Genomic DNA, 112775 nt, shown 5'->3' on the forward strand with positions numbered 1-112775 from the left:
CTGGTCGACCACGTCGACCGCCTGCTCGGCAACCTCGCGACCCTCACCGGCCGTGAGACGGCGACCTACGTCTCCATCCACACCGGTCTGCGGGCACGGCTCGCTCACGACCAGCGTCGTCTGACCTGATCCGCTGAGACCCATCCGTCACCCCCGACCACTCGTCACCCAGGAAGAGAACCACCATGCGAAACAAGATCCTCCTCATCGGCGCCGTCGCCTTCGTCGCCTACATCCTGGGCAGTCGGGCCGCGACCGTGCAGATCGACAAGGGCGAGTCCGTCCGGCACCAGCTCGTGCGGATGTGGAACGACCCGAAGGCCAAGAAGGAGCGGGCCAAGGCCGCGAAGAAGGCCAAGAAGGCCGCGGAGAAGGCCCTCGACAAGGTGCGCCGCTGAGCGTCCGCACCCACCTGCTTATCGTCGGTCGCGAAGAGCACGACGATAAGACGCCGGGAATCCTCCCGTCGTCATCATCACCCTCACGAAAGGAGCTCCTCATGGGACTCGATGACAAGATCAAGAACGCCGCTCAGGACATCGCCGGCAAGGCGAAGGAAGCGATCGGCAACGCGACCGACAACGACAAGCTCGCCGCCGAAGGCAAGGCCGACCAGGTCAAGGCCGACGCGAAGAAGGCCGGCGAGAACGTGAAGGACGCGTTCAAGAAGTAAGACCCCCCCCGACGGGCGGGCGGAGCATTCGTGCTCCGTCCGCCCGTCGGTGCGTTCGCGGGCGGGTGGGGTCGCATGCGGGTCGTCGTGAGACGATGCGGGGATGAGTGCGCGAATGGATGCCGAATCCGAGCGAGAGCTGCGTGAGCTTCGTCTCCGTGCATACGGCCCCCGAGCCGACATCGCGGCGGACCCGGTGGCACTGCGCCGACTGGAGCAGCTCGAGGCCGCGCGCGCCGCAATACCCGACTCCGGCGTCGTCCCCGGCGTCGTCTCGGTCGATGCCCGTTCCGCGTCCGTCATCGCCGACGGTCGCGTCGAGGACCGAGCGGGCGACGATCTGCTCGACAGGCTCGGTGACGACTCGCTGTGGGACGACGATCCCACCGCCACACCCACCGCCACCGCCACCGCCACCGCCACCGCCGGCGGTCCGGGTCCGGCGGATGAGGCTGCGGGGCGGCCCGCACGCCTCGAGAGAAAGCACGCCGTGCTGTGGGTGGCGTCCGTGGTGGCATCCGCCGTCGCGGCCGCTCTCGTGACGTTCGCCGTGACCTCGCTGCAGTCGGTGTCGGTATCGTCGGGCGCCCCACAGGTCGACACCCTCCAGCTCACGCGCAACGGCTCGGTGCCGCCGAACTGGTTCGGTGCGGAGTCCGACGTCGCCAGCGCCGAGTTCGCCGGTCTGACGGTCTTCGAGAGTCCGGGGTGGGTCTCGGAGTCGGGGGATCGCGCGTCGGACAACCGCTGCCTCTCGGTCGCCAGGACCAGCGACCTGCCCGAGCAGGCTGAGGACGAGGGGGATTCGTACGTCGACGGCCCGGTCTACGGGTCGTGCGGCGTCGCGTCGTTCCCGACCGTGCTCGCCATACCGTTCAGCGACGAGCTGCCGGAGGAGCTGATCGAGCGGTATCCCTCGGGCGTCGCGATCCAGTTCATCCTCGACGGCGACCGCGTCGGGGTCTTCCTCGACTCGAGCGAGAAGTAGCCGCGGGCTCCACGCCCGGAAGCTCACCCGAGGGGATTCTGCTCCAGCTTGCGGACGACGCCGCCCTCGACGAGTCGGCGCGCGGCGGTGTGGGGCTTCCTGGCCGCCTGGTCGACGACCCCGGAGCCGAACTCGTCGGCGAGGTCGAGGCGGGGATACGCCTCGAGAACCTCACGGAGGAAGGCCTCGGGAAGCGCGTCGGGGCGCGCGCCGGAGATGTCGAGACCGGTCGCGATCTCGAGCAGGTACCCTTCGACGTCGACCGCGGGATCGACCGAGGGCCAATTGTGCCGCACGATCACCTCGAGCGCACGGGTGCCCCGCCGCTCGTCCCAGCCGGCGCCCCGGGTGAGCGCGACGGCGACATGGCCGCCGGCCTCCTCGTAGGAGCGGAGCACGTTGTCGAACTCCGGAGCCAGGCCGATGTCATGGAGCACGGCCGAGACGTAGAGCAGCTCATGGTCGACGTCGTGTCGGCCTTCGATGACGGCGAACGCCTCGGCCCACAGCCACGAACGCACGACATGGTTGACCATCGTCGGGGACTGATACTGCGTCGCGAGCGACAGGGCGGCGATCGCCGCGGGCGTGCGGGGCGCCTCGAACGAGTCGAGGTGCAGGGGCGGATGCGTCTCGTGCGCGCTCATGCCGGTCAGCGTATCGCTTCGGGGCCGCACCGCCCGCATGCTCGCACGCCGATCTAGAGCGGCGGATCGAGGGCGTCGAGCGCCGCATCCATCTCCTCGGCCATGTGACGGTATCCGATGTCGGAGGGATGCAGACCGTCCGACGCCATCCAGCTGTCCTCGGCGCCGGCGTGGTGCCCGTCGAGCCATCTGCTCGCACCGGGGATCCAGTCCGCATCGATCCCGTCGGCGGCATCCTCGACCCATCCGATGATCGTCTCCACCGACTCGGGGCGCTCGTCGGTGTACCAGAACGGCTCGACGACGATGATCCTCGCGTCGGGCAGGGCGTCGCGCAGCCGGCTGAGGTCGTCGGTGATGGTCGTGCGGATGAGCTCGGCGCGTCGGTCGTAGCTGAAGTTGTCGTTGAGCCCCATCGTCACGAAGACGATGTCGGGGTCCTGCGCGATGACGAGTTCGGGGAGGTCGTTCCCGTCGAAGTCGGAGCGGTGGTTGACGAACCCGAGTCCGTTCACGCTGGGGTTGAACTCCTGCCATCCGCGCTGCTCGCTGATGATCGTGGACCATCGGAGAGCCGGATCGCTCGCCCCGGTGCCCAGCGTGTACGAGTCCCCGTAGAACGCGACGACCGGCCCATCTCCCGGTGTCGGGGACGCATCCGGCACCGGCCCCGCACTGCAGGCGGTGAGCCCGAGGGCGAGGGCGGCGAGCGAGGCGAGCGATCGGATGCGGCGCATGGTGGTTGTTCGTCACCGACCCCGGGCCGGATGGCGGCTGCTAGGCCGCGGCCCGCCGCACCGTCGGACGGGTGAGCCGCGGGATCAGCGAGGGAGTGCTCTCGCGGTACTCGATGTAGTCCGCCCTGTCCCCCCACTTCTTCTCGGCACGCGCCTCGAGCAGCGGGATGCCGCTGACGCGGGTGAGCAGCAGGATCACGAACAGCGGCGACAGCACGGCCACCCACTGCCAGCCGGTGAGCACGGGGGCCGCGGTCACGAAGACGCCGACCCAGATCACGATCTCGCCGAAGTAGTTGGGGTGCCGCGAGCGCGACCACAGGCCGGTGCGGATGAATTCGTCCTTGTTCTTCGGGTCGGCGCGGAACGCGGACTTCTGCGCGTCGGCGACGATCTCGATCACCATGCCGAGCACCCAGACGACGATGCCCACGACGGTGAGCCATCCGATGGGTGCGCGGTTCGCGGCGTCCGTGCTGATCGCGATCCAGGCGGCGGCGGCCGTGATCGACACCCAGGCCCCCTGGATGACCCAGACCTGCAGGAAACGCACGGGCGATCCCTTGATCTCGTCGAAGCGCCCGTCGGACCCTGCCTTGTGCACGCGCATGGCGAGGAAGGATCCGAGACGCGCGGCCCACAGGGCGACCATCACCGCGAGGATCCAGCTGCGCGCGTCGGGCATGGGCGTCAGCAGCACGAGGGCCACCGAGATCGCGAGGAACGTGAGGCTGCCGGTGAGGTCGAAGAAGCGCTCGGTGCGCAGGAGCACGGCCGGGATGAAGGCGAGGATCTGGATCACGTAGGCCGCCGCCACCGCGAGGGCGAAGAGCGGGATTCCGCCGAGCATCGCGCCGTTCTGGCTGCCGGCGAGCGCGACGAGCGCCCCGATGACGAGAGCGACGATGATGGCGATCAGCGAGGCGCGCGACGACTTGGTTTCGGTGGGCGTCGGTGAGGACATGGTGTTCTTCCTGTTTCTCAGAGGTAGAGGTCTTCGACGGTGACGGATGCGCGATCCAGGACGACGCTCCGTCGGAGTTTCATGGTGGGGGTGACGATCCCGCGGTCCTCGAGGTCGGCGAGGATCACGCTGAACCGGCGCACCTGCTCGCTCCGGGCCACCAGTGCGTTGGCGGCGTCGACGGATGCCTGCAGCCGCGCGCGCAGAGTGGGATCCGTGACCGCGCGGAGGTCGGGCTCGGCCAGGGGCGGGATGTCGGCGCCCGTGGTGCGCGCCCACTCCTGCGTCTGCTCCGGATCGAGCACCAGCAGCGCGGAGAGGTACGGCTTGCCCTCGCCTACCATCACCGCGTGGGAGATGAGCGGATCCGCCTCGACGGCGCTCTCCCAGCGGGTCGGCACGATCGTCTTGCCGTTGGAGGTGACGATGACGTCTTTGAGTCGTCCGTCGAGGATCAGTCTGCCCTGGTCGTCGAGTCGGCCGAGGTCGCCGGTGCGGAAGAATCCGTCGACGAAGGCGCCCTCGTCGTGGGCGGGATTGCGGTATCCGCCGAAGACGCCGAGGCCGCGGGCGAGCACCTCCCCGTCGTCGCTGATGCGCACCGTGAGGCCGGGGAGCGGCGAACCGACGCTGCCCGAGGCGATGCGTCCTGGCAGGTTGCCGGTGAGCGGTGCCGTGGTCTCGGTCAGGCCGTATCCCTCGATGACGGGGACGCCGATGCCGCGGAAGAAGAGCGACAGCTCGGGGTCGAGTGCGGCGCCGCCGGAGAGCATGTAGCCGACGCGTCCGCCCATCACCGCGCGCAGGCGGCGGTAGAACAGCGCGTCGAAGAACCGGTGGCGCAGACGCAGGGCGAGGTCGTTCGCGGGGTGCGCGGCGGCGTCGATCCGCTCGGCGCGGCGGCCCCACGCGATCGCCGTCTCCCTTGCCGTGGTCCAGACGCCTGCGAGGCCCTTGTCGGCGGCCTTGGCGGCGGCGGCCGCCTGGATCTTCTCCAGCACCCGGGGGACGACGACGAGGAAGGTCGGTCGCAGGGTGTCGAGGGTCGCGACGACGGTCGACGGGTCGGCGAGGTGGGCGATCCGCATGCCGCTGGCCAGGCAGATCAGCTGCAGGCCGCGGGCCAGCACATGAGCGAGCGGGAGGAAGATCACGGTGTTGCCGGCGTCGTTGACGATTTCGCGGTAGGCCGCGGCGATGTTCAGCACCTGTCCGAGGAAGTTCCGATGCGTCAGCACGACGCCCTTCGGCTCGCCCGTGGTGCCGGAGGTGTAGACGATCGTCGCCGGGTCGTCCTGGGTGGCCGATGCCCGGCGGGCCTCGAGGTCGGCATCCGAGACGTCGACTCCGAGCGCGACGAGGTCGGCGAGGGGTGCGGATGCGGCGGCATCCATCGTCCACACGCCGAGGGGGTCGCCACCGGCCTCCGTGAGTGCCGACTGCAGCAGCGCCGTGTGCGAGGCCGTGCCGCCGATCGCCAGACGCACCCCTGCGTCGGCGACGATGGCGTTCACCTGCGACGGCGAGGACGTCTCGTAGATCGGCACGACGACGGCACCGGCGAACCAGGATGCGAGATCGGCGACGGCCCACTCGTAGCGGGTGGGGGCCATGATCGCGATCGGGTCGCCCGCCTGCACGCCGCGGGCGATGAACCCCTTGGCCAGTGCGCGCACCTCATCCGAGAACGCCCGAGTGGTGACCGGCCGCCAGGGGGCGGTGCTGCCGGCATCCGCCCTCTCGACCTCGAAGGCCACGTGTTCCGGCGCGGTCTGCGCACGCGCGACCAGGAGGTCGGTGATGTTCCGGTAGGTGTCGAGGACTGCCAGCGGCGGGGTCGATGATTCGATCATCGGTATGTTCCTCTCGGTCGGACGGGGCGGCTCGGGGCGTGACGGCGGTCCTCGGTCGAGCGGACGAAAGGAGTATGCGGGCGCGCGCATGCACCACCATCTTCTCCTGTTCGGAGCCCCCGCCGATTCGGATGGGACCGCGTGCCGCGAGCAACCTCGGTTGACAGGACGCCGTCTAGCAACGTAGGTTGACAGCATGGAGTCATCACAGATCGCCGCGACCGCGGCGGACCTCAGCGATCCGCGAGCGGGGCTGCGCGCCGTGGCGACGCTGCGCGCGCTGGCCGACACCCTCGAGCTGCGTCAGGTCGAGGCGGGGCTGCGCGCGGGAATGACCTGGCAGGACATCGCCGACGCGCTCGGCGTGACCCGTCAGGCCGCCCACAAGAAGCACGCCAGGCGGGTCGACCCCGCCATCCAGATCCCCAGGAGGAACGCATGACCAGGTTCGCTCGAGCAGCTCACACCAGCCACTCGCTCTCGGTCGCCGCCATGGAGGAGGCCTCCCGCTCGGGACTCCGCACGGCCGACATCGAGCATCTTCTGCTCGCCCTCATCATCAACGACCAGTCAGCGGGGCGGATGCTGCGCGGCGCAGGCCTCGACATCGACGCGGCCCGCCGCGCCGTCGAGGACCAGCACGCCGCGCACCTGGCCGAGCTGGGCATCGAGGCGTCGTTCCCGGGGGCGGGGCAGATCGTGTTCCCTCAGACCGAGGGATACGAATGGAGCACCCGCGCCTCCGACCTGCTCATCCGCGCCAGCGGCAGAGGCAAGTCGGGCGACGCGGCGGCGGTGCTCCGTGAACTCCTGGTCGAGCCCAGCGGGTTGATCGACGGCATCCTGGCGCGCATCGGAACATCTGCGCAGGCTCTGCTCGAGCAGCTCGACGAGCTCGGCGCCGACGACACGACGACGCCGCTCACGGCGGTGAAGCGGCACGGCCGTGCGGCGGGATCGATCGAGACGTTCGTCTCCGCGCCGGTGGGCGACGTCGGTGCCTTCCTCATCGATCCCGCCCGGATCCCCGACTGGCATCCGGGCGTGGGGTCCCTCGAGCTCGGCGAGCAGGAGGTCGCCGTCGGCGAGGTCTGGGAAGGGCTCGCGCCCACGCAGCGTCTGAACGGGGATCCTCTGACACGCAAGCCCGAACTCCGTCGTCGCCGCATCACCCTGGAGTCGGCGCATCTGCCGGACAGCGTCGCGTGGAGCTTCGCCTACCCCGATGCGCCGAAGAACAGCCCGGTTCTGATGGAGTTCACGCTGGCCGGCACGACGGGCGGAACGCAGGTCCACACGACGATGTCCTGGGCGCGGCGCGGCGGATGGCGCGGAATCGTGGCTCTGCCCATGCGTCCGCTGCAGAAGTTCATGCTGTGGATCATGCTGGCCCAGACGAGCGCCGCGATCAGCCGTTCGTTCCGCTGATCCCCGCGTCGACCAGGATCGCCCGCGCGGCGCGCTCGCCGGAGGCCAGGGCCCCCTGGATCGACGCGGTGTCCTGATGGTCGCCCGCGATGTACAGACGCTCGGAATGGCGCGGCGATCGCGGGGGTCCGAGGGGAGCCAGCTGGGCCGGGAGGGCGTCGACGATGTCGTCGCGCCGGATCACCTCCCAGGCGCTGACGTCGGCGCCCCAGATCTGTGCGAGGTGATGGCGGACATCGTTCTCCTCCGCGGCGCCGGTGGTGCCGCCGCCGCCCGGCAGCAGGCAGGTCGCGGCGATGAGGTGGCGTCCGGCGGGAGCGTAAGAGGGCACGGTGTGGGTCATCACGACCGTGTTCACCACGGGCCCGCGGCCCCGCCCGTCGACGGTGAGCAGCGCTGACGGGCTGGGCGGCTCTGCCGCGGCGAACCACCAGGTCTGCAGCCCGTTCGTCGCGGGTGAGGGACGCCCCGTGAGGTCGGTCACGGCATCGGGGCCGACCGCGACGACCACCCGAGCCGCGCGGACGGGGTCGCCGTCGACGACTCCGACCTCGATGCCGGTGCCGGTGTTGCGGGCGCGGCCTTCGGACGACAGGCGTTCGGCGGCCGTGCCCAGCCGAATGGTGGCGCCGGCGGCGCGTGCGCGTGCCGCGAGCTGTTCGGGGACGGCGGCGATCCCCTGTGCCGGCAGTCCGGGGCGGCCGAGCGCGAAGTACCGCGCGAGCAGCCGGGCGAACGCGTTCGACGTGTCGCCGCGACCCTCCGCCAGCACGCCGGCGAGGAACGGCTCGAGCACGGCGGTGCGCAGCGGGCCGTGGAGCCCGGCCGCATCCCATCCTTCCCTCAGCGGGATGTCGTCCTGCGCGAGGCGGGAGAGCGGACGCACGAGTGCCGGCGCCGCCCAGCGCGCCAGCGCGACGGCATCCGGCAGGGTCACCAGTCCGCTGCGCAGCGAGGTGACGATCGACAGCGGATGCCGCAGCGGATGCCGCAGCGCGGCCAGGCCCTGCGCCGTGCGCACCTGCACCCCCACCGGAAAGCTCCCCATCGCCAGGACGTCGAGATCGACGCTGCGGCGGAGCGCCGGGTAGGCGGGGTTGAGCACCTGGAAGCCGCGATCCAGCCGGAACCCGTCGACGATGTCGGTGCGCTGGCGTCCCCCGACGGCGTCGCCGGCCTCGAGCACGACGACATCGAGTCCGTGGGCTGTGAGCAGCTGTGCGCAGCGGAGTCCCGCGAGCCCGGCGCCGATCACGATCACGTCATGCACGGGGTACGGCTCCGGGGGTCTGCATCAGGCGCGTCGGCTGCATGGCACCAGCGTACGACGGGAGGGGAGAGGCGGACGCGTCCGTCGGGGCGATGCACTCCAGGTGCGGCAGTGTCACCCGGTGAGGGAGGTCCGCATGTCGTTCCACACCGACGCCAGGCAGTCCTCGAGCGGCACGTCGGCGGGCCCCTCCAGCCATCTGCCCACCGCGAGATCGAAGCAGGTGACGGCGACGGCTGCCAGCGTCCGAGCGCGCTCAGGGTCGATGCCGCGTCGGTGCAGAGACTCTTCGATGGCGCGGGCGAGGTAGTGACTGCGGAGAAGATCACGCTCGAGCAGTGCAGGCTCGCTGTGGACGATGCTGCGCCGACGCGCCATCTGCTCCCGCCAGTCCTGCACACCCCGGCACGCGGCTGCAAGGCCGGCGCGCACGGTGTCCGTCCCGTCGCTCTCCGACGGGACGGATGCCATGAAGGCGCTCACCGCCTGGGGGAACTCGCGATCTCGGAGGAACAGCACGTCCCGCTTGTCGGAGAAGTGTCGAAAGAACGTCCGTGTGGTCAGGCCTGCCGCCTCGGCGATCTGCGGAACCGTGGTTCCTCCGTACCCCTGTTCGGTGAACAGGGCCATCGCTGCAGCTTCCAGCCGCAGTGCGGCATCCGGGGACCATCGAGGCATAGAGCCATGATGACACGAACTGTCGTAAGATCGATTATGACGGCATGAGATGTCATCAGGATCGGGGAGTGGACGAGTGAGCGACAACACTGCGGCGTGGATCGATTCTCCGTACGCGGATCTGACGATCCGAGAGGCCCCCATGCCGAAGCCCGGGCCGGGGCAGCTGCTGGTGGAGGTGCGCGCGGTGGCGGCGAATCCGCTCGATGCGATCATCCAGTCCAACGGCACCGTCATGTACGGGTGGCTGCGGTACCCGGTCATCCTCGGCGAGGACGTCGCGGGCGTCGTCGTCGAGATCGGTGCCGACGTGGACGCCTTCGCCGTCGGGGATCGCGTCGTGGCGTACGCGATGGGTCTGGAGAAGGGGCGGGACGCGGTCTCCGAGAGCGGCTTCCAGGCCTACGTCGCCGTCGACGCCGGCTTGGCCGCCGCCCTGCCGGCGGCTACCGCCTTCGAAGATGCCGCCGTCCTGCCTCTGGCGGTGTCCACAGCGGCGGCCGGTCTGTTCGAGAGCGACCAGCTGGCGCTGGACTACTCCCGTGTCGGGAAGGAGGCGGCCCGCGACGAGGTCGTCGTGGTGTGGGGTGGCGCGACGGCCGTCGGTGGCAACGCGATCCAACTCGCCCGCGCAGCCGGGTACCGGGTCATCACGACGGCGTCTGCGAAGAATCACGACCGGATGAGGCAGTTGGGGGCAGAGGCCGTCTTCGACTACCGCGACCCGCAGGCCGTCGATCAGATCGTCCGCGAGGTCGGCGGTTCCGCGGTGGCGGGGATCCTCGCCGTCGCGGTGGGGTCCGCCGAGCCCTGTCTGCGGATCGCGCGCGGGACCGGTGCCACGAAGATCGCGATGGCGAGTCCTCCCGTCTCGTTCTACGAGCAACCGCGCCGCCGCGGCCTCTCCTTCGCCCGCATCCGCCTCTTCCTGGAACTCGGAACGCGAACCGCGTTCCTGCAGGTGCGCAGCCGCGCTCACGGCATCAGGGCCTCGTTCATCTGGGGGAGCGCCATCGCCACCTCTCCCGTGGGGCCGGCCATCTGGGGCGCCTACCTCCCCGCAGCGCTCGCATCCGGCGAGCACCGTCTCTACCCGGAAGCCCGCATCGCGGGACACGGCCTTCCGGACATCCAGAAGGCCATGGACGCCCTTCGCCGCGGCGTGTCCGCGCAGAAGCTCGTCATCACCCTCGATCGGGCAGCGAGGGGATCCTGACCGATCCACGGAGCCCGCGCAGAATCACACCGCAGGACCGTCGGCGCGAAGACACGCGAAGGGTGTGCGCGGAGATCAGCGGCCTGCGCCCGAGGTCTTCTGCTGTCCGCCGTCGCGCGGAAGCAGCTCGAACGGGAGGCCTTTCGACACCGCCCTCGCGTACCGGACGAGGGAGGCGGGTGGCAGATCCACCAGAGGTCCGCAGATGTGGAAGGCCGCGATGATCGCTCCGAGGTCGTCGCCTCGGCGGGTGCTGCGGAACCGTCGATCCGCCTCGTGGACGTTCGCCGCGGCGACCCGCACGATCTCCTGCCACTCCCGCTCGTCGAAGGACTCCGGGGGCACGGACCAGGCTCGCGGGGTGTTCACGGCCGAGCGAGTGGCCTGCTTCCCGCGGTGCGCAGCTGTGGCGTCGACGTTCACGGCCACCTCCCCCTTCGTGATCCCGTGCGCGGAGTGCAGCTCCGATGTTGCGATGATCACGCATCAGCGCGCCCGAGGGTGTGCTGTGCAACATCTCGGTCTGCGCCCGCGCAACACACAGGCCGCGGCTCTCAGCGTTCGGCGAGGGCTCGGCGCATCCGGCGCACCGTGCCGAATCCCGACTGCTCGGCGGCGGCTCGCTCCGTCACCCCCTGATCGAGAAGAGCCGAGGCGTTCGCGATGCGGGTTCGTCGCAGGTAGCCGGAGGGGTTGTCGCCGTTCGCCTGGAACGAGCGGAAGAGGTGTGAACGGGAGACGCCCAGTTCGCGGGCGACGGTCTCCACCGTCGTCGCAGGATCGGCGGCCTGCGCGATGATGAAGGCCACGGCGTCGAGATGGATCTGATCGCCCGGTCGGCTCTCGTGCTTCTCGAAGCGGAGATCGCTGGCTGCGGCGATCGCCGCGACGAGCTCGGTGATCGCCCTCTCGACGTGGGTGAATGCGGCGTCCGAGGGAGGGACGGGGCGAGAGAAGATGGCGTTCGTCAGACTCAGGAACAGGGCGAGGTAGTCGGGTGACGCTTGTCCTGTCCTGACGATCACGCCATCGGCGAGGTTGTATCCGCCGAGCACGACGAGGGAGCACACGACGGCGGTCGCGCTGTCTATGAAGGTGAGGCTCTCGGGGCGGACGAGGATGACACCCCCTTCGGGGACGACGCTGACCGTCGTGCTCGTTCCGACCGTCAGCTCGCCCTCGGTGACGACGAGGAGCATCAGGCGCTCCTCCGCCACCTGTCGGGGGGCCGGCGCGAAGGTGAACCTGGCTGGAGGGTGCCAGAAGCGGGAGACGATGAAGTCCCGGCTCTTGAGAAGATCTCCCGCGAAGCTGAAGTCATCGGTGGGCGGTGTGAGTTCCCACCCCGTCAACGCAAGGAGGTCGCGAGCGGCTCCGGCTCGGAGGTTGAACCTTCGGTTCTCGTAGACGGCGGGGAAGATCTGCATCCGGGTCGCCTTCCTGCGCGTCGGGTGAAACGAGCTTAGCCAGGTGTCTGATCCTCGGGATCGATAGGATCGCCGGATGACCGCACTCGCCAGGGCCACGGACGCGCAGATCGATGCCCTCTGCGATGCCTTCACGTCGGTATCGTGGCCGCTCGGCCGCGACGACTTCAAGACGCTCGCAGAGCGCCTCGGGTGGCAGTTCGCGTTGGAGACGTCGAGCGGCATCCAGCACCGTTCGGGGTATCCCGTGAATCTGCCGACCGTTCGCTCGCTCGTGGCGGGGGACGCAGTGTCCCAGGTCACGGTCGCGGTCTCCGATAAGAGCGACGACGCCGAGGGGCTGCAGAGTGCTGCGCACGAGCTGCGGGCGGCGCTGGGCGAGCGCCTCGGTGAGCCCTCCGGCTCCGATGGTGCAGGTCACCACTGGGAACTGGGCAACGGCGGCAGGATCCGGCTCACGAGGGTGCCCAGGAAGGTGCTGCTCGTCGTCCAGGATCAGCGGTTCGCCGAGGTGGAGCGAGTAGAGGAACGCCTGGGCATCGACCCCGGCCGCACGCCGGCATAGGGGCTGACAGTGCCTGATTCCGGGTCGGAACAGCGCTGGACGTGGCGCATGTGGAGGGGCTGACGGGAATCGAACCCGCGCTATCTGCTTGGGAAGCAGAAGTTCTGCCATTGAACTACAGCCCCGCACCTGCATCCGAAGAGCAGGTGACGCCAGCCTACCCGCACGATCCGTCACGACCAAAGTGCGGGACGGGTGTGGCAACTAGGCTGGGGCCGTGCTTCTCAGCGACCGCGACATCAGAGCAGAACTCGCATCCGGCCACATCGGTCTGGATCCGCACGAGCCGGAGATGATCCAGCCGTCGAGCATCGACGTGCGCCTGGACCGCTACTTCCGCCTCTTCGACAACCACAAGTATCCGTTCATCGATCCCTCGGTCGATCAGCCGGAGCTCACGCGGTTGATCGAGGTCGACCCCGACGAGCCGTTCATCCTGCACCCGGGCGAGTTCGCCCTCGGCGCGACCTTCGAGCAGGTCTCGCTCGCAGATGACATCGCGGCACGCCTCGAGGGCAAGTCGTCGCTGGGGCGGCTGGGCCTCATCACCCACTCGACCGCAGGATTCATCGATCCGGGATTCACCGGCCACGTCACGCTGGAGCTCGCGAACGTCGCCACGTTGCCGATCAAGCTGTGGCCCGGCATGAAGATCGGCCAGCTGTGCTTCTTCCGGCTGACCTCGCCGGCCGAGAACCCCTACGGATCCGGCCCCTACGGCAACCGTTACCAGGGACAGCGCGGACCCACGGCATCCCGCTCGTTCCAGAACTTCCACAAGACCGACGTCGGGACGACCGACGTCGGAGCCGTAGGAGGCTGACATGAGCGGCGACGACAGCGACCGGCAGATTCCGATGGACCCGCGGGATGCTGTCGTCCCGCCGCCGCCCGCGGAGGGCGCGGTTCCGGATGTCGTGATCCCGCCGCCTCCGCCGGAGTCGTCTGTTCCGGATGTCGTGATCCCGCCGCCTCCGCCGGAGTCGTCCGTTCCGGATGTGGTGATCCCGCCGCCTCCGCCGGAGTCGTCTGTTCCGGATGTCGTGATCCCGCCGCCCCCTCCGGAGGCGATGCTTCCCGCGACCCGCAGGTCGCGGCCGAAGCCGGCGATCCTCACCGGCGACCAGCCTGCTCCGGTCGCGGACGACTGGGCGCAGCCGTCGGTGGCTCCCGAGGTCCCGACATCCGGCGGATATCGTGCGCTGACCTTCGTGATCTTCGCTTTCCTGGTGGTCATCCTGGTCGCGGCGATCGTCGGCGCGATCTACCTCGGCACGACGACCTTCGGGATGTCGGCCGGTGTCGGGCCCGCGCTCTCCGCCGCCGCGCCCTGGCTCGGGTGACCTGGTCCGGCGTCGAGATGGTGCTGATGTCCTGCCATGGACGATCGGCCGGATGCCGGGTGCGCGCGTTCGACGGATGGATGCAGACGCAGCAAGGCCCCGCCTGACCGGGGTCAGGCGGGGCACTCCTGTGAACGGATGCGGTCAGGCGTCGCGACCTCGGGAGAACCCGGCGTCGAAGCCGCGCTCGTAGGCGTGCTGCGCCGCGCCGGCGGTGCGGTGGTCACCGCGGTTGTGGCCGTGATCAGGACCGAAGCCGTGGCCGCGGTGGTCGCCGTGCCCGTGGCCGCCGCGCTCGTGGCCGCCGCGCTCGTCGGTGAGGCGGTCGTGCCCGCGGTGTCCGTGGTGCGCGCAGGTGCGGCCGGCGGAGTCCGAGTCGGCGCCGAACTCGGCATCCGCACCGTGCTCATGCCCGTACTCGCGACCCTGACCGAAGTCCGAGCCGACGTCGCGACCGGGTCCGAACGGGCGGCCGTGGCGACGGCCGAAGCCGGGACCGAAGCCGTGCCCGCGTCCGAACCTGCGAGGTTCGAAGCCGCGGCGACGGCCGCGTCCTCGGGGGAGCGGAGTCTCCTCGTCCCAGCCGAACGCGCGAGCGATCTGCTCGAGTGTGGCGAGGGTGGTGTCGAGGTCGTCGGGTGAGACGGCGTCGGTGACCTTGGCGCGGATGCCGTCGACGATGCCGAGGAGGCGTTCCTTGGCTGCGCGACCGTCGGAGGTGAGCGTCCAGCCGTCGCCGTCGGCGACGACCCATCCGCGCTCCACGAGATCGTGCAGTTTGTGGGCGTTCAGCGTGCGGCGCGCGGGCACCGAACCGTCGATCACGTTGAGGATCCGCCAGTCGCGGCGGCTCGCCTGCTCGCTCTCGAAGGCCGAGGCGAACTCGGCGGCCATCAGGCGGTCGACAGCCGTGATCCAGAAGCCGAACGGGCGGGAGGTGCTGTCTGTGTTCTGAGTGTCAGAGGTGTTCATGGGATGAGTCCTTAGATGTCATTGAGCATGTGCTTGTCACTATGCATGTATATGTAGTGTGACATGCAGTTCGGATGCATGTCAAGTCGCATGTAAAATCGACGGGTGAGCGCCGAAGAGAACGACCCCGCCGAGGCCATCGCCCGCGCCCTGTCCCGCCTGCGCGGACGTCGTCCGGGCGAACGCGGTCGAGGCCCCCGCGGGATGGGTGCGACGCGCGGGTGGCACGGTGGCCCGCATCCCGACCACTTCGAGCAAGGCGTGCACGATCACGGTCGCTCGGGACATCCCGGCATGCCGCCGTGGATGAACGATCCGTCCGGGCGCTTCGGGGGACCGGCTCGGATGCGGATGCTCGAGGCGCTCGCCGCGGCATCCGCACCGCTGAGCGTGAGCGACCTCGGCGCGGCGATCGGTGTCGATCAGCCGCGCGCCTCGCGGCTCGTGCAACAGGGGGTCGCGCACGGGTTCGTGCGGCGCGAGGCGGATCCGGACGACGCGCGACGCACGCGCATCGCGCTCACGGACGAGGGGCGCACGGCTGCGCGCGGAATGAGGGGGGAGCGGCGCGAGGCTCTCGGCAAGGCGCTCGCGGCGTTCACCGCGGACGAGCGGGAGCAGCTCGCGATGCTGTTGAACAAGCTCGCCGACAACTGGGAGAGCTGAGCGCTCGATCCGGCGCCGGAGCCGCGGCCTGGGCGAGGGCGGTCTGGATCGTTGGAGACCTGTGCCGGGGGCGACGTGCAGCGTTCGTGATCGGCATTCCGGAAAGCTGCTGCGGTGTTCCGGAATATGCTTCTGATCTGGCCGAAAAGTGCTCGAATCAGTGGTTCGAATGTCGGTGGCCGCGGGTTGTATGGGGGCATGCCATCCCGCACTCGCAGCCTTGTCGATCAGGTCGTCGCCGACCTCGATCGGGTGCTGTCCGATGACGCGCTCGCGGGATTGTCCGACGCGGAACGGGTCGAGGTCCTGCAGGCGGCCGGAGCAGCGTTCCGGCGCGTCGAGGCCGTCGTGGTCGAGACGATCGCCAGTGGTGATGCGATCGACTTCCCGCATTCCACCGGATGCCGCACGCAGAACGAACTGCTCCAGCGCACCCTGCTGACAGACATGCGCGGAGCGACGCGCGTCGGGGCTGCCGTCGACCTGGTTCGACGGGATGTGAACCTGGTGTCCGGCGATCGGCTGCCCGCGCGGTGGCCGGCGCTGCGAGAGGCGATGCTCGACGGCGCGCTCAGCATCGCGGGGATGCTCGCCGCGACCGAGCCGCTCGAGAAGGTGTCGCACCGCATCAGCGTCGATGATCGGCTCGACGCCGACATCTGCCTCGCGCGTGCGGCGCGAGGCATCAGACCCGACCCCGAGGCCGGCCCAGACGATGAGGTTCAGGGCCCGGCACCCACGATCGACGAGCTGAAGCTCCTTGCAGAGACGCTGGCCGTGCTGCTCGACCCCGATGGAGACGAGCCCGGCGATGAGCCTGCGCGTCGTCGGGGCATCACCCTCGGCCAGGTGCGCGATGGGCTGCGTTCCATCAAGGGATATCTGACGCCCGATGTCGCCGCGCAGTTCGAGCTGATCCTCGATGCGATGAACAACCCCAAGGGCGACGGCCCGCCTCTGCCGGGTGTGGTGTTCACTGTCGATTCTGACGACGGCGATGCTGACGACGGCGATGCTGTAGACGGCGATGCTGAAGACGGCGATGCTGAAGAGGACCCGTACAACTCCGATCCGCGCTGCGTCATCGACGACCGCACGCCCGCACAGAAGCGACATGACGCGCTCGCCGCGGCATTGGCGATCGCTGCCCGTCACCGAGACATGCCCACCCTCGGTGGCGCCGCACCGGTCCTGGTGGTGACGGTCGATGCGAACGACCTCGCCGAGGGCACCGGGCGCGCGAGCATCGGCGGCGCCTGGGGACAGCTGCCCGTGAGCGTCGCTGCCCATGTCGGGTGCTCGGGGACGATTCAGCGGGTGATGTTCGATGAGGGGCGGATCATTGCGATCACGACCACCGATCGGGTCTTCACGGTGCATCAACGGCGGGCGATCATCGCTCGCGACAAGGAATGTCTGATCCCGGGGGGTCATGTTCCGGCGTCATGGTGTGAGATTCATCACGTGATCGAGCACGCGAAGGGTGGCGCTTCGTGAATGTCGGCCGCGGCAGCAGCGTGGACGAAACCGCGTTNGAGGGGCGGATCATTGCGATCACGACCACCGATCGGGTCTTCACGGTGCATCAACGGCGGGCGATCATCGCTCGCGACAAGGAATGTCTGATCCCGGGGTGTCATGTTCCGGCGTCATGGTGTGAGATTCATCACGTGATCGAGCACGCGAAGGGTGGTCCGACACATACGGACAACGGTGTGCCGTTGTGCTGGTGGCATCACCGATCTCTCGGGAAGTCCGGGTGGGAGATCCGCATGAACGACGGTGTCCCCCAGGTGCGAGGGCCGGCGTGGTGGGACCCCGACCAACGATGGCGCACCCCGAGACTCAGCGGTGCAGAGCGGGTACGAAGGGCGAGTAGCGCGCAGAAGGCTCCGGTCTTCGCGCGGGCCGGATGATGCGGCTACGGCTACGGCTACGGCTACGGCTACGGCTACGGCTACGGCTACGGCTACGGCTACGGCTACGGCTACGGCTACGGCTACGGCTACGGCTAGCTACGGCTACGGCTACGGCTACGACTACGGCTACGACTACGGCTACGGCTGGGCACCCGCGGTTGCATTCGTTCCTGCGGCCGCGTCGGTTCCGACCGCTGCGTCGGTGCCGAAGGCGAGCGATTCCTCGTCGTCGACGGAGAGCGAGAGCACGACGGTCTCGACCACCGGGTGCGCCTCGATCTGCTGTTCGATCTCGCGCAGGCGCCGGGCCACGTCGTGTTCGCGGGCGTCGCCGGCGAGATCCACCTCGGCGACGATGAACAGCCGGTTCGGCCCGACGTACTCGATGTGCAGGTAGGTGAGGCGCTGGATCTGCGGCGATCCGAGCAGCGCCCGGCCGACTCGCTCGCGCAGCGCGGGCGATGCGTTCGATCCGACGAGGAAGGCGATGTTGCGCCCGATCAGGATCACGGCGACGATCCCCAGCAGGATGCCGACGAGGATCGACCCCACGGCATCCCAGGCGGCGACTCCCGTGATCTGATGCATCGCGATCGCCCCCGCGGCGAGCACGAGACCGATCAGCGCGGCCGCGTCCTCGAAGAACACCGCACGCAACGTCGTGTCGCTGGTGTCGAGCACGTAGTCCCAGGTCGACGATCCCCGCTCCTGCGCGAGACGCCGCGACTTCACCATCGCCTGCGTGAACGATGCCCCCTCGAGCACGAAGGCGATGCCGAGCACCGCGTACGCGACGACGGGGCTCTCGACCGGTCCCGTCTCGGACAGCTCCTGCACCCCGTGCATGATCGACACGATCGATCCCGCGGTGAAGATCCCGAACGCGGCGATCAGCGACCAGACGAACGCGGCGCGACCATACCCGAGCGGATGCCGCTCGTCCTTTGCGCGCGCGCCGCGGCGGTCGGCGATGAGCAGGAAGACCTCGTTGCCGGCATCCGCCCACGAGTGCGCGGCCTCGGCCACCATCGATGCCGACGACGTGAGCACGGCGGCGACCGTCTTGGCGATCGCGACGAGGATGTTGGCGAGGAAGGCGATGATGACCGTCACGCGGTCAGGCTACTCCCGCCCGAGCATCGGCCGGCGCGTCACCCCGAGCGACGCGGATCGCCTCGCCCGGCGGGACGCGGATCGCCTCGCCCGGCGGGACGCGGATCGCCAAGCCCGGCGGGACGAGGGTCAGGCGCGCTGCGTGGCTCTGACCGGCAGCAGCAGCAGGAAGCCCGCGATGAGCACCAGCACGATGCCCAGGATGCCGAAGGCGGTCGAGCCCGTCAGCACGATGAGCAGGGTCCAGGCACCGGATGCCATCCAGCTCGCGGCTCTGCCCGTCGTGGCGTACAGGCCGAAGATCTCACCCTCGCGTCCGGCCGGGGTGATGCGGGCCAGGAACGACCGCGACGCCGCCTGCGCGGGTCCGACGAACGCGCACAGCAGCAGGCCGCCGATCCAGAACACGATCGCTCCTGCGTCCACCAGGAAGAACACCGCGAGCCCCGCGACGACCATGGCTGCGAGGGAGATGAGGATGATCCGCTTCGGGCCGAACCGGTCGTCGTAGCGTCCGGCGATGATGGTCGAGACGCCCGCGATGAGGTTCGCCGCGATGCCGAAGATCACGAGCTCGAGGAACTCGAAGTCGAACACCTGCCCGGCGATGATCGCGCCGAACGCGAAGACGCCGCCGAGGCCGTCGCGGAACACGGCGCTCGACAGCAGGAACCAGAACGTCTGACGGGTGTCGGGGTTGCGGTAGAGGCCGACGACGTCCCTGACGAGAAGACCGTACGACGCGAAGAAGCCGACCTTGCGCTCGGGGCGTCCGAGCGACGGCTCCGGCACGTTGAGGAAGATCGGGATCGAGAACACGATCGCCCAGATGGCGCATCCGAGCGCGATGATCCGGAAAGGCAGTCCGCCGTCTTCGGAGAGGCCGAACCAGTCGGCCATGTAGAAGATGATCACGAGCACCAGCGCGATGATGCCGCCGATGTAGCCGAAACCCCAGCCGAGACCCGAGATGCGGCCGACGGTCTTCGGGTTCGCGATGCCGATGAGCATGGCGTTCGAGTTCACCGCGGCGATCTCGCCGAACACCGATCCCGCCGAGATCAGGGCCACGCCGAGCCAGAACAGCGCGGGCGTCGGTTCGACGAACCACAGCCCGAGCATGCAGGCGATGAGGGCACCCGTGCCGATGCCGAGCCAGAGCTTCTGCTTGCCGGCGGCATCCGCGCGCTGGCCCAGCACCGGTGCGATCAGGAGGATCGCGATGCCGGCGATCGTCGAGCCGAGACCCAGTCCCGACGCCAGGTCGGCCTCTGCCGCGGTGCGGATCGGGTCTGCGGAGTCGAGCCCGGCGACCTCGGGCGGCAGGAACGCCTCGGTCGTGAGGTACAGCGCGGTGAAGATGAAGGTGAGGATGACCGTGTTGAAGGGTTGCGTCGCCCAGTCCCACAGCGCCCACGAGAAGACCTGCTTCCGCGGGGCGGGGTCGTCGCCGCGAAGGTCGAGGCCGATCACGCCGACCGCACCGCTGTTCGCCGTCGCTGCGGGCTCCGCTGCGGGCTCCGCTGCGGGCTCCGCTGCGGCGCCGCCGTGGGGGGATTCGCTCATGCTCGCAGTCTGGCCGCGCGGGGTGAACGGATGGTGACGGCGCGCCGCGCGGCAGCGCGCGTTCCCCCCTCCCCCCCGGCCGGGACTCACGCGTATGACGCCGCGAGCATCTCGGCGAAGAGCTCCTCCGCATCGCGCTCGACGCGGCGACGGGTGAACCAGTCGCAGATGTTGACGCAGTCGCGGTGCAGCAGATCCAGGCCCTGCGGATTGGCGATGATGTCGACGATCTGCGGCAGGTCGATCACCCGCACCCGGCCCCGGTGCACGAGCAGGTTGTAGGCCGAGAGGTCTCCGTGCGCGAAGCCTGCCGCCGCGAAGATCCGCATGAGGTCGACCACCTGTTCGTAGAGGCCCGACAGCTCGTCGGGCGCGCTGCGCACGGCGGCGAGCCGGGGTGCGGCGACACCGTCCGTGTCGCCGATGAACTCCATCAGCAGCTCCGTGCCGTTGACCTGCACGGGGTAGGGCACCGGCGCCCCGAGTTCCCACATGCGGCACAGAGCGTCGAACTCGGCGAACGACCATTGCAGCGCCGCGACCGCGCGGCCGTGCTCGGACTTCTTGGCGAGCGCACGCGTGTCGCGCGTGTTCCGGGTCGAGCGGCCCTCGGTGTAGACGCCGGATCGGTGGAAGCTGCTGTGGTCGGAATCGCGATAGCGCTTCGCGGCCAGGAGGGTGCGTCGGCCGGGATCATACGGCACCGCGCGTTCGAGAAGGAAGACGTCGGCCTCCTTGCCGGTCTTGAGGATGCCGAGCTCGGTGTCGAGCGCACCGGCGCTGGTCACCACCCAGTCCGGCCACGGCTGCGGGCCGCGCTCCGACGGGGTGATCGCCGGCCAGGTGGTCCAGCGCTGGTTCTCGCCGGGTTCGACATCGGCGAAGGAGGGAACGGATTCGAAGGGAGACGCGTCGAAGAGACGCGGGGACGGTGCTTCTGACGAAGCGGAGAGATCAGACACGGTGTGGCTCCGAGGGAGGGGAGGCCACGCGCGGATCAGGAGCGGGCGGCCTCGAGGGGAAGGATGTCGGCGAGGGTCACGACAGAGACGATGTTCATGTCATCCACTCCTCTCGCTCGGGCCTTCCGGGATCACCCGGCGCGTGGTCGAGCCTAGGGCGCGCGGACGGAAGCTGTCCAGACCCGGTCCGGACGAATGGTCGGATGCCGCAGACGCCGCGTCGGGCGCCGACCCTCTGTGGCTGCGAACCTGGAACCATGACGACGACCGCGCCCGTTCCCACGACCACCGCCCCCACCGAGCGGATCCGCTACGGCGGCCTCATCGTGCTGATGCTGATGGGATTCCTGCTCGTCACCGCGGAGTTCCTGCCCAACGGCGTGCTCACCGAGATGGCCGATGCCCTCGGAGTCACCCCCGGCCAGGCGGGGCAGACGGTCACGGTCACCGCGCTCGTCGGTCTGATCGTCGCCCCGACCGTCGGCCTCATGTTCCCCCGACTCGACCGCCGCTCGCTGCTCGTCTGGATGGCGCTCGCCGCGGCGGTGTCGAACCTCATCGTGGCGATCGCGCCGAACCTGATCATCGTGCTGCTCGCCCGATTCCTCCTCGGCGCGGCGATCAGCGCCTTCTGGGCGATGTCGATCACGGTCGCCGCCCGGCTCGCGGGTCCCTCGCATCTCGGACGCGGTGTCATGTTCACCTCGGCCGGTGTCTCGCTGGCCACGGTCGCGGGTGTTCCGCTCGGTGTGATGCTCAGCGAGGTCGTGGACTGGCAGACGGTCTTCGCGATCGCCGGCGTGCTCATGGTCCTGCTGGCGGTGGCGCTGCGATTCCTGCTGCCGTCCGTCCCCGCCGAGCAGGCGTCGAGCATCCGTCTGCTCGTCGACACCCTGCGTCGTCCCGGCATCGGACTCGGCATGGTCGGACACGTGCTCGTCGTTCTCGGCCACTTCCTGGCCTACACGTACGTGCGGCTCGCGCTCGAACGCATCCCGGAGGTCGAGCCGTCGACCATCATCGTGCTTCTCGCTCTGTTCGGGGTCGGTGGTCTCGCCGGCAACCTCGGGCTCGGATTCGTCATCGACCGCACGTTCGCGTTCTTCGCGGTGCTCGCACCGCTCGTGATCTCGGTATCGGTGCTCTCGATGATCTTCCTGTCGGGATCGGTGCTCGGCATCGGCATCGTCGTGCTCGTGTGGGGGTTCTTCTTCTCGTCATGGCTGCTCGTGATCAACACGTGGGTCGGTCACCGCACGCCCGACCGTCTCGAGGCCGGCGGCAGCCTGGTCGTCGTCGGATTCCAGGGGGCGATCACACTGGCCGCGGGCGTGGGCGGCCTGCTCGTCGACACTCTCGACGTCGAGTTCGTCTACGTTCTCGGCGCGATCTCGCTGCTGGTCGGCGCCGTGCTGTTCGGGCTGTCGAATCGCACGAGCACGGCAGCGGCCGCGCTCACCTGAGTCGCGGCGTCCGGCACCGGGCACACACTCGGATCGAGCTGACGCGCCGGCCGCTCTCGACAGCGGGCGGCGTGTCGGGGCCAGGCTCGGACGTCGTGCTCAGGCGGGGACGGCGGTCAGCGCCTGAGCCCGCCACGCGGACGGCGTCATGCCGGTGCGGCGACGGAAGGCGCGGCTGAATCCCTCGTCCGACGCGTAGCCCAGCTCGCGCGAGGTCTCGCTGACGGAGCGGCCCTCGCTCAGCATCCGCTTCGCCGCATCGATGCGCACCTCGGTGACGTAGTCGGCGGGGGAGCGGCCGATCGCCGTGCGGAAGCGCTCGGCGAACACGGAGCGCGACATCGCGCCGACGCCGGCGAGGCGCTCGACCGTCCAGTCCTGGCCCGGCTGCGCGTGGATGGCGTCGACGACGCGGTCGAGGAACGGATCCTTCGCCACGGAGGGCCAGCCCTCGGGGGCGCAGCCGTCGGCCGCCCAGGCGCGGATCACGCTGAGCAGCACGGTCTTCGCCATGACGCGGCAGATCACGGGATCCCCCTGGCGTTCGGGCGACGACGGCGGATCGGTCGGGCCCATGCTCGCCGCGAGCGCCGCCGCCGCCGGTTCGAGCGCGTCGAACGACATCACGGTGATCGGGTCGGGGAGAAGTGCGGCGAGCCGGGACGCACTGTCGGAGAACTCGAGCTCCACCACCACCAGATCGGAGGCGGTGTCCGCTCGCAGCGCGACCGGTGTCCGGCCGAGCGTGAGGAACGCGTCGCCCGCGAGGAGGCTCGCGCGCAGCGGCCGTTCGTCGATCGCCACGACCGTCGCCCCGGCGCTGGTCGTGCGGTCGACGTCGAGGCGGCATCCGACGGTGGAGGGGGGATGCCCGCTCACCGACCCCGCGGCGATGTAGACCAGGGTGGCCGCTCCCGACGGCAGGGGCAGACGGTCGCCGTCGGCCAGAGCGACGCGTCGGGCCACTCCCACACGCAGGTCGACGGAGTCGAGCACCCGCCCCAGAGCTGTGGATTCGACCGTCACCATGCCTTCGGCAACGCCGGGGGCGGCGGCGCTATTCCGGATACCCTGGAAGGCCCCCCCACCCGAGGAGTCCCGTGTTCCGTACGCCCGACCGCCTGTACCGGGTCCTCGCGATCGCGGAGGCGATCACCTGGACCATCCTGATCTCGGCGATCATCGCCCGTGCCGCGGGTGCGCCGGGCATCGTGGTCACCATCGGCGGGGGCATCCACGGCTTCGTCTTCCTCGCCTACGGGGCGACCGCGATCCTCGTCGCGCTGAATCAGCGCTGGCACGTCGGAGTCGCCGTCCTCGCCGTGGCGAGTGCGATCGTCCCCTATGCGACGATCCCGATGGAGATCTGGCTGCAGCGCACCGGTCGCCTCGCGGGCGCCTGGCGGCGAGAGCAGACCGACGACCCGCGCGACGCCCGCTGGTACGACCGTCTGATGCGGTGGTTCCTGATCCGGCCGTTCGTCCTCGTGCTGCTGCTCGTGGTCGCCATCGTCGCGCTGTACGTCGTGCTGCTTCTCGCAGGCCCTCCCGGCGGCAAGTGACCGGATGCCGGTCGTCCGACGCGGTCAGTGCGCGGTCGTGATGCCGACGGCGTCCTGCACCAGCACCGAGGCGACCCTCGCGCCGGCGCCCGCGGCGACGATGAGCTGCTGCGGGCCGGGGATCGCCGCGTCGCCGGCCGCGTACAGACCGGGGATGTCGGTGCGCCCCGAGCGATCGGTGACGAGGTGGCCGTCGTGATCGACCGACGGGGCGAATCCGCGCAGGAACGACAGGTCGGTCTCCCACTGCGGGCGCACGAAACCGCCGTCGATCGCGACCTCGGTGCCGTCCTCCAGTCGGATCGCCTCGATGCGGCCGCGGTCGCCGACGAGTTCGGAGATCGGATGCCGCGCGACGGCGACTCCGGCTGCGGCGAGCTCCGCCTCCTGCGCCACCGTGACGGTGTCGGCGCCGAGAGTGAACACGGTCAGGTGGTCGGTCCAGCGTGAGATGAGCCGTGCGCGGTCGGTGAGGTCGTCGGTCGTGCCGATCAGCGCGAGGCGTCGCCCGCGCATCTCCCAGGCGTCACAGGCCGCGCAGCTGAACAGGCTGATGCCGTAGAAGCCGCGCAGGTTCGGTGCCTCGGGGAGCGTCTCCCGCAGGCCGGTGGCCAGCACCACCGAACGCGCGGTCACGACCCGGGCGGGATCCCTGCGTCCGACGGACGCCGTGAATCGCGCCGCCTCGGCATCCGCGGCGCCGTCCGATCGTTCGAGAGAGAGGACCCGGACGCGGGTGCGCACCTCGATGTTCGGGTACGCCGCGAGCTCCTCGCGCGCGATGCGTCGCAGTTCGTGCGGGGGTACGCCGTCGCGGGTGAGGAAGCCGTGCGAGTTCAGGGTGGCCGCGTTGCGCGGGCGGTCCGCGTCGACGAGCAGCACCCGCATGAGCGATCGGCCGAGGTTGAGTGCGGCGGAGAGCCCGGCGGGGCCACCGCCGATCACGAGCGCGTCGTATGCATCGGTGTCGGTCATGCGCACTCCCGAGAGACGGGCGGTGCGCGCGGTGCGGTCCGACGCGGGTGCGCCGACCAGGGCGGCGCCGCCGGCGGACGCGCTCGCGGGTCGAGTCGTCCGTTGCCTCCCATCCTGCCATCTTCCGAGTGAGGGTGCCCTAACAACGACGAGTCCGGCGTACTCCTCGGCAAAGTTGAGCCAATTCATATCAACTTTGTTTGACACCTCCGAGGCCCCCGGCTACAGTTGAGTCATCGCGACTCAGGTTTTCCCGATCGCCCAGAGTTTTCCGAACCACATCAACCTCGCAACAAAGGAGAATCACATGGCACGTGCTGTTGGAATCGACCTCGGTACGACGAACTCCGTCGTCAGCGTCCTCGAGGGTGGCGAGCCGAAGGTCATCGCCAATGCCGAAGGCTTCCGCACGACCCCGTCGGTCGTCGCCTTCACGAAGGACGGGGAGGTGCTCGTCGGCGAGACCGCGAAGCGCCAGGCCGTCACGAACGTCGACCGCACCATCGCGTCGGTCAAGCGCCACGTCGGCACCGACTGGACCTTCGACGTCGACGGCAAGAAGTGGACGCCGCAGGAGATCTCCGCGCGCATCCTCCAGAAGCTCAAGCGCGACGCCGAGTCGTACCTGGGCGACACCGTGACGGATGCCGTCATCACCGTTCCCGCGTACTTCAACGACGCCGAGCGTCAGGCCACCAAGGAGGCCGGCGAGATCTCGGGCCTCAACGTCCTGCGCATCATCAACGAGCCCACCGCCGCCGCTCTCGCCTACGGCCTCGACAAGGGCAAGGAGGACGAGCTCATCCTGGTCTTCGACCTCGGTGGCGGAACCTTCGACGTCTCCCTCCTCGAGGTGGGCAAGGACGACGACTTCTCGACCATCCAGGTGCGCTCCACCTCGGGTGACAACCGCCTCGGCGGAGACGACTGGGACCAGCGCCTCGTCGACCACCTGATCAAGCAGTTCAAGGAGACCACCGGCGTCGACGTCTCGGGTGACAAGATCGCCCTGCAGCGTCTCAAGGAGGCGGCGGAGCAGGCCAAGAAGGAGCTCTCCTCCTCGACCTCGACCAGCATCAACCTCCCGTACCTGTCGCTGACGGAGTCCGGACCGGTGTCGCTGAGCGAGACCATCACCCGCGCCAAGTTCGAGGACCTCACCAAGGACCTGCTCGACCGCACCAAGAAGCCGTTCGAGGACGTCATCCGCGAAGCCGGCATCAAGGTCGCCGACATCGATCACATCGTCCTCGTGGGCGGATCGACGCGTATGCCCGCCGTCGCCGAGCTCGTCAAGCGCGAGACCGGCAAGGAGGCCAACAAGGGCGTCAACCCCGATGAGGTCGTCGCCGTCGGTGCCGCCCTGCAGGCCGGTGTCCTCAAGGGCGAGCGCAAGGACGTCCTCCTCATCGACGTCACGCCCCTCAGCCTCGGCATCGAGACCAAGGGCGGCATGATGACGAAGCTCATCGAGCGCAACACGGCCATCCCGACCAAGCGCAGCGAGACCTTCACCACGGCCGACGACAACCAGCCGTCCGTCGCGATCCAGGTCTTCCAGGGCGAGCGCGACTTCACCCGCGACAACAAGCCGCTCGGCACGTTCGAGCTCACCGGAATCGCCCCGGCTCCCCGCGGCATCCCGCAGATCGAGGTCACGTTCGACATCGACGCCAACGGCATCGTGCACGTGTCCGCGAAGGACAAGGGCACGGGCACCGAGAAGTCCATCGTCATCTCCGGCGGCTCCTCGCTGTCGAAGGAGGACATCGAGCGCATGGTCCGTGAGGCCGAGGAGCACGCGTCCGAGGACAAGGCCCGTCGCGAGGCCGCCGAGGTCCGCAACCAGGCCGAGACGCTCGCGTACTCGATCGACAAGCTGATCACCGAGAACGACGACAAGCTGCCCGAGGACGTGAAGACCGAGGTCAAGGCCGACGTCGACGCGCTCAAGGCGGCACTGGCCGGCGAGGACGACGAGGCCGTGAAGACCGCGTTCGACAAGCTGAACCAGTCGCAGGGCAAGATCGGCGAGGCCATCTACGCACAGTCCCAGGCCGAGGGCGCCCCGAGCGCCGACGCCGCGGGCGAGGCTCCGGCCGATGACTCTTCGTCCTCCGACGAGGATGTCATCGACGCCGAGGTCGTGGACGACGAGGACGAGAAGAAGTAATCATGACGGACAAGAACTTCGAAGGTGACGACGAGGTTCGCAGCGAGGGGTCGGATGCGCAGAGCACCGGCCCTTCGCCGCAGAACCCCGACTCGCGCGAGGCCGCGGCGGCAGAAGGATCCGATGAGACGCCGGTCGACGGCGCGCCGGACGATCTGACGGTCGACGACATCCTCGGCGCGACCCAGACCGGCGAGGCGGCGGCAGAGGATGCTGTGCTCGCCGATCTGGAGTCGACGCTGCTGAACGACCTCAAGCGTCTTCAGGCCGAGTACGCCAACTACCGCCGCCGCACCGAGGAGCAGCGTCAGGTCGAGAGCGAGCGGGCGAAGGGCGAGGCCGCCAAGGGCCTCATCCCCGTGCTCGACGACCTCGACCGCGCGGCCCAGCACGGGGATCTCGTCGAGGGCACCCCCTTCGCCGTGATCGCGGGCAAGGTGCGCGCCGTGGTCGAGCGGCTCGGCGTGGTCTCGTACGGCGAGAAGGGCGAGGAGTTCGACCCCCAGCGCCACGAGGCCATCTTCCAGCAGCCCACCCCCGGCGCCGACAAGACCACGGTGCTCGAGGTCGTCGAGGTGGGCTACCGCCTCGGTGACGTCGAGCTGCGTCCCGCGAAGGTCGTCGTCGCCGTACCTGCCGAGTAGGTGATCTATGGCTAGCCAGGACTGGTTCGACAAGGACTTCTACAAGACCCTCGGGGTCTCGAAGGATGTCAGCGACGCCGATCTCAAGAAGACGTACCGCAAGCTCGCTCGCAAGTATCACCCCGACTCCAATCAGGGTGATGCGACGGCCGAGGCGAAGTTCAAGGAGGTCAGCGAGGCGTACTCGGTGCTCTCCGACGCCGAACAGCGCAAGGAGTACGACGAGATCCGCGCGATGGGCTCGGGTGCCCGCTTCACGGCGGGTGGCTCGGGTGCGGGCGGCTTCGAAGACGTCTTCAGCCGGTTCGGGCAGCAGGGGCGCGGGCAGCAGCAGTCCGCCGACTTCGAGGACATCTTCGCGATGTTCAACCAGGGTCAGGGCGGGCCGTTCGGCTCCGGCCGCTTCGGGCAGACGTCCGGAGGGTTCCGTGGCTTCGGCGGCCCCCAGAAGGGTGCCGACGTCACGGCGCGCACGACGCTCGACTTCGCGACAGCGGTGCAGGGCGAGACGATCAGCCTGCAGGGCGACGACGGCAAGCCGTTCAAGGTGAAGATCCCCGCCGGTGTCGCCGACGGTCAGAAGATCCGGCTGCGCGGACGCGGCAGGCCCTCGCCGGACGGCGGGGAGAACGGCGATGTCGTCGTGCAGATCGCCGTGCGACCGCATCCGGTGTTCACCCGCGAGGGGCTCAACCTGCGCGTGGTCGTGCCGGTGACGTTCACCGAGGCGGCCCTCGGCGCGACGATCGAGGTGCCGACGCTCAGCGGCGACACCGTGAAGCTCCGCGTCGCTCCCGGCACCCCGTCGGGCCGTGTGCTGCGGGTCAAGGGACGCGGTGTCACGACGACGAAGGGAACGGGCGATCTGCTTGCCGAGCTGCAGATCGCGGTGCCGACGCACCTCGATGAGGCAGCCAGGGAGGCTCTGGAGAAGTTCCAGTCCCTGGAGCCGTCCGAGAACCCGCGTGCCGAGCTCATGGCGAAGGCGCGCCGCTAGAAGATGACGACGAGGATCGCGAACACCGAGGCAGGAGGGATTCACCGTGACTGAACGACGAATGGATGCCGACACCCCGGTGTTCGCGATCGCCGTCGCCGCTGAGCTCGCCGGCATGCACCCGCAGACGCTGCGACAGTACGACCGCATCGGCCTCGTCGTGCCCGGCCGCACCTCCGGCGGCTCGCGGCGGTACTCCCGCCGCAACATCGAGCAGCTGCGCGAGGTCGCCCAGCTCTCGTCCGAGGGAGTGAGTCTCCCCGCGATCGCGCGCGTGCTCGATCTCGAAGACGAGAACCGGATGCTGCAGCGACGGGTGGCCGAGCTCGATGCGGCACTGCGCGCAGAGCGCGAGAACCGTCCCGGCGTCCGCGTGTTCGCGGCAGGGTCCGCCGGCGTCATCCCGATGCCGGGTGGCCGTCGTCTGCGCAGGTCGACCGACGTGGTGCTCTGGCGCCCCGGCAGCGGCAGCGGCCGCGGCTGAGATAGTCTCCGATCGCTGCCGACGTCGGCAGTCAGGCTGCTCCGAAGAACCGGGTCGCGATGTCGGCGACTTCTTTGTCGAGCGTGTCGATGCGACCGTTCAGCTGTGAATCGAGTGCATCGATCCTGCTGCTGAGCCGCCCTTCGACACCGTCGATCTGGCCGGTGAGGCGRTGGTCGAGTGCGTCGATCTGGCCGGTGAGGCGGTGGTCGAGTGCGTCGATCTGGCCGGTGAGGCGGTGGTCGAGTGCGTCGATCTGGCCGGTGAGGCGATGGTCGAGTGCTTCGATCTTGCCCGAGAGGGTGCCGTCGAGTGCTTCGATCTTGCCGGAGAGGGTACCGTCGAGCCGGCCGATGCTGCCGGTGAGGGTGCCGTCGAGCCGGCCGATCTCGGCTCGGATCACTCTGCTGAACTGGGTGGTCATGACCGTCACCACTCCGATCATCACCGCGCCGAACACTCCGATGAGTGTCCAGATCTGAGGGTCGTTCATCGCCATGTCTCCATCCTCCGAGCGTCGAGCCAGAATGGCAGTGTGATGTCGCTCGCCGATGGCGACCGTCCCGATCCCCACTGCTCGGGGGAGAGTTCGAGTGCTCTCCGCGTCGGTGCAGGAGAGGTCCGCCGGCGGCATGCCGCACGCGCGTCCATCCGCGCGCGGTATCGTTGCGACACGATGAGGATGACGCGTCGCACACTGCTGATCGGCGCCGGAGCCGGTGTTCTCGGGGTCCTTCTGGCCTCCTGCACGCCCGAGCCGGCGCCGTCGCCCACGCCCGACCGCTCGCCGACGCCGCAGCCGACCACCGACACGATCACGCCGGCGGCGTTCGCGCGCAGCGCGTGGTCGACCGACGCCTTCGCGCTCGGTGCGGCCAGCTTCACCCCGGTCGGGGTGCTCGCCGGTGCGCGGGACGCTCTGGCCGAACCGATCGACGAGCGCCTGTTCTTCGCCGGTGAGGCGACCGACACGGAGGCCCCGGGTACTGTCGGGGCCGCGATCCGTTCGGGAGAGCGCGCGGCCGCACAGCTGCTGCGCGCCGCCGATCGAGGGGAGCGCGTGGCGATCATCGGCGCGGGTCTCGCCGGAGCGACGGCGGCCTCGCTGCTCGTGGCCGACGGGCTCGAGGTGACGGTGTTCGAGGCGCGGGATCGCGTCGGCGGACGCATCCAGTCGGTCGTGGACGACGACGCCTGGCCGTTCCCGGCCCAACTCGGGGGCTGGCTGCTCGGCGCATCCGACGCCGCACTGATCGAGACGCTCGACACGCTCGACGTCCGCACCGCCCCGATCGCCGGCTCCTGGTGGAGATCGGGCGAGGGCGATGTCGATGCGCCGTCGGTCGATCCCATCGAGTCCGCCATCACGGCCGCGCAGCAGGCGCTGACCGACTCCTCGCTCGAAGACGCGCTCGGCGCCGCCGGCGTCGATGTCGAGGAACCGGGGCTCGCCGCGCTCCTCGCCGCGATCGCAGCCTCCTCCGGCTCCGATGCCGACGCGCAGTCGACCTGGTTCCCCCCGGCGCTCCCCGCGGAGGGAGACGTGGCGCCGCTCGGCGACCTGACCCCGGTCTTCGACACCCTGCTCGAGGGCGCCCGGCTGAGCCTGTCGTCGCCCGTCGGACGCGTCGCCTACGACGAGGCGGGCGTCAGCCTCGGCATCGCATCCGGGGAATCCCTGTCGTTCGACCGTGTCCTGCTCACCGTGCCGCTCGGCGTGCTGCAGAGCGACGGCATGCAGTTCGCCCCGGCGCTGCCCTTCGGGCATCGAGGGGCGATCGCCGACCTGGGCATGGGGCGCATCGAGACCGTATGGCTGCGCTTCGACGACCCCCTGGCGACGGCTACGCCTCCCGAGGGGGCCGCAGGCGCGCAGGGCGACGATGCGGATGCGGATGCGGATGCGCCCACCGTCTGGCATGCGGTCGGCGGCGATGCGCTGATCCGCACCTGGGTGAACCTGCAGCCCGCGACCGGGGAGAACGTGCTCGTCGGGATCGTCGGTGGCGATGCGGCGGGCGAGTTCGCCGAGCTCGACGACCAGAAGGCCCTGGAGGCGGCGATCTCCTCGCTCACTCCCTTCCTCGCCACGACGCCCTGACCCCCTGCACGCTCTGACCTCGCACGGCTGAGCCCTGACCCCGCGGGCCCTCGCCTCGCGAACGGCTACGCCCTGATCCCGCTCACCCTGACCCCGCACCGGGCGGGCCGCGTGCGTCACACCTCGGGGCGTTCGCCGCCGCGCCGGCGCATGCGGCTCACCAGCACGATCACCGTGGCGACCAGGGCGAAGATCGCGAGTGCGATACCGCTGGTGAGCAGGAACTCCGGCGGACCCGACACCTGACGCGGGTCGAGGAAGTAGTACGGGTACCAGCCCACCGAGGGGCCGCGCCACAGGGTCACGCCGCCCCATGCGAGGGGGAACGCGAGCGCCGTCGGAACCACCCACCACGGCACGCCGCGGTGCCCCGGCGTGAGGACCCAGGCGATCGCGGTGCACGCGGGCAGCCAGAAGTGCAGCACCTGATCCGACCAGGGCACGTCGACGCGGATGCCGCGCAGACCCGCCTGCCAGACGATCAGCGCGAACGCGAGTCCTGCGGTGATCGTCCAGGTGAGCACGAGGGCCAGCGACACGGTGAACCACCGCGGATCGGTCGCGCGGATGAAGGCGAGCACCGTCCCGGTCAGCAGGACCACCACGAGCGCGCAGTTGGACTGCACCGTCAGATAGGCGAAGAAGTTCTCGCCGGCGATCGTCCGCGAGCTCAGTCCCCAGAAGAGACGGTGCACGAGCGCGACCGTGCAGACGGCGGCTGTGACCAGGCGCAGCACGCCGAAGAGCGATCGTGCCCTCACCTTCGCCCCTGCCCCTTCCCGGCTGCGCCCATCGTCGTCCGGACGCGAACCGCGCCATCCGGCGAGTCTACGGAAGGTGTCGGGCGGCGAGCGCGTCGCGCGCTGCACACAGGAGAGGGAAAGGTCGGTTTCCTAGCGTGGAGAGAAGGGATCCACCCTGCTCCGCGCCTGGCGCGCGGTGTCCTGCCACGAAGGAACATCTCCTCATGACGAACACCACCGCCCCCTCCGCCGCCGCCTCGCTGGGACTCCTCGTCCTGCGCATCGTGGTCGGCGTCATCTTCGCCGCCCATGGCGCGCAGAAGATCTTCGAGTACACGATTCCCGGCACCATCGGCAGCTTCGAGGGCATGGGCATCCCGTTCCCCGAGATCGCCGCGCCTCTGGTCGCGTTCGTCGAGCTCATCGGCGGCATCCTGCTCGCCCTCGGTCTCTTCACGCGCCCGGTCGGCGTCATCCTCGCGGTCGACATGGTCGTGGCGCTGTTCGCCGTGCACCTGCCGGCGGGGCTCTGGGTCGGTGAGGGCGGATACGAGTTCGTCGCCGTGCTGGGCGCCGCCGCCCTCGCGCTGGCGTTCAGCGGTGCAGGCCGCTTCTCGCTCGACGGCGCGTTCCTGCGCGGACGGGCCCCGGCCTGGCTCAGCTGATCACGAGCAGGATCGCGAACGGGGAGTGCCGGAAGGCGCTCCCCGTTCGTGTGTATGCTGTCGACAGTTAACAGGAGGTCACCGTGACAGAGTCCGTCAAGCGCGGGGAGTCCCTCGGAGTGCAGGTCGCTCAGGTGCTCCGCCAGCGCATCGTCCGCGGGGAGCTCGCACCGGGAGCCCGCATCACCGAGGAGGCGCTGGCCGAGGAGTTCTCGGTGAGTCGCGGTCCGATCCGCGACGCGCTCACGCAGCTGAGCTTCGAGATGCTCGTCGAGGTGCAGCGCCCTCGCGGCGTCTACATCACCGGTCTTTCGCAGGACGACGTCGATCAGCTCTACAGCCTGCGGGGCGCCCTCGAGCAGCTCGCGCTCTCGCGGGCGATGCGGGTCGAGGACGACGAGCGGTGGGCCTCGATGACCGCAGCGGTCGAGCGGATGGGGGCGGCGGCAGACAGCGGCGATCATGCCGCCTTCGTCGCCGCGGACCTGGAGTTCCACTCCCAGATCTACGCGCTCGCCGACCACCCGCGCCTGCAGGGGGCATGGAGCCAGTACCTGCCGACCTTCACCGCGCTCCTCGAGGTGACGATCAATCACGATGACGATCTGCATGAGTCGTCGGACGACCACGTGCGGCTGATGGACGTGATGCGCACCGGCACCCCGAAGCAGGCGGCCGCCGTGCTGACCGCCCACCTCGACGGCGCCAGGGATCGGATGCTGAGCGAGCTCGCCGACCGACCCGCCTGATCACGATCCGGGGGCCTCGGCACCTTCGGGTGTTGACTGTTAACAGTAAACGCTGCTACGGTCTGAGAGTCGACAACAAGGTCGACCCACGTAGAGGAGCAAAGATGCCCCGCATGCGCATCACCCGGGCCGCCGCCGCGATCGCGGCCGTCGCCGCCACCGCCCTCGTCCTGTCGGCCTGCACGAAGGTCGAAGAGGGTGAGGATGCGGCATCCGCCTTTCCCGAGAACGACATCCGCCTGATCATCCAGGCGAACCCCGGCGGCGGCTCCGACCTGTCGTCGCGTGCCCTCGCCACCGAGCTCGAGGGGATCCTCGGCGTCAGCGTCATCCCCGAGAACATGCCGGGCGCGGCAGGCGCCCTCGCCATGGAGTACGTCGGAGCGCAGGACCCCGACGGCTACGTCATCGGATTCGCCCCCGTCGAGATCGCGATGCTCAACACCACCCAGAGCGCCAACGTGCTGCCGGATGACTTCGACCTGCTGGGTCAGATCATGCTGGCTCCCGGCGTCATCACGGTCGGCGCGAACAGCGGCATCGAGTCGCTGGAGGACCTGGTCGACCGGGCGAAGTCCGGGGCCGTCACGGTCGCGAACTCCGGCGCCGGATCGATCTGGGAGGCGGCGACAATCGGCCTCGGCGATGCGACCGACGCGACGTTCTCGCCCGTGCCCTACGACGGTGGCGCGACGGCGGTCGCCGCCGCGGCATCCGGCGAGACCGTCGCCGCGGTGTCGGGGCTCGGTGAGGCGCTGGCGCAGGGCGAGGCCGTGCGCATCCTCGGCGTCATGAACGATGAGCGTCACCCCGACGCGGAAGACGTGCCCACCGTCGACGAGGCCATCGGCGAAGACGTCGTCTTCGGCGGCTGGGGCGGCATCTACGCCCCCAAGGGCCTGCCCGACGACGTGAAGAGCGAGCTCGAGTCGGCCGTGAAGCAGGCGGTCGAGTCCGACGGCTACCAGACCTTCCAGAAGGATGCCGGCAACCTCGTCGTCTACCGCGACTCCGCGGAGTGGACCACGTTCGTGAACGAGCAGTTCGACCTGTTCAAGGACCTCCTGGGCTGACCGGCCCGGGACCGCGGGGCCGGGCTCATCTCCGGCCCCGCATCACCCACGCCGTACATCGCACCAGGGAAGGAGCATCATGTCGCACACCGATGTCGCGAACCCGGCCGCACCGGACGAGAACCCGGCCGCGCCGGACGAGCACCAGGGCGCACCCGCCTCCCGGCCGCTCGAGATCGCCTTCGGGGTCGTCGCCCTGGCGTTCAGCGCCGGGTACCTCTTCCTCTCCACGCAGATCCCGCTGCGCCGTGAGGCCGCACCCGGTCAGATCGATGCCCGCTTCTGGCCGATGGTCATCGCGGTCACCGCCGTGGTCATCGCGCTCGCCGTGCTCGCGGTGGCCCTCACCCGCCCGGCCCCCGGTCGCGAGGATCTCGACCGCATCCAGTCCGGAGGGATGCTCCGCGTCATCGCGACCCTGGCGATCTCCGGCGTCTTCATCGCCGTCTGGTCGCTCGGAACCGTCATCCTGTTCGGCTATCGCATCGAGGTCTTCCCGGTCGCCGCCGCGCTGCTGATGGCCGCGCTCATGCTCCTCTACGGCCACCGCCGCTGGCTGAGCCTCATCATCTACTCCGTCTCCGTCACGGCGTTCGTCTACGTCGTGTTCGGCATGCTCCTGAGGATCCCGCTGTGAACGCGCTCATGGAGGGGCTGAACTCGCTCCTCGACATCTCGATCCTGCTCTACATGCTCGTGGGGCTCCTGCTCGGCTTCATGGTCGGCGCCTTCCCCGGCATCACCGCGACCATGGCCGTCGCCCTCGCCGCAGGGTTCACGATGACCCTCGAGCCCGTCCAGGGCCTCGCCGTGCTGCTCACGATCTACGTCGCGGCGAACTTCGGCGACAGGGTGCCCTCGATCCTCATCAACACCCCCGGCACCCCGGCATCGATCGCCACCACGCTCGACGGCTATCCGATGGCCAAGCAGGGCAGAGCGGGCCTCGCGCTGACGATCTCGGCGATCGTCTCGGCCGTCGGCATCCTCGCCTCGCTCGTGCTCTTCGCCGTCGCCGCGGTGCCGATCGCGAGCTTCGCCCGCGACTACTTCAAGTCTCCCGAGCTGTTCGCGCTGGTCGTCTTCGGCATCTCGATCATGATCGGCATCTCGTCGAAGTCGATGCTCAAGGGCATCCTCGCCGGTCTCTTCGGCCTCATGCTCGGCACCGTCGGGACGTATGCGGCCACCGCAGACCAGCGCTTCACGTTCGGGGTGCTCGAACTCGTCGAGGGCGTCAACTTCATCGCCGTGATCATCGGCCTCTTCGGCATCGCCGAGCTCTTCGATCAGCTGCTCACGTACCGCAAGAGCAACGTCCGCCCCATCTCGAGCCTCGGCCGCTGGTGGCCGAACCGCTCGGAGCTGAAGCAGAGCGGCCGTGCGACCGCGGTCGGCGGTGCCGTCGGCCTCGGCGTCGGACTCATCCCCGCCGCGGGTGGCGACATCGCAGGACTCATCGGCTGGGAGCGCGCGCGCAAGGCGTCGAAGCACCCGGAGATGTTCGGCAAGGGATCCATCGAGGGCGTCGCCGCCTCCGACACGGCCTCCAGCGCCACGCTCGGCGGTTCGCTCACGACCACGATGGCGCTCGGCATCCCCGGCGACTCGGTGATGGCCGTGATGATCGGCTCGATGATCATCTGGGGCATCACGCCCGGCCCGACCCTGTTCACCAACCGCCCCGACCTGGTGGTCTCGATCGTCGGGATCATGCTCGTCGCGACGCTGCTCTCACTCGCCCTGAGCCTCGTGCGCATGAAGGGCATGGTGAAGCTGCTCGACGTGCCCCAGCCGTACCTGTGGAGCGGCATCCTGATCTTCTGCATCATCGGCACGTATGCCACCTCGAACAGCCTGTCGACCGTCGTCACGATGCTCGTGTTCGGCGTCATCGGGGTGATGCTGAAGCGGATGCAGGTGCCCGCCGGGCCCATCGTGCTCGGCCTGCTGCTCGGCCCGCTGGCCGAGGAGAATCTGGCTCGCACGCTGGCGATCCTTCCGACGCGTCCGTTCTTCGAGGTCGTCAGCCCGATCGCGCTCGTGCTGCTCGCGCTCGCCGTGCTCTCGATCGTGATGCCCGCGATCCGCGCCGCCCGCTCTCCCCGCAGAGAACGGGCCTCGCTCGAGGACTCGATCCTCTCCGCATCGACGGTCGAGCAGATCGAGAAGGCCCATGGCGAGCTCGCCGCGGACCCCGACCTGCTCACCTCGACCGTCCGCAACGTCGACACCTCATCCCGTGCGAGCCGCAGGGCGCGCAAGAACTCCAAGGAGACCGAGAAGTGACCCGCTACGACATCGTGACCGCCGTTCCCACGGCGTTCCACCGCGACGGCAGCCTCGACCTGGAAGGCTCGCGTGCGATCTTCCGCTTCGTCGGGCAGTCGGGCAACGAGGGCGCGTTCGTGCTCGGCACCACGGGGGAGTTCCCCGCCGTCGACGTCGCGGAGTTCACCGCGCTCGTGGGTGCGGCCCTCGAGGAGCTCGCCGACAGGATGCGCGTGATCGTGCACGTCGGCCAGCCCAGCACCTTCGAGGCCGTGCGTCTCGTCGAGATCGCCAAGGGTCTCGGCGCGACGGAGTTCGCCGCGCTCACCCCGTACTACCTGAAGTCGACCGAAGACGCGATCTTCGATTACTACCGAGCGGTGTCGGATGCCGTCGGCGACGGGCGCCTCTACGTGTACATCTACCCCGCGCGCAGCGGCAACACCGTCTCGCCCGATCTTCTCGTGCGCCTGGCCGCGCTGCCGAACGTGGTGGGAGCGAAGCTCAGCGAGCTGTCGCTCGACGAGATCGCCGCGTACCGCGCCGTGGTTCCCGCCGACTTCGACCTCTATACCGGTGCCGACCGCGACCTGATCGCTGCGGTGCAGGTGGGTGCGCAGGGCGTCGTCTCGGGTGTCTCGTCGGTCACCCCGAAGCCGTTCCGCGCTCTCGCGGATGCCGGTCGCTCGGGCGATGCCGGCGCGATCGCCGCGGCCCAGGCCGCGGTCGACGACGTCGTGTCGCTGATCGGCGGGGACATGGCGCGCATGAAGGAGGCGTACCGCGTGCTCGACGTGGTCGACACGCACTGCCGCATGGCGATCGCCGAGCCGTCCGACGACGAGCGTGCCGCCGTCGCCCAGGTGGTCGCGGCGCACCGGTAGCGATTCTCACAGCCGGGTCGGGGAGGATGGGGTCATGCCCGCGAACTCGCATGACTCCCGGCCCTGGCTCGACTCGTATGCCGCGGGCGTGCCCGCCGAGATCGACGCGCCGACGCAGACCCTGTCGGAGATGATCTCGGCGAGTGTCGCGACCTACGGCCGTCGGCCGGCCCTGGAGTTCTTCGGGGCGGTCACCACCTATCGCGAGCTCGGAGACCGGATCCTGCGCGCGGCCGAGGGGCTGCGGCGCCTGGGCGTGAGCCGAGGCGACCGGGTCGCGCTGGTGCTGCCGAACTGCCCGCAGCACGTCATCGCGTTCTACGCCGCTCTGCGACTCGGCGCCGTGGTCGTCGAGCACAACCCGCTCTACACCGCTCGAGAGCTGCGCCACCAGTTCGAGGACCACGGCGCGAAGGTGGCGATCGTCTGGAACAGGACCGTCGACACGATCGCCGAGTTCCCGTCGGATCTGCGGGTCGAGCACATCGTCAGCGTCGATCTGACCGAGGCCATGCCCGCCTCGCAGCGCATGCTGCTGCGGCTGCCCGTCCCGAAGGCCCGGGCTGCCCGCGCGAAGCTCACGGCCGCGCCGAAGACACGACGGGCGCTGCCCTGGAAGAAGCTGGTCGATCACCGCCCGCTCTCGCGTCGCATCGAGGGCCCGACGCTCGATGACACGGCGCTCCTGCAGTACACCAGCGGCACGACCGGCATCCCCAAGGGAGCGATCCTCACGCACGCGAACCTGCGGGCGAATGCGATGCAGGGACGCGCGTGGGTGCCGGGCCTGGTCGACGGCGAGGAGACCTTCTACGGGGTGCTGCCGCTGTTCCACGCCTACGGCATGACGCTCTGCCTGACCTTTGCCATGAGCATCGGGGCGAAGCTGGTGCTCTTCCCGACGTTCGACCTCGGGCTGGTCACGAAGGCGGCGCGCACGAGTCCGCCCACGTTCCTGCCCGCCGTACCGCCGATCTACGACCAGCTCGCCCGTGCGGCGGCGCGTGGCACGATCGACCTGTCGACGGTGCGATTCGCGATCTCCGGGGCGATGAGCCTGCCGGTGGCGACGGTGCAGAAGTGGGAGGAGGCGACCGGCGGTCTCCTGGTCGAGGGCTACGGCATGACCGAGAGCTCGCCCGTCGCCCTCGGGAACCCGATCGGTCCGAGCCGGCGCCCCGGCACCGTCGGAGTGCCGTTCCCCAGCACCGAGATCCGCATCGTCGATCCCGCCGACACCGACGTCGACATGCCTGCGGGCGAGCGCGGCGAGCTGCTGCTGCGCGGTCCCCAGGTCTTCCAGGGGTATTGGCGGCGTCCCGGTGACACCGCCGATGTGTTGCTCGCCGACGGCTGGCTGCGCACCGGCGACATCGCCGAGGTCTCGGCCGACGGGTTCGTCACGATCGTCGATCGCCTCAAGGAGCTCATCATCACCGGCGGCTTCAACGTCTCGCCCACCGAGGTCGAGGACGCACTCGAGGCGCACCCCGATGTGGTCGCCGCGGCCGTGGTCGGCCTGCCCCGCGCGAGCGGAGGCGAGGAGGTCGCCGCCGCGGTGGTGCTGCGAGACGGCGCGACACTCGACGCCGGGGCCCTGCGTGACTTCTGCCGCACCAGGCTCACCCCCTACAAGGTGCCCAAGCGCGTGGTCGCGGTCGACGAGCTGCCGCGGTCGCTCATCGGCAAGGTGCTGCGTCGCCAGGTGCGCGATCGGATGCTCGACGACTGACGCGGACGTTCCGACGGCGGAGCCGCCCGCGGACGGATCCCCTCGCGAGGGCTGGTTTTCTGAAATCGATTTCGCTAGGTTCGGGGCACAGCAACGCTGATCGAGGAGGATCATGCACCGTGTCGCACCGACCCCCGTCCCCACCCCTCCGACCGTCCGTCGGCGCCGCCGTCGTCTCGCCGCGGCCTCCGTCGCGGTCGTCCTCGCACTCGCCGGCTGCTCCGTCGCCGGGGGAGGGGAGCAGTCGGTGAGCGTCGACCCCGATCCCGACCGGCCGTTCGTGCTGGAGGGGGTCTCGAACCTCGCCGAGATCGCGCAGCTCACCGGTCCCGACGCCATGAACGACACCGCAGCGGTCTCGGTCGCCGGCACCGATCTCGGCTCGATGGTGAACCTCGGCGACCGCACGTTCTTCCTCTTCGGCGACACGTTCGGCGAGCGTGATCCCGAGTCGATCGGCGGCCAGGGCGGATTCTGGCGGTCGAACGTCGCGGCCTGGACCACCGACGACGACCCCTCCGACGGCATCGACTTCGAGGGCTGGGTGGAGGACGACATCGGCCTCGCCGCCGCGCTGATCGAGGGCGATCACGACGCGAACGGCGCCGAGGGTGAGGTGACGAAGATCCCCACATACGGATTCACGATCGGCGAGACGATGTACGTGTCGTACATGTCGGTGCGCTTCTGGGGGGAGCCCGGTGCCTGGGATGCCAACCGTGCCGCGCTCATCGTCTCGCGGGACGGTGGCGAGAGCTGGCAGCCGGTCGAGGGCGTCGAGTGGCCGGGGGACTCGAACTTCGTGCAGGTGGCGACGGCGCGGGTGAGCGAGGGCGGCACGGACTGGATCTACTTCTGGTCCATCCCGTCCGGTCGTTTCGGCAGCGTGCATCTCATGCGCGTCGAGGCGACGGAGGATGCGGTCGAGGACCAGTCCGCCTACTCGTACTTCGCCGGAACAGAGGGGGAGACGCCGCGGTGGAGCTCTGACATGGCGGACGCTGCGACCGTCGTCGAGGGCACGATCGGCGAGCTCTCGGTGATGTGGTCCACCTATCTCGAGCGGTGGATCATGACGTACTCGGATGCCGGGAACGCGTACATCCGCGAGGGCATCACGCCCTGGGGGCCGTGGGGCGAACCGCTGGAGCTGGTGTCCGGCAGCGACTACGAGGGGCTGTACTCGCCCTACCTGAATCCGCGGTACGTCACCGAGGACGGGCGTCGGATCCACTTCACCCTCTCCCTGTGGGGGCCGTACAACGTCTTCTGGTTCTCCGCGGATCTGGACCGCGTCGACTGAGAACGGTCGGCGAGATCGCTCGCGAATTCGCTTGCGCATGAAATCGATTTCGCTTACTGTGGCGCATACCCGATCACCGATGATCGTCAGGTTCGGCCGGAGCCCGCCGGTGACAGCCGGACACACAGCAGCGACTCGATGAGGAGTCCGTTCCTGAGGAGGAACCATGAGAATCACCCCACGCACGCGCAGGGCGGCGGTCGCCGCAGTCGGTGCTCTCACCGTCGGAGCGATGCTCGCCGGCTGCGGGTCCGGAACCCCGGGCGAGTCCGCCGGCGGCGACGGCGCAGAGGCCGGCGTCACCACGATCCAGTTCTGGCACCGCAACTTCACGCCGGTCGAGAACGAGTGGTACGAGGGCATCATCAAGAAGTTCAACGACTCCCAGGACGAGATCAAGGTCGTCGGCACCCAGGTGCCCGGTGACGCGTGGGATCAGAAGATGAAGGCCGCGCAGGCGGCGGGCAAGGCCCCCGACATCTACACCCACCCCGGCAGCATCCAGGATGCCGTGAACGCCGGACAGCTGCACGAGCTCGACGGCATCGTCCCCGATGACGCCCTGGCGGAGATCTCGGATGCCGCCAAGCCGGTGTCCGAGATCGACGGCACGTACTACGCCTACCCCCTCCTGCTCGAGCCGCAGGCCGTGCTGTTCTGGAACACGGACATGCTCGACGCCGCCGGCGTCGACGCCGACCAGGGCCCGACCACCTGGGACGAGCTGCTGGACGCCTGCGCCAAGATCCAGCCCACCCTCGGTGACGGCCAGTACTGCATCTCACCGGCACAGGACGCCGCGACCTTCGCCTGGTCGACCGTGGGCCAGCAGTACAACTTCGCGGGGCACACCGCGCTCAACGACGACTGGACCGGGCCGAACATCGACGACGACGGCTACCGCGACATGATGGCGCAGTACAAGACGCTGTGGGACAAGGGCTACATGCCCAAGCAGCCGCTCGCCGACTACGGCGGAGGCAAGGACTTCGGCGAGCAGAAGGTCGCCTTCAAGGTGTCGGGATCGTGGATGCTGTCGGAGATCGGCTCGGACTACCCCGATGTCCTCGACAAGACGGGCATCGGCGCGATGGTGAGCTCCAGCGACGCCGACGGCCGCACGTCGACGACACTCGGCAACTTCAAGTGGGTCATCGACGCGAAGACCAAGAACGCCGAGGCCGCGGGCACGTTCCTCTCCTGGGCCATCGCCGGTGATCCCGAGAACCTCGTGCCGTTCTTCGTCGACACGCAGTTCACCAAGGCGCCGGTGCGCCAGTCCGTGCAGGATGCCGTCGCCGCCGACCCCGCGGCGGCCGACGCCCCCTGGTCGTCGATCATCACCGAGGACATCGCCCCGAACGCGATCCCCGAGCCCACCTACCCGTGGGACGTGTCGCTCGCGGTCGGCACCGCGTTCGAGTCGGTCATGAAGGGGTCCGCGTCGCCGGATGCCGCGATCGACACCGCGGACAAGGCGATCCAGACGGTCATCGACCGCGAGGGTCTCGCCGACAAGGCACCCAGCCAGTAGCCCGTGCCGTTCCGGGGGTCGGCGTGCGCGCCGACCCCCGGAATCACGCAGTGGACGAAGACAGCGAGAGAACGGGTGGAGTGAACGATGGTCAGTGCAGTCTCGACGGAGCGGCGGGCGGTGAGACACCGCGCGGATGCCCGGAAATACCGTGACACGAAGGTCGCGTACCTCTTCCTCCTGCCGGTGGTCGCCCTTCTCGGCATCTTCGTGGTCTGGCCGGCGATCTACGCCGGATTCCTCTCCTTCCAGAACTGGAGCTTCTACAAGGACCCGGAGTTCGTCGGGTTCCGCAACTTCACCGCCGTTCTGAGCGATCCGCTGTTCTGGGCGTCGGTCGGCCGTGGATTCGCGTTCGTCGCGATGACCGTGCCGCCCATGCTGCTGCTGGCGTTCTTCTTCGCCAGCCTCGTCGTGAGCGTGTCGCGCCGCTTCGCCGGCATCCTCAAGGTCAGCATCTACATCCCGACGATCATCTCCTCGGTCATCACCTCGATCGTCTTCGTGCTGATGTACGACTACTCGGGCGGACTCCTCAACTGGTTCCTCGGGATCTTCGGCATCGACCCCATCGCGTGGATCGGCGACCCGGCCTGGGCGCTGCTCGCGATCGCGATCCCCGCGATCTGGCTGGGCATGGGGCTGACCTCGCTCATCATGGTCGCCGCGATGGTCGACATCCCCACCGAGTACTACGAGGCGGCGGCGATGGAGGGGGCGAACTGGTGGCAGAAGACGGCGTACATCACGCTGCCGCAGATGAAGAACATCATCCTGTACCTGCTGATCACCGGGTTCGTCGCCGCGATCCAGCAGTTCGAGCTGCCGCTCGTGATGACCGGCGGCGGTCCGCTGGACTCGACGACACTGCCGAACCTGTTCATCTTCAACCACTTCCGCAACGACATCAACGTCGGCTACTCGATCGCCGCCGCGCTGGTCATGTTCGTCGTGCTCGGCACGGTGTCGGCGATCGTCTTCAAGTTCGTCAACTCCGAGAGGCTGGTGGACTGATGGTCACCATCGCGCCGCAGGACACCACGCGCGCCATCGTGCTCGCCGGCACCGAGCCGTCGCGTCGATCGCACCTGCCGAAGACCCCGGGCTCGTGGATCACCGTCATCGCCAAGCTCCTCGCCGGGGGCGTGTTCCTCGTGGCGGCGCTGTTCCCGCTCGCCTGGATGGTCATCGCCGGGTTCAAGTCGAAGACGGAGGTCATCCAGACCCCGTTCCAGTTCTTCCCCGAGGTGTGGCGCTGGGAGAACTACGCCCAGATCCTCGCCGACCCCACCTTCACCCGCACGATGCTGTGGACCTTCGGCGGAGCGGTGCTCTTCACCTTCCTGAGCCTGACGATCAACTCGCTCGCGGCCTACGCGTTCGCCCGGCTCGACTTCCGGTTCCAGCGGACGATCTGGGTCATCGTGATCACGACGATGTTCATCCCCGGCATGACGATCCTGCTGACGAGCTTCATCGTCGTCACCCGGCTGTCGATGCTCGACACGCTGGCCGTGCTCGTGCTGCCCGGGGCGGCGAGCGCCGGCACGGTGTTCTTCATCCGGCAGTTCTACCTGAACATCCCGGCCAGCCTCGAGGAGGCGGCGATGCTCGACGGATGCGGTCGCTTCGCCATCTTCGTGCGCATCTTCCTGCCGCTGTCGAAGCCGCCGTTCGTGGTCATGGGCATCACCTCTTTCCTCGCGTACTGGAACTCCTACGTCTGGCCGATCCTGACGATCACGACCCCCGAGCGCTTCGTGGTGCAGCAGTTCCTCGCGACGTTCCGCTCGGAGCGCACCAGCGAGCTCGGGCTGCTCATGGCGGGCTCGGTGCTGGCCGCCGCGCCCGTGATGATCCTGTTCCTCGTCTTCCAGCGCCAGATCATCGGCAACATCAAGATGGCCGGGCTCAAGTAGGCCGGCCGACAGAGAGCGACACCCACACGGAAAGAGGTCGACGATGACCGAACAGCACACACCTCCGCTCATCTCCCGCCGCGGCATCCTGCAGGGCGCGCTCGCGCTCGGCGCCGGGATGCTGGTCGCACCCGCCGTCGGCATCGGCGCCGCCGCCCCGGCATCCGCCGCAGGCCCGCTCACGGTGTCACGGATCACCGTGCTCGCCGGCACGCAGAGTCCCGTGCAGTACGGAATAGGGGCGACCGACCTCGGCATCCCCGCCCGCACTCCCGATGGGCGGATGCTGTTCATGTTCGGCGACACCTGGGCGGACGCGGTGGGAGGTGCGAACTGGCGCTCGCCGGTCGCGCTGTACTCGTCGTCGACGAACCTCGAGGCCGGGGTGACGTTCGACGGCGCCGCCGGGGCGGGCGCGAACACCCAGGGCACCGCTCCCCAGCTCTGGTACTACCCGCACGATGCGTACTTCACCACGGTGATCCCCTCGGACGTGATCACGATCGGATCGCGCATGTACCTGCACGCGATCGTGAACGGGCCGCAGTTCGGGGCCGTCCGCTGGACGGAACTGTGGAAGTCGGACGACAACGGTGCCACCTGGCAGCACACCGGGCTGCAGTTCCCGGCGGACATGGCCGGTGGGAAGTTCCAGTGCATCACCTGGGGTCTGGGCAGCGACGGCTACGTGTACATCTACGGCACCGGGTTCCAGCGCGACAAGGGCATCGTGCTCTACCGGGTGCCGTCGAACAGCATGACGACTCTCTCGGCGTACCAGCCCTGGGGTTTCGCGAACGGCTCGTGGGGATGGGGCAAGCCGGTCACGGAGGTGCTCTCCGGCGGGTTCGGCGAGATGTGCCTGCGACCGCTCGGCGGCAAGTGGATCCTCACATGGTTCAACGCCCCGGCGTACCGGATCGACGCGATGGTGCTGAACACCCCGACCGACAATCTGTACATCGCGACCAAGACGACGCTGCTGTACGGCAGCGAGTGGGGGCAGGAGGATGCCTCGCACGTGGCGCAGCTGTACGGCGGGTACATCATCCCCGGGTCGACGCTGTCGGACCTGCACCTCAGTGTCAGTCAGTGGAAGACCGCCGACAACAGCGTGTACCACTCCGAGCAGTTCCGAGTGCAGGGGCTCGTGTAGACACTGCGCCGGTACGGTGTCGGGTGCCGCGCCGTGATCCCGGCCGCCTCAGTCCTGCGGGGCGCGTGGCGGGGTGGCGCCGATGTCGGGCACCGGAGCCGTTCCTAGGTGCACCTCCAGGTCGTCGGCCGACGGCGTCTTCGGGCGCCGCGCGGTCGGCCGGTCGAGGTAGAACAGCGCCGTCGAGGCGATGTCGTCGCGCAGGGGCAGATAGCGCCATCCGCTGCGCCATCCGAGCGCCTGGATGTCGACCTTGGGGATGCCGGTCGCGAAGTGGATCGGGTCGAGCAGGTGCCAGCGGTACATGCCGAACCGCTGCTGGCTCACGTACAGCCCGTCGGGCCTGATGACCTGCGGCATGCCGAGGTACGGGGTGGAGAACTCGGTGTAGCCCGTGCCGGGGATGTCGAAGTTCCACGCGCCGCCGAAGTAGTCCTCGGTGCCGGTTCCGGCGATCGTCGGATAGTCGGTGTCGTCGTCGAGGTAGAACTTGATCTCGCCCTCGCCCCACCATCCGTTGGAGTTCACGCCCCAGGCGATGTATGTGCCGACGTACTGGCCCTGCCCCTCGATGCCCTCGAGGATCACGTGCGGGGTGCGGTCCTCGAGCGGGTTGGAACGCCGCCACTGCGCGTGGAAGTACGCGTCGGTCGAGTGGTCGCCGCCGATCTCGTACGTGACCTGGAAGTAGATGCGCACGTCGACCGTCGAGGTGTTCTCGATCGTGAGGCGCGCCCCGTCGCGGAAGGGCATCGGCCAGTACGAGTTGAAGCCGCCGTGCGGGTTCGCGGCGATCGTCTGCGAGTTCACCTGGGCGAACACGCCCCAGCCGTTGCAGAAGAAGTCGCCGTACGGCACCTCGACCGCCGGCTCCTCGGCGCCGTCCCAATAGGCGCGCAGCAGCAGGGTGCGCCAGTTGTCGGTGTGGGTCGTGATCCAGATGTGGGTGATCTTGCCCGCGCCCTCGATGTTCGCGAGGTCGAAGGTCGCGCCCGCCTTGACGTCGACGCTGGGGGAGATCTTCCAGCCGGGCCCGAGGTCGCGGGCGCAGGATGCGCCCGTGCCCTCGGTGGCCCGGCCTCCGCCCCCAGCGGATCCGTCGAAGTTCTCAGGGGAGATGGAGCGGGTCTGGACCTGTCGCAGCGTTGCGAGGGTCGCGAGATCCGAGGCAGCAGAAGTCATGGGCGCCAATGTAATCGATTTCACCCGAGAACTCCAGAGATCGGAGGCGTGCGCGATACTGTTGCTTCACATCCGGTGCAGCCGGACGAAGCAGTGAGGTTCGAATGGCCACGATCTACGACGTCGCGGAACTGGCGAAGGTCTCTCCCGCCACAGTGTCGCGCGTGTTCAACGGGACGAGCGTCTCGGAGGACAAGGTCGCCGCCGTGCGCGACGCGGCCGCGAAGCTGAACTTCACCCCCAACCGCACGGCGCGGACCCTGCGGAGGCAGAGCTCCGAGGTCATCGCCCTCGTGATCCCGGACATCGAGAACCCGTACTTCACCGAGATGGCCCGCGGGGTCGAAGATGTCGCCTCGGAGGCCGGGTACTCGGTCGTGCTGTGCAACTCCGACGCCCAGGTCGAGAAGGAGGCCACGTACCTGCGGATCGCGATCGCCGAGCACATGTCCGGCATCATCATCGCGACCGCCGACGAGACCTCGAACCTCGACAGCATCCTGGCGACCGGTCGTCCCGTCGTGGCGGTCGACCGCAGCACGACCTACGACGTCGACGGCGTCGTCATGGCCAACCGCGCCGCGGGCGCATCGGCGGCGAAAGACCTGCTCGGAGCCGGTTACCGACGCATCGCCTACATCGGCGGCCCCGAGCACATCGACACGGCCGCCGAGCGCGCCGCGGGCTGGCGCGCGGCCATGGGGTCGGCGCATCCGGAGCTCGATCTCGACGAGCTGGAGCGCTTCGCCACCTTCCGGGTCGACGGCGGGCGCGCCGCGATGGAGGAGCTGCTCGCGCTCGCCGACCCGCCGGACGCCGTGGTCGCCGGCAACAACCTCATCGGCGTCGGGGCGATCCAGGTGCTGACCGAGCGGGGGCTCACCCCGCCGGAGGTCGGCGTCGCGGTGATCGGCTCGCTGCCCTTCACCACCCTCTCCCCGACCGCGGTCACGGTGGTCCGCCTGCCCGCTCGGCACATGGGCGTCACGGCGGCGCGGATGCTGCTCGACCGCATCGGCGGAGACACGCAGCCCTCGCGCACGGTGGTGCTGCGCAACGAGATCCAGCCCGCCAGCGCCGTCAGGGCCTGACCCGCCGCCACGGCGATGCGGGGATGTCTGCACATCGTCTTGCGCCTTGAAATCGATTTCGCGTACAGTTGCGGGAGATTTCAGAATCATGAGCATCGGTTTCAAGGAGGACGCCATGCGCCGCACACCCGGGGCCCCATGGGTCGAGTCCGGAGCGTCCGCATGACCCGTCGTGCCGTCGGCATCCCGCACACCTCGCAGGCGACCGCCTTCCCGCTCGGCGGCATCGGCACCGGCAACGTCTCGATCGGCGCCCGCGGCGAGCTGCGCGACTGGGAGCTCGAGAACCTGCCGGACAAGGGGCGTCGCAACCCGCACTCGTTCTTCGCGATCCACGCCGCACCGGACGACGGCCCCGCGGTCACCCGCGTTCTGGAGGCGCGGTTCACGGGGCGTCACGATGCCGACGCCGGCTACGCGTTCGATCAGCTGGCCGGGCTCCCGCGGCTCGACGGGGCCACCCTGCACGGCGAGTACCCGATCGTCGACGTCGACTTCACGGACGCGGTGCTGCCGGTCGACGTGTCGCTGCATGCCTTCACCCCTCTGGTGCCCCTCGACGCCGATGCCTCCGGCCTCCCCGCCGCCGTGCTGCGGTACCGCGTCACCAATCCCGGCGCCGGCCGCGTCGCGGTGACGGTCGTCGGCAGCGTCTCGCACACCGCAGGGCGGGGAGTCCCCGGACCGGATGCGCCGTGGGGCCTGCGTGCGACCCAGAACGTGCGCTGGCGCGACGAGGGGGCCGTGCGCGGGCTGGACTTCGGCATCGATCTTCCCGAATCCGACCCCGGATACGGCACGCTCAGCCTCACCACCTCCGATCGCTCGACGACCGTCAAACCGCAGTGGGTCACCAGCTACTGGCCCGATGGGGCGCGGCTGTTCTGGGACGATCTCGCCGACGACGGACAGCTCGGGGCCGAGCCGCGCCTCACCCTCGAGGATCGCCCGCGCGGACTGTTCGCCGATCCCGACGCCGATCCCGACGCCCCGCCCCTGACCGAGGCCGAGATGCTCGCGAAGCTGCCGCGTCTGCGCACCGGATCGCTGGGCGTCGTGCACACGCTCGATCCGGGTGAGACCCGCGATTTCGAGTTCGTGCTCTCCTGGGGCTTCCCGAATCGTCGCCGCGGATGGCACGGCCACATCGTGTTCGCGGATCCGCCGGGCGACGACGTCGTGCGCAATCACTACGCCTCGCTCTGGCCGGATGCCTGGGCCGCGGCCACGCACCTGCACGAGAACCTCGAGGAGTTGGAGGGCGCGACGGATGCCTTCGTCGAGGCGCTCTACGGCGGCACCCTCGACCCCGTGCTCGCCGACGCGATCGGTGCGAACATCGCCGCGGCGCGATCGACCACCGGATTCGTGCTGGAGTCCCCCCACCCCGACCTGGGCGACGGCCCGGTGTTCGCGGCGTGGGAGGGATCGTTCGATCACGGCGGATCCTGCGAGGGCACCTGCACGCACGTCTGGTCGTACGCGCAGACGCTCGCCTGGCTGTTCCCGTCGCTCGAGCGCAGTGCGCGCCGGGCGGAGTACCTGCTCGAGACCGACGCGGCCGGCGCCCAGAAGTTCCGCGGCAACCGGGTGTTCGGGGGCCCGTCGTGGTTCATGGGTCCGGCCGTCGACGGGCAGCTGGGAACGCTCCTGCGTCTGCACCGCGAGTGGAGGTTCAGCGGCGACGATGCCTTCCTCCGGGAGCTGTGGCCCGCGGCCGCACGCACCCTCGACTACGCGATCCGCGAATGGGACCGCGACGGCGACGGGCTGCTCGACGGCGAGATGCACAACACCTACGACATCGAGTTCCACGGCGCCGAACCTCTCGCCAACGGCGTGTACCTCGCCGCGTTGCGCGCGGGGGCCCGGATGGCCCGTCACCTCGGCGAGGAGGAGCGCGCGGCGGGGTGGGACGCGCGGGCGGACCATGTCGCCGCGGCGATGGACGAGACGCTCTGGAACGGCGAGTACTACCGTCAGGTCATCTCCGACCCCGACTCCCACCGCTACCAGTACGGCGACGGCGTGCTGTCCGACCAGCTGCTCGGGCAGTTCCATGCGTACGTGAACGGACTCGGGAGCATCCTGCCCCCGGAGCGGGTGGACTCGGCGCTCGCCGCGATCGTCGCGCACAACTTCCGCGACGATCTCTCGGCCCACGAGAGCACCCAGCGCGTCTACGCCCTGAACGATGAGGGCGGACTCCTGCTCGCCTCGTGGCCGCGGGGCGGTCGGCCCGTCATCCCGTTCGTGTACTCCGACGAGGTGTGGACCGGGGTGGAGCACCAGGTCGCCGCCTCGCTCCTGTTCGCCGGACGCGTCGATGACGCGCTGCGCATCGAACACGCGCTGCGCGCACGCTACGACGGCGCGCATCGCAGCCCCTGGAACGAGATCGAGTGCGGCAACCACTACGCGCGATCGCTCGCCTCCTGGGCGCTGCTCCTCGGCGCGAGCGGCGCGCAGTGGGACGCCCCGAGCGGCACGCTCTCGTTCGCCCCGGCGAGCGCAGGACGCTTCCGCAGCCTGTTCACCACGGGCACCGGATGGGGGCGGGTCGAGATCGACGATGAGACGCTCACTCTGCATCTCGACGGCGGCACGCTCGAGGCGGCCGACCTGCGACTGCGCGACCGCGGCCTCGCCCGCGGCATCCGACTCCGAGCGGGGGAGACGCAGGCGTTCCCCCTCGACCTCGCCCAGACCGTTCGATCGACCGGCGCGACCAGCGCCACGACCGATGGCAGCACCACGACCAGTAGCACCATCACGACCAGCACCATCAGCGGAGAGGCATCATGACCACCTACACCCTGCCGGCACCGGCATCCCGACCCGCATCCGCGCCTGCGACCGCGTACCTGATCGCCTCCGGCGACCTGCGCGAGGCCGCCAACACCGGCGGCTGGCCCGTGCAGGTCGAGCTCGAAGCGGGCGTCACCGGCGTCTTCGAAGACCTCGGATGGACCGTCATCCGCGCCAACGACGTCGACCCCGAGACCGGTCACGGCTTCATCTCGAGCCAGCGGATGGGGCTCGAGGTCTTCCGGAACATCCCGACGGATGCTCCTCTCATCGTCGCCGAGGCGGTGTGGCAGTACTCGCACCACGTACTCGCGGGGCTGCGCACGCACAAGGGGCCGATCCTCACGGTCGCGAACTTCGCGGGGGACTGGCCGGGTCTCGTCGGCCTGCTCGGGCTCAACGCCGGACTGACGAAGATGGGCACGCCGTACGCGACGATCTGGTCGGTCGACTTCACCGACGAGTGGTTCCGCGACGGCATCAGGGAGTGGACCGAGACCGGGGCGATCACGCACGACGCCTCGCACGTGCGCCCGCTGCCCGAGCTGCCCGACAGCCCCGAGAAGCAGCTCGGGGAGGCGCTCGCCGCCGAGCTCCTCGCGGAGAAGGCCATCATCGGCGTGTTCGACGAGGGCTGCATGGGCATGTACAACGCGATCTTCGACGACGAGCTGCTGAACAGCACAGGCATCTACAAGGAGCGCCTGTCGCAGTCGGCCCTGTACGCCGAGATGCTGAACGTCACCGAGGAGGAGGCGGATGCCGCCTACGACTGGCTGATCGATGCGGGCATGACGTTCATCTACGGCGAGGACGCCGCGACCGAGCTCACCCGCGAGCAGGTGCAGTGGCAGCTGAAGATGTACATCGCCGCGCTCCGCATCGCCGACGACTTCGGGCTCGACGCGGTCGGCATCCAGTACCAGCAGGGCCTGAAGGATCTGGTGCCGGCATCCGATCTCGCCGAAGGCATCCTCAACTCCACCGAGCGTCCGCCCGTGACCTCCCGCGACGGCTCGCGCGTGCTGCACGAGGGCCGCGCGTTCCCGCACTTCAACGAGGCGGACGAGGGCGTCGCGGTCGACGCGCTCGTCACCGACCGCGTCTGGCGGGCCATGGGACTGGTGCCCGACAACACGCTGCACGACGTGCGCTGGGGCGAGGACTTCGACGGGCAGTTCGTCTGGGTGTACGAGATCTCGGGCTCGGTGCCCGCCTCGCACCTGGGCGGATGGCAGAACGCCGAGGGATGGCGCCAGGGTCATGTGTTCTTCCCCGCGGGCGGCGCCACGATCAACGGCGTCTCGAAGCCGGGGGAGATCGTGCTGTCGAGGGTGTTCATCGCCGACGGCATCCTGCAGGCCGACATCTTCCGCGCATCGGTCGTCGAGCTGCCCGCAGAGGAGACGCAGCGGCGCAAGGACGCCACCAACCCGGAGTGGCCGATCGCCCACGTCGTGCTGCACGGCGTCTCACGCGACCAGTTCATGGCCCGCCACAAGGCCAACCACGCGCAGACCGTGTACGCCCCCGACGCCGAGACCGCCGACCGGGCGCTCGTGGCGAAGGCGGCGATGTTCGCCGGCATGGGCATCAAGGTCAACCTGGTCGGAGACGTGAACCTCTGACACGGATCACGGGCGAGGCCACCGTGCACTCCCCGCAGTGATCCCGGATCGGCCGGCTCAACCCGGATCGGGAGCCCGGCCGGACCGAGGGCTCAGTCCAGATCGAAGAGCTCAGTCCAGATCGAAGAGCTCGAGCTGTCGCACGGTGACCTCGGCCTCCGCGCGCACGCGGAGGGCCGAGGTCACCGTGCGTGCGGCGAGGGTGAACGGCGTCGTGCGGTCGGCCGGGAGTTCCGTGTCGGCGGTGACGGCGACCGGCTCCCAGCCGCTCGTCGTCTCCGTCTCCCACACGAGAGCGGTCGAGGATGCCGCGGACACCATCGTGACCGAGACGTCGCTGACCGCCCGAGCCTCGGCGAATCGCCAGCCGATCCACTCGCCCGGCCGCAGGACGACGCCGCCGGCGCCGACGGGTTCGCCGTCGTCGACGACGCGCTCCGCGTGACGGACGCCCTCGGACGCGATGGTCGCGCCGTCGCTCGCCGTCAGGTCGGGGCGCCACGGCGCAGCATCCGTCTTCGCAGCCTCTTCGAGCCCGTCGTCCGAGGAGTCGCCGAAGACGAGGTCGAGCACCGCGTCGCCGACGAGGGCATCGGCGGGCAGCTCGGCTGTCGTGAGCGGGATGCCGTTCAGGCGCGCCTCGTGCAGCACATGCGCGCTCGGCGAGCGGCGGTGGGAGCGGATGCGCAGCGTCGATCCGTCCCCGCGGTCGACGCGCACGTCGTCGAGCAGGGGCGAGCCGATGCGCAGGACTCCCGAGGCGAGTTCGAGCGGATAGAGCCCGAGCGCCGCCCAGAGCCACCACGCGCTCATCTCGCCGTTGTCTTCGTCGCCGGGGAATCCCTGGCCGATGTGGGCGCCCGCGAACAATCGACCGGCGAGGTCGTGCACGACCGCTGCCGCGCGCCACGGTCGGTCGCTGTGCGCGTACATGAACGGGATATGGTGGGCGGGCTGATTCGAGATCGCGCACATGCCCGAGCGCAGCGCCCTGGCCTCCCGCTGCTCATGGATCACGGCGCCGTAGGAGCCGCCGAACTGCTCGTGCGCGGTCTCCGGTTCGGCGAACAGCGCATCGAGGTGACGACCGAAGTCCGCCGGGCCGCCGTGGAGTGCGGCGAGGCCCGCCCCGTCGTGCACGGCTCCGACCGACATCCCCCAGGCGTTCGTCTCGACGTTGTCGCCGCCCCAGACGCGGGGATCGAAGGGCTCGGAGGAGAACGATCCGCGGTCATCGCGGCCGCGGAAGAACCGGGTCGCGGGGTTGAACAGCGAGCGATACGACAGTGCGCGGTTCGCGAAGTAGCGGGCGAAGGCGCGGTAGCGCGCGGCATCCGTCGGCGAGGCATGGGGGTCGGACGCGAGCTGCGCGGCGAACCGGCCGAGGGCGGCGTCGCTCACCGCGTTCTCGATCGTCCAGCTCATGCCCTCGGGGACGTCCGACGAGATGTAGCCGGTGAAGCGGCCCCGCCCGATGCCCTTGCGGCCGCGCAGCGCGTCGGGGCCGGGCTCGCACGCGTTGCGCCAGCCGCTCTCGAACGCCTCGCGCCGATCGAAATCGACGCCCCAGCGCGCGGCGTCCGCGAAGATCTGGTCGCTCGATGTGCCCACCATGCTGTCGACGTATGCCGGAGCGCTCCAACGCGCCATCCAGCCTCCCCGTCGGTACTGCGCGAGCTGGCCGTCGAGCAGCCGGCCGGTCAGCGCGGGATCGAGCAGAGCCAGCGCAGGCCATTCGGTGCGATAGGTGTCCCAGTAGCCGTTGTTCACGACGAGTTCGCCGTCGACGATCGGCGCGCTCGTCTCGCGCTCGCCGAACGGCTCCCGCGCGGCGAACACGTCGGCGAACCGCCAGGCGGGCGCATCCGCCGTTCCGGTGTTCTCGGCGGCGGTGTTCGGGTACAGATGCATCCGGTGCAGAGCGGCGGCGAGGCGGTCGCGGTTCTCCTCGTGGGCCAGTCGGCGGTGGGGAGCGTGCGCCGCGGGCAGGGGCGGGATCGTGACGCGCCCCAGCACGCGGTTCCACGACGCCGCGGCGGTCGCCCGAAGCTCGTCGTAGGTGACGTCTGCGGGTGCCTCGAGGTCGAGGCTGCGTCTGGCCTGCTCCACCGAGAGGAACGACACCGCCACGCGCACCTCGAGGGAGCCGTGTCCGCCGACGTACCCGGCGACCCGGGCCCTGCCGTCGTCGTCGAGGGCGCCGTGCAGATCAGCCGCATCGTCCCCCTCGCGTCGCCGCACGGTGCCGGCGAAGTAGCAGCGGGGAGCGTTGCCCCAGTCCTCGGGACCCTCCGGCGTCCAGCCGGCGAAGCCGTCGTCGGTCCACACCAGGCGTCCCTCGTCGGTGGGCTGATCGATCACGAACCCGACGATCGCTCCCGCGTCGGTGTCGGTGCCGGTGCCGGTGTCGGTGCTGTGCACGCGGAATGCGGCGGTGTGCGAGGTCGCGGTCATCTCCGCCCGGAGCCCGCCTCCGAGTTCGACGGCGTACTCATGGGGGCGTGCGCGCTCTGTGCCGGGGGTGATCCACCGGCGGCGCGCCGCGCGCTCGGACGTCGGCCGCCCGTCGAACGGCATCAGCTGCAGCACCGAGCGGTCGCCGATCCACGGACTCGGCTGGTGCGAGAACTGCAGGGCCTCGAGACGCCGTCCTGGCGGGTCGTCGTGGATGCCGGGGCGGTAGGGCCAGCGGGTGTCGGAGGCGTCGGTGGCCGGGGTGACGAACGTGAACCCGTGCGGCAGGGCGACCGCAGGGATGGTGTTCCCCCGCGAGAACCGGGGTCCGGAGTGGCTGCCGCGGCGCGTGTCGACGCGCTCGACCGGAGGGAGGGCCTCGTCGATGGCGGGCTGCTCGGCGATGACGCACTGCACGAAGCCCGTGACCTGCGCGGGGAGCCCGCTCGAGCCCGCCAGCGACCCGGTGCCGAGCACCAGCTCGACGGTGACCGAGGTGCGGCGCGTCGAATCCGCATGCATCGGAGCGAGGCTCACCGTGTCGGCGTTCCACTGCTCGGGCATGCTCCAGCGCGCCGCGAACTGCGCCTCCGGAGTGAGGGGGACGTCGTAGCGGTCGCGCACGGCGGCGACGTCGCTCAGTCTCGTCCCGTCGACCGCTCGCGCATCCACCGTCACGGCCAGAGCCGCATGAGGGGCGAGCGTCGCCGCGTCGCCGTCGGCGTAGAACGCCCAGTGCAGCACCGTGTCGGGGGTGACCGGCACATCGTCGAGGCCGGGCACATCGATCCGCTGCGCGCCGACCGACGGGTCGACGGCGAAGGCGAAGACCGGGCCGCGCAGCACGCCCACCCCCGGTCGCGACGAGGGAGGATCGAGCGGACCGTCGGCCGGGGTCAGCCGCACGCTGCTCACCCCTTCACCGCGCCCTCCTGCACGCCACGGAAGAAGAAGCGCTGCGTGAACGAGAACATGATGATGATCGGCACGAGCGCGATCATGGTGCCGGCGGCGATCAGGCGCGGATCGACCGAGAAGCTGCTGTTGAGGTACGCCATGCCGACCGTCAGCGTGTACTTCGACGGGTCGGAGAGCACGATCAGCGGCCAGAGGTAGTCGTCCCAGGCACCGATGAAGGCGAAGATCGCGACGACCGAGACCATGCCGCGGATGTTCGGCCACACGATGTGACGGATGCGCTGCCAGGTCGTGGCGCCGTCGACGGTCGCGGCATCCAGCACGTCCTTGGGGATCATCCGACAGGCGGTCGCGATGAGCAGGACGTTCATCGCGCCGATCGCGCCGGGCAGGAAGACGCCCCACAGGGTGTCGGCGAGGCCGAGCGCCCTGATCGTGAGGAAGTTGCTCGTGACGGTGACCTCGCCGGGGAACAGCAGGGTGGAGAGCAGGATGGCCATGACGATCCACTTGCCGCGGAACTTCATGCATCCGAGGGCGTAGCCGGCGAACGTGGCGAGCACGACGTTGCTCACGACGGTGCCGATCGACACCAGCAGCGAGTGCCATGCGTAGAGGTACACGGGCACGACGTCGGCGACCGTGAGGTAGTTCTGCAGGGTCGGATCGCGCGGGATCAGGTCAGGGGGAAAGGAGTAGATGTTCTCCTGGGGTCCCTTGAACGAGGTCGAGAGCTGCCAGACGAACGGGCCGATGACCAGCACCAGCACCAGCAGCAGCAGGGCGTAGCGCCCGATCAGCCCGCCGAGCGTCGGGGTGCTGAAGTCGCCGGAGCCGCGACGGCGGAAGATGCGCTCACGGGTGGCGGGTGGCGTCCGATCGTCGGGGCGCCGCTCGGGGTCGAGGCGGGGAGGGGTGAGCGTGCTCATGCGGAGACCTTCGCCTTCTTCTCGCGGTTCATGAACGCGATCGCGGCCATCGGAAGCAGGGTGAGCAGGAAGAGGGCGACGCTGATCGCGGAGGCGTAGCCGATGTTGCCGTTGAGTCCGGATCCGACCTGGCGGATCAGCATCACCAGCGACAGGTCGTACCCGCCGGGGCCGCCGGTGCCCTTGGAGAGCACGTCGAGCTCGGCGAAGACCCTCATGGCCGATACCGCGATGAGCACCGCGATGAGGAGCATCGCGCCGCGCACCGAGGGGATCGTCACCGAGAGGAAGCGGCGGAACGCGCCCGCGCCGTCGAGCATGGCGGCCTCGTGCAGCTCCTTGCCGACGTTCCCGAGGGCGGCGAGGTACACGACCATGTAGTAGCCGAGTCCCTTCCAGACGGTCAGCAGGATCGCGCAGCCGAGCAGCAGCCACCGGTCCACCAGGAAGGCCATCGGACGGTCGATGACGCCGAGGAACTCCAGCGTCTGGTTGATGATCCCGCGGCTGTCGAACAGCCACGTCCAGATCAGCGCCACCACGACGACGGAGGCGATGACGGGGAAGTAGAACGTGGTGCGGAAGAACGCGATGCCCGGCAGCTTCTTCTGCACGAGCATGGCCAGCAGCAGCGGGAGGATCGTGAGCAGCGGCACGCACACCACCACGTAGATGATGCACGTGGTGAGCGCGTTCCAGAACATCTCGTCGGCGAACATCCGCTCGTAGTTCGCCCCGCCGACGAACGCGGGGGCGCGCAGGGGCTTGGCATCGGTGAAGCTCAGGAAGACGGTGTTGAGGAACGGCCAGAGCGCGAACACCAGCACCCAGACGACGGCGGGGCCGAGGAGGAGCCAGGGGGTGAACCACCTGTGCGATCGCATGCTCGTCCGACGGGTCCGGATGGCGGTGTCCGCGCTCATGGCTTACTGATCCACCCGGTTCGCGTTGGCGTACTCGACGATCTTGTCGAGCTGGTCCTTCGGGTCGGCCTCGCCGTTGACCGCGAGGGCGATCTGCTGCGTCATGTAGGTGGCCATGTCGGAGGTCCACTGGAACGGGATCGCCTTGGCGTCCTGCATCGCGGCGAACACCGTGTCGATCGCGGCGAGCTGCTTCTCGTCGGTGATCGATGACGAGATGTTCGCGACCACGTCGTCGCCGCCGGCGGAGGTGCCGGGGGCGGTGCCGACGGCGAGCGACGAGAACGCGATCTGGTTCTCCTCGCTGGTCGCGAACTCGGCGAACGCGAGGGCGGCCTCCTTGTTGTCGGAGTCGGCCGACACGTTCAATCCCTGCACGTACAGCGGCGCGATGCCGAGGCGCTGGGTGGCGACGGTGTTCTCCAGCAGCGCCGGAGCGTCCTTCGCGAGGTCGGTGGTGAAGCCGGTGCCTCCGGTGGTGAAGGCGACCTTCTCCTGGATGTACGCCTCGGCGTTTCCGCCGTAGTCGCCGGTGAGGGCTTCGGCGGGCATCGCGCCTGCCGCGTACGCGTCGGCGAACTTCTGGATGATCGCGGCGGCCTCGTCGGTGTTGAAGTCGAACTCGCCGTCATCGTCGATGACCTCCATGCCTGCGGAGGTGAAGGTGTCGAGAGCGGGGATCGACGACAGCAGCTGCACCTTGCCGCCGGACTCGTCGGCGACCTTCTCGGCGAGGGTGAGGAGTTCATCGACCGTGGTGGGCAGGTTCGCCTCGGTCACGCCGAAGGGCGCGAGCTGGGCGAGGTTCCACCACGACGCGTCGCTGGACAGGTACCACGGCAGGCCGTAGGTGCCCTCCATCCCGGGGTACTGGCTGTAGGCCTCCCAGGCGCCGGCGTTGTAGGAGGATTTCAGCTCGGGGTCGGCCGTCTCCAGGTCGACCAGCTTGCCGGCGGCGACGAGCGGATATGCGATGTCCGGCGGCAGGTTGAGCACGTCGGGAAGAGTGTCGGCGTTCGCCTGGCTGAGGATCTTCTCCTGGTAGCCGTCGCCCGGCTGGTCGAGCCACTCGACCGTGACATCGGGGTGCTCCTTCTCGAACGCGTCGATGAGGTCCTCGAAGTAGGGCGTGAACTTCTCGTTCTTCAGCGACCAGGTCTGGAACTGGATCGTCCCGCTCAGCTCGCCGGACGTGTCGATGGGACCGGAGGCGCCGGTGGGGGCACCTCCTCCGGTGCAGCCGGCGAGAGCCATGGCGCCGATCGTGAATGTTGCCAGAGCGACAATGCGTGCGGGAACTTTCATCGTGCTTCTTCCTCGAGGCGGGCGATGGCCGCAGGTCCGAGGTCACGGACTGCAGCGCTTTAGCAGATGAAACCACCGGATGACCGCCCTGTCAAGGCGGTGGCTCCGACGAACACCGGCGGCGCGGAGAACCTCGTGCCGGTATGTTGCTCAAGCGTTATAGTGGTGCGACATGTCCTCGTCGGAGGGCTCCGTCGGAAAGGTCCGGACACATGACGCAGCGCCGCGCTCTCGATGCTCCCCTGAGATTCGGGGCGAATTACACGCCGTCGAAGGACTGGATGCATTCCTGGCTCGACTTCACCCCCGACGACGTGCGTCGCGACTTCGCCGCCCTGGCGGAACTCGGACTCGACCACGTCCGCGTCTTCCCGCTGTGGACGGTTCTGCAGCCCAACCGCACCCTGATCCGTGAGAAGGCCGTCGACGATGTGCGCGCGATGGTCGACATCGCCGCGGAGTTCGGCCTGGACGCGAGCGTCGACGTGATCCAGGGCCACCTGTCGAGCTTCGACTTCGTGCCGTCGTGGCTGTACACGTGGCACGACCGCAACATGTTCACCGATCCGACCGCGCTCGACGGGCAGGTCTCCCTCGTGCGGACTCTCGCCGGCGCGCTGCGCGATGCTCCGAACTTCCTCGGGCTGACACTCGGCAACGAGGTCAACCAGTTCTCCGCGCACACGCATCCCTCGCCGTGGCCGGTCACGACCGACGAGGCCGGCGCCTGGATCGCAGCGCTGCTCGCCGCCGCCGAGGATGCTGCGCCGGGTGCCGGGCACGTGCACAGCGAGTATGACGCGGTCTGGTACATGGACGGGCACGGCTTCACCCCGGCGCACGCCTCGCGGCTGGGGGAGATGACGACGATCCACTCCTGGATCTTCAACGGCACCGCCCAGCGCTACGGCGGTCGATCCGTCGCCTCCGATCGTCACGCCGAGTACCTGATCGAGCTGTCCCGCGCCTTCGCCACCGATCGGCAGCGGCCGGTCTGGCTGCAGGAGGTCGGCGCTCCCTCGAACTGCCTCGACGAGAGCGAGATGCCGGGGTTCCTCGAGGCCACGCTGCGTTCCGCGGTGCGTACCGAGAACCTCTGGGGCGTGACCTGGTGGTGCTCGCACGATGTGAGCCGGGAGCTGGCGGACTTCCCCGAGCTGGAGTACTCCCTCGGCCTGATCGACCAGAGTGGCGCGGCCAAGCCCATCGGGCGCCGATTCGCCGAGCTGATCCCTGAGCTCCGGGCGCGTGCCGCGGCACCCGTGCGCGACACGGCGATCGTGGTCGAGGTCGACCCGCACGAGGTGCCTGTCAGTCGCGCGGCGCTCAGCCCCGGCGGCGCCGTCTTCCAGGCGTGGGTGGATGCCTGCGTGCGCGGCGTCGATCCCGCCTTCGTCACCTCGCTGGCAGCCCTCGATCCCGCGGCACTCGCGTCGCGCGGCATCCGCACCCTCATCCGCCCCGATCTGTCGGGCGATGCCGTCGACCCCTACGGCTCGGTCAACACGGTCGTCGACTGACGCGGATCGCGGATCGCGGATCGCGGATCGCGCTGTCGCGGATCCCTCGCGCGCGGAGCGCGTCGAGCTCAGGCCGTGGCCGGCGGGGCGGTGCTCTCGCGGGCGCTGAGGGTCGGGGTCGGTCCCTGCGTGCTGGGCAGCGTCGTGTCCGCCTCGATCTGCTGCAGCAGCAGGGTGGCGGCCTGTTCGCCGAGCTCGAAGGTGTCGCGGGTCATCGCCGTGATGGAGGGGTTGATCAGCCCGGCGATGACCGAGTCGTCGAAAGACGCCAGCGAGACGTCCCGCGGAACGACCCGCCCCATCTCCTGCGCCACCCGGAGCCCCGCGACCGCCATCACATCGTTGTCGTAGACGATCGCGGTCGGACGCTGCCGCCCGGAGAGCAGGGTACGGGTGACGGCCGAGGCGCGCGTCGGCGAGAAGTCGGTGGTGATCACCTCTCCGGTGATGCCATCGGCGGACATCCGCTCGAGGACCTCGGCGCGCAGTCGGGTGTGCTCGAGGTCGGCGGGGCCGGCGACATACGTGATCCGGGTGTGCCCGAGGGCGGCGAGGTACGAGAACAGTGTGTCGGCCACCTCGTCGTCCGCGATCCAGACGCTGGGCACGGCTCCCTCGGGAGACGGCTTCGAGCCGATCAGCACCGCGCGCGCGTCGAGGGCGGCGATCCTGTCGCTGCGCGGATCGTCGTCGCGAGGGTCGATGAGGATGATGCCGTCGACCTGGTTCGACGACCGCCACTGGCGATGCACCTCCATCTCCTCGCCGATGTCGCCGACGAGGCGCAGCTGCAGGCTGACCTTGCTCTGCGACAGGCGGGATTCGATGCCGGCGATCAGGTCGGTGAAGAACGCCTCGGACCCGAGCGAGCGGGCCGGGCGGGCCAGGGCGAAGCCGACCGTGTTCGCCCTCGCGCCCACGAGCGCCCTGGCGGCCGAGCTCGGCTGCCAGTGATTCTCCTCGACGATCGAGAGGATGCGCTGGCGCGTCTCGTCGCTCACTCCGGGCCGTCCGTTCAGCGCGAACGACACGGCGCCGGGAGAGACCCCCGCCATGCGCGCGATGTCGGCGATCGTGACGCGTTTGCCCAGAGCCATGCGCCTCACACTACTTGATCGGTTTAGCCCCCAGGAAGGCGATGACGGATGTCCGGGGCGATCAGCACTAGATCGCTTTAGTAAATCGGATAGCATGGACGGCAGCCGCCCCTGATCGGGCGCGCATCGAGCCCCCACTCACCGTCGAGCCCGGAGAACACCCACCATGCATGACGACACCTCGCTCACCGTCGGTCGCGTCTCGCGCGTCCTCGCAGAGCGCATCCGCCCGGCCATCCACTCCGCATCCGTGCCCCTGACGGTCGAGAGCGTCGAGCTGCCCGGTGAGCCGATCAGCCCCGCCGAGGGGCTCGCGCTCGAGTTCGCCGGGACGTCGGTTCCGAGCATGTGGGGACCGGCCTGGTCGACCACCTGGTTCCGGCTCTCCGGGCGGGTGCCCTCCGACTGGGCCGGTCGCCGGGTCGAGGCCGTGATCGACCTCGGGTTCGACATCAACATGCCGGGTTTCCAGTGCGAGGCGCTCGCCTACCGCCCAGACGGGTCGCCGGTGAAGAGCATCAACCCGCGGAACCAGTGGATCCCCATCGCGCAGACGGCGCAGGGCGACGAGCCCGTCGAGCTGTACCTGGAGGCGGCCGCGAACCCCGTGCTCCTCGACTACCACCCCTTCCTGCCGACGCAGGAGGGCGACATCCGCACCTCCTCGCCGGAGCCCCTGTACCGGCTGCGGCGCCTCGACCTCGCCGTCTTCGAGACCGAGGTGTTCGAGCTGTCCCTCGACCTCGAGGTGCTGTTCGAGCTGCAGGCCGAGCTGCCGGCGACGTCGCCCCGCCGCATGCGCATCCTCCAGGCGATGGATGACGCGCTCGACGTGCTGGATCTGCAGCGCATCGCCGAGACCGCATCCGATGCCAGGGCCCGTCTCGCGCCCGCGCTGGCCGCGCCGGCCGAGGCGAGCGCGCACCGCATCTCCGCCGTCGGGCACGCGCACATCGACTCGGCATGGCTGTGGCCGGTGCGCGAGACGATCCGCAAGGTCGCACGCACGACCTCGTCGATGACCACCCTCATCGAGGAGCAGCCGGACTTCCTCTACGGCATGTCCAGCGCGCAGCAGTACGCGTGGCTCAAGGAGCACCGGCCCGAGGTGTACGCGCGCGTCAAGGCCGCCGTGGCCGAGGGGCGTTTCCTGCCGCTGGGCGGCATGTGGGTCGAATCCGACACGGTGATGCCCTCGGGGGAGTCTCTGGTGCGGCAGTTCTCGTACGGTCAGCGCTTCTTCGAGCGCGAGTTCGGCATCCGCTCGAAGGGCGTGTGGCTCCCCGACAGCTTCGGCTACTCGCCCGCACTGCCGCAGCTGATGCGTCGTGCCGGATTCGAATGGTTCTTCACGCAGAAGATCTCCTGGAACCAGCAGAACGTCTTCCCCCACCACAGCTTCCTCTGGGAGGGCATCGACGGCTCGCAGGTGTTCACGCACTTCCCGTCGATGGACACGTACAACTCGCAGCTGAGCGGCATGGAGGTCGCCAAGGCCTCTCGCCAGTTCAAGGAGAACCGGGTGTCGTCGCGGTCGATCGCGCCGGTCGGCTGGGGCGACGGCGGCGGGGGGACGACGCGTGAGATGACCGGAAAGGCGCAGCGCCTGCAGAACCTCGAGGGCAGTGCGCAGGTCGTGTGGGAGCATCCCGACGTCTTCTTCGAGGCCGCGCGTGCCGAGATCCCGAACCCCGCGGTCTGGGTCGGAGAGCTGTACCTCGAGCTGCATCGCGGAACCCTGACCAGCCAGCACGCCACCAAGGCCCTGCATCGCTGGGCCGAGCAGGCGCTGGTCGAGGCCGAGCTGTGGGCGGCGACGGATGCCGTGCGCACCGGTGCCGAGTACCCGACCGCGCAGATCGACCGCCTGTGGGAGACCGTGCTGCTGCACGAGTTCCATGACATCCTTCCCGGCACGTCCATCGCGTGGGTGCATCGTGAGGCGTCCGAGGTGCTGTCCCGGGTGATCGACGAGGCGCAGACGCTCGCCGGATCCGCCCGTCGCTCGCTCGCCGGCGACGGAGACCGCGAGCTGCGGTTCGTGCCGAGTTCGGTCGGAGAGGGCCGGGCCCTCGGCGCCGCGTTCCTCGAGGCGCGCGCCGAGCCGGATGTCGCGCTCGCCGAGGAGAGCGACGGCTGGCGTCTCGAGAACGACCTGGTCTCCGTGCTCATCTCCGCCGAGGGACTCATCGTGTCGGCCGTGGACAGGGCGTCGGGCCGCGAGGTCGTGGCGGAGGGGCGCGCGGCGAACCTGTTCCAGCTGCACCAGGACTTCCCGAACATGTGGGACGCGTGGGACATCGACAAGTACTACCGCAACAGCGTCGAGGATCTCAGCGGGGTCGCGTCGATCACGGCATCCGTCATCGACGGCGTCGCCACGGTCGTCGTCACGCGAGCCTTCTCGGAGTCGACCGTCGAGCAGACGATCACTCTCGCTCCAGCCTCGCGCACGGTGGAGCTGCGCAACGTGATCGACTGGCACGAGACCGAGAAGCTGCTCAAGCTCGCGTTCCCGCTCGACATCCAGGCCACGCACACCGAGGCTGAGACGCAGTTCGGGTACCAGTCGCGGGTCACGCACACGAACACCAGCTGGGAGGCGGCGAAGTTCGAGACCTCGATGCACCGATTCGTGCTGGTGCGCGAGCAGGACTTCGGCGTCGCCCTCGTGAACGACTCGATCTACGGCTACGACACCTCCCGTGAGGTGTCCGATGACGCGGTGGCGACCACCGTGCGCCTCTCGCTGCTCCGCGCACCGCGCTTCCCCGACCCCGACACCGACCACGGCCCGCACGAGATCGCGGTCGGCTTCGTGATCGGAGCGGACGCCGCGATCGCGACCGCCGAGGGCATCACGATGAACAGCCCGGCGGCGATCGTGCGTGGTGCGCGCGAAGTCGACCCGCTCGTCTCCGTGCTCGGCGAGGGCATCGTCGTCTCGGGCGTGAAGCTCGCGGACGACGGGTCGGGCGACGTGATCGTGCGGCTGTACGAGGCGCTCGGTCGTCGTGCGATCGGGTCGATCACGGCCGAGTTCGACCACCGGGAGATCCGCGAGGTGTCGCTGATCGAAGACGCGCTCGACGACGCGCGGGTCGGCGGTGAACTGCGCCTGCGTCCGTTCGAGGTGCGCACCCTGCGTATCGTGCGCTGAGTCTGCGCTCTGCCGCCTCGCGGGCTGTCGACGCGGGCCATTGTGGTCGCCGCTGTGCGGGAGGACGATAGGCGAATGGTCACCCTCGAGGATGTACGCGAGATCGCGCTCGCGCTCCCGGGGGTGACCGAACGCGTCGGCGGTCACACGGGAGAGCCGTCGTGGCGTCTGCCGAGCGGGCAGATCGCGTGGATCCGCGGTCCCAGCAAGGTCGATCTGCGCCAGCTCGCCGACCTCGGACTCGAGTGGCCCGAGGGCCCGGTGCTCGGGGTGCGAGTGGCGAGCCTCGAGGAGAAGGCCGCGCTGCTCGCCGCCGAACCGGACGGGCTGTTCTCCATCCCGCATTTCGACGGGTACCCGGGGCTGCTCGTGCAGCTCGACACCGTCGAGAAGGATCGGCTCGCCGAGATCATCGCGGATGCGTGGCTCGTGCGTGCGCCCGTGCTCGTCGCGAAGCAGTGGCTCGCGGAGCGCGGGCTGGACTGAGTCCTGAGTCCTGAGTCCTGAGTCCTGAGTCCTGAGTCCTGAGTCCTGAGTCCTGAGTGCTGGGTGCTGGGTGCTGGGTGCTGGGTCGTGGGGCCTGCGGGCTGGGGGCTGGAGGGCTGGATTGAGTACTGGGGCTGGGCGCTGGGCCTGCGGGCTGGGCACCGAGTCCTGGGCTCTGGGTCTCGGGTGCTGGGTCCCGGCTGGGTCGCGGGGACCGCCGCAGGGCCTGTGGCGCGCCATTCCGGGAGACTGGAATACGCATCTGATCTGGGGTAAATAAGAGGGTTCTCGGGCCTCGAATGTCGGTGGTTCCGGGTTGACTTGCGGGTATGGACAGCACGACGGAGCTTCTGGATCGGGTCATCGCCGACCTCGATGCGGTGCTGTCCGATGATGCGCTCGCGGGTCTGACCGACGCGCAGCGAGTGGCTGTTCTGCAGGGTGCGGGGGCGGTGTTCCGGCGGGCCGAGGCGGTGATCGTCGAGACCGTCGCAACGGCCCATCTGGGGGACTTTCCGCATTCGGCGGGCTGTCGGGGGCTCAACGAGTTGCTGCAGCGGACGCTCCTGGTCGATGTGCGGGGCGCCAGCCGGGTCGACAGGGCCGTCGATCTGGTGCGGCGTCCGGAGAGTCTGGCAGGGGAGAGGATGCCTGCGCGCTGGTCGGAGATGCGGCTCGCGTTGCTCGACGGGGTGGTCGGGGTGGCCGGGTTCCTTGCGGCGACGGGGCCGATCGAGAAAGTGTGGGATCGGCTCACGATCGATCAGCGACTGGCGGCGGATGTCGCGTTGGCGGGGTGCGCCCGCGGGCACGGTCTCGAGATCGACGCCGACGATGACGACTCGGGTGCGGATGAGCCTGGTCCGTCGCCGACGGCGCAGGATCTGAAGGCGCTCGCGGAGGACCTCGCGTCGATGTTCGATCCCGATGGGGAAGAACCGAAAGACGAGGAGGCCTGTCGTCGTCGCGGAATCACGATCGGTCGGTTGCATGACGGCGTGCACGCGATTCGCGGGTATCTGACCCCGGACGTGGCGGCGCAGTTCCAGCTCATCATGGATGCGATCCTGAACCCCAAAGGCGACGGGCCTCCGATGCCCGGCGTGCACTTCGCGCCCAGCGACGGCTCTGCCGCGGACGCCGGTGACGACGCCGGGGCGGACGCGGACTCTCGCGCAGACGCAGACGCGGACGCAGACGCAGACGCAGACGCCGACGCAGACACAGACGCAGACGGCGAGGATCCGTTCAATTCGGATCCGCGGTGCGTGATCGATGGTCGCACTGCGGCGCAGAAACGCCAGGACGCGGTGGCGATGGTCATCGCGATCGCTGCCCGCCACAATGACATGCCCACCCTCGGCGGGTCGTCGCCGGTTCTGGTCGTCACCGTCGATGCGAAAGACCTCGCCTCGCACGCTGGTCATGGCGAAGGCGCCACGTTCGGGGACACTGCGTCGGCACCGGCCGACAACGGCGGGTGGGCGACGATCCAGGGATCCGGCGCCCACGTCCCGATTTCCATTGCCGCGCAGGCCGGCTGCACCGGAGCGATCCAACGCGTGCTGATGGATGAGGGGCGGATCATCGGCCTCACGACCACGGATCGCGTGTTCACGGTGCATCAACGACGGGCGATCGTCGCCCGCGACAGGGAGTGTCTGATTCCGGGATGCCACGTTCCGGCGTCATGGTGCGAGATCCATCACGTGATCGAGCATGCCCGGGGTGGGCCCACGCATACAGACAACGGTGTGCCGTTGTGCTGGTGGCATCACCGAAGTCTCGGTGCCTCGGGCTGGGAGATCCGCATGGAAGACGGTCGCCCGCAGGTGCGGGGACCTGCATGGTGGGATCCCGCACAACGCTGGCGCACCCCACGACTCAGTCTGCCGAGCAAGGCGCGTGTTCGCGGTGCCCTGCTACGGGTCTGAGTGCCGCCGACAGGGACCGGGCGCGTTCACGCTCCGAGGGGATCGAGCACGTTCAGGCCGGCCCGAGCCGCAGGACCTCGGGCGACTCGCCCCCGGTCAGCTCATCGGCCACGCGGATGCTGCCCGCCAGCTCATCGAGAGCGCCGTCGAGAGTTCCGAAGCGCTCGCGGTCGCTGCACACCGCCGTCAGCGTCACGAGGTGCGTCCCCGTGTCCCATGTGTACGTCACGAATGGAGGAGTGGCCGGCGACGGCGGCATCGGCACCACGAGCTTCTCGCCCGCCCCCAGCCACCGGCTCGAGAACGAGACCGTGTCGTCGTAGTCCATCGGCATCGACGCGCGAGCGATGCGCACCTCCGGCGTCAGCGTCTGCACCGTCGCCATCGCGACGACGAGCTCGGGGTCGGCCTTCCACGTCCACACCAGCACCCGGCCGGCCGCGCGACGCATCAGCAGCGGAGCGGCTTGGCTCATCGCCCAGGCACCGAGACGCGAGCCGGGGCGTTCGGTCACCCCGAGTGCCGCGTTCGCCTGCCCGAGCAGCATCCGGATCGCGGCCTTGCGGTGCCGCCGGCCCTTCCATCCGAGCGAATCGGTCACGGGGATCCACAGCCGGGGGTCGGCATCGGCAGTCAGTCGCATGATGCCACGCTAGAGGGTGAGGCTGAGGGATGCCGGTACGCCTCGACGGTCCGATCAGGCCCCTCCGGTAGAGTGGCGAGCGCCCTCAGGGGCTCCCTGGCCGCCGTACCGTAAGGCAGAATGTCTTCCTCTCCCTCCGATCCGACGGGTTCCCCCGACGCCACCCCCGACGCCGTGTCCGCGTCAGGGTCGCGGCCGCTGCGCATCCTGATCGGGTGCGACACCTTCGCCCCCGACATCAACGGCGCCGCACGATTCGCCGAGCGTCTTGCTGCCGGTCTCGTGCAGCGCGGTGAGGACGTCCACGTCGTCGCCCCCAACCTCGTGTACCGTCGCACGCCCGCACGCACCGAGGTGATCGAGGGCGAGCCGATGACGCTGCACCGGCTGCCGTCGGTGCGCTGGGCTCCGCACGACTGGTTGCGCTTCGTCTGGCCCTGGCGCGTGAAGCACTACGCCCGCAGGATCATGGACAGCGTGCAGCCGGATGTCGTGCACATCCAGTCGCACATCGTGATCGGCCGTGGTCTCGCGCGCATCGCGCACGAACGCGGCATCCCCGTGATCGCGACGAACCACGTGATGGCCGAGAACATCCTCGACCACACCACCATGCCGAAGTGGGTCGACGACCTCGTGCTGCGCTGGGCATGGGGCGACGCGAAGCGCACCTTCGCCCTGACGCGCGCGATCACCACGCCGACCCGGCGCGCCGCCGACTTTCTCGAGCGGACCGTCGCTGTCGAGAACGTGATCCCGGTGAGCTGCGGCATCGACCGCGCGCAGTACACGCCCGTGATCGGGCCCCGCGACAAGAACCGGATCATCTTCGTCGGCCGTCTGACCGCCGAGAAGCAGGTCGAGGTCATCCTCGAGGCGATCACCAAGCTCGACCCTGCGCTGGACGCGACCTTCGATATCGTCGGCGGCGGAGACCAGCGCAAGCAGCTTGAGAACCTGACCGTGCAGCTCGGCCTCGCCGACCGGGTGACATTCCACGGGCGCACGAGCGACGAGGAGCTGCGCGCGCTGCTGTCACGAGCCTCGGTGTTCACGATCGCCTCGATCGCCGAGCTGCAGTCGATCGCGACGATGGAGGCCATGGCCTCGGCGTTGCCGATCGTCGCCGCGGATGCCGTGGCACTGCCGCATCTGGTGCACGACGGCGAGAACGGCTACCTCTTCGAGCCCGGCGACTCCGACGCCCTCGCGGCGCGACTGACGGACGTGCTGACCGCAGACGTGACGGAGTACCAGCGGATGCAGCAGGCCTCGCTCGACGGCGTCGTCATCCACGACATCAATCGCACGCTCGACACGTTCGAAGCGCTCTACCGCGACGAGCCCCTGCCCGAGTGATCGGGCGCGCCATGCACATCGTCTTCGTCGGCGATCAGCATCTCGACTCCCTCGGCGGGGCCCAGGTGTCGATGCGGCTGCAGCGACGGTACCTCGAGCGCGCGGGTCACACGGTGACCGTCGTCGCGCCGAGGATGCACGGTCCGCGCGCGCGGAGCAGCGCCGACCCCGCGAACATCGATCTTCCGTCGGTGCCGATCACGACCGACCGCGAGTACTCGATGAGCTGGCCGGGGCGCCGTACCGACCGCATCCTCGATCGGGCGATGACACGGCGACCTCCGGTCGACCTGGTGCACGTCCAGGCGGATTTCTGGGGCGCGTTCATCGGACACCGGTACGCGGCGCGGCATGGGATTCCGGTCGTGCACACCATGCACAATCGCGTGGATGTCGGCATCGCGGCCGTGACACCGCTGCATCGACCCGTGCTCGCGGTGCTGAACCTGTGGCGTCGTCGGGCACTGCGCGACGTCGCCGGCATCGCTTCCGACGGATCCAGCACCGTCCCTGACAGCGCCGGCTTCCAGAGCGCCGCCGGCGACAGCGATGGGTGGGCGTTCCTCCGGGGCATCGCGCGCGGCGCCTCGGCGGTCACGGCGCCGTCGACGCACTTCGCCCGACGCCTCGAGGAGCACGACGTGTTCGGTCCCGTCGATGTCGTCTGGAACGGCATCGACGACGAAGTCCGCGACGCGACGCTCGCGGCCGCTCCGTCGCAGCGCGAACCCGGACGCCCGCGTCTGGTCTGGCTGGGGAGGATGAGCCCCGAGAAGCGCCTGCTGCCGTTCCTGCACGCCTTCGTCGAGTCCGGGGTCGATGCAGAGCTCGAGATCATCGGCGGCGGCGCGCAGCGCGCGGCGGCCGAGAGGATCGTGTCGGGTGTGCGCGGGGTGCGGTTCGCGGGAAAGCTCAGCTACCCCGAGACGCTGGCGCGCATCGCGGCGGCGGACGCGCTGGTGCAGACCTCGATCGGGTTCGAGACCCAGGGGATGACGCCGTTCGAGGCCGCGACCCTCGGCACACCCTCGGTGATCAGCGACCCCGACATCGCGGCCGAGCTCGGTGGCGGGCTCTGGGCGGTCGCCGGTGCGTCGGGTACCGAGGACCAGCGCAGGGCCGGACTCGTCGACGCCCTGCGCCGGGCGGTGTCCGACATCTCCGCCGGCACCGCACCCGTGCCGATGCGCGAGGTCTCCGAGGCGTTCCGACAGTCGTCGCGCACCGCCGCGATGGCCGAGATCTACGAGCGGGTTCTCGCGCGCTGAGCGGCGTCGGTCAGAATCCGAGGCTGTAGAACAGGCTCGCGACGAACGAGACCACCGTGCCGATGACCGTGTTCGCCCCGATCCCGACGGCGATCGCGGCGAGGAGGTGCGGAGCCGGTCGTCGCAGCGCGGTGATGCCGAGCACGAGACCAATGGCCGCTCCCACGAGCACCAGGAAGCTCGGCACGCTCTGCAACGCGCCCATCACCCCGAAGCCGACGCTCGCGTACAGCATCGGCAGCAGCAGCTGCCAGACGAGTCCCACCGCGACCGAGACCACGGTCACGACGAACGCGAGGCGCCCGAGGGGATTGCCGGCGGCCCCCGACGACGCTCCGTAGGGAGTTCCGGACGCCGCGGACGTGCGGTACGGCTGGCCGGGCTGTGCGTACGGCTGGCCGCGTTGCGCGTGCGGCTGATCTTGCGGCGCGTACGGCTGGCCCGGCTGTGCGTACGGCTGACCCGGCTGTGCGTACGGCTGACCCGGCTGTGCGTACGGCTGACCCGGCTGTGCGTACGGCGGGCCGGGCTGGGGTGCCGGTGGAGGGGTGTGTCCCTGCGGCGGGGGGATCTGCGGAGCCGCGTCGTGGGGGCGGGGTTCGCTCATGTTCTGTCTCCGGTCAGGCGTACGTCAGGAGTAGGTCAGGAGTAGGTCAGGGCGATGACGAGGTTGGACACCCACGAGATGACGATGCCGGCGATCGCCGATGCGCTGATGCCGATGGCGATGCCCGCGAGGATCTGCTGCCTCGGTCGGCGCACCGACATCAGCCCGAGGATCAGCGCGACGACCGCCGCCACCAGCACGAAGAGGTTGCCGATCGCGCCGAACACCCCGATCGCCGACGGACCGGGGAACAGGCGGACTGCGACGGGGAAGGACAGCGTGACGACAAGCCCGATGCCCATCGCCACCAGCGCGATGACGAAGGCCACGCGCCCGAGCGATCCGCCGGGTGCGGGTGCGGGTGCGGATGCGGGTGCGGGTGCGGATGCCGATCCTGCCGAAGGCGGCTGCGGTGCTGCGGTGGGGAACTGCGGGGGAGCGCCGTGCGGCTGGGCGGGTGGCTGGTGAGGCTCGCTCATGGTGCGAGCGTAGCCGGGGGTGACCCGCGTGGCGAGAGTCAGCGGTAGATATGTCCCGATTCCGCGCGGTCGTGAGCGCGGGGTTCCCCGACGCGCGACCAGTCGGTGGGGGTCTGCCGGTATCCGTCGCGCCGCAGTTCCACGACCGTGGCGATGACGGCCCAGAGTACGAGGGCGAGAAGAGCGAGAAGAAGGAACATGGCAGAAAAGCTACGTTCAGTCTTGATCTGCCACTAGTGGCAGAATAGACTGCGGGCGTAGGAAACCTGCCAACCGGGGGAGATCGCCATGATGAAGACCGTCGCCTGTGTCGTCCAAGACGGCTTCGCGCCCTTCGAGTTCGGTCTGGCCTGCGAGGCGTTCGGTCTCGATCGCTCGAACGACGGCGTCCCGAACTTCGACTTCCGCGTGGTCGCGCCTCGTCCCGGTGCGGTGGCGTCGAAGATGGGCTTCTCTCTCAACGTCGAGCACGATCTCTCCTTCGCGTACGAGGCCGACCTCGTGATCCTGTGTCCGGTGCCACGCGAGTACTGGGGGCGGATCGATCCGCTGCTGATCGAGGTCGCCCGAGACGCGGTCGCGCGGGGAGCCTGGGTGCTGACGATCTGCAGCGGCTCTTTCATCCTCGGAGCCGCGGGTGTGCTCGACGGACGCCGCGCGACGACGCACTGGATGTACGCGGACGTCATGGCCGACATGTATCCCCTCGTCGACGTCGACCCGGACGTGCTGTTCGTGCAGGACGAGCGGATCATCACGAGCGCGGGAACCGCCGCGGGCATCGACGCCTGCCTGCACCTGCTGCGTCAGGAGCTCGGCGCGGAGCTGACCAACCGCATCGCCCGCCGCATGGTGGTGCCGCCGCAGCGCGACGGCGGGCAGGCGCAGTTCATCGATCGACCCATCCCCGTCGTGCCGAGCGACTCGCTCGCCGCCGTCGCCGACTGGGCGGTCGAGCACCTGCGCGACGACCTGGGCATCGAGAGACTGGCGGCCCGCGCCCTGATGTCGCCGCGCACGTTCGCCCGCCGGTTCAAGGCCGAGTACGGAGCGACTCCGGCCGCCTGGCTCGGACGCCAGCGGGTGCTGCACGCGCAGCGGATGCTCGAGCGCAGCACCCTCTCGCTCGACCGGATCGCGGAGGAATGCGGGTTCGGATCCGCGGCGGTGCTGAGGCAGAACTTCTCACGAGTGCTCGGCACCACTCCGACCGCCTATCGCGCGCGCTTCTCATGCGCCGACGAGACGGAATCCTCCGCCGCGTGACCGTGTGGCCGCCCGTCATCGTCTTGTCAGTGCGTCCAGTGCCCTGGTCGAGGCAGTGCGCGGTAGTCGAGCTCGACGCGATCCGGGGCCACCGTGGCCAGGCAGTACAGCAGCGACTGGGTGGGGTACCCGTGCGGACGGTTGTCGCGGATGATCGCTCGGTCGTCCTCCGGGTCGAGTCCGGCCGATGAGGCGAGCAGCGACGTCCAGTCGGCGGCCCAATCCGCCGCGTCGTCCGTGGCCCCCTGCGCGCGGAACTCCGGCAGCCAGGCGGCGATGCGCGGGGTGCCCGGATCATCGAGGTCGTCGTGCGCGATCATGTGCACGCCGTGGCGGATCGGCGTCTCGCGCAGCTCGACGCCGTCCCAGCTCATGACTCGTGCGCCCTCCGGGGCCACTTCGAGCAGGTTGAACCCGTGCATCGGCAGCGGAGCGACCGGGGATCGCCCGGAGACGGACTCCAGCACCAGCGAACCGCGCGACACCGCGACGTCTTCTGCGAGGTCGACGACGTCGGCGCGATTCAGCAGCACCGCCAGTCGACCGGCCGCAGGGTCGGTGGCGAGCCACGCGCCGCCGGCGCGGCGATCGCGGATGCCGGAGACGCCGGGGTAGGCATCCGGCCACCATTCGCCCGGAGCATCCCATTCGCGCTGCGGATCCTCGTCACGCACCGCGAGCAGTCGGGCCGTCACGGAGTCGGCGACATCGATCACGACGGTGCACACGGTGCCCAGTCTACGAGCGGTGTGCGGACCCGAGCCCCGTGGGGCGGATGCTGCGGCAGAATCGAAGCGTGAACATCGTCGTCGGGGTTACGGGTGGCATCGCCGCATACAAGACAGTGCACCTGGTGCGGCTGCTGACCAAGGCGGGGCATGACGTGACCGTCGTGCCGACCGAGGATGCGCTGCGTTTCGTCGGCACGCCGACCTGGGAGGCGCTGAGCCGGCATCCGGTCACGACGAGCGTCCACGACGACGTCGCGCGCGTGCGGCACGTCGCCCTCGGGCAGGGGGCCGACCTGGTGATCGTCGCACCGGCGACCGCGAACTCGATCGCCAAGATCACCGCCGGCATCGCCGACGACCTTCTCGGCACGACGCTGCTCGCCACCGAGGCACCGGTGCTGCTCGCGCCGGCCATGCACGCCGAGATGTGGCGGAACGCGGCCACCCGGGCGAACATCGCCACGCTGCGGAGCCGCGGGATCCATCTCGTCGGACCGGCCGACGGTGAGCTCGCCGGCGGCGACAGCGGCCCCGGGCGCATGGCGGAGCCGGAGGAGATCTTCGAGGCGGCGGTCGCGCTGCTCGGCCCGCACGACCTCGACGGTGTGCGCATCGTGGTCTCGGCGGGCGGGACCAGGGAGCCCATCGATCCGGTGCGGTACCTGGGCAACCGGTCCAGCGGCAGGCAGGGGGTGGCGCTGGCGGCGGAGGCGGCCTCCCGCGGTGCCGACGTCACGCTCGTCGCCGCGAACATCTCGGATGACGTGCTGGCCGCTGCGCGGCATCCGGCGGTCCGGATGGTGCCGGTCGCGACGGCCGCCGAACTCGCCACGGCGATGAAAGATGCCGCGCGCGAGGCCGACATCGTCATCATGGCCGCGGCCGTCGCCGACTACCGCCCCGCCTCGGTCGCGGATCAGAAGCTGACCAAGGAGCAGGGCGCGTTGACCCATCTCGAGCTCGTCGAGAACGAGGACGTCGTCGCGGCGCTCGCGGCCCTGCGGTCGGAGGGTGCGGCGCCGGGTGGCCAGACGATCGTCGCGTTCGCGGCCGAGACCTCTCCGGACGCGCACGAACGCCGGGAACGCGCTCGCCGCAAGCGTGCGCGCAAGGGCGTCGATCTGCTCGCCGTCAATCTCGTGAACGCGGAGCAGGGGTTCGAGCAGCCCGACAACGCGGTCGAGCTCGTCGGGGACGGCGGCGAGGTCGTGGCATCCGTCGCCGGTACCAAGCGCGAGGTCGCCGGAGGGATCCTGGACGCGGTGCGCGCAGTGCGATAAACTTGAGTCACGTCCACTCAACTTTGAGGACTTCGACCCGTCGTAGTGGTCGATCAGCCGTGACGAGAAGGAGTCTCCCAGGAGGAGCGCATGCCAGGCCCACAGAGCGCACAGAACGACGACCAGCAGTCCGCCCTCGAGCAGTTCGGGATCAATCTCACCGAGCGCGCCCGTCAGGGAAAGCTCGACCCGGTGATCGGGCGCGACGGGGAGATCCGCCGGGTCAGCCAGGTGCTCACCCGCCGCACCAAGAACAACCCGGTGCTGATCGGTGAGCCGGGCGTCGGCAAGACGGCCGTCGTCGAAGGGCTCGCCCAGCGCATCGTCGCGGGCGATGTCGCCGAGTCGCTCAAGGGCAAGGACCTGGTCTCCCTCGACATCTCCGCTCTCGTGGCCGGTGCCATGTACCGCGGGCAGTTCGAGGAGCGCCTGAAGAGCGTGCTCAAGGAGATCACCGAGTCCGACGGGCAGATCATCACGTTCATCGACGAGCTGCACGTGCTCATGGGCGCGGGCGGAGGCGAGGGGTCGGTCGCGGCGTCGAACATGCTCAAGCCGATGCTCGCCCGCGGCGAGCTGCGGCTGATCGGTGCGACCACGCTGAACGAGTATCGCGAGTTCATCGAGAAGGATGCCGCTCTCGAGCGCCGCTTCCAGCAGGTCTACGTGGGCGAGCCGACGGTCGAGGACACGATCGCGATCCTCCGCGGCCTCAAGGGTCGATACGAGGCGCACCACGGTGTCACGATCTCGGACAGCGCCCTCGTCGCCGCGGCCGCACTGTCGAACCGCTACCTTCCCGCGCGCCAGCTGCCCGACAAGGCGATCGACCTCGTCGACGAATCGATGTCGCGGCTCAAGATGGAGATCGACTCCTCGCCGGTCGAGATCGACCAGCTCAAGCGCCAGGTCGACCGGATGAAGCTCGAGGAGCTCGCCCTCAAGCGCGAGAAGGACGCCGCCTCGAAGGAGCGCCTCGCCGCGCTCCGCGGGCAGCTCGTGGGCATGGAGGCGCAGCTCGCCGACCTCGAGGAGCGGTGGGCGCGTGAGCGCCAGGGACTCAATCGGGTCGGCGATCTGAAGAAGAAGCTCGACGACGCGATCACGCAGCGCGACCTGGCGATGCGCGAGGCCGACTACACCCGTGCGTCGAAGCTCGAATACGAGACGATCAAGCGCCTCGAGCAGGAGATCGCCGAAGCCGAGCAGGCCGAGGCCGCCGTCTCGACCGAGGGACGGATGGTCAACGAGCAGGTCACCGACGAGGACATCGCCGCCGTGATCGCGGCGTGGACCGGCATCCCGGTGGGGCGCCTTCTGCAGGGCGAGAGCGAGCGTCTGCTGCACCTCGAGTCCGAGCTCGGACGCCGTCTGATCGGGCAGAAGGATGCGGTCAGGGCGGTGTCCGACGCCGTGCGGCGGTCACGGGCCGGCATCAGCGACCCCGGTCGGCCGACCGGATCGTTCCTGTTCCTCGGGCCGACCGGCGTCGGCAAGACCGAACTCGCGAAGGCGCTCGCCGACTTCCTGTTCGACGACGAGCGCGCCATGGTGCGCATCGACATGTCGGAATACGGCGAGAAGCATTCGGTGTCCCGCCTCGTCGGCGCCCCTCCCGGCTACGTCGGCTACGAGCAGGGCGGCCAGCTCACCGAGGCGGTGCGCCGCCGCCCCTACAGCGTGGTGCTGCTCGACGAGGTCGAGAAGGCGCATCCCGAGGTGTTCGACGTGCTGCTGCAGGTGCTCGACGACGGTCGGCTGACCGACGGACAGGGGCGCACGGTCGACTTCACGAACGTCATCCTGATCCTCACCTCGAACCTCGGGTCGCCGATCCTCATCGACCCGACTCTGTCGCCCGACGATAAGCGGGAGCAGGTGATGACCCTCGTGCACCAGGCGTTCCGCCCGGAGTTCCTGAACCGGCTCGACGACATCGTCATGTTCTCGGCGCTCAGCCAGGACGACCTCGCGCAGATCGTCGAGCTCTCGGTCGATCAGCTGCACGACCGGCTGCGCGATCGGCGGCTCACGCTCGCGGTCACCCCCGACGCCCGATCGTGGCTCGCCGAGCGCGGGTACGACCCGATGTTCGGCGCGCGGCCGCTGCGTCGTCTGATCCAGACCGAGGTGCAGAACAAGCTGGCGACGGCGCTGCTCGCCGGCGGCGTGCACGACGGCGACACGGTGCGCGTGGACGTGGCCGTCGACGGCTCGGGGCTCGTGCTGACCTCGACCTCCCCCGAACCTCTCGACGAGTAGGGCGGGGCGTCGGGCGGGGGCCTTCCGGCTCCTGAGCGCCCTTCGTCTCGCTCCGCGGTTCCTGAGCGCCCTTCGTCTCGCTCCGCTCGCTCAGGGACCGGGCGGAGCGACGAGACGAAGGGCGGGCTGCGCTACTTCAGCCGCTCGCTGCGGATGCCGCCGAGCGCATCGCCCTCGAGCTCGCGCCCGATCAGCGAGTGACGGCGCGAGTAGGCGAAGTAGATGATCATGCCGATCGCGAGCCAGATCGCGAAGCGCACCCAGGTCTCGGTGCTGAGGTTGAGCATCAGCCAGAAGCAGGCCAGGGCCGAGATCCAGGGCAGCCACGGCGACAGCGGCACCGTGAACGGGCGCTCGAGGTCGGGGCGGGTCTTGCGCAGGATCGGCACGCCGATGCTCACGAGAACGAACGCCGACAGGGTGCCGATGTTGATCATGTCGCCGAGCACCTGCACGTCGAAGAAGCCCGCGATGATCGCGATCACGACGCCGACGATCAGCTGGATGCGGATGGGGGTGCCGCGCTTGGCGTCGGTGACGCTCAGCGCACGAGGCAGCAGGCCGTCACGGCTCATCGCGAAGACGACGCGGGCGAGTCCCATGAGCAGCACCATGACGACCGTGGTCAGGCCGACCAGGCTGCCGATGGCGATGACCTGGGCAGCCCACGTGGCGCCGACCAGCTCGAACGCGCTCGCGAGCGACGGCTCGTCGAGCTTCGCGAGCTCGGTGTACGAGACCATGCCGGTGATCACGATCGCGACCGCCACGTAGAGCACGGTCACGATGATGAGTCCGAGGATGATGCCGCGCGGCACGGTGCGCTTGGGGTCCTTGGTCTCCTCGGCGCTGGTGGCGACGACGTCGAAGCCGATGAACGCGAAGAAGACCAGTGCTGCACCGCTGAGGATGCCGAAGACGCCGTACATCGTCGGGTCGGAGCCGGTCAGGAACGAGAACAGCGACTGCGTCCACGCGCTCTCCGATGCGGCGCCCGACTGCGCCGGCGGCACGAACGGGGAGTAGTTCGCACCCTTGACGAAGAAGATGCCGACCACGATGACGAACAGCACGATCGCGACCTTGATGACCGTGAAGACGCTGTTGACCCGGCTGGACAGCTGCGTGCCCAGGGCGAGCAGCAGGGTGAAGATCGCGACGATGAAGACCGGGCCCCAGTCGAAGGAGAGCGGCCCGAGCTGCAGCGTCATGGGGATCTCGAGATCGAACAGCGACACCGCGTCGCCCAGGTACACGCCCCAGTACTTCGCGATCACGGCCGAGGCCATGAGCATCTCGAGGATGAGGTCCCAGCCGATGATCCAGGCGAGGAACTCGCCGAGGGTCGAGTACGTGAACGTGTAGGCGGATCCGGCGACGGGGATCGACGAGGCGAACTCGGCGTAGCAGAGGATCGCGAGGCCGCAGACGGCCGCGGCGATGATGAACGAGATGATCACCGCGGGGCCGGCGTGCCGCGCCGAGGCCTCGGCGCCGACCGAGAAGATGCCCGCGCCGACGGCCACGGCCACACCCATGACGGCCAGGTCCCAGACGCCGAGCGAGCGCTTCAGCGACCGTTTCTCGTCGTGCGTCTCGGCCATCGACCGTTCGACGGATTTGATCCTGCGCTGAAGAGCCATGCGCACGATTCTAGGAGGGAGCGCGGGCGCACAGAAGAAGGGCGCCGTCCGGATGTCGGACGGCGCCCTTCCGGGTGCAGCTGAGTGTCAGGCGCTGTGGCGGGTGCCGGGCGCTGAGGCGGGTGTCAGGCGCTGAGGATGACGGTCTCGGCGATCGGGCGACGGACGCGCGGGGCGGTCTCGCCCTGCTGCAGGCCCTCGGGCAGGCCCGAGGCGTCGCCCAGCTCGCCGACCGCGATGACGGTGATCGCGGTGAAGCGGGGGTCGAGGTCGGCGAACTCGCGGACGACCTCGGGGTCGAATCCGCTCATCTGGTGCACGAGGAGTCCCTCGTGGTGCGCCTGCACGGAGAAGTGGGCGACGGCCTGACCCAGGTCGTAGACGGCGTGGCTGATGGCCGTGCCGTCTTCGGACTCGGTCTCGGCGATGGCCACGATCAGTGCCGACGCGTTCGAGGCCCAGAGCTGGTTGAACTCGACGAGCGAGTCGACGACCTGGGAGAACAGCGCGGTGCCGCGGCGGGCGACGATGAAGCGCCACGGCTGCATGTTGTAGGCCGACGGCGACCAGCGGGCGGCCTCGAGAGCGGCGTTCAGCTTGGCGTCGTCGATCGTGTTCTGCGCGTCGTAGGCGCGGGGGCTCCAGCGCCCGGCGAGGACGTCGAGGACGGGGTGCTCGGTGGGGGCGGTGCGGTCGATCACAGGAGTGCTCACGGAAGTGCCTTTCGGAAGGAGTCGGACGGACTCCTTCGTCCGCGGTACGTCGGGCACAACAAGTCCATGCTCACGCATATTCCCGGATGACGCTGTGTGTCTCGGATGCGCTCAGGGGGGATCGAGCGAAGGCTCGGAGGTCCTCAGGCGGGAAGGATGCGCTCGGCGGTGGAGGCGAGGGCCCGCCGCACCGCGCGGATCGACGGCGCGGCCACCGACACCCGGCGCGTGGATGAGAAGATCTCGCGGCGCGGCTCGTCGGGCAGCGGGGTGAGCGACACCGTCGGCGATTCGCCCGCCCAGACGAGCCCCGGCAGCAGGCCGACGGCGAGTCCGGCGCGGATCAGTCGCACATGCGCCGTGAGGTCGGCGACCTCGAAGCGCACGTCGGGTTCGAAGCCCGCGGTGCGGCACAGCTGCTCGGCCCAGGCGCGCGAGGCGGTGCCCGCGGGTTCGAGCACCCAGGGCTGGTCTCTGGTCGACCACAGCGCGGCGACGGGATCGGCCCCCTCGGGGGTGCCGGGTTGGCGAGCCAAGGCGATCGGGTCGTGCACGAGCACGAGGCGGTCGAGGTCGGCGTGGATCGGTCGGGTGCGCCCTGGGTACTGCTCGGCGAGGATCAGGTCGAAGTCGCGACTCGAGACGCCCACGAGTCCGGTCTCGGGATCGCTCTCGGTGACCTCGACGCGGAGGGCGGGATGCTGCTCGCGCAGCGTGGCCAGGGCTCCGGGCAGCAGCGCGTGCGCGGTGGACTGGAACACGGCGATGTGCACGGTTCCGGTGACCTCGGTCAGCGACTCGGCGACGGCCACCTCGGCGTGCTCCAGCTGGTCGAGGATGCCGATGGCCTCCGCCACCAGCACGTTGCCCTGAGGGGTGAACTGCACCCCTCGGCCGACCCTGCGCAGCAGCGGGACGCCGACCTCGCGCTCCAGCGCGCTCAGCTGCTGCGAGACCGACGCCTTGCTGTACGAGAGGGCGTCGGCGACGGCCGACAGGGTTCCCCGGCGTGACAGCTCCACGAGCATCCGCAGCCGTTGCACGTCGAGCATCCGCCTTCTTTCCCGATCATCTGAATCGTTCAGTCCGACTGAACAGAATTCTGCCGAATCGGTTGATAGACGTAGCCTACGCGTGCGCCTGACAATGATCGAGCCGCACACGATCCCGGGTGTGCGATCCCCCGGAAGGTTCCCTGATGACTGTCGCCGCCGACACCACCGCTCCCCTCGCCACCCCGCGCACCGAGGACGTCGCCGCGCTGGTGCAGCGCTGGCTCGCCGAGAGCGAGACCCACCCGGTCGAGCCCGCCGCCCAGCGTCTCTCGGAGGTGCTCAAGGACCCGAACGGACTCGCGTTCACCGTCGGCTTCGTCGACGGCGTGATGCGCCCCGAAGACCTCAGCGTCGCCGGTCGTGCGCTCGCCGACCTCTCGGAGATCACCCCCTCGCTGCTGCCCGGATACCTGCGCGCCGCGATCAAGGCCGGTGGCTTCTGGGCACCGAAGCTGCCGGGCGTGGTCGTGCCGATCTCGCGCCGGGTGCTGCGCGCCATGGTCGGACACCTCGTGCTCGACGCGACGCCGTCGAAGCTCGGTCCCGCGATCGCCCGACTGCGCAAGAGCGGCAACCGCCTGAACCTCAACCTCCTCGGCGAGGCCGTGCTCGGTGAGCGCGAAGCGGGCCGCCGCCTGCAGGGCACCTACGACTTCCTCGCCCGCAAGGACGTCGACTACGTCTCGATCAAGGTCTCCAGCGTCGTCAGCCAGCTCTCGATGTGGTCGTTCGACGAGGCCGTCGCCGACGTCGTGACCAAGCTCACCCCGCTCTACGAGCTCGCCGCCGCCTCCGAGGCCTCGGGCCCTTCGTCACGCTCAGGGACCACCAAGTTCATCAACCTCGACATGGAGGAGTTCCGCGACCTCGACCTGACGATCGCGGCGTTCACCGCCATCCTCGACCAGCCGGGACTCGAGAACCTCGAAGCCGGGATCGTGCTGCAGGCCTACCTGCCCGACGCGCTCGGTGCGATGCAGCAGCTGCAGGAGTGGGCCGCGGCCCGCCGCGCCAAGGGCGGCGCGCCGATCAAGGTGCGCGTCGTCAAGGGCGCCAACCTCGCGATGGAGGAGGTCGACTCGGCGGTGCACGGCTGGCCGCTCGCGACCTACGGCACCAAGCAGGACTCCGACACGAACTACAAGCGCGTGCTCGACTGGTCGATGACCCCGGAGCGGATGGATGCCGTGCGCATCGGCGTCGCCGGACACAACCTGTTCGACATCGCCTACACCTGGCTGCTGGCTCAGGAGCGCGGAGTGACCCACGCGGTCGAGTACGAGATGCTCCTCGGCATGGCGACCGGGCAGGCCGAGGCCGTGCGCAAGGACGTCGGTCGCCTGCTGCTGTACACCCCCGTCGTGAACCCGGCCGAGTTCGACGTGGCGATCGCCTACCTCGTGCGCCGCCTCGAAGAGAACGCGAGCCCCGAGAACTTCATGTCCGCCGTGTTCGAGCTGGCCTCGGACCCCACCCTGCTGGCCCGCGAACGCGAGCGCTTCGAGCGCTCGCTCGCAGGCCTCGAGGCCGACCGGTCGGTGCCCTCGTCGCACCGGGTGCAGAACCGTGCGGACGAGAGCACCGCGCGGGCGGATGCCGTCACCACCGGCTTCGCCAACCAGGCCGACAGCGACCCTGCGATCGCGGCGAACCGCGCCTGGGGGCGCGAGATCCTGCAGCGGTCGGTCGACTCGACGCTCGGGCTCGACGCCATCGCGCGCGCCAGGGTCGAGACGGCCGATGCGCTCGACGGGGTCTTCGCCGCCGCATCCGCCGCCGCTGCGACGTGGGCGGCCCTGCCGGCCGCCGAGCGCGCCGCCGTGCTACACCGGGCGGGCGACGAGCTCGCCGCCCGCCGCGGACAGCTGATCGAGATCATGGCGCACGAGGCCGGCAAGACCATCGCCGAGGCCGACCCCGAGGTCTCGGAGGCCATCGACTTCGCGCACTACTACGCCGAGCGCGCGCTCGAGCTCGAGGCCGTCACGGGCGCCGAGTTCGTGCCCTCGAAGATCACCGTGGTCACCCCACCGTGGAACTTCCCGGTCGCGATCCCCGCGGGCGGCGTGCTCGCCGGTCTCGCCTCGGGCTCGGGCGTCGTCATCAAGCCCGCCAAGCTCACCCAGCGCTGCGGCGCGGTCATGGTCGAGGCGCTGTGGGCCGCCGGTGTGCCCCGCGACCTGCTCGCACTCGTCGACCTCGCGAACCGCGACCTCGGCACCCGCCTGGTCGCGAGCCCCGAGGTAGACCGGGTGATCCTCACGGGCGCCTACGAGACCGCGCAGCTGTTCCGCTCGTTCCGATCCGATCTGCCGCTGCTCGCCGAGACGAGCGGCAAGAACGCGATCATCGTCACGCCGTCGGCCGACCTCGACCTCGCCGCCGCCGATGTCGCGCGCAGCGCCTTCGGCCACGCCGGACAGAAGTGCTCGGCGGCGTCGCTCGCGATCCTCGTCGGGTCGGTCGCCGACTCGCGGCGCTTCGAGCGTCAGCTCGTCGACGCCGTGACCTCGATGCGCGTGGGGCTGCCCGACGACCCCGCGACGCAGATGGGGCCGATCATCGAGCCGGCGAACGGCAAGCTGCTGACCGCGCTCACGACGCTGGAGAAGGGCGAGCGCTGGCTCGTCGAGCCGAAGAAGCTCGACGACGAGGGGATGCAGTGGACCCCCGGAGTCAAGATCGGCGTCGCTCCGGGGTCGACCACGCACCTGACCGAGTTCTTCGGACCCGTGCTCGGCATCATGCGCGCGAAGGACCTCGACGAGGCCATCCGCCTGCAGAACGCCGTGGACTACGGCCTCACCGCCGGCATCCACTCTCTCGATTCCGACGAGGTCGCCACCTGGCTCGACCGTGTCGAGGCGGGCAACCTCTACGTCAACCGCGGCATCACCGGCGCCATCGTGCAGCGGCAGCCGTTCGGCGGCTGGAAGCGGTCCGCCGTCGGCGCCGGCGCCAAGGCCGGCGGACCCAACTACCTGTTCGGCCTCGGCGACTGGCGTCCCGCCGAACTCCCCGCCGCCGCGGCGGGCGCCGCCCTCACCCCGGTCGTAGACAGTGTGCTCACGGCTGCGGCGAGCGACCTCGACGCGGTCGAGATCGAGTGGCTGCACCGCGCCGCCGCGGCGGACGAGCAGGCCTGGACCTCGGAGTTCGGCATCGTCAGCGACAAGTCGGGCCTCGGTGTGGAGCGCAACGTGTTCCGCTACCGTCCGGTCGCCGCCGACGTGCGCATCGGCGAGGCGGCCCCGCTCGTCGACGGCCTGCGCGTGATCGTCGCGGCCCTGCGCAGCGGCAGCCCGTTCACGGTGTCGGCATCCGCTCTGCCCTCCCGGGTCGAGAAGGCGCTGCGTGCGCACGGGGTGACCGTGAAGCACGAGAAGGATGCGGCGTGGGTGGCCCGCTTCGCGAAGGCGGCGGCGAAGGCCGAGCACAGCTGGCAGCGGGTGCGTCTGGTCGGCGGCGATGCGTCGGCGCTGTTCGAGGCGCTCGGCGGCACTCCGGACGTCGCCGTCTGGTCGCACGCCGTCACGGGCGCCGGCCGGGTCGAGATGCTGCCGTTCCTGCACGAGCAGGCCGTGTCGATCACGAACCACCGGTTCGGCAACCCCACGACGCTGTCCGACGGCCTGATCTGACCGGTCCTGCCGGTCTGAGTGGCTCTGTCGGTATGGCCGGTTCTTCTGCTGATCCGGCCGGTCGTGCTCACCCGCGTCGTCGGTAGGTGATGGCGGGGCGTCCTCCCTCATCGAGGGCGACCTCCGCCGTCACCTCGTAGACGGTCCGGATCAGCTCGGCCGTCAGCACCTCCGTCGGCGTGCCCGCGGCCACCACGCGTCCCTCGCGCAGCACCACGATGACGTCGCAGTACATCGCCGCGAGGTTGAGGTCGTGCAGGGCGATGACGGTGGTCATCGGCAACGCGCACACCAGGTCGAGCAGTTCGAGCTGGTGTCGGATGTCGAGGTGGTTCGTCGGTTCGTCGAGGAGCAGCTCGCGTGGCTCCTGCGCGAGGGCACGGGCGATCTGCGCGCGCTGGCGCTCGCCGCCGGAGAGGGTGTGCCAGAGGCGGTCGGCCTGCCGCAGCAGGCCGACGTGGGCGAGCGCCCGGTCCACCGCGGCCTCGTCGGCGGAGGTCGCGCCGCCCAGGGGCGAGCGATGGGGGATGCGGCCGAGGCGAGCGACATCGCGGACCGTGATGTCGACGTCGGTGTCCGCGTGCTGCGTCACGGACGCCACCGATCTCGCCACGCGGCGCCTCGGCACCTGGGCGAGGTCGGCCCCGTCGAGCGTGACGAGTCCGGAGGTCGGTCGCACCAGGCCGTGCAGCAGGCGCAGCAGCGACGACTTGCCCGAGCCGTTCGGTCCGAGGAGGCCGACGGTCTGTCCGGGTTCCGGGTGCAGTGTCACCCCGTCGACGACGAGGGTGCCGCCACGGTTCCACGACACGTTCTCGGCGCGGAGGGTCATGCGCGCCTCCTCCTTCGCGCCAGCAGGGCGATGAACACCGGGACGCCCACGAGTGCCGTCCCGACACCGACGGGAAGCGGTGTGGGCGAGAACGCGACGCGAGCCCCGGCGTCGACCCACACCATGAAGACGGCCCCGATGATCGCCGTGGCCGGGATCAGGCGCGAGTGGCGGGCGCCGGCGACCAGACGTGCGGCGTGGGGGAGCACGAGGCCGACGAATCCGATCGCTCCGGCGATGCTCACCAGCGTCGCGGTGATGAGCGCGGTCGTCACGAGCAGGACCGCCCGGGTCCTGGCCACGTGGATGCCGAGTGACGCCGCGACATCATCGCCGAACGTGAAGGCGTCGAGGGTGCGGGCGTAGCGGAGGCAGAGGAGCGAGCCCGCAGCGACCACGCTCGCCGAGAGCGCCGCGTCGTCCCAGCGCACCCCTTCCAGCGAGCCGAGCAGCCAGAACATCACCCCGCGTGTCTCGTCCGAGTCGGCGAAGGCGAAGATGATCAGCGAGGTCAGGGCCGAGAACAGCTGAGTGCTGGCCACGCCCGCGAGCACGACGCGGTCGTTTCCACCGCCGGACAGACGGGCGAGCAGCAGGACCAGCCCGAACGCGACGAGGGCTCCGACGAAGGCGCCGCCGGACAGGCCGATCGTCGCGCCGCCGAGTCCGAGGATCCCGATGGCGACCGCGCCCGTCGATGCACCCGACGAGATGCCCAGGATGAAGGGGTCGGCGAGCGGGTTGCGCAGGAGCGACTGCATGATGACGCCGCAGAGTCCGAGCCCGGCGCCGCACGCCGCGGCGACGAGGGCCCGGGGCAGGCGCTCCTCCCACACGATCGCGTCCTTCGACGCCTTCACCGGTATGTCGGTGAGGCCCAGATGGTTCGAGACGATGTCGCGGACGTTGACCCCCAGGATGTCCGCGGGGCCGAGGGTGATCGCCACCCCGACCGACACGACGAGAAGGAGGAGCCCTGCGACGACGAGTGCACTCGACGTTCCGAGGCGATGGGTGCGCAGGGGGCGCGGGGAGGCTTCTCTCGACGAGTCTTCGGGAGGGGCCTTCCGCGCGGTGGGGGTCAGAGCTCGCCCTCGTGCTCGACCCACCACGCCTTGATCTTCTCGAGGCCGTCGACGAACCTGATCGAGGGGTTCAGCTCGGCGCCGTGGAGTGCGATGTAGTGCTGGGCGCGCACCCCGTCGATGGTCTTCGTCAGGGGGTCGGATTCCAGGAACGCCACCTTGTCGTCCAGGCGGTCTCCGGGAAAGCGGTCGCGCTGAAGATCGCCCAGGATGAAGACCTGCGGATCGCGGTCCGCGACCTCTTCCCAGGTGGTCGCGGGCCAGTCGTCGTCGAGTTCCGTGAAGACGTTGTCGAGACCCGTCATCGACGACAGGAGTGCGGCCGAGCCGAGACCTCCCGCGACATACGGCGTCTTGGTGTCCGCGAACCAGAAGGCCACCGTCGCGCCCCCGAAATCGACCCCGGCGGTCGCGGCCTCGGCGCGCGCCTTCAGATCGGCGATGAGAGCGTCCGCACGATCAGAGACGTCGAAGATCTCGCCCAGTTCCGCGATCTCCGCATACAGCGCATCGATCGTGAGCGCTGTCGTGCGCGTTCCGCCCCCGTTGATGCTCGTGCCGTTGTCGCAGTCCGTCGGCGAGAGGTAGGTGGAGACCCCCGTCTCGGCGAACCGCTCTCGCGAGGCGACGCCGCCCTCGGCGAAATGCCGGCCGAAGGAAGCGGTCACGAAGTCCGGGTCCGCCCCCAGCGTGACCTCGTACGTCGGGGCGTTGTCGGCCAGTCGTGGCACCTCGGCATTCGCCTCCGCGAGGGAGTCGAGCACGGGATCGGTCCACGACGCCGTGCCCACGATGTGATCCTCGAGCCCGAGAGACAGCAGGATCTCGGTCGAGTTCTGATCGAGCGAGACGACCCGCTGCGGGGCGGCGTCGACGGTCACTTCGACGCCGCAGTTCTCGATGGTCACCGGGTAGTCCGTAGACCCTTGCCCCGGTGCGGCGCTCGCCGCCGGCTCGACCGCCTCGGAGGCACCGCACCCTGCGAGTCCCACCGTCACCAACGCTGCAAGGGTGAGACCGATCACGGCTCGCTGACGCACAGGTACTCCTTAAGTAGACAACTACATAAGGTTAGCCTTACCTGTGCGTCAGCGCGAAACGGGCCTCGCCGAGAGGTGCGACGGGGCCTGATCAGCCGCGCAGCGCCTCGCCGAGCTTGACCCTCGTTCCCATGCGCAGCAGCGAGTTCTCGTAGATCTTCGCGCCGATCATGATCGCCGCGACGCAGCTCGCGAGCAGGATGACCAGGCTGAGCAACGGCTCCCACCACTGCGCCTCGCCGACGAACAGCCGCATGGGCATGCCGACCGGTGCCGAGAACGGCACGTACGACATGATCGTCAGCACCAGCGGGTTGTCGTTGAAGACGATGACGAGCACGTACGGCGCCATGATCAGCATCGTGATCGGGGTCGTGGTCGAGCCGATGTCCTCCTGACGGGAGACCATCGAGGCGGCCGCCGCGAACATCGCCGCGAGCAGGATGAATCCGAACAGGAAGAACACCGCGAACCAGATGATCGGTGCGCCGAGGGTCGACAGCACGGCGTTCTGGCCCGTGACGATGAGACCCACCGTCGCGATCGCGGCGAGAGCGAGGATCTGCCCCATCGCGAGGATCGTGTTGCCGATCACCTTGCCCGCCAGCAGGGTGCGCGCCGGGATCGCCGACAGCAGGATCTCGACGACGCGGGTCTGCTTCTCCTCGACGACGCTCTGCGCGATCGTTCCGCCGAAGGTGGCCGCCGCCCCCATGAACACGATGCCGAAGGCGATCGCGATGAAGTAGCGCAGCAGCGGATTGGTGGTCGCCGGCTCCAGGATCTGCACGTCCGGCGCCTGCGAGAGCGCGGAGACGAGCGAGCTGGGAGCGTCCTTCAATGCGATCACGGTGTACCCGGAGGGGTTGTCGCCGGGCAGCACGGCGGCGTCGACCTTCTCGGAGCGGACGAGCTCCTCGGCCGCCGCCTCATCGGACACCTCGGTGACCTTCACGTTCGGCAGCGCCGAGACGGCCGTCGCGGTCTGCGAGGTCACGGCGACCGGCATGGCATCCGCGCCGGTGTTCTTGCTCGCGAACCCGCCGATCACGATGCCGGCGAGGGCGATCAGCAGCAGGACGCCGGTCGAGATCAGGAAGGCCTTGCTGCGCAGCTTCGAGCCGATCTCGCGCTCGGCGACGAGCCAGATCATCGGGGCCGGTGACGGCGACCCGGTCTTGGTCGGGGTGCTCACTGGATGACCTCCTTGAAGATCTGGGCGAGAGAGGGATGCTTGGGGGCGAAGCTGGCGACATCGCCGCGTTCCACGGCGGTGCGCAGCACGCGCTGGGCTGTGTCGGGTCCGTCGGCGTCGAACAGGGCGTAGCCGCCCTCGAAGTCGACCACGGTGACGCCCGGCTCGCCGCGCAGCCACCCGGCATCGCCGGCGGAGACGAGCTCGTATCGGCTGCCCGCATGCTCGGCGCGCAGCGCGTCGCGCGAGCCCGAGGCGCGGATGGTGCCGCCGGCGAGGATCACGAGGTCGTCGCACAGGCGCTCGACGACATCGAGCTGGTGGGAGGAGAAGAGGATCGACGCGCCTTTCGCGGCGGAGGACTGCAGCACCGAGGCGACGACGTCGACCGCGAGCGGGTCGAGGCCCGAGAACGGCTCGTCGAGGATCAGCACCTCGGGGTCGTGCACGAGCGCTGCGGCGATCTGCGCGCGCTGCTGGTTGCCGAGCGAGAGCGACTCGATCGTGTCGCCGAGCCGTTCCTCGAGTCCCAGCTCGGTGAGCAGTGCGGTCGCGCGGGTGGTGGCATCCGGCTTGCTGAATCCGTGCAGGCGGGCGAGGTAGACGATCTGCTCGAGCACCTTCATCTTGGGGTACAGACCGCGTTCTTCGGGCATGTACCCGAAGTGTCGGCGGTCCGCGCTGGTGAGCTTTCGGCCGTCGAGCTCGACGGTGCCTCCGTCGGAGTTGAGCAGACCCAGCACGATGCGCATGGTCGTCGTCTTGCCCGCGCCGTTGCCGCCGACGAACCCGGTGAGGCGTCCTGGCGTCACCCCGAAGGAGATGTCGTCGAGCACGCGCCGAGAGCCGTAGCTCTTGGTGATGCCCGTGAGGAGGAGGTTTCCTGTGGTCACTTCGATGTACTCCGTTCGCTCGGTGCAACACGTGTTCGCTCAGTGCATCGCGTGGTTCGCTCAGTGCATCGCATGCCTTCACGCTAGGGCGAGGTGTGCTGCGGCGGCATCCCCCGTACGGCGGATCTCTGCGACGCACCGACCCCTGGGCGGACCCGGCCGGGGTCCGCCGTGCGGGGGAGTGGCCCCACGACTCCAGACGAGGGGGAGTGCCTCAGCGGAGGAAGAGGAACGAGAAGATGCCGATCGCGAAGGGTGCCGCGGTCGCGATGAACACCACCCCGACGATGATGCCGACGACCAGCCATGGGCTGCGGCGCTTCAATCGCCGGCCCGGAGGGGCGACGCCGGGCGGGGGCGGGGTGAGAACTCCTGCGGGGGCGGCGAACGGAAGCGGCTGACCCGAGGGCGACGGCTCGTGCGAGGGCTCGGGCGAGGGCGCGGCCATCGACGGCGGCGTGGGCTGCGGCTGCGGAGTCGCGAGCCGGAGGCGGTCGTCGCGCCAGCGCGCCCACTGATCGAGCTTGCTGAGAAGAGCCCCGACCGCGCCGAACAGCCACGCCCAGGTCGCCGGATCGAGGGTCGACACCTCTCGGCGCGCGTAGAGGAACAGCCAGTCGTCGACGATCTCGACATCGAGCTGCGCGGCATGGTCGATGAAGCGCGCCATCACATCGGGGGTGAAGAGGTACAGCGCATCCGTCTCGTACCCCGTCGGGCAGTAGAGGGAGAAGAATCTGTCGAAGTCCCCCTCGAGCGACAGCCGCTGCGTGCGGCTGAACGCGGCGGTCATCGAGCTGCCGAGAGTGTTGTTGCCGAGAGCGTCGAGCACGATGTTCGGCAGCGGCACGTCGAGCTTGACGGCCACGTACCCCCAGCGGTGGACCTGGGACTGCTTGCCGTTGCTCGTCGTGTACTGGTAGTTGCCGAACTCGACGAAGCGAGGTGCGACCCCGCGCAGCACATCGGTGGACATGCGGCTCGATCCGTTCGAGAAGATCATGCCGGGCAGCGGCGGCGCGTCGATCCTCTCGATGTAGGTCAGAGCGTTCGCACCGGCGAAGCGGGCGAGGCGGAAGCGGGTGATGTTGCGCGTGCGGATGCCGCGACGCACGAGCGCGACGAGTCCAACGATGATCCCCGCGAGCAGCAGCAGGGCGATCGCACCACCCACGGCGATGCCGACGTCGCCGCCGATCACATATCCCAACCCCATCACGAAGACGCCGATCACCGGAACCACGCACAGCAGCGCGATGATCGCGAACACCCAGGCGATGATCTGCCCGACGGAGGTGGGGTTCGCCGCACGATGCGCGCGGACGAACGCGTCCAGCTCGACCGGATTCACCGGATCGATCAGCGCACGCGCGTCGAAGTGGCCGGCGGGTACACGGGCGGCGGGGCCGGGTACGGAGCCGGGCGCAGAGCCGGATGCGGGGGCGGTCACGCGTCCACGCTAGTCGAGCCGATGCCGCGGGGTCTCAGCTGCACGCCTCAGCCGCCGTCGCGCGAGCGGCGCCGCCCGGCGTGCAGTGCGGTGCGCACCACCAGGCCGGCGACGAGCGCCCAGAACGCCGCACTCACGCTCAGCAGCGAGATCCCGGAGGCGGCGACCAGAAAGGTCACGACGGCGGGGATGCGCTCTCCCGGATCGTCGATCGCCTGCTGCACCGACGACCCGAACGCGGCGAACAGCGCGAGTCCGGCCACCGCGGGGATCACTGCCTCGGGGGCGAGGAGCACCAGCGCGGCGAACGCGGCGGAGAAGCCGCCGAGCACGAGGTAGGAGATGCCCGTCGAGACGCCCGCCACCCAGCGGCGCTTCGGATCGGGGTCGGCATCGGGCGAGGCGGCGAGTGCCGCGCTGATCGCCGCGAGATTGATGGCATGTCCGCCGGCCGTCGCTCCCAGAGCCGTGCCGATGCCGGTGACGAGCATCGCCGGGCGCCAGGGCACCTCGTAGTCGAAGCTGCGCATGATGGCGATGCCCGGCACGTTCTGCGAGGCCATCGTGACGATGAACAGCGGAAGGGCGACCCCGATCAGCGCCCCGAGGGTGACGGTGGGGGCGGTGAGCTCGAGGCGAGGGATCAGCAGCCCCGCATCGACGGGGGCACCCGCCCGGATCAGCGAGACGGCGACCACCACCGCCGCGGCGACGAACGCGAGCGGAACCGCCCAGCGCGGCGCGAGACGGGCGACGATCAGCCAGGTGACGACGACCGGCACCACACCCCACGGGTTGGCGACGAGCCCGGTGATCGGCGCGAGGCACAGCGGCAGCAGCACGCCGGCGAGCATCGCCTGGGCGATCGACGGCGGGATGCGCGCGATCAGCGCCCCCAGCGCGGGCCACAGGGCGGTGAGCAGGATGAGTGCGGCGGTGACGAGAAAGGCTCCGACGGCTGCCGACCAGCCCCCGTCGACGACGCCGGTCGCGGCGAGCAGCGCCGCCCCCGGGGTCGACCAGGCGACCGTGATCGGCATCCGGTATCGCCAGGCGAGCACCACGCACGCCAGGCCCATCGTGAGGCTGACTGCGAGGAGTCCGCTCGCGGCCTGCGCCGGCGATGCGCCGACCGCGCCGAGACCGGTGAGCACGACCGCGAACGAGCTCGTGAAGCCCACCAGCGCGGTGACGACTCCGGCCATGATCGGGCGCGAGAGGGGTGCGGCGGTCTGCATGCTCCGAGAGTATCGGGGTGCCGCGGGGGTCCGGAGGCGCTGCGTCGGCAGCGATCTACGCGAGTCCGAGGCGGTGCGCGAGCACGACGGCCTGCACGCGGTCGCGGGCGCCGAGCTTCTGCAGGATGCGCGACACGTGGGTCTTCACGGTCGCCTCGCCGATGAAGAGGGCGCTCGCGATCTCGGCGTTGCTGCGCGCATCGGCGAGCAGCACGAGCACCTCGGACTCGCGCTCGGTGAGGGGTTCGACGAGGGGCACCGGAGCGGGTGCCGCAGTGCGAGCGGGGGATGCGGGTCGAGCGGGCGCCGCGGCCGTGGTGAAGCGCGCGAGAACGCGGCGGGTGACCTCGGGGGCGAGCATCCCGTCGCCGGCGGCCAGGGCGCGCACCGCGGCGATGAGGTCTTCGGCGCCGGCGTTCTTGAGCAGGAAGCCGCTGGCCCCGGCATCCAGCGCCTGGTACAGGTAGTCGTCGCGGTCGAAGGTGGTGATGATCGCGATGGCCGCAGAGACCTCGCGGTCGGCGACAATCTGGCGGGTCGCCTCGATGCCGTCCATGTCGGGCATCTGCACGTCCATCGTGATCACGTCGGGGCGCAGAGCGGATGCCTGGGCGACCGCCTCAGCCCCCGTCGCTGCCTCGCCCACCACGGTGATGTCGGGCTGGGTGCCGAGGATCGTGCGGAACCCCGCGCGCAGCATCGCGTGGTCGTCGACGAGGAGCACGCGAATAGGGGGCGTGGACGTGGTCATGAGGCGGTGCTCGTCTCTGTCAGAGGCACCCGCGCTCGCACGCGCATCCCGCCCGAGGGGCGAGGGGTGACCTCGAGCGTGCCGCCGGATGCCGCCGCCCGCTCGCGCATGCCGAGCTGTCCCAGCCCGGGGCGCAGCACCGCCATGGCGCGACCGGTGTTGACGACCTCGACCTCGACGCCCTCGTCGTCGTAGCGGACGCGCACATCGGCGATGGCGCCCGCTCCGGCGTGCCGACGAGCGTTCGTCAGCGACTCCTGCGTGATCCGGTACAGGTTGACGGCGACGACCGAGGGCACCGGCACCGGTTCGCCGATCACCGCGTAGTCGGTGGGCAGCCCCGCCTCGGTGGACGCTTCGACGAGCGAGCGGATGTCGTCGAGGGTCACGGTCGACGCGGCATCCGGCGTCTCGCTGCCCGGGGAGCGCAGGGTCTCGAGCAGGTGCCGCAGCTCGTGGATGGCATCGCGCGCCGACCCCTCGATGCCGGTCAGGATGCTCTTGGACTTCTCCGGATCCTGGTCGATCACCAGACGAGCGGCTCCCGCCTGCACGCCCATGACCGACACGTGATGCGCGACCACGTCATGCAGTTCGCGGGCGATGCGCACGCGATCGAGGGCGACGGCTTGCGCGGCGGTCACCTCGCGCTCCCGCTCGAGCTCGGCCGTGCGGTGCTCGAGCGCCTGGCGCTCCTGCGCCGCGTGCCACGAGCGCTCGCCGAAGTAGTACGCGCCGCCGAAGTAGAGCACGTTCAGCAGCAGCTGGATGAGCATGAAGGCCAGGTAGGGCGAGAGCAGACCGGCGGCGACCTCGGCCTTGTCGGCCTCTTCTATCGCCTGGCGGTACATCGTGATGAGGAGCCAGACGAACATGCCGACGATGATCGAGACGCGCACGATCATCGCGGCTCTGCGGTTGTTCATCCACGCGCCCACCGTGTACAGCGACACGAACATCGCGATGTTGCCGACGTAGATCTCGGGCACCTGGAACGAGATCGCGAGGAAATACGCGACGCAGACGGTCACCGCCACCGGGCCCGGCCAGCGCCGCCGCACCGCGAGCGGCGCGGTGACGGCCACCGCGTACACGAGCGCCGTCCACGGCTCCGCCCGGGTGTCGCCGTACATGTCTGCGACCGTCGAGAGCGCGGCGCTCAGCACCGCGCCGACGAACATCACCGCGGCGAGCACGAGATCTCCGCGCTGCTCACGGATGCTGGGGATGCGGGTGAACGGCGCGGCGGGCATTCCCCCACCGTAGAGCTGAGACGGATGCGGCGGCATCCCCCGCACGGGGGACCGGGCGGGCGGGCGGCGCCGGGCGATGCATGCGCGACGCGACACGACGACCGGCAACCGCACGGGTCTCGTGAAGCGTTCCGCGGCGGGAGCGGTCTCGACGGCCGCCTACACGTACCCGGCCGCGGGCGGGGATCGTCCGCACGCGGTGAGCACCGTGACCGGTCCGGCCGGAGTCGGTCCCGGCTCGTACACGTATGACGCGGCGGGCAACATGACCGGTCGCCCCGGGCAGACGATCACGTTCAATGATGTCGGCAAGGTGTCGAAGGTCGTCGCTGGTGCGGTGACGCAGAACACGGTCTACAACGTCGATGGCAGCATCCTGCTGCGGACGAACACGAGTGAGGGTGCGACGTTGTTCGTCGGCGACACGGTGTTGTCGCAGGCGAGTGGGTCGGCGGTGGTTGCGGGGGTGCGGACGTACTCTGGTGCGGAGGGCAAGCCGATCGCGGAGAAGTCGGCGAAGTCCGGGACGACGGGGACGACGTTGACGTGGTTGTTCTCGAATCTGGAGGGGACGGTGGACGTGCGGACGGTGGCGACTGCGGCGGGTACGACCACGCGCACGTTCCGTGATCCGTATGGTGCTCCGATCGGGTCGTCGGGTGTGTGGTCGAGCGGCACCGGGTATATGAACAAGCCGGTGACCGCGTCGACGGGTCTGACCACGGTGGGTGCACGCACGTACGATCCGGTGCTGGGGAAGTTCCTGTCCGTGGATCCGGTGATCGACACGAACCTCCCGCAGCAGAACACCGGCTACACGTACTCGGGGAACAACCCGACCACGTACATGGACCCGACCGGGCTCCGACTCGATCAGGGATGCGGGTGGGGCGTCAACTGCACTCGCGGGGGACAGAAGAAGGTTGACAAGCCCAATCCCTGGACGGGGGCCGGCCCATTCAGCGATAAGAAGACGCACACGACCACGAAGCCGCACGGATCCACCAAACCGCCGAGCTTGATCAGCACGCTCAACTCAAAGCCGCCAGCCAAAAGCTGGGTTCCGAAGTCGCAACCCTCCTGGGGGCCACTGGTGTCGTTTGTACCGGAGTATCAGATGCCCCGGCCCGAAAATGACATTGGGGTGAGTGCGTGTTTTGGCTTTTGCGGAGGGCTATCCTATGGCTCGAAGAGCGGGTGGAGTTGGTCGGCAGGTTTGGGGTTGAAGGCAGAACTGACTGTCAGTACGGGTGTGACTGTACAAGAAAGTTCACCGCTATTCGTGGTGGGGGAATGCTCCGCAACAGCGGCCGTCGGAGCGACCGCCCACCTGGGGGTTGGGATTGCGGATCAGCAAGTAGGGTCAGGCGGGTTGCGACTTGCCGGGAGCTCCGGCGGCGGAATCAAGTACGGCTTCGGAGGCGGTTGTGGAATTATGATCATGGGGAATTTCTAAGAAGGAGATCGCTATCTCGATTCAAAGCAATATTGGAGTTATTGTGGTCTTGGTTGGCCTATTGGCGATTGGTTTTCATCGACTAATTCCGAAGATAATTCATGCCGGTTTAAGAATCTTCCTCGGCGAGCCGGTCGCTGATGACGCAGTCAGACCGGGTTCTTCGTCAATTCACGCTCTGATGGTTGGCGTAGGGTTTGTGGTATTTGGCATATTTATGATCATTTCTGGATTGAGTTAAAGACCGACTCGGTAAACAAGTCTGAGGTGGCGTGTGCTGCGTTGGTTTTCGTGGTTCGCTTATGAGTATTTGAGCGGCCCATACTTGGTTGAAGAATATTGAGGTGTCATTGAGAAAAAGTCTGGGGTGGGGGCTGTTTCTGGTACTCAGAGGGATCTTTCTGTGGGTATTGATATTGTTTGCAACAATTGCGTGGCTTCTGGTTCACTCTTGGGCGCAGAGGGCATCACTCGGTCAGGCGATCTGCTGGTACGATGAAACTTTTAATCTCGTGCTCGTTAAAGGGCTGCTGCGACCGTTCATCGGAAAAGAAGTCGCCGCCAAATTTTTAGGGCTCTCGAACATGGGGGCCGTGGTGCCATACAGGATCCGTTGGCTGGTTGAGATGGTGTGAGGGAGTAGTACTGCATGCGATCGCGCTCGTCGACAATAGATGGTGGCGACATGTCGACAGTGCTGGTGGGGCGTTAACGCCATGAACCAGCTCCGACGTCGTCGACGATTCGCGCCTGTTGTTTGTTTGATCGTTGTCCTCGCGGGATGCGCGCCGGCCGAACCAGCGTATGACTACACGTTCGAAGCCGCGAATGCTGACGGCCTCTATAGCGACTCTCGGGGTCACTCTGCAGAGATCCGCCTCGATGGTGACTCTTTTGAAGCGATCGATCTGCCGACAGTGCTCTGCAGCGACGATGTCCCGCTATCCGTCCGTAGCGTCGACTGGGATGCGGTTTCATCCTTCTCCGGAACCTGGAAGACCTTCGACAGCCCTTCGTACTCGGGGTATTTGGCGCCATCCGCTGCAGACTGCCGTTTTCTCCCCATCTACTTCCAGCGCGACGCCGCTGGACAGCAGAGCTTCATCATCCTCCTGAGTGCTGATGAGGACTTCAAGGAAGAGAAAGTGATCCGCTTCGTTCGAACCCACAATCAAGGCTGAAGACGATCGGAGGAGGGGACTGTGGACGTGCAGACGGTGGCGAACTCGACAGGCACGACCAGGCGGGTGTTCCGTGATCCGTATGGTGCTCCGATCGGGTCGTCGGGGGTGTGGTCGAGTGGCACCGGGTATATGAACAAGCCCGTGACCGCGTCGACAGGTCAATGGACGGAGACCATGCCGTGATGCGCCGCAGGCGAGGGAGAGTGGCTCTCGTGCTGATCACGACAGTGCTGCTTGGCGGGTGCGCCTCGAGCGGGGGCGCTCCGGCAAGTGACATAACCGCTGAACAATTGAGGGGCGAGTGGCGTATTCCGAACCGGGGCGCCGAGGTAACACTTGAAATTCATAGCGATCAGACGTTCGAGATGCATAACTGGCCGTCGAACCTGGGATGCGCTGCGCCGACAGCCGAGTACGTCGACGAAGTCGCTTGGGGTGACGGTCGCAACTTCCACGGCGTGTGGCAACTGGGCCCGAAGGGCTACGAGTACGGTCTGAGTTTGTTCTCGGAGGGTGGTGAATGCCCAGGGGCGCTCTCATTCGAAGTGTGGCTGGTCGCAGGTAAGTTGGTCATCCAGGAATGGCTCGGTGCGGACCCGGATGACGATTCGGCGAGTCGCCTCGTTGAGCTTTCTCGCTAGCAGTTCGGAGAGGACGTCGCAGGCTTTTTGGGTGCATAAAACTCTATTATTAATCGTTGCGGGAAGGTAGCATGCGACTGAAAAGTGGCCTTCTGTTCGGTGCCGTTGTCTTTGTCGCTGCGGCCTTGCTTGTGGTGATAGGAGTAGCGATCGTCACAATGTTCGGGATTAGAACTGGCCCATCTTCGCAGTACTCCTACCCCATTGTGTGGGTAGCCGTACCCGAAACCGATCCCGAGTCCACTGTTGCTTCAGTGTTGCGGTTGGAGGATGACGGGACTGCGGTCTATAAAGGTATTAAGTTCGGTGACCCGGGCCCTGACGACCGCGCGTGCATCGACAGCGATGGCGAACGGTACTCGGGCAACGGGTCCTGGGAGCTGGACGAGGACGGCGCTCTTCGCATCCACGATGATGCCGGGACAGCAGTCTTCCTTCCTGACCAAGGTCGATTCACCGGACCCGACTGGTCGGAATTGCGCCAACCGTTCTGCGACGATACCTATGTTGATTTCAGCCCGACATCTGAGAGGACAGGGCAGTGAACTTGGGGGTGGGTGCGCTGTGTGTGACTAAACTCTGCCGAACGTGATCTTCGGTGTCATTGCGATATGTGCGGGACTAGTGATCGTGCGGTTCCGGACAAAGCTCAACGAGATGGTCTTTGAGTCACAGCGGAGAATGTTCGGTAGAAGAGCTGCGCGTATATCGGCAGGTCGGCAGACTCCCTTCATGATGGGGATCGTGGGGGCCATCGCGATCGGGATCGGGGTCGTGGCTCTGTCGGCTGCTGTCGCCAGGGTCCTTCTGATGGGCGGCCCGTAGTCACTGTGGTGCCACCGCGTCATCGAGCGATCGGGCTGCAGCCTGCGTGAGCGAGGTGGTGGTAAGTGGCTTCTCGAAGGCAAGACACCCTTGACGCGCCACTTGTATTTTGCAAGTATCACGGCATGAGCCTCTTCATCACCTGCCCCGTCGCCGACGTCGACCGGGCCACCGCCTTCTACACGGCACTCGGATTCACCCTCAACGCCGAGATGTCCGATCACAACGTGTCGTGCTTCGCGATCGCGCCCGAGCAGTACGTCATGCTCGGCAGTCGCGAGATGTACGCGAGCGTCGGTGGCACCGAGGATCTGATCGGCGGACCCGACACTCCCTCGAAGGTCACGGTCTCGTTCGACCTCGACAGTCGGGAGGCGGTCGATGCGATCGTCGAGCGTGCCGCCGCCGCCGGCGGGCGGGTCGGCGACACCGACGACTACCCGTTCATGTACCAGCGCCAGTTCGACGACCCCGACGGGTACCACTATTCGCCGTTCTGGATGAAGCCGGACGCCGATTCGCACGCGTGAGCGACCTCGCCGCAGCCCTCGACGTCGTCGGGGCCCGATGGGCGCTGCTCATCGTCGAACGACTTCTCGACGGGCCGCAGAGGTACGGAGATCTGCAGCGTGAGCTCGGGGTGCCGACGAACATGCTCGCCACCCGGCTGCGAGAGCTCGAGGCGGCCGGGGTGCTGACCCGACTGCCCCTGCGGCACAACACGCGCGCGTACGCGCTCACCGATCGAGGCATCGCGCTGCGTGAGGCCATCGATGCGCTCGGCCGCTGGGGCCAGGAGAAGTAGATCCCCGCGAGCAGCAACGCGAGCGCATACTGTCAGCAACGCCGCCCTCTCGTGCAGCGCCTCTCGTGCAAAGGAGCACTTCGATGACCGGACGCATCCTGATCGACCTCTTCAGCACCCTCGACGGTGTCGCGCAGGGGCCCGGAGGCACCGACGAAGACCCGTCCGGAGGATTCGCATTCAGCGGCTGGCAGGCCGGGTACCCGTCGTCGAGCATGGGAGACACCGTCTCGAAGGGGATGCAGGGGCTCGATGCGCTGCTGCTCGGGCGCCGGACGTACGACATCTTCGCCGCGTACTGGCCTCACCACACAGCCGGCCCGTCCGGCGAGATCGGCCGGCTCTTCGACCGCGTGCCGAAGTACGTGGCGACACGGAACGATGACCTCGCGCTCGATTGGCAGAACAGCCACCGCGTAGGCAGCGACCTCGCCGCCGAGATCGCCGATCTACGGGCCAGGCACCGAGAGGTGCATGTGATCGGCAGCGTCGACCTGGTCCACTCGCTGCTGGCCGAGGGGCTGTTCGACGAGCTCACCCTGTGGGTGTATCCGATTCTGCTCGGCGCCGGCAAGAAGGTGTTCGACGACGGTGCGCTGCCGTCGGTGCTGCAGCTGATCGAGCCGCCGGTCGCAGACAGCGACGGCGTGATGCTGCTGCGCTACGGACGCACCGATCGGGTGCCGGCGGTCGGGACGTTCGAGGACTGATCCCGCACAGCTCGGGCGGGAAAATCCCGGGTGGTCTGAAGTGGCGACCTTCGGCTACTGTCCGGGCAGGCGGGACGCAGTACGATCCTGGAAGTGCGGTCGGCGATTCGGGGGTGGCGTGATGATGTTCACGTTTGCGCTTGGCATTCTTCCTCTGTCACTAGGAGTAGCGCTGATCCTCGCACGACGCAGGATTCCACGCATTATGCACTGTGAGATGAACTCGATGATGGTGGTGTTGTTTCCGCTCATCTGCGTGACCGTCATCGTGGCGGGTGTTTTCGTCGTCAGGTATCGAGAAAGGTTGTGGCTCGATGCGCGCGATCGCCAGCGGAAGATCTTCGGTCGACACGCGGCCGGGGCGTTCGAACGACTTCAGAGATCGTTCTGGATCGGCTTCGTCGGTGTGGTTGCGATTGTCGCTGGTGTTGGTCTGCTTGTGCGCTACGTGACCGTGGTGCTGTCCTGAACCTCCGCTTGCCGGAGCTATCGTGCAGCGCGCGCAGAGTTTCGAAGGACTATACGACGATGGTGGCGCATGTGAAGCGAGTGAAGCGAGTGAAGCGAGTGAAGTCAACCAGATGGCCCCTGTTCGCGGCCATAGTCACGACGGCCATTATTGTGGGCATTACGCGTCACTTCGTGATCGAGCTGCAATCGGAATCCATCCAACCTTCGGCGCAAGTAGTCCGCAGTGGTCTCGCTTCAGTTCTCATTTTCATCGTCGGGGGCGTGCCCGCCGCTTTGGTGAGCGAGGCGATTATGCTGCGCACGAAGCCGAACGGCCAGAAATCACTACTCGAATGTTTGCTTTATGCAGTCGCCGGCAACCTTGTTTCGTTTCTGTGCGGGAGCCTTCTGTTGTACTTTCTGATTTGGGACCTCGCCGGACGTATGTTGGTGCTGGGAGCGCTCGCGACCCTCGGCACCATCGCTGTATCGATAGCCCTTTGGTCGGGACAGGCGGGAGAGGCGGGACAGATTAGTGATGCCGATTGACACGATTCTTCCCAATCTGATCGTCGGGGTTAGCGTATTTCTTTCAGGAATGGCGACCGTGTGGAAGCGCAAACCGCTCAACGAGCTCATGTACAGATCGCAGAAGAGGATGTTCGGGGAAAAAGCGGCGAGTGTGTCGGCGGGCCGGCAGACCCCTTTCATGATGGGCGTCGTGGGTGTTCTCATTGCCGGTCTCGGAGTCGCAATGTTCGCGTTCGGTATTGTTGGGATTATGCAGATGGTCGGGGCGTGAGCTGTTTTGCTGATTTCAGGGATCATCTGTGGAGTACTCGGCATCCTCATGGCTGTCTTTCACAAGCGCTACTGGCGGTTCTTGAGGCGAGCGAGTTATCGCCTCTTCAGCGAGGCGCTCGCAGAAGCGTTGCTGAACCCCGGCGAAAGCCCGAAGATGATTATGTTCGTCGGAATAGGCGTCGCACTGATGGGGCTGATTCAGATCGCCTTCGGGTTGGATCTGTTCTGACGGGGTGCGTCACCGTGATAAAAGGGCAGTGCGCATGCTCTTGACGGCGTTGCGAGTCAGGGCCCTCGGTGCGTCAGCCGATCGCGAGGATCCGCTCGATCACCCTGGCGACGCCGTCATCGTCGTTCGAGGCGGTCGTCTCATCGGCGGCATCCTGCACGATGTCGTCGGCATCGGCCATCGCCACTCCGTGACCTGCCCACCGCAGCATCTCGACGTCGTTGAGGGCGTCGCCGAACGCGATGACATCGCCGCGGTCGATGCCGAGATGCATGCAGAGGCGGGCGAGCCCGCTGGCCTTGGTGACGCCCTCGGCCATGACCTCGAGGAACGGCGCACCCGAGAGTGTCGCTTCGAAACCGTCGAGGTCGAGTGCACGCAGCGCGTCGTAGAGCACCGGTGGCGCGAGCTCCGGATGCCGGATCACGAACTTCAGGCTCGGCGCCGACACCACCTCATCGAGGGGCACGCCGCCCATCGTCTTCGGATCGCGCTTGTGGTCGGTGAGATCCGCGATCTCGGCATAACCGTGCTCGGCGACGAAAGTCTCACCGGCATCGCGCACGCTCGCGAACAGCAGACCGGGGATGCTCGCCCGCAGCGCCTCGGCCAGCGTGCGGATCGTCTCGGCGGGCAGCTCCTCGGCGAACAGCATCCGCCCGTCTGTGAGATGCACCGCATAGGCGCCGTTGCTGCACAGCGCCCACCCGGCGAAGGCGGCATCGGCGGCGATGGTGCGCAAGCCGATGGGCTGGCGGGCTGTGACCGGCACGACGTGGATGCCGCGGGCCCGGGCCGCGTCGAGTGCCGCCCTGGTTCGCGGGGAGACGGACGACGTGGAGTCGAGCAGCGTGCCGTCGAGGTCGGTGGCTATCAGGCGCATTTCGTCTCGCTTCGCTCGCTCAATGAGCGGGTGCTTTGGTCGGCCCTTCGTCTCGTCGCAGCTCAGGGCCGGCTCAGGAGAAGATCATGGGCAGGTCGTCGTCGTCTTCGGCCCCGCCGCCCAGGTCGAATTCGACCACCACTGGGACGTGGTCGCTGGGCTGCTCGCCCTTGCGCTCGTCGCGGTGGATCGATGCGCCACTCACGGCATCCGCCAGCGTCTTCGAGCCTAGGACGAAGTCGATGCGCACGCCCTCGTTGCGGGGGAACTTCAGGCGCTGGTAGTCCCAGTAGGTGAAGCCCTCGGGGATGAGGGGACGCACCACGTCGGTCAGCCCTGCATCCTGGAACGCGAAGAACGCCTGGCGCTCCTCGGGCGACACGTGCGTCGAGACGCCCTCGACGATGTCGGGGTCGCCGTTGTCCACGTCGAACGGGATGATGTTGAAATCGCCGACCAGGGCGAGCGGCAGCTCGGGGTTCGCCGCGAGCTCGGCCGCGGTCGCCTTCTTGAGCTCCTCGAGCCAGTGCAGCTTGTACGCGTAGTGCGGATCGTCGAGCGAGCGGCCGTTGGGAACGTACAGGCTCCATACGCGCACGCCGTCGACCATGACGCCGAGCGCTCGGGCTTCGAGCGGAGCGTCCGGACCCTCATGCCCCTTCGCGAACCCGGGCATGCCGTCGAACGCGGTGCGCACGTCGGTGACCGGCAGACGGCTCGCGATCGCGACGCCGTTCCACTGATTCAGGCCGTGCACCTCGACGTGGTACCCGGCCTCTTCGAACGGGCCGTACGGGAACTGCTCGGGTTTGCACTTGATCTCCTGCATCGCCAGCACGTCGATGTCTTCGCGCACGGCGAATTCGACGGTGCGGGTGACGCGGGTGCGGATGGAGTTGACGTTCCAGGTGGCCAAGCGCATGCGTCAAGCCTAGTTGCGACATCGGACGGCGGAGTCGCGCCATCGGACACGCAGACTTCCCGCAGAACACGAGACCCCCACCTCCTACACTGGATGCCGTGACCGCACTCGACGCAGACCGCCAGACACTCCTCGACCTGATCAAGGATGAGGCGGTGTTCCACGGCGACTTCACCCTCTCGAGCGGCAAGCAGGCGACGTACTACGTCGACATGCGCAAGCTCACCCTCGACCACCGGGCCGCCCCCGCGATCGGCCGCATCATGCTCGACCTGATCGCCGACCTCGACGTGGTCGCCGTGGGTGGCCTGACGCTCGGCGCCGACCCGATCGCGAACTCGGTGCTGCACGCATCGGTCGCCGCCGACCGACCGCTCGACGCGTTCGTCGTGCGCAAGGAGCCGAAGGACCACGGCCGCGGCCGCCAGATCGAGGGCGCCGACGTCAAGGGCAAGCGCGTCGTCGTGCTCGAAGACACCTCGACCACGGGACAGTCCGCGCTCAAGGCCGTCGAGGCGCTGCGCAAGGAGGGCGCCGAGATCGTCGCCGTCGCGGTGATCGTCGACCGCAAGACCGGCGCGCAGGCCGCGATCGAGGCCGAGGGCCTCGAATGGCGCGCCGCCTTCGACCTCGACGACCTCGGACTCGACCCCCAGTGACCCGGTACGCACTCGCCGTCGACGTCGGCGGCACCAAGATGGAGGCCGCGCTCGTGAGCGCGCACGGCGCGCTGGTCGAAGGCAGTCGTTCGCGACAGACGACCGGGCGAGAGGCGACGCTTGATTCGCTCGACGCCGCCGTCGCGGCGATCGTCACACACGCGCTGGCCGCGTTGCCGGCGGATGCCGAGCTGGTCGGGGCAGGAGCGGGCAGCGCCGGGCCGATCGACCGTGGCACCGGATCGATCCTGCCGGTGAACATGCCGCTCGCCCGCGGCTTCGGGCTTGCGGAGTCGGTGCGCACTGCGGCGTCTGCTGCGCTCGGCCGCGAGGTGCCCACCGTCCTCGGCCACGACGGCGGCGCGCTCGCGCTTGCCGAGTCGTGGCTGGGCGCCACGCAGGATGCTGGCGCGTCCCTGTCGATCGTGGTCTCGACCGGCGTCGGGGGCGGGTTCGTCGTGAACGGCGCCTACATCCCCGGCGCTACCGGCAACGCCGGACACCTCGGACAGGTGCGCCGCGAGGGCGGGCTCACGCTTGAAGAAATCGCCTCGGGACCGGCGAGCGCCGCGTGGGCGCAGCAGCAGGGCTGGGCGGGATCGACGGGCGAAGACCTGGCGCGGGATGCTGCGGCGGGCGACGCCACCGCGCGTGCGGCCATCGAACGCTCGGCGAAGGCCGTCGGCGAGGCCTTGGCGGATGCCGCGACCCTCGTGGACCTCGACATGGTGGCGATCGGCGGAGGCTTCTCGCGAGTCTCTGCCGACTACATCGACCTCGTGCAGCAGGCCCTCACCGCGAGCGCCGCGCACGAGTACTCGCGCCGCACCCGCGTCGTCCGCTCGGGTCTCGGCGACGAGGGGCCGCTCATCGGCGCCGCCGCACTCGTTCTGCGCTGACGCGTCTGTCGTTTGCAGCAGATCGGGAGCGGCGCGTCAGCGTGACGCGACGATCAGGTGGCGCTGCGGGCCTTCAAGCCGCGCGACCGCGACCTTGAGTTCGACCATGTCCGCTGCGACTCCGTCGATGCGTGCTCCGAGTGATCTCTCGACTCCGTCGATGCGTGCTCCGAGTGATCTCTCGACTCCATCGATGCGTGCTCCGAGTCTCTCTTCGAGTCCGTCGATGCGTGCTCCGAGTTTGTCGTCGCCTCCGTCGATGCGTGCTCCGAGTGACCTCTCGACTCCATCGATGCGCGCTCCGAGCCTCTCTTCGACGCCGTCGATGCGTGCTCCGAGCTTGTCGTCGCCTCCATCGATGCGTGCTCCGAGTCTCTCTTCGACGCCGTCGATGCGTGCTCCGAGCTTGTCGTCGCCTCCATCGATGCGTGCTGCAAGTGACCTCTCGACTCCATCGATGCGGCGGATGCACCACGCGAAGCCCGCGCACATGATGCTGCCCAGCGTCAGCAGGAGGCCGACGGCGCTGAGGACGATCGTGAGGGTTTCTGCGGACACGAACATGCTCCCATTCTGACGGCGACCGGCGACTCTCGCAGAATGCTACGTGCGCCGTTGTCGCACGTGATCCCGAGGGGTGCCAGGGAGCCGGCCACGGTGGATGAGTCGCGTGGAGCGAACCTCCGTGCAGGAAGGACGCCCCCTTCCGTTCGCCTCCCTAACAAAACCGGCCTACGCTCGTAGCAGGCGACGGAAGGAACACTCATGCGCGTACTCGGACTGCTCTCGGGCACCTCTCACGACGGAATCGATGTCGCGGTCGTCGACTTCGTGGAGAACGAGGGGACTCTTCGCGGCACCGTCCTCCACGAGGACAGCGTGCCGTATGACCCCGAGCTGCGCGCGCGTCTCGTGGCGGCGCTGCCGCCTGCGCCCACCACGTTCGCCGAGGTGTGCGAGCTCGACACCCTGATCGGCCAGGCGTTCGCCGAGGTCGCGGCCACGGCGGCGGCCGCGGTCGGGGGAGTGCACGCCGTCTGCACGCACGGCCAGACGGTCTTCCACTGGGTCGACGCCGGTCACGCGCTCGGCACTCTGCAGATCGGCCAGCCCGCCTGGATCGCCGAGAAGGTGGGGGCGCCGGTGGTCTCCGACGTGCGCATCCGTGACATCACCGCCGGCGGGCATGGGGCTCCGCTCGTGTCGTTCCTCGACGAGCTGCTGCTGCGCGACCGCGCAGGCGTCTCGGCGGCCGTCAACCTCGGCGGTATCGCGAACATGACCGTGGTCGGCCCCGACGGTCTGTCGGCGTACGACATCGGCCCCGCGAACGCGCTGGTCGATGCGATCGTCGTGGCGGAGGGCCTGGACGAGCGCGGCTACGACGCGGATGCCGCGATCGCCCGTGCCGGCATCGTCGACGACGCTCTGCTCGACGCTCTGCTCGCTGACCCGTACTACGCGCTCCCCGCGCCCAAGAGCACCGGCAAGGAGCACTTCCACCTCGAGTACGTGCGCGAGCATGTCGCTCGGCAGCGCGACCGCGGGCGGGAGATCGCGATCCCCGACCTCGTGCGCACCCTCACCGAACTGACCGTGCGGACGGTCGCCGCGGATGTCGTCGCCGCCGGCATCCGCTTCCTCGCGGTGTCCGGAGGCGGCTGTCACAACCCGCTGATCCTGCAGGGCCTGCGCGATGCCCTCCCCGGTGTCGAGGTCGTGCTGGCCGACGAGCTGGGCGCGCCGGTGGACAGCAAGGAGGCCATCCTGTTCGCGCTGATCGGCTGGTGCACCATGCACGGTGTGGCGGCCGTCGCCCCGGGCGGGACCGGGGCGCACGAGCCGCGCATCCTCGGGACGATCACCCCGGGGGCGGGTCCGCTGCGGATGCCGGAGCCGGTCGCGCGCGTGCGCAGCCTCACGCTGCGCAGCCTCACGCTGCGCTGAGAACGGTCAGGCGCTGAGAGCCGTCAGCGCCTGCGGTCGTCGTCGTCCCAGGGGCCTTCCCACCAGCCGGCGCGGCCGTCGCCCTCTGCGCCGCCGCCGCGGCGTCGGGAACGGACCAGCTGCACGACGAACACCGTCAGTGTGCTGAGCAGGATCAGGAACAGGACGAGGAACAGCACGTCGGACTGATTCATGGGCGTCTCCCCTCCGCGGCATCCGCCACGATCTTGGCGATCCGCGCCGCGCGCGTCTCCGCGCGCTTCGCCATCGCGATGTGCGTGAGTCCGAACTTCTTCACCGAGGGCGGGAACGCGTCCCAGTTCGCCCGCGCGGCCGGCTCGGCATCCAGCGCGCGTGTGAGCTCGTCGGGCTCGACGCCCGCCTCGGGGCCGTCGAGCAGGACCCATGATCCGTCGGCCTTCGCGGCCTCGAGCACGCGCAGGCCCGCGGGCGCGAGCAGTCCCGCGGCCTCGAGCTCGATCAGACGCGCTTTGTTGGTCGCCGCCCATCCGCTGCCCCGACGCCTCGGGCAGAACCACTGCCCGACGGTCCGGTCGTCGAACGTGCGCACCGGGCCGTCGATCCAGCCGAAGCACAGCGCCTGGCGCACGGCATCCTCGTAGCCGATCCCGTCGGCGCCCTTGCCGCGTATGCTCAGCAGCCAGACCCCCGAGGCGCGCTCATGATGCTGCGCGAGCCAGTCGCGCCAGACCTCGGCATCCGCCGCGACGACGCGCTCCCCCTCGTCGAGCGCGCCCACGTCAGTCCTCGTCGAGCGTCGGGATCGACTCGGTGACGGTGGGCAGCAGATCGGCGACCGAGTCGACGATCTCGTCGGGCCGGAACGGGTACTTCTCGACCTCGGCCTGGTCGCTGATCCCGGTCATCACGAGCACGGTGTGCAGACCCGCCTCGATGCCGGCGATGATGTCGGTGTCCATGCGGTCGCCGATCATGCCGGTCTTCTTCGAGTGCGCACCGATCTTGTTCAGAGCCGACCGGAACATCATCGGGTTGGGCTTGCCGACGACGTAGGGCTCCTTGCCCGTGGCCTTCGTGATGAGGGCGGCGATCGCGCCGGTCGCCGGCATCACGCCATCGGCCGAGGGGCCGGTCGCGTCGGGGTTCGTGACGATGAACCGCGCGCCGCGGATGATCAGCCGGATCGCCTTGGTGATCGCCTCGAACGAGTAGTTGCGGGTCTCGCCGACGACCACGAAGTCGGGGTCGGTCTCGGTCATGATGAAGCCGGCCTCATGCAGAGCGGTGAGGATGCCGGCCTCGCCGATCACGAAGGCCGAGCCGCCGGGAACCTGCTGCTTGAGGAAGTCGGCCGTCGCAAGCGCCGAGGTCCAGATGCGCTCCTCCGGAACGGTCAGGCCGCTGGCCCGCAGCCGCGCCGAGAGATCGCGCGCGGTGAAGATCGAGTTGTTCGTCAGGACCAGATAGGGGATCTCGTTCTGCTCCCATCCCGCCAGCAGCTCGGATGCGCCCGGGATCGCGTCGTTCTCGTGCACGAGAACGCCGTCCATGTCGGTCAGCCAGCATTCGATGTCGTCGCGGTGTCCCATGTGCACAGCCTATTCGCCCGGGGTGGCGGGCAGGTGTCGGGTCTGCGTCGCGCTGTCAGGTGCGTGCCCGCGGGGGCATCCCTGCCCCGCGCAGTTCAGGCGCTGAGCCAGACGACATCCGCCGCGCCTTCGGGGAGCGTCGCGGGAGAGCCGTCGAGCTCGACACCGGATGCGGTGGTGGTGATCGTCGCCGCGACCACGACGCCGGCGGCCTCGAGCGAGCGCAGCAGCTCGGGATCGCGGTCGTCGACGCGCAGGACCCGCCCGGTGTGACCTGCGGGAGCGTCGGCGAGCAGCACGAACGGCTCGCGGTCGACGCGTCCGTCGGCGTCGGGGATGGCATCGCCGTGCGGATCGAACCGGGGTCGCCCCAGGCGCGCGTCGATGCCCTCGAGCAGCCGATCGCTGATGGTGTGCTCGAGCACCTCGGCCTCGTCGTGCACCTCGTGCCAGCCGTAGCCGAACTCCTGCACCAGCCAGGTTTCGATCAGGCGGTGTCGGCGCACCATCGCGAGCGCACGCTGGGTGCCCGCATCCGTCAGGCGCACCGCTCCGTACGGGACGTGCGAGACGAACCCGGCCGCGGCGAGCTTCTTCACCATCTCGGTCACCGACGAGGGGGCGATGCCGAGCTTCGCCGCGAGGACCGACGGGGTGATCGGCGCATCCTGCCATTCGGTGTGCGCGTAGACGGTCTTGAGATAGTCGTCTGCTGCCGGAGATGCCACGGTCCCAGCCTAGATCAGGAGGATGCCGGCACTCTGTCCCCGGGGCGGCTCTGTCCTCGGCGGGGCTCAGGGCTCGGTGTGGCTCAGGGCTCGGCGGGGCTCAGGAGTTCGCTGCGGTCAGGAGTTCGCTGCGCTCAGGGGTTGGCGACGTCGACGAGGATGCCGAAGGCCACCTGGCCCGCGAAGAACATGATGAGGAATCCCAGCAGGGCGGCGAAGAGCGAGAGGCGGCCGTCGAATCCCTCGATGCCGGCGATGCCGAGCTTTCGGGCGCGGAAGGCGAGCACGAGCGTCGCGAGACCGAGGGCGAGCTGCACCCACGGGCCGCCGATGGGCAGCGCCGTCGGGAAGGCGACCAGCAGTCCGCCGGCCACGCCGGTCGCGATGGCGATCCAGGTGAGGATGCGGACGGTGCGACGGGCGTTCTCGACGGGCATGCCCTCGAGCCTACTGGCCGGGAGAAGCCGCGCCGCCCGCTGTGAATCGTCTCAATCTAGCCGATCTCCTTGACGGCGCCGGGGGCGGCGGGTAACTTCGACCGGGCACGGGAAAACGCTATCCGAGCGGGCGTCCTGCCCAGAGAAGGATTTCGACGATGAACATCCGACATCATTCATTCCGCGCTGCCGTCGCGGTCGCCGCCGCAGGCTGCTTGCTGGTGGGAGGCGTGCAGAGTGCCGCCGCCGCCCCTGCCACGGGCCCGGACGCCGGACGCCATGGCCCGGCATCCGCGACTCCGCAGCTGGAGAACCTCGACCGCGGCCTCGTCGCCGTCTCCACCGCCGACGGCGTCTTCCTGAGTTGGCGGCTGCTGTCGTCCGAGGCGACCGGCGCCACGGCCACCGGGCTCGCCGGCCCCGACTTCGCCGTCTACCGCGACGGCACGAAGATCGCCACCGTGACCGACAGCACGAACCTCGCGGATGCCGAGGGAACGGCCACGGCGGAGTACTCCGTCGTCCCGATCGTGAACGGCGTCGAGCTCGCGGCATCCGCCTCCGCCCCGGTCACCGCCTGGGCCGATGGGCATCACGACCTGCCGCTGCAGAAGCCCGCCGACGGCGTCACGCCCGCGGGCGAGGCCTACACCTACTCCGCGAACGACGTGTCGGTCGGCGATGTCGACGGCGACGGGCAGTACGAGTACGTCGTGAAGTGGGAGCCGTCGAATGCGAAGGACGTCTCGCAGCGCGGATACACCGGCTCCGTCTACCTCGACACCTACGAGCTCGACGGCACGCTGCTCAACCGCCTCGACCTGGGCGTGAACATCAGGGCGGGAGCCCACTACACGCAGTTCCTCGTCTACGACTTCGACGGGGACGGCCGCTCGGAGACGATGCTGAAGACGGCGCCGGGCACCAAGTCGGTGCAGTACGGCGCCGACGGGGCCGTCGTCGGGGAGTCCTTCATCACCCTGCCGAAGTCCGACCGCAAGGCCGGGGTCACCCACGACGACGACTACCGGCTCAGCGCCGCCGACTACGAAGCACATCTCGTCGAGATGTTCCTCGGCTGGAGCTCACGCGACGAGGTCGTCTCGGGGCAGTGGCCGGCGACTCTCGAAGAGGCATGGGGCATGCCCGTCACGCACGAGTACCCGCTGAGCAGGGAGAGCGCCGAGGAGCTCGCCGACACGTTCATCGACGTGTATGCGCCGAGCCGCAGCGCCCGCAACCTGCTGCGGGAGTTCGAGGGCTTCATCATCGACGGGCCCGAGTACCTCACGGTCTTCGACAGCGCCACCGGCAAGGAACTCCAGACCATCCCGTATCCGACCGAGCGCGGCGATGACGGCCTGCTGTGGGGCGACTACGCGATGTCCCGCATCGAGCCGGGCAACCGCGTCGACCGCTTCCTGTCGGGAGTCGGCTACCTCGACGGCCAGCATCCGTCCGCCGTCTTCGCACGCGGCTACTACACGCGCACGACCGTCACGGCCTTCGACTGGGACGGCAAGCGCCTCACGGAGCGCTGGGATGTCGACAGCGGCCACGCGCCGATGACGAACCCCTTCAACGACTCGCCCCACGGGCGTGACGGCACCGACCCCGAGTTCGGGACGATCACGACCCAGGGCGACCACTCGCTGAGCTTCGCCGACGTGGATGCCGACGGCAAGCAAGAGCTCGTCTACGGATCGGCGACGATCGATCACGATGGCAGCCTGCTGTACAGCTCGTTCGACGTGCTGCCCGAGGGCAGCGCCGCGCCGGGCGAGAACGTGCGCCTCGGCCACGGTGACGCGATGCACGTGGCGGACATCGATCCGAGCCGCCCCGGACTCGAGATCTGGACGGCCCACGAGGGTGGCACCTTCGCCCCGTACGGATCGGTGTTGCGTGATGCGGCCACGGGGGAATCGCTGTTCGGCGCCTACTCCGGTCGCGACACCGGTCGGGCGATGATCGGAGACGTCCGCCCGGACATCCCCGGCATCGAGGTGTGGTCGAGCATGCCCGGCGGCACCGAGGGCAGCGGACTGCTGAGCGCCACAGGAGAGCTGCTCGACACGGCGACGCCCGGCACGAACATGTCGATCCGCTGGGCGGGGGACATGACCACCCAGATCGTGAACGGCAGCGGCGATCAGACACCCACGATCGACGACTGGACCCGTGGCACCGTGCTCACGGCCACCGGAACCCTCACGAACAACGGCACCAAGGGCAATCCCTCCCTGGTCGCCGACGTGCTGGGGGACTGGCGCGAGGAGCTGCTGGTGCGCACGACCGACTCGAGCGCGCTGCGGTTCTACACGACCACCGAGCCGACGGCGCACAAGCTCACCACGCTCATGCACGACGTGCAGTATCGCGCCGAGACGGCACGTCAGCAGACGACCTACAACCAGCCCGCGTACACCTCGTTCTACCTGGCGAGCGACGTCGACTGGGCGAACGTCCCGGTGCTCACCGCGCCGGTGACGCCCAAGGCTCCGAAGTTCACCGACAAGCCCGGGACGTCTCGTGACGAGGTGAAGGTGCCGACCACCGTCAAGGGCGTCACCTATTACGTGAACGGCGAGAAGGTCGAGGCGCGCAACGGCAAGGTGCGCGTCACGGGGGAGGTGACCGTGGTCGCGGTCCCCGACCCCGGGCACCGCATCGCCGACGGCGCCGTCTCGCAGTGGACGGAGACGCTCCGCTCGCGCTGAGCGCGGACAGATCGCCGCCCCGAGCCGAATCTTCCCGTGCCGGCTCGGGGCGGTTCCGCGTGCGCGACGCCTGATCAGGCGCCGGTCAGGACCAGCCAGAGCAGCGCGCCGTTGAGGGCGATGAGCAGCACCGACGCCAGCACACCGGCCGCGGTGGTCCATCGCCGGTTCACCCAGGCGCCCAGCGTGCGACGCTGGGCCGTGAGCGCCACCAGCGGGATCAGCGCGAACGGGATGCCGAACGACAGCACGACCTGGCTGAGCACGAGGGCCAGTGTCGGATCGACGCCGAGCCCGAGGATCACGAGCGCGGGGATCAGGGTGATCAGCCGCCGTGCCAGCAGCGGGATGCGCACGTGCAGCAGGCCGTGCATGATCTCGGCTCCCGCGTAGGCGCCGACCGAGGTCGACGCGAGCCCCGAGGCGAGCAGGCCGACGGCGAAGAAGGTGGCGACGACGGGCCCGAGCCCCGCGGCCAGCGCGGCGTGCGCGCCTTCGAGGGAGTCCGTGCCGTCGACCCCGGCGAGGTTGGCTGCGGCGAGCAGCAGGATGCCGAGATTCACCGTCCCGGCGATGACCATCGCGATCGAGACGTCCCAGCGGGTCGCGGTCAGCAGACGGCGGATGCGGGAGACCTCGGTGCGCGCCGCCTCGGTCGGTCCGTGCGCGGCGGCCGCGCCGAACCTGTCGCGGGTCAGCGAGGAGTGGGCGTAGATCGCGTGCGGCATGATCGTCGCGCCGAGGATGGACGCGGCGAGCAGCACCGATCCGGTGCCCTCGAAGCGGGGCACGAGTCCGCCGACGACGCTGCCGGCATCCGGTGGAGCGACGAAGAGGCCGGCGACGAAGCCGACCGCGATGATCGCCATCAGCCCGATGATCACGAACTCGAACGGCCGCGCGCCGCCCCGGTTCTGCACCGCGAGGAGGATCATCGACACCGCGCCGGTGATGACGCCGCCGAGGAGCAGCGGGATGTCGAACAGCAGGTACAGCGCGACCGCCCCGCCGATGACCTCGGCGAGGTCGGTGGCCATCGCGACGAGCTCGGCCTGCAGCCAGTACGCTCGGCGGGCCCACGGCCTCGTCAGCCGCGTGCCCAGCACTTCGGGGAGGCTCTGGCCCGTGACGACGCCGAGCTTGGCGGAGAGGTACTGGATCAGCCAGGCCATGATGTTGCCCGCCACGACGATCCACACGAGCAGGTAGCCGTACTGGGCACCGGCCGTCATGTTGCTCGCGACGTTGCCCGGGTCGAGGTAGGCGACTCCGGCGACCAGAGCGGGTCCGAGCAGCCACAGACTGCGGGGCGGTGTCGCGGCATTTTTAGGCATGCCGAAATCGTAGCGGATATTTCGGTGCACCTAAATA

The 112775-nt window shown here is 69.1% G+C and carries 110 protein-coding genes and 1 tRNA gene (1 of these 111 cut by a window edge); 62 read left to right on the forward strand and 49 right to left on the reverse strand.

Going from position 1 to position 112775, the window contains the following annotated elements; genetic code table 11:
- The 4 genes from ASD43_RS06045 to ASD43_RS17175 form a co-directional block, all read left to right on the forward strand.
- On the forward strand, positions 1-129 hold the 3' end of the coding sequence (locus tag ASD43_RS06045; RefSeq protein ID WP_056414847.1) for a hypothetical protein. It extends 486 nt beyond the left edge of the window; the window shows 129 of its 615 coding nt (coding positions 487-615); the start codon falls outside the window, past its left edge; the stop codon is at positions 127-129.
- A 56-nt stretch (positions 130-185) separates the two neighbouring features.
- Entirely contained in the window at positions 186-398 is a 213-nt protein-coding gene (locus ASD43_RS06050) for a hypothetical protein (protein WP_045252975.1), read from the forward strand.
- 101 nt (positions 399-499) lie between these two features.
- Positions 500-673: a CsbD family protein gene (locus tag ASD43_RS06055; RefSeq protein WP_053098095.1), complete on the forward strand. Its 174-nt coding sequence runs from the start codon at positions 500-502 to the stop codon at positions 671-673.
- Positions 674-776: 103 nt separating this feature from the next.
- Positions 777-1661: a hypothetical protein gene (locus tag ASD43_RS17175; RefSeq protein ID WP_157550848.1), complete on the forward strand. Its 885-nt coding sequence runs from the start codon at positions 777-779 to the stop codon at positions 1659-1661.
- 23 nt (positions 1662-1684) lie between these two features.
- Here ASD43_RS17175 and ASD43_RS06065 read toward each other — a convergent pair whose 3' ends face one another.
- Genes ASD43_RS06065 through ASD43_RS06080 form a run of 4 tightly spaced genes read right to left on the reverse strand, consistent with a single transcriptional unit; the run spans position 1685 to position 5862 of the window.
- Complete coding sequence (locus ASD43_RS06065; protein WP_056414853.1) at positions 1685-2308, reverse strand: HD domain-containing protein; 624 nt, start codon at positions 2306-2308, stop codon at positions 1685-1687.
- Positions 2309-2361: 53 nt separating this feature from the next.
- Positions 2362-3045, reverse strand: a complete 684-nt coding sequence (locus ASD43_RS06070) for an SGNH/GDSL hydrolase family protein (protein ID WP_056414857.1) — start codon at positions 3043-3045, stop codon at positions 2362-2364.
- 40 nt (positions 3046-3085) lie between these two features.
- A complete protein-coding gene (locus tag ASD43_RS06075) occupies positions 3086-4009 on the reverse strand; it encodes a DUF1295 domain-containing protein (RefSeq protein ID WP_056414859.1) in 924 nt (307 codons plus the stop codon).
- Between the two features lie 17 nt (positions 4010-4026).
- The gene (locus tag ASD43_RS06080) at positions 4027-5862 is read right to left on the reverse strand and encodes an AMP-dependent synthetase/ligase (RefSeq protein ID WP_056414862.1); all 1836 of its coding nucleotides are present in this window, start codon (positions 5860-5862) and stop codon (positions 4027-4029) included.
- A 196-nt stretch (positions 5863-6058) separates the two neighbouring features.
- Between ASD43_RS06080 and ASD43_RS06085 the strand changes: the two genes are divergently transcribed.
- Together ASD43_RS06085 and ASD43_RS06090 are read left to right on the forward strand one after the other, a co-directional pair.
- The gene (locus ASD43_RS06085) at positions 6059-6304 is read left to right on the forward strand and encodes a hypothetical protein (RefSeq protein ID WP_056414865.1); all 246 of its coding nucleotides are present in this window, start codon (positions 6059-6061) and stop codon (positions 6302-6304) included.
- A complete protein-coding gene (locus tag ASD43_RS06090) occupies positions 6301-7290 on the forward strand; it encodes an SRPBCC family protein (RefSeq protein ID WP_056414868.1) in 990 nt (329 codons plus the stop codon). The genes ASD43_RS06085 and ASD43_RS06090 overlap by 4 nt, the downstream gene beginning before the upstream one ends.
- Here the strand turns inward: ASD43_RS06090 and ASD43_RS06095 are convergent.
- Positions 7271-8560 carry an FAD-dependent oxidoreductase gene (locus ASD43_RS06095; RefSeq protein WP_056414871.1) on the reverse strand — a complete coding sequence of 430 codons (1290 nt, stop codon included), beginning with the start codon at positions 8558-8560 and terminating at the stop codon, positions 7271-7273. The two genes, ASD43_RS06090 and ASD43_RS06095, sit on opposite strands and share 20 nt — an antisense overlap.
- Positions 8561-8674: 114 nt before the next feature.
- Positions 8675-9238, reverse strand: a complete 564-nt coding sequence (locus tag ASD43_RS06100) for a TetR/AcrR family transcriptional regulator (protein ID WP_162247489.1) — start codon at positions 9236-9238, stop codon at positions 8675-8677.
- 76 nt (positions 9239-9314) lie between these two features.
- On the opposite strand from ASD43_RS06100, the gene ASD43_RS06105 reads away from it, so the two are divergent.
- Entirely contained in the window at positions 9315-10454 is a 1140-nt protein-coding gene (locus tag ASD43_RS06105) for a zinc-binding alcohol dehydrogenase family protein (RefSeq protein ID WP_157550850.1), read from the forward strand.
- A 75-nt stretch (positions 10455-10529) separates the two neighbouring features.
- Here ASD43_RS06105 and ASD43_RS06110 read toward each other — a convergent pair whose 3' ends face one another.
- Both ASD43_RS06110 and ASD43_RS06115 read right to left on the reverse strand, forming a co-directional pair.
- Positions 10530-10937, reverse strand: coding sequence for a hypothetical protein (locus ASD43_RS06110; protein ID WP_056414882.1), 408 nt, complete (start codon positions 10935-10937; stop codon positions 10530-10532).
- Between the two features lie 71 nt (positions 10938-11008).
- Entirely contained in the window at positions 11009-11881 is an 873-nt protein-coding gene (locus ASD43_RS06115) for a helix-turn-helix transcriptional regulator (protein ID WP_056414884.1), read from the reverse strand.
- A 76-nt stretch (positions 11882-11957) separates the two neighbouring features.
- On the opposite strand from ASD43_RS06115, the gene ASD43_RS06120 reads away from it, so the two are divergent.
- A complete protein-coding gene (locus ASD43_RS06120; RefSeq protein WP_056414886.1) occupies positions 11958-12446 on the forward strand; it encodes a DUF6301 family protein in 489 nt (162 codons plus the stop codon).
- Positions 12447-12497: 51 nt separating this feature from the next.
- Here ASD43_RS06120 and ASD43_RS06125 read toward each other — a convergent pair.
- Positions 12498-12571 (reverse strand) — tRNA-Gly (locus ASD43_RS06125).
- A gap of 92 nt (positions 12572-12663) precedes the next feature.
- Here ASD43_RS06125 and dcd point away from each other — a divergent pair.
- Together dcd and ASD43_RS06135 are read left to right on the forward strand one after the other, a co-directional pair.
- Entirely contained in the window at positions 12664-13269 is a 606-nt protein-coding gene (gene dcd / locus ASD43_RS06130; RefSeq protein WP_042536862.1) for a dCTP deaminase, read from the forward strand.
- Between the two features lies 1 nt (position 13270).
- Entirely contained in the window at positions 13271-13789 is a 519-nt protein-coding gene (locus ASD43_RS06135; RefSeq protein ID WP_056414888.1) for a hypothetical protein, read from the forward strand.
- A 144-nt stretch (positions 13790-13933) separates the two neighbouring features.
- On the opposite strand, the gene ASD43_RS06140 is transcribed toward ASD43_RS06135, so the two are convergent.
- The gene (locus tag ASD43_RS06140) at positions 13934-14761 is read right to left on the reverse strand and encodes a MarR family winged helix-turn-helix transcriptional regulator (RefSeq protein WP_056414891.1); all 828 of its coding nucleotides are present in this window, start codon (positions 14759-14761) and stop codon (positions 13934-13936) included.
- A 105-nt stretch (positions 14762-14866) separates the two neighbouring features.
- Between ASD43_RS06140 and ASD43_RS17510 the strand changes: the two genes are divergently transcribed.
- The 3 genes from ASD43_RS17510 (at position 14867) to ASD43_RS17515 (ending at position 17343) form a co-directional block, all read left to right on the forward strand.
- A complete protein-coding gene (locus tag ASD43_RS17510; protein ID WP_235564047.1) occupies positions 14867-15427 on the forward strand; it encodes a MarR family winged helix-turn-helix transcriptional regulator in 561 nt (186 codons plus the stop codon).
- A gap of 198 nt (positions 15428-15625) precedes the next feature.
- Positions 15626-16924, forward strand: coding sequence for an HNH endonuclease signature motif containing protein (locus tag ASD43_RS06150; RefSeq protein WP_056414894.1), 1299 nt, complete (start codon positions 15626-15628; stop codon positions 16922-16924).
- Positions 16925-17007: 83 nt separating this feature from the next.
- The gene (locus ASD43_RS17515) at positions 17008-17343 is read left to right on the forward strand and encodes an HNH endonuclease signature motif containing protein (RefSeq protein ID WP_268776168.1); all 336 of its coding nucleotides are present in this window, start codon (positions 17008-17010) and stop codon (positions 17341-17343) included.
- A 141-nt stretch (positions 17344-17484) separates the two neighbouring features.
- Here ASD43_RS17515 and ASD43_RS06155 read toward each other — a convergent pair whose 3' ends face one another.
- From ASD43_RS06155 to ASD43_RS06165, 3 genes are all read right to left on the reverse strand, one after another.
- Positions 17485-18459 (reverse strand): cation diffusion facilitator family transporter, encoded by a 975-nt coding sequence (locus ASD43_RS06155; protein WP_157550853.1) that lies wholly within the window; start codon positions 18457-18459, stop codon positions 17485-17487.
- 129 nt (positions 18460-18588) lie between these two features.
- Positions 18589-20025, reverse strand: a complete 1437-nt coding sequence (locus tag ASD43_RS06160) for an MFS transporter (RefSeq protein ID WP_056414897.1) — start codon at positions 20023-20025, stop codon at positions 18589-18591.
- 86 nt (positions 20026-20111) lie between these two features.
- Positions 20112-20987 carry a serine protein kinase RIO gene (locus ASD43_RS06165; protein ID WP_056414899.1) on the reverse strand — a complete coding sequence of 292 codons (876 nt, stop codon included), beginning with the start codon at positions 20985-20987 and terminating at the stop codon, positions 20112-20114.
- A gap of 257 nt (positions 20988-21244) precedes the next feature.
- Here ASD43_RS06165 and ASD43_RS06170 point away from each other — a divergent pair, with 257 nt between their 5' ends.
- Positions 21245-22450 (forward strand): MFS transporter, encoded by a 1206-nt coding sequence (locus ASD43_RS06170; protein WP_056414902.1) that lies wholly within the window; start codon positions 21245-21247, stop codon positions 22448-22450.
- Positions 22451-22549: 99 nt separating this feature from the next.
- Here the strand turns inward: ASD43_RS06170 and ASD43_RS16965 are convergent, their stop codons facing one another.
- Positions 22550-23479 carry a helix-turn-helix domain-containing protein gene (locus ASD43_RS16965; RefSeq protein ID WP_082539288.1) on the reverse strand — a complete coding sequence of 310 codons (930 nt, stop codon included), beginning with the start codon at positions 23477-23479 and terminating at the stop codon, positions 22550-22552.
- 71 nt (positions 23480-23550) lie between these two features.
- Between ASD43_RS16965 and ASD43_RS06180 the strand changes: the two genes are divergently transcribed.
- Positions 23551-24012, forward strand: coding sequence for a DUF3817 domain-containing protein (locus ASD43_RS06180; protein WP_056414904.1), 462 nt, complete (start codon positions 23551-23553; stop codon positions 24010-24012).
- A gap of 24 nt (positions 24013-24036) precedes the next feature.
- Here ASD43_RS06180 and ASD43_RS06185 read toward each other — a convergent pair whose 3' ends face one another.
- Positions 24037-24987 carry an NAD(P)/FAD-dependent oxidoreductase gene (locus ASD43_RS06185; protein WP_056414906.1) on the reverse strand — a complete coding sequence of 317 codons (951 nt, stop codon included), beginning with the start codon at positions 24985-24987 and terminating at the stop codon, positions 24037-24039.
- A 307-nt stretch (positions 24988-25294) separates the two neighbouring features.
- Between ASD43_RS06185 and dnaK the strand changes: the two genes are divergently transcribed.
- The 4 genes from dnaK to ASD43_RS06205 all read left to right on the forward strand — a co-directional run bounded on the left by dnaK (position 25295) and on the right by ASD43_RS06205 (position 29285).
- Positions 25295-27160 carry a molecular chaperone DnaK gene (gene dnaK, locus ASD43_RS06190; RefSeq protein WP_056414909.1) on the forward strand — a complete coding sequence of 622 codons (1866 nt, stop codon included), beginning with the start codon at positions 25295-25297 and terminating at the stop codon, positions 27158-27160.
- Positions 27161-27162: 2 nt separating this feature from the next.
- Complete coding sequence (locus ASD43_RS06195; protein WP_056414912.1) at positions 27163-27804, forward strand: nucleotide exchange factor GrpE; 642 nt, start codon at positions 27163-27165, stop codon at positions 27802-27804.
- A gap of 7 nt (positions 27805-27811) precedes the next feature.
- Complete coding sequence (locus tag ASD43_RS06200) at positions 27812-28801, forward strand: DnaJ C-terminal domain-containing protein (RefSeq protein ID WP_056414916.1); 990 nt, start codon at positions 27812-27814, stop codon at positions 28799-28801.
- A 61-nt stretch (positions 28802-28862) separates the two neighbouring features.
- Positions 28863-29285, forward strand: coding sequence for a heat shock protein transcriptional repressor HspR (locus ASD43_RS06205; protein ID WP_056414919.1), 423 nt, complete (start codon positions 28863-28865; stop codon positions 29283-29285).
- A gap of 31 nt (positions 29286-29316) precedes the next feature.
- Here the strand turns inward: ASD43_RS06205 and ASD43_RS17395 are convergent, their stop codons facing one another.
- On the reverse strand, positions 29317-29784 hold the full coding sequence (locus tag ASD43_RS17395) for a hypothetical protein (protein WP_200946573.1): 468 nt from the start codon (positions 29782-29784) through the stop codon (positions 29317-29319).
- A 183-nt stretch (positions 29785-29967) separates the two neighbouring features.
- On the opposite strand from ASD43_RS17395, the gene ASD43_RS06215 reads away from it, so the two are divergent.
- Entirely contained in the window at positions 29968-31386 is a 1419-nt protein-coding gene (locus ASD43_RS06215) for a flavin monoamine oxidase family protein (RefSeq protein WP_235564049.1), read from the forward strand.
- A 116-nt stretch (positions 31387-31502) separates the two neighbouring features.
- Here ASD43_RS06215 and ASD43_RS06220 read toward each other — a convergent pair whose 3' ends face one another.
- Positions 31503-32147 carry a Pr6Pr family membrane protein gene (locus ASD43_RS06220; protein ID WP_235564052.1) on the reverse strand — a complete coding sequence of 215 codons (645 nt, stop codon included), beginning with the start codon at positions 32145-32147 and terminating at the stop codon, positions 31503-31505.
- Between the two features lie 206 nt (positions 32148-32353).
- Here ASD43_RS06220 and ASD43_RS06225 point away from each other — a divergent pair, with 206 nt between their 5' ends.
- The 12 genes from ASD43_RS06225 to ASD43_RS06280 all read left to right on the forward strand — a co-directional run bounded on the left by ASD43_RS06225 (position 32354) and on the right by ASD43_RS06280 (position 45415).
- On the forward strand, positions 32354-32794 hold the full coding sequence (locus ASD43_RS06225; RefSeq protein WP_056414923.1) for a DoxX family protein: 441 nt from the start codon (positions 32354-32356) through the stop codon (positions 32792-32794).
- Positions 32795-32877: 83 nt separating this feature from the next.
- Positions 32878-33543 carry a GntR family transcriptional regulator gene (locus ASD43_RS06230; protein ID WP_056414926.1) on the forward strand — a complete coding sequence of 222 codons (666 nt, stop codon included), beginning with the start codon at positions 32878-32880 and terminating at the stop codon, positions 33541-33543.
- 113 nt (positions 33544-33656) lie between these two features.
- The gene (locus ASD43_RS06235; RefSeq protein WP_235564053.1) at positions 33657-34616 is read left to right on the forward strand and encodes a tripartite tricarboxylate transporter substrate binding protein; all 960 of its coding nucleotides are present in this window, start codon (positions 33657-33659) and stop codon (positions 34614-34616) included.
- A 79-nt stretch (positions 34617-34695) separates the two neighbouring features.
- A complete protein-coding gene (locus ASD43_RS06240; protein WP_082539289.1) occupies positions 34696-35253 on the forward strand; it encodes a tripartite tricarboxylate transporter TctB family protein in 558 nt (185 codons plus the stop codon).
- Positions 35250-36905, forward strand: a complete 1656-nt coding sequence (locus ASD43_RS06245) for a tripartite tricarboxylate transporter permease (RefSeq protein ID WP_056414932.1) — start codon at positions 35250-35252, stop codon at positions 36903-36905. The genes ASD43_RS06240 and ASD43_RS06245 overlap by 4 nt, the downstream gene beginning before the upstream one ends.
- The gene (locus ASD43_RS06250; RefSeq protein WP_056414936.1) at positions 36902-37771 is read left to right on the forward strand and encodes a dihydrodipicolinate synthase family protein; all 870 of its coding nucleotides are present in this window, start codon (positions 36902-36904) and stop codon (positions 37769-37771) included. Before ASD43_RS06245 ends, ASD43_RS06250 begins: the two co-directional genes overlap by 4 nt.
- A 34-nt stretch (positions 37772-37805) precedes the next feature.
- Positions 37806-39503, forward strand: a complete 1698-nt coding sequence (locus tag ASD43_RS06255) for a long-chain-fatty-acid--CoA ligase (RefSeq protein ID WP_056414939.1) — start codon at positions 37806-37808, stop codon at positions 39501-39503.
- Between the two features lie 112 nt (positions 39504-39615).
- Entirely contained in the window at positions 39616-40806 is a 1191-nt protein-coding gene (locus ASD43_RS06260; RefSeq protein WP_056414942.1) for a DUF4185 domain-containing protein, read from the forward strand.
- Between the two features lie 166 nt (positions 40807-40972).
- The gene (locus tag ASD43_RS06265; RefSeq protein WP_045252899.1) at positions 40973-42340 is read left to right on the forward strand and encodes an ABC transporter substrate-binding protein; all 1368 of its coding nucleotides are present in this window, start codon (positions 40973-40975) and stop codon (positions 42338-42340) included.
- Between the two features lie 87 nt (positions 42341-42427).
- Entirely contained in the window at positions 42428-43354 is a 927-nt protein-coding gene (locus ASD43_RS06270) for a carbohydrate ABC transporter permease (protein ID WP_045252900.1), read from the forward strand.
- Positions 43354-44259: a carbohydrate ABC transporter permease gene (locus tag ASD43_RS06275; RefSeq protein WP_082539290.1), complete on the forward strand. Its 906-nt coding sequence runs from the start codon at positions 43354-43356 to the stop codon at positions 44257-44259. The genes ASD43_RS06270 and ASD43_RS06275 overlap by 1 nt, the downstream gene beginning before the upstream one ends.
- Before the next feature lie 43 nt (positions 44260-44302).
- Positions 44303-45415, forward strand: a complete 1113-nt coding sequence (locus ASD43_RS06280; protein ID WP_056414945.1) for a DUF4185 domain-containing protein — start codon at positions 44303-44305, stop codon at positions 45413-45415.
- A 48-nt stretch (positions 45416-45463) separates the two neighbouring features.
- Here the strand turns inward: ASD43_RS06280 and ASD43_RS06285 are convergent, their stop codons facing one another.
- Entirely contained in the window at positions 45464-46597 is a 1134-nt protein-coding gene (locus tag ASD43_RS06285) for a glycoside hydrolase family 172 protein (protein ID WP_056414947.1), read from the reverse strand.
- Positions 46598-46701: 104 nt separating this feature from the next.
- Between ASD43_RS06285 and ASD43_RS06290 the strand changes: the two genes are divergently transcribed.
- From ASD43_RS06290 to ASD43_RS06300, 3 genes are all read left to right on the forward strand, one after another.
- Positions 46702-47688, forward strand: coding sequence for a LacI family DNA-binding transcriptional regulator (locus tag ASD43_RS06290; protein ID WP_056414950.1), 987 nt, complete (start codon positions 46702-46704; stop codon positions 47686-47688).
- Between the two features lie 162 nt (positions 47689-47850).
- Positions 47851-50493 (forward strand): GH116 family glycosyl-hydrolase, encoded by a 2643-nt coding sequence (locus ASD43_RS06295; RefSeq protein ID WP_082539291.1) that lies wholly within the window; start codon positions 47851-47853, stop codon positions 50491-50493.
- On the forward strand, positions 50490-52124 hold the full coding sequence (locus tag ASD43_RS06300) for a fucose isomerase (RefSeq protein WP_056414952.1): 1635 nt from the start codon (positions 50490-50492) through the stop codon (positions 52122-52124). The genes ASD43_RS06295 and ASD43_RS06300 overlap by 4 nt, the downstream gene beginning before the upstream one ends.
- Positions 52125-52235: 111 nt before the next feature.
- Here the strand turns inward: ASD43_RS06300 and ASD43_RS06305 are convergent, their stop codons facing one another.
- From ASD43_RS06305 to ASD43_RS06320, 4 genes are read right to left on the reverse strand one after another with little or no spacing between them, the layout of a single operon-like run.
- Positions 52236-55484 carry a glycoside hydrolase domain-containing protein gene (locus tag ASD43_RS06305; RefSeq protein WP_235564056.1) on the reverse strand — a complete coding sequence of 1083 codons (3249 nt, stop codon included), beginning with the start codon at positions 55482-55484 and terminating at the stop codon, positions 52236-52238.
- Between the two features lie 5 nt (positions 55485-55489).
- On the reverse strand, positions 55490-56425 hold the full coding sequence (locus ASD43_RS06310) for a carbohydrate ABC transporter permease (RefSeq protein ID WP_082539292.1): 936 nt from the start codon (positions 56423-56425) through the stop codon (positions 55490-55492).
- Positions 56422-57309 carry a carbohydrate ABC transporter permease gene (locus tag ASD43_RS06315; protein WP_056419250.1) on the reverse strand — a complete coding sequence of 296 codons (888 nt, stop codon included), beginning with the start codon at positions 57307-57309 and terminating at the stop codon, positions 56422-56424. Before ASD43_RS06315 ends, ASD43_RS06310 begins: the two co-directional genes overlap by 4 nt.
- A gap of 42 nt (positions 57310-57351) precedes the next feature.
- Positions 57352-58653 (reverse strand): ABC transporter substrate-binding protein, encoded by a 1302-nt coding sequence (locus ASD43_RS06320; RefSeq protein ID WP_082539294.1) that lies wholly within the window; start codon positions 58651-58653, stop codon positions 57352-57354.
- Positions 58654-58865: 212 nt separating this feature from the next.
- Between ASD43_RS06320 and ASD43_RS06325 the strand changes: the two genes are divergently transcribed.
- Positions 58866-60173 (forward strand): glycoside hydrolase 5 family protein, encoded by a 1308-nt coding sequence (locus ASD43_RS06325; protein ID WP_056414958.1) that lies wholly within the window; start codon positions 58866-58868, stop codon positions 60171-60173.
- 68 nt (positions 60174-60241) lie between these two features.
- Here the strand turns inward: ASD43_RS06325 and ASD43_RS06330 are convergent, their stop codons facing one another.
- Entirely contained in the window at positions 60242-61270 is a 1029-nt protein-coding gene (locus ASD43_RS06330) for a LacI family DNA-binding transcriptional regulator (protein WP_056414962.1), read from the reverse strand.
- 166 nt (positions 61271-61436) lie between these two features.
- Between ASD43_RS06330 and ASD43_RS06335 the strand changes: the two genes are divergently transcribed.
- From ASD43_RS06335 to ASD43_RS06345, 3 genes are all read left to right on the forward strand, one after another.
- Entirely contained in the window at positions 61437-64430 is a 2994-nt protein-coding gene (locus ASD43_RS06335; RefSeq protein ID WP_056414967.1) for an alpha-mannosidase, read from the forward strand.
- Positions 64431-64505: 75 nt separating this feature from the next.
- Complete coding sequence (locus tag ASD43_RS06340) at positions 64506-64916, forward strand: MmcQ/YjbR family DNA-binding protein (RefSeq protein ID WP_056414970.1); 411 nt, start codon at positions 64506-64508, stop codon at positions 64914-64916.
- Positions 64917-65245: 329 nt separating this feature from the next.
- The gene (locus ASD43_RS06345; RefSeq protein WP_056414973.1) at positions 65246-66850 is read left to right on the forward strand and encodes an HNH endonuclease signature motif containing protein; all 1605 of its coding nucleotides are present in this window, start codon (positions 65246-65248) and stop codon (positions 66848-66850) included.
- 52 nt (positions 66851-66902) lie between these two features.
- On the opposite strand, the gene ASD43_RS06350 is transcribed toward ASD43_RS06345, so the two are convergent.
- A complete protein-coding gene (locus ASD43_RS06350; protein WP_056414976.1) occupies positions 66903-67493 on the reverse strand; it encodes a hypothetical protein in 591 nt (196 codons plus the stop codon).
- 120 nt (positions 67494-67613) lie between these two features.
- On the opposite strand from ASD43_RS06350, the gene ASD43_RS06355 reads away from it, so the two are divergent.
- Together ASD43_RS06355 and ASD43_RS06360 are read left to right on the forward strand one after the other, a co-directional pair.
- Positions 67614-68852 (forward strand): glycosyltransferase, encoded by a 1239-nt coding sequence (locus tag ASD43_RS06355; protein ID WP_056414979.1) that lies wholly within the window; start codon positions 67614-67616, stop codon positions 68850-68852.
- An 11-nt stretch (positions 68853-68863) separates the two neighbouring features.
- A complete protein-coding gene (locus ASD43_RS06360) occupies positions 68864-70120 on the forward strand; it encodes a glycosyltransferase (protein ID WP_056419251.1) in 1257 nt (418 codons plus the stop codon).
- Positions 70121-70130: 10 nt separating this feature from the next.
- Here the strand turns inward: ASD43_RS06360 and ASD43_RS06365 are convergent, their stop codons facing one another.
- The 3 genes from ASD43_RS06365 to ASD43_RS17400 are packed head-to-tail and all read right to left on the reverse strand — an operon-like array spanning position 70131 to position 71406.
- Complete coding sequence (locus tag ASD43_RS06365) at positions 70131-70727, reverse strand: hypothetical protein (RefSeq protein WP_056414982.1); 597 nt, start codon at positions 70725-70727, stop codon at positions 70131-70133.
- A 35-nt stretch (positions 70728-70762) separates the two neighbouring features.
- Positions 70763-71206, reverse strand: a complete 444-nt coding sequence (locus ASD43_RS06370; protein ID WP_157550857.1) for a hypothetical protein — start codon at positions 71204-71206, stop codon at positions 70763-70765.
- Between the two features lie 38 nt (positions 71207-71244).
- Positions 71245-71406: a hypothetical protein gene (locus tag ASD43_RS17400; protein WP_188042285.1), complete on the reverse strand. Its 162-nt coding sequence runs from the start codon at positions 71404-71406 to the stop codon at positions 71245-71247.
- Positions 71407-71494: 88 nt separating this feature from the next.
- Here ASD43_RS17400 and ASD43_RS06375 point away from each other — a divergent pair, with 88 nt between their 5' ends.
- The gene (locus ASD43_RS06375; RefSeq protein ID WP_056414987.1) at positions 71495-72472 is read left to right on the forward strand and encodes a GlxA family transcriptional regulator; all 978 of its coding nucleotides are present in this window, start codon (positions 71495-71497) and stop codon (positions 72470-72472) included.
- 26 nt (positions 72473-72498) lie between these two features.
- Here ASD43_RS06375 and ASD43_RS06380 read toward each other — a convergent pair whose 3' ends face one another.
- Positions 72499-73200 carry an NRDE family protein gene (locus ASD43_RS06380; protein ID WP_056414990.1) on the reverse strand — a complete coding sequence of 234 codons (702 nt, stop codon included), beginning with the start codon at positions 73198-73200 and terminating at the stop codon, positions 72499-72501.
- Between the two features lie 68 nt (positions 73201-73268).
- Here ASD43_RS06380 and coaBC point away from each other — a divergent pair, with 68 nt between their 5' ends.
- Together coaBC and ASD43_RS06390 are read left to right on the forward strand one after the other, a co-directional pair.
- A complete protein-coding gene (coaBC, locus tag ASD43_RS06385) occupies positions 73269-74483 on the forward strand; it encodes a bifunctional phosphopantothenoylcysteine decarboxylase/phosphopantothenate--cysteine ligase CoaBC (RefSeq protein WP_056419256.1) in 1215 nt (404 codons plus the stop codon).
- A 90-nt stretch (positions 74484-74573) separates the two neighbouring features.
- On the forward strand, positions 74574-76745 hold the full coding sequence (locus ASD43_RS06390) for an ATP-dependent Clp protease ATP-binding subunit (RefSeq protein ID WP_082539295.1): 2172 nt from the start codon (positions 74574-74576) through the stop codon (positions 76743-76745).
- A gap of 131 nt (positions 76746-76876) precedes the next feature.
- On the opposite strand, the gene ASD43_RS06395 is transcribed toward ASD43_RS06390, so the two are convergent.
- The 3 genes from ASD43_RS06395 to ASD43_RS06405 form a co-directional block, all read right to left on the reverse strand.
- The gene (locus ASD43_RS06395; RefSeq protein ID WP_056414995.1) at positions 76877-78388 is read right to left on the reverse strand and encodes an amino acid permease; all 1512 of its coding nucleotides are present in this window, start codon (positions 78386-78388) and stop codon (positions 76877-76879) included.
- A gap of 125 nt (positions 78389-78513) precedes the next feature.
- Entirely contained in the window at positions 78514-79101 is a 588-nt protein-coding gene (locus ASD43_RS06400; RefSeq protein ID WP_056414997.1) for a nitroreductase family protein, read from the reverse strand.
- 143 nt (positions 79102-79244) lie between these two features.
- A complete protein-coding gene (locus tag ASD43_RS06405) occupies positions 79245-80153 on the reverse strand; it encodes a LysR substrate-binding domain-containing protein (RefSeq protein ID WP_056415000.1) in 909 nt (302 codons plus the stop codon).
- Between the two features lie 146 nt (positions 80154-80299).
- On the opposite strand from ASD43_RS06405, the gene ASD43_RS06410 reads away from it, so the two are divergent.
- Positions 80300-83797, forward strand: coding sequence for a proline dehydrogenase family protein (locus tag ASD43_RS06410; RefSeq protein ID WP_056415002.1), 3498 nt, complete (start codon positions 80300-80302; stop codon positions 83795-83797).
- Positions 83798-83864: 67 nt separating this feature from the next.
- Here ASD43_RS06410 and ASD43_RS06415 read toward each other — a convergent pair whose 3' ends face one another.
- The 9 genes from ASD43_RS06415 to ASD43_RS06455 form a co-directional block, all read right to left on the reverse strand.
- Complete coding sequence (locus ASD43_RS06415; RefSeq protein WP_056415004.1) at positions 83865-84629, reverse strand: ABC transporter ATP-binding protein; 765 nt, start codon at positions 84627-84629, stop codon at positions 83865-83867.
- Positions 84626-85738 (reverse strand): FecCD family ABC transporter permease, encoded by a 1113-nt coding sequence (locus tag ASD43_RS06420; protein WP_056419258.1) that lies wholly within the window; start codon positions 85736-85738, stop codon positions 84626-84628. Before ASD43_RS06420 ends, ASD43_RS06415 begins: the two co-directional genes overlap by 4 nt.
- Entirely contained in the window at positions 85711-86754 is a 1044-nt protein-coding gene (locus ASD43_RS06425) for an ABC transporter substrate-binding protein (protein WP_056415008.1), read from the reverse strand. The genes ASD43_RS06420 and ASD43_RS06425 overlap by 28 nt, the downstream gene beginning before the upstream one ends.
- 91 nt (positions 86755-86845) lie before the next feature.
- Complete coding sequence (locus ASD43_RS06430) at positions 86846-87907, reverse strand: ABC transporter permease (RefSeq protein ID WP_056419260.1); 1062 nt, start codon at positions 87905-87907, stop codon at positions 86846-86848.
- 38 nt (positions 87908-87945) lie between these two features.
- Entirely contained in the window at positions 87946-88842 is an 897-nt protein-coding gene (locus ASD43_RS06435) for an ABC transporter ATP-binding protein (RefSeq protein WP_056415011.1), read from the reverse strand.
- 214 nt (positions 88843-89056) lie between these two features.
- A complete protein-coding gene (locus ASD43_RS06440) occupies positions 89057-90292 on the reverse strand; it encodes a hypothetical protein (RefSeq protein WP_056415014.1) in 1236 nt (411 codons plus the stop codon).
- 47 nt (positions 90293-90339) lie between these two features.
- Positions 90340-91530, reverse strand: coding sequence for a benzoate/H(+) symporter BenE family transporter (locus ASD43_RS06445; RefSeq protein ID WP_056415017.1), 1191 nt, complete (start codon positions 91528-91530; stop codon positions 90340-90342).
- A 55-nt stretch (positions 91531-91585) separates the two neighbouring features.
- Positions 91586-92281 carry a response regulator gene (locus tag ASD43_RS06450; RefSeq protein ID WP_056415020.1) on the reverse strand — a complete coding sequence of 232 codons (696 nt, stop codon included), beginning with the start codon at positions 92279-92281 and terminating at the stop codon, positions 91586-91588.
- Positions 92278-93534: a sensor histidine kinase gene (locus ASD43_RS06455; RefSeq protein WP_056415023.1), complete on the reverse strand. Its 1257-nt coding sequence runs from the start codon at positions 93532-93534 to the stop codon at positions 92278-92280. Before ASD43_RS06455 ends, ASD43_RS06450 begins: the two co-directional genes overlap by 4 nt.
- A gap of 199 nt (positions 93535-93733) precedes the next feature.
- Between ASD43_RS06455 and ASD43_RS16970 the strand changes: the two genes are divergently transcribed.
- The 13 genes from ASD43_RS16970 (at position 93734) to ASD43_RS06510 (ending at position 100638) form a co-directional block, all read left to right on the forward strand.
- Positions 93734-94990, forward strand: a complete 1257-nt coding sequence (locus ASD43_RS16970) for an RHS repeat-associated core domain-containing protein (protein ID WP_162247490.1) — start codon at positions 93734-93736, stop codon at positions 94988-94990.
- A gap of 344 nt (positions 94991-95334) precedes the next feature.
- A complete protein-coding gene (locus tag ASD43_RS17185; protein ID WP_157550860.1) occupies positions 95335-95625 on the forward strand; it encodes a hypothetical protein in 291 nt (96 codons plus the stop codon).
- Between the two features lie 81 nt (positions 95626-95706).
- Positions 95707-96171 carry a hypothetical protein gene (locus ASD43_RS06465; protein ID WP_157550864.1) on the forward strand — a complete coding sequence of 155 codons (465 nt, stop codon included), beginning with the start codon at positions 95707-95709 and terminating at the stop codon, positions 96169-96171.
- A gap of 21 nt (positions 96172-96192) precedes the next feature.
- Entirely contained in the window at positions 96193-96357 is a 165-nt protein-coding gene (locus ASD43_RS17190; protein ID WP_156149251.1) for a hypothetical protein, read from the forward strand.
- Positions 96358-96386: 29 nt separating this feature from the next.
- Positions 96387-96815, forward strand: a complete 429-nt coding sequence (locus ASD43_RS06470; protein WP_157550867.1) for a hypothetical protein — start codon at positions 96387-96389, stop codon at positions 96813-96815.
- Positions 96816-96886: 71 nt separating this feature from the next.
- Positions 96887-97360, forward strand: coding sequence for a hypothetical protein (locus ASD43_RS17195; RefSeq protein WP_156149253.1), 474 nt, complete (start codon positions 96887-96889; stop codon positions 97358-97360).
- A 405-nt stretch (positions 97361-97765) separates the two neighbouring features.
- The gene (locus tag ASD43_RS06480; protein ID WP_056415038.1) at positions 97766-98170 is read left to right on the forward strand and encodes a VOC family protein; all 405 of its coding nucleotides are present in this window, start codon (positions 97766-97768) and stop codon (positions 98168-98170) included.
- Positions 98167-98445 carry a winged helix-turn-helix transcriptional regulator gene (locus ASD43_RS06485; RefSeq protein ID WP_056415041.1) on the forward strand — a complete coding sequence of 93 codons (279 nt, stop codon included), beginning with the start codon at positions 98167-98169 and terminating at the stop codon, positions 98443-98445. Before ASD43_RS06480 ends, ASD43_RS06485 begins: the two co-directional genes overlap by 4 nt.
- Before the next feature lie 83 nt (positions 98446-98528).
- Positions 98529-99155, forward strand: coding sequence for a dihydrofolate reductase family protein (locus ASD43_RS06490; protein ID WP_056415044.1), 627 nt, complete (start codon positions 98529-98531; stop codon positions 99153-99155).
- Positions 99156-99372: 217 nt separating this feature from the next.
- Positions 99373-99624, forward strand: a complete 252-nt coding sequence (locus tag ASD43_RS06495; protein ID WP_149422134.1) for a hypothetical protein — start codon at positions 99373-99375, stop codon at positions 99622-99624.
- A 59-nt stretch (positions 99625-99683) separates the two neighbouring features.
- Positions 99684-100154 carry a hypothetical protein gene (locus ASD43_RS06500; RefSeq protein ID WP_157550870.1) on the forward strand — a complete coding sequence of 157 codons (471 nt, stop codon included), beginning with the start codon at positions 99684-99686 and terminating at the stop codon, positions 100152-100154.
- Complete coding sequence (locus ASD43_RS06505) at positions 100144-100407, forward strand: hypothetical protein (protein WP_157550873.1); 264 nt, start codon at positions 100144-100146, stop codon at positions 100405-100407. Before ASD43_RS06500 ends, ASD43_RS06505 begins: the two co-directional genes overlap by 11 nt.
- Before the next feature lie 48 nt (positions 100408-100455).
- Entirely contained in the window at positions 100456-100638 is a 183-nt protein-coding gene (locus ASD43_RS06510; protein WP_056415055.1) for a hypothetical protein, read from the forward strand.
- Between the two features lie 73 nt (positions 100639-100711).
- Here ASD43_RS06510 and ASD43_RS06515 read toward each other — a convergent pair whose 3' ends face one another.
- Together ASD43_RS06515 and ASD43_RS06520 are read right to left on the reverse strand one after the other, a co-directional pair.
- On the reverse strand, positions 100712-101521 hold the full coding sequence (locus tag ASD43_RS06515; protein WP_056415058.1) for a Cof-type HAD-IIB family hydrolase: 810 nt from the start codon (positions 101519-101521) through the stop codon (positions 100712-100714).
- 73 nt (positions 101522-101594) lie between these two features.
- Positions 101595-102443 (reverse strand): exodeoxyribonuclease III, encoded by an 849-nt coding sequence (locus ASD43_RS06520; RefSeq protein WP_056415060.1) that lies wholly within the window; start codon positions 102441-102443, stop codon positions 101595-101597.
- A gap of 98 nt (positions 102444-102541) precedes the next feature.
- Here ASD43_RS06520 and pyrE point away from each other — a divergent pair, with 98 nt between their 5' ends.
- Both pyrE and ASD43_RS06530 read left to right on the forward strand, forming a co-directional pair.
- Positions 102542-103102 carry an orotate phosphoribosyltransferase gene (gene pyrE, locus ASD43_RS06525; protein WP_056415063.1) on the forward strand — a complete coding sequence of 187 codons (561 nt, stop codon included), beginning with the start codon at positions 102542-102544 and terminating at the stop codon, positions 103100-103102.
- On the forward strand, positions 103099-104001 hold the full coding sequence (locus ASD43_RS06530) for an ROK family protein (protein WP_056415066.1): 903 nt from the start codon (positions 103099-103101) through the stop codon (positions 103999-104001). The genes pyrE and ASD43_RS06530 overlap by 4 nt, the downstream gene beginning before the upstream one ends.
- Before the next feature lie 36 nt (positions 104002-104037).
- Here the strand turns inward: ASD43_RS06530 and ASD43_RS06535 are convergent, their stop codons facing one another.
- The gene (locus ASD43_RS06535; RefSeq protein ID WP_056415069.1) at positions 104038-104565 is read right to left on the reverse strand and encodes a hypothetical protein; all 528 of its coding nucleotides are present in this window, start codon (positions 104563-104565) and stop codon (positions 104038-104040) included.
- Positions 104566-104766: 201 nt separating this feature from the next.
- On the opposite strand from ASD43_RS06535, the gene ASD43_RS06540 reads away from it, so the two are divergent.
- Complete coding sequence (locus tag ASD43_RS06540) at positions 104767-105948, forward strand: anhydro-N-acetylmuramic acid kinase (RefSeq protein ID WP_056415072.1); 1182 nt, start codon at positions 104767-104769, stop codon at positions 105946-105948.
- A 23-nt stretch (positions 105949-105971) separates the two neighbouring features.
- On the opposite strand, the gene ASD43_RS17405 is transcribed toward ASD43_RS06540, so the two are convergent.
- The 5 genes from ASD43_RS17405 to ASD43_RS06560 all read right to left on the reverse strand — a co-directional run bounded on the left by ASD43_RS17405 (position 105972) and on the right by ASD43_RS06560 (position 108684).
- Positions 105972-106142, reverse strand: a complete 171-nt coding sequence (locus tag ASD43_RS17405; protein WP_167541586.1) for a hypothetical protein — start codon at positions 106140-106142, stop codon at positions 105972-105974.
- Positions 106139-106708 (reverse strand): YdeI/OmpD-associated family protein, encoded by a 570-nt coding sequence (locus ASD43_RS06545; protein WP_056415074.1) that lies wholly within the window; start codon positions 106706-106708, stop codon positions 106139-106141. The genes ASD43_RS17405 and ASD43_RS06545 overlap by 4 nt, the downstream gene beginning before the upstream one ends.
- Before the next feature lies 1 nt (position 106709).
- Positions 106710-107519, reverse strand: a complete 810-nt coding sequence (locus ASD43_RS06550) for an HAD-IIA family hydrolase (RefSeq protein ID WP_045253294.1) — start codon at positions 107517-107519, stop codon at positions 106710-106712.
- Positions 107520-107614: 95 nt separating this feature from the next.
- Positions 107615-108247 carry a metal-dependent transcriptional regulator gene (locus ASD43_RS06555; protein ID WP_056415077.1) on the reverse strand — a complete coding sequence of 211 codons (633 nt, stop codon included), beginning with the start codon at positions 108245-108247 and terminating at the stop codon, positions 107615-107617.
- A gap of 134 nt (positions 108248-108381) precedes the next feature.
- Entirely contained in the window at positions 108382-108684 is a 303-nt protein-coding gene (locus ASD43_RS06560; protein ID WP_056415080.1) for a hypothetical protein, read from the reverse strand.
- 158 nt (positions 108685-108842) lie between these two features.
- On the opposite strand from ASD43_RS06560, the gene ASD43_RS06565 reads away from it, so the two are divergent.
- Entirely contained in the window at positions 108843-111404 is a 2562-nt protein-coding gene (locus ASD43_RS06565; RefSeq protein WP_056415083.1) for a rhamnogalacturonan lyase, read from the forward strand.
- Positions 111405-111478: 74 nt separating this feature from the next.
- Here ASD43_RS06565 and ASD43_RS06570 read toward each other — a convergent pair whose 3' ends face one another.
- Positions 111479-112738 (reverse strand): Nramp family divalent metal transporter, encoded by a 1260-nt coding sequence (locus ASD43_RS06570; RefSeq protein ID WP_056415086.1) that lies wholly within the window; start codon positions 112736-112738, stop codon positions 111479-111481.
- Between the last annotated feature and the right edge of the window lie 37 nt (positions 112739-112775).

The organism is Microbacterium sp. Root553 (assembly GCF_001426995.1).
In the GTDB taxonomy this organism is placed as follows: Bacteria; Actinomycetota; Actinomycetes; order Actinomycetales; family Microbacteriaceae; genus Microbacterium.

What these genes read in the sequence shown, in the direction of transcription:
- ASD43_RS06050 (WP_045252975.1), top strand. Translation starts at nt 186, where the DNA reads ATGCGAAACAAGATCCTCCTCATCGGCGCCGTCGCCTTCGTCGCCTAC.
- ASD43_RS06055 (WP_053098095.1), top strand. Translation starts at nt 500, where the DNA reads ATGGGACTCGATGACAAGATCAAGAACGCCGCTCAGGACATCGCCGGC.
- ASD43_RS17175 (WP_157550848.1), top strand. Translation starts at nt 777, where the DNA reads ATGAGTGCGCGAATGGATGCCGAATCCGAGCGAGAGCTGCGTGAGCTT.
- ASD43_RS06065 (WP_056414853.1), bottom strand. Translation starts at nt 2,308, where the DNA reads ATGAGCGCGCACGAGACGCATCCGCCCCTGCACCTCGACTCGTTCGAG.
- ASD43_RS06070 (WP_056414857.1), bottom strand. Translation starts at nt 3,045, where the DNA reads ATGCGCCGCATCCGATCGCTCGCCTCGCTCGCCGCCCTCGCCCTCGGG.
- ASD43_RS06075 (WP_056414859.1), bottom strand. Translation starts at nt 4,009, where the DNA reads ATGTCCTCACCGACGCCCACCGAAACCAAGTCGTCGCGCGCCTCGCTG.
- ASD43_RS06080 (WP_056414862.1), bottom strand. Translation starts at nt 5,862, where the DNA reads ATGATCGAATCATCGACCCCGCCGCTGGCAGTCCTCGACACCTACCGG.
- ASD43_RS06085 (WP_056414865.1), top strand. Translation starts at nt 6,059, where the DNA reads ATGGAGTCATCACAGATCGCCGCGACCGCGGCGGACCTCAGCGATCCG.
- ASD43_RS06090 (WP_056414868.1), top strand. Translation starts at nt 6,301, where the DNA reads ATGACCAGGTTCGCTCGAGCAGCTCACACCAGCCACTCGCTCTCGGTC.
- ASD43_RS06100 (WP_162247489.1), bottom strand. Translation starts at nt 9,238, where the DNA reads ATGCCTCGATGGTCCCCGGATGCCGCACTGCGGCTGGAAGCTGCAGCG.
- ASD43_RS06115 (WP_056414884.1), bottom strand. Translation starts at nt 11,881, where the DNA reads ATGCAGATCTTCCCCGCCGTCTACGAGAACCGAAGGTTCAACCTCCGA.
- ASD43_RS06120 (WP_056414886.1), top strand. Translation starts at nt 11,958, where the DNA reads ATGACCGCACTCGCCAGGGCCACGGACGCGCAGATCGATGCCCTCTGC.
- ASD43_RS06135 (WP_056414888.1), top strand. Translation starts at nt 13,271, where the DNA reads ATGAGCGGCGACGACAGCGACCGGCAGATTCCGATGGACCCGCGGGAT.
- ASD43_RS06140 (WP_056414891.1), bottom strand. Translation starts at nt 14,761, where the DNA reads ATGAACACCTCTGACACTCAGAACACAGACAGCACCTCCCGCCCGTTC.
- ASD43_RS06150 (WP_056414894.1), top strand. Translation starts at nt 15,626, where the DNA reads ATGCCATCCCGCACTCGCAGCCTTGTCGATCAGGTCGTCGCCGACCTC.
- ASD43_RS06160 (WP_056414897.1), bottom strand. Translation starts at nt 20,025, where the DNA reads ATGAGCGAATCCCCCCACGGCGGCGCCGCAGCGGAGCCCGCAGCGGAG.
- ASD43_RS06170 (WP_056414902.1), top strand. Translation starts at nt 21,245, where the DNA reads ATGACGACGACCGCGCCCGTTCCCACGACCACCGCCCCCACCGAGCGG.
- ASD43_RS16965 (WP_082539288.1), bottom strand. Translation starts at nt 23,479, where the DNA reads ATGGTGACGGTCGAATCCACAGCTCTGGGGCGGGTGCTCGACTCCGTC.
- ASD43_RS06185 (WP_056414906.1), bottom strand. Translation starts at nt 24,987, where the DNA reads ATGACCGACACCGATGCATACGACGCGCTCGTGATCGGCGGTGGCCCC.
- dnaK (WP_056414909.1), top strand. Translation starts at nt 25,295, where the DNA reads ATGGCACGTGCTGTTGGAATCGACCTCGGTACGACGAACTCCGTCGTC.
- ASD43_RS06195 (WP_056414912.1), top strand. Translation starts at nt 27,163, where the DNA reads ATGACGGACAAGAACTTCGAAGGTGACGACGAGGTTCGCAGCGAGGGG.
- ASD43_RS06200 (WP_056414916.1), top strand. Translation starts at nt 27,812, where the DNA reads ATGGCTAGCCAGGACTGGTTCGACAAGGACTTCTACAAGACCCTCGGG.
- ASD43_RS06205 (WP_056414919.1), top strand. Translation starts at nt 28,863, where the DNA reads ATGGATGCCGACACCCCGGTGTTCGCGATCGCCGTCGCCGCTGAGCTC.
- ASD43_RS06215 (WP_235564049.1), top strand. Translation starts at nt 29,968, where the DNA reads ATGACGCGTCGCACACTGCTGATCGGCGCCGGAGCCGGTGTTCTCGGG.
- ASD43_RS06225 (WP_056414923.1), top strand. Translation starts at nt 32,354, where the DNA reads ATGACGAACACCACCGCCCCCTCCGCCGCCGCCTCGCTGGGACTCCTC.
- ASD43_RS06235 (WP_235564053.1), top strand. Translation starts at nt 33,657, where the DNA reads ATGCGCATCACCCGGGCCGCCGCCGCGATCGCGGCCGTCGCCGCCACC.
- ASD43_RS06240 (WP_082539289.1), top strand. Translation starts at nt 34,696, where the DNA reads ATGTCGCACACCGATGTCGCGAACCCGGCCGCACCGGACGAGAACCCG.
- ASD43_RS06255 (WP_056414939.1), top strand. Translation starts at nt 37,806, where the DNA reads ATGCCCGCGAACTCGCATGACTCCCGGCCCTGGCTCGACTCGTATGCC.
- ASD43_RS06260 (WP_056414942.1), top strand. Translation starts at nt 39,616, where the DNA reads ATGCACCGTGTCGCACCGACCCCCGTCCCCACCCCTCCGACCGTCCGT.
- ASD43_RS06265 (WP_045252899.1), top strand. Translation starts at nt 40,973, where the DNA reads ATGAGAATCACCCCACGCACGCGCAGGGCGGCGGTCGCCGCAGTCGGT.
- ASD43_RS06270 (WP_045252900.1), top strand. Translation starts at nt 42,428, where the DNA reads ATGGTCAGTGCAGTCTCGACGGAGCGGCGGGCGGTGAGACACCGCGCG.
- ASD43_RS06275 (WP_082539290.1), top strand. Translation starts at nt 43,354, where the DNA reads ATGGTCACCATCGCGCCGCAGGACACCACGCGCGCCATCGTGCTCGCC.
- ASD43_RS06280 (WP_056414945.1), top strand. Translation starts at nt 44,303, where the DNA reads ATGACCGAACAGCACACACCTCCGCTCATCTCCCGCCGCGGCATCCTG.
- ASD43_RS06285 (WP_056414947.1), bottom strand. Translation starts at nt 46,597, where the DNA reads ATGACTTCTGCTGCCTCGGATCTCGCGACCCTCGCAACGCTGCGACAG.
- ASD43_RS06290 (WP_056414950.1), top strand. Translation starts at nt 46,702, where the DNA reads ATGGCCACGATCTACGACGTCGCGGAACTGGCGAAGGTCTCTCCCGCC.
- ASD43_RS06295 (WP_082539291.1), top strand. Translation starts at nt 47,851, where the DNA reads ATGACCCGTCGTGCCGTCGGCATCCCGCACACCTCGCAGGCGACCGCC.
- ASD43_RS06300 (WP_056414952.1), top strand. Translation starts at nt 50,490, where the DNA reads ATGACCACCTACACCCTGCCGGCACCGGCATCCCGACCCGCATCCGCG.
- ASD43_RS06310 (WP_082539292.1), bottom strand. Translation starts at nt 56,425, where the DNA reads ATGAGCACGCTCACCCCTCCCCGCCTCGACCCCGAGCGGCGCCCCGAC.
- ASD43_RS06315 (WP_056419250.1), bottom strand. Translation starts at nt 57,309, where the DNA reads ATGCGATCGCACAGGTGGTTCACCCCCTGGCTCCTCCTCGGCCCCGCC.
- ASD43_RS06320 (WP_082539294.1), bottom strand. Translation starts at nt 58,653, where the DNA reads ATGAAAGTTCCCGCACGCATTGTCGCTCTGGCAACATTCACGATCGGC.
- ASD43_RS06325 (WP_056414958.1), top strand. Translation starts at nt 58,866, where the DNA reads ATGACGCAGCGCCGCGCTCTCGATGCTCCCCTGAGATTCGGGGCGAAT.
- ASD43_RS06330 (WP_056414962.1), bottom strand. Translation starts at nt 61,270, where the DNA reads ATGGCTCTGGGCAAACGCGTCACGATCGCCGACATCGCGCGCATGGCG.
- ASD43_RS06335 (WP_056414967.1), top strand. Translation starts at nt 61,437, where the DNA reads ATGCATGACGACACCTCGCTCACCGTCGGTCGCGTCTCGCGCGTCCTC.
- ASD43_RS06340 (WP_056414970.1), top strand. Translation starts at nt 64,506, where the DNA reads ATGGTCACCCTCGAGGATGTACGCGAGATCGCGCTCGCGCTCCCGGGG.
- ASD43_RS06345 (WP_056414973.1), top strand. Translation starts at nt 65,246, where the DNA reads ATGGACAGCACGACGGAGCTTCTGGATCGGGTCATCGCCGACCTCGAT.
- ASD43_RS06350 (WP_056414976.1), bottom strand. Translation starts at nt 67,493, where the DNA reads ATGCGACTGACTGCCGATGCCGACCCCCGGCTGTGGATCCCCGTGACC.
- ASD43_RS06355 (WP_056414979.1), top strand. Translation starts at nt 67,614, where the DNA reads ATGTCTTCCTCTCCCTCCGATCCGACGGGTTCCCCCGACGCCACCCCC.
- ASD43_RS06360 (WP_056419251.1), top strand. Translation starts at nt 68,864, where the DNA reads ATGCACATCGTCTTCGTCGGCGATCAGCATCTCGACTCCCTCGGCGGG.
- ASD43_RS06365 (WP_056414982.1), bottom strand. Translation starts at nt 70,727, where the DNA reads ATGAGCGAACCCCGCCCCCACGACGCGGCTCCGCAGATCCCCCCGCCG.
- ASD43_RS06370 (WP_157550857.1), bottom strand. Translation starts at nt 71,206, where the DNA reads ATGAGCGAGCCTCACCAGCCACCCGCCCAGCCGCACGGCGCTCCCCCG.
- ASD43_RS17400 (WP_188042285.1), bottom strand. Translation starts at nt 71,406, where the DNA reads ATGTTCCTTCTTCTCGCTCTTCTCGCCCTCGTACTCTGGGCCGTCATC.
- ASD43_RS06375 (WP_056414987.1), top strand. Translation starts at nt 71,495, where the DNA reads ATGATGAAGACCGTCGCCTGTGTCGTCCAAGACGGCTTCGCGCCCTTC.
- ASD43_RS06390 (WP_082539295.1), top strand. Translation starts at nt 74,574, where the DNA reads ATGCCAGGCCCACAGAGCGCACAGAACGACGACCAGCAGTCCGCCCTC.
- ASD43_RS06395 (WP_056414995.1), bottom strand. Translation starts at nt 78,388, where the DNA reads ATGGCTCTTCAGCGCAGGATCAAATCCGTCGAACGGTCGATGGCCGAG.
- ASD43_RS06405 (WP_056415000.1), bottom strand. Translation starts at nt 80,153, where the DNA reads ATGCTCGACGTGCAACGGCTGCGGATGCTCGTGGAGCTGTCACGCCGG.
- ASD43_RS06410 (WP_056415002.1), top strand. Translation starts at nt 80,300, where the DNA reads ATGACTGTCGCCGCCGACACCACCGCTCCCCTCGCCACCCCGCGCACC.
- ASD43_RS06415 (WP_056415004.1), bottom strand. Translation starts at nt 84,629, where the DNA reads ATGACCCTCCGCGCCGAGAACGTGTCGTGGAACCGTGGCGGCACCCTC.
- ASD43_RS06430 (WP_056419260.1), bottom strand. Translation starts at nt 87,907, where the DNA reads ATGATCTGGCTCGTCGCCGAGCGCGAGATCGGCTCGAAGCTGCGCAGC.
- ASD43_RS06445 (WP_056415017.1), bottom strand. Translation starts at nt 91,530, where the DNA reads ATGCAGACCGCCGCACCCCTCTCGCGCCCGATCATGGCCGGAGTCGTC.
- ASD43_RS06450 (WP_056415020.1), bottom strand. Translation starts at nt 92,281, where the DNA reads ATGACCACGTCCACGCCCCCTATTCGCGTGCTCCTCGTCGACGACCAC.
- ASD43_RS06455 (WP_056415023.1), bottom strand. Translation starts at nt 93,534, where the DNA reads ATGCCCGCCGCGCCGTTCACCCGCATCCCCAGCATCCGTGAGCAGCGC.
- ASD43_RS06465 (WP_157550864.1), top strand. Translation starts at nt 95,707, where the DNA reads ATGAACCAGCTCCGACGTCGTCGACGATTCGCGCCTGTTGTTTGTTTG.
- ASD43_RS17195 (WP_156149253.1), top strand. Translation starts at nt 96,887, where the DNA reads ATGCGACTGAAAAGTGGCCTTCTGTTCGGTGCCGTTGTCTTTGTCGCT.
- ASD43_RS06480 (WP_056415038.1), top strand. Translation starts at nt 97,766, where the DNA reads ATGAGCCTCTTCATCACCTGCCCCGTCGCCGACGTCGACCGGGCCACC.
- ASD43_RS06490 (WP_056415044.1), top strand. Translation starts at nt 98,529, where the DNA reads ATGACCGGACGCATCCTGATCGACCTCTTCAGCACCCTCGACGGTGTC.
- ASD43_RS06495 (WP_149422134.1), top strand. Translation starts at nt 99,373, where the DNA reads ATGAACTCGATGATGGTGGTGTTGTTTCCGCTCATCTGCGTGACCGTC.
- ASD43_RS06500 (WP_157550870.1), top strand. Translation starts at nt 99,684, where the DNA reads ATGGTGGCGCATGTGAAGCGAGTGAAGCGAGTGAAGCGAGTGAAGTCA.
- ASD43_RS06505 (WP_157550873.1), top strand. Translation starts at nt 100,144, where the DNA reads ATGCCGATTGACACGATTCTTCCCAATCTGATCGTCGGGGTTAGCGTA.
- ASD43_RS06510 (WP_056415055.1), top strand. Translation starts at nt 100,456, where the DNA reads ATGGCTGTCTTTCACAAGCGCTACTGGCGGTTCTTGAGGCGAGCGAGT.
- ASD43_RS06515 (WP_056415058.1), bottom strand. Translation starts at nt 101,521, where the DNA reads ATGCGCCTGATAGCCACCGACCTCGACGGCACGCTGCTCGACTCCACG.
- ASD43_RS06520 (WP_056415060.1), bottom strand. Translation starts at nt 102,443, where the DNA reads ATGCGCTTGGCCACCTGGAACGTCAACTCCATCCGCACCCGCGTCACC.
- ASD43_RS06535 (WP_056415069.1), bottom strand. Translation starts at nt 104,565, where the DNA reads ATGTTCGTGTCCGCAGAAACCCTCACGATCGTCCTCAGCGCCGTCGGC.
- ASD43_RS06540 (WP_056415072.1), top strand. Translation starts at nt 104,767, where the DNA reads ATGCGCGTACTCGGACTGCTCTCGGGCACCTCTCACGACGGAATCGAT.
- ASD43_RS17405 (WP_167541586.1), bottom strand. Translation starts at nt 106,142, where the DNA reads ATGAATCAGTCCGACGTGCTGTTCCTCGTCCTGTTCCTGATCCTGCTC.
- ASD43_RS06550 (WP_045253294.1), bottom strand. Translation starts at nt 107,519, where the DNA reads ATGGGACACCGCGACGACATCGAATGCTGGCTGACCGACATGGACGGC.
- ASD43_RS06560 (WP_056415080.1), bottom strand. Translation starts at nt 108,684, where the DNA reads ATGCCCGTCGAGAACGCCCGTCGCACCGTCCGCATCCTCACCTGGATC.
- ASD43_RS06565 (WP_056415083.1), top strand. Translation starts at nt 108,843, where the DNA reads ATGAACATCCGACATCATTCATTCCGCGCTGCCGTCGCGGTCGCCGCC.
- ASD43_RS06570 (WP_056415086.1), bottom strand. Translation starts at nt 112,738, where the DNA reads ATGCCTAAAAATGCCGCGACACCGCCCCGCAGTCTGTGGCTGCTCGGA.